This is a genomic window from Streptomyces sp. NPDC049813, assembly GCF_044465085.1.
In the GTDB taxonomy this organism is placed as follows: Bacteria; Actinomycetota; Actinomycetes; order Streptomycetales; family Streptomycetaceae; genus Streptomyces.
Genome location: NZ_JBITLI010000004.1, coordinates 1 through 112,758 on the forward strand (window position 1 = coordinate 1; position 112,758 = coordinate 112,758).

The 112,758-nt window shown below is 71.8% G+C and carries 104 protein-coding genes, 2 tRNA genes, 1 pseudogene and 1 riboswitch (1 of these 108 only partly in view); of the genes and pseudogenes, 53 read left to right on the top strand and 54 right to left on the bottom strand.

What is annotated here, in order from left to right; translation table 11 throughout:
- A partial coding sequence (locus tag ACIBW6_RS10405; RefSeq protein WP_399058827.1) for an integrase core domain-containing protein occupies nt 1-450 on the top strand: 450 nt, incomplete at its 5' end.
- Between the two features lie 214 nt (nt 451-664).
- A complete protein-coding gene (locus tag ACIBW6_RS10410; protein ID WP_399058829.1) occupies nt 665-1,801 on the top strand; it encodes an acyltransferase family protein in 1,137 nt (378 codons plus the stop codon).
- A 150-nt stretch (nt 1,802-1,951) separates the two neighbouring features.
- Here the strand turns inward: ACIBW6_RS10410 and ACIBW6_RS10415 are convergent, their stop codons facing one another.
- On the bottom strand, nt 1,952-3,028 hold the full coding sequence (locus tag ACIBW6_RS10415) for a Ku protein (protein ID WP_399058831.1): 1,077 nt from the start codon (nt 3,026-3,028) through the stop codon (nt 1,952-1,954).
- 104 nt (nt 3,029-3,132) lie between these two features.
- Between ACIBW6_RS10415 and ligD the strand changes: the two genes are divergently transcribed.
- The gene (gene ligD / locus ACIBW6_RS10420; protein WP_399058833.1) at nt 3,133-4,026 is read left to right on the top strand and encodes a non-homologous end-joining DNA ligase; all 894 of its coding nucleotides are present in this window, start codon (nt 3,133-3,135) and stop codon (nt 4,024-4,026) included.
- 13 nt (nt 4,027-4,039) lie between these two features.
- Here ligD and ACIBW6_RS10425 read toward each other — a convergent pair whose 3' ends face one another.
- Nucleotides 4,040-4,843 carry an NERD domain-containing protein gene (locus tag ACIBW6_RS10425; RefSeq protein WP_399058835.1) on the bottom strand — a complete coding sequence of 268 codons (804 nt, stop codon included), beginning with the start codon at nt 4,841-4,843 and terminating at the stop codon, nt 4,040-4,042.
- 859 nt (nt 4,844-5,702) lie between these two features.
- On the opposite strand from ACIBW6_RS10425, the gene ACIBW6_RS10430 reads away from it, so the two are divergent.
- The 5 genes from ACIBW6_RS10430 (at nt 5,703) to ACIBW6_RS10450 (ending at nt 11,615) form a co-directional block, all read left to right on the top strand.
- Entirely contained in the window at nt 5,703-5,978 is a 276-nt protein-coding gene (locus tag ACIBW6_RS10430; RefSeq protein ID WP_399058837.1) for a hypothetical protein, read from the top strand.
- Nucleotides 5,979-6,154: 176 nt separating this feature from the next.
- Entirely contained in the window at nt 6,155-7,009 is an 855-nt protein-coding gene (locus tag ACIBW6_RS10435; RefSeq protein WP_399058839.1) for a hypothetical protein, read from the top strand.
- A complete protein-coding gene (locus ACIBW6_RS10440; protein WP_399058841.1) occupies nt 7,006-8,610 on the top strand; it encodes an ATP-binding protein in 1,605 nt (534 codons plus the stop codon). The genes ACIBW6_RS10435 and ACIBW6_RS10440 overlap by 4 nt, the downstream gene beginning before the upstream one ends.
- A gap of 126 nt (nt 8,611-8,736) precedes the next feature.
- Nucleotides 8,737-10,146, top strand: coding sequence for an FtsW/RodA/SpoVE family cell cycle protein (locus ACIBW6_RS10445; protein WP_399058843.1), 1,410 nt, complete (start codon nt 8,737-8,739; stop codon nt 10,144-10,146).
- The gene (locus ACIBW6_RS10450; protein WP_399058845.1) at nt 10,143-11,615 is read left to right on the top strand and encodes a penicillin-binding transpeptidase domain-containing protein; all 1,473 of its coding nucleotides are present in this window, start codon (nt 10,143-10,145) and stop codon (nt 11,613-11,615) included. The genes ACIBW6_RS10445 and ACIBW6_RS10450 overlap by 4 nt, the downstream gene beginning before the upstream one ends.
- 30 nt (nt 11,616-11,645) lie before the next feature.
- On the opposite strand, the gene ACIBW6_RS10455 is transcribed toward ACIBW6_RS10450, so the two are convergent.
- A complete protein-coding gene (locus ACIBW6_RS10455; RefSeq protein WP_399058847.1) occupies nt 11,646-12,752 on the bottom strand; it encodes a ferritin-like domain-containing protein in 1,107 nt (368 codons plus the stop codon).
- Nucleotides 12,753-12,892: 140 nt separating this feature from the next.
- Between ACIBW6_RS10455 and ACIBW6_RS10460 the strand changes: the two genes are divergently transcribed.
- The 4 genes from ACIBW6_RS10460 (at nt 12,893) to ACIBW6_RS10475 (ending at nt 16,196) form a co-directional block, all read left to right on the top strand.
- A complete protein-coding gene (locus tag ACIBW6_RS10460; protein ID WP_399058849.1) occupies nt 12,893-13,831 on the top strand; it encodes a diiron oxygenase in 939 nt (312 codons plus the stop codon).
- 33 nt (nt 13,832-13,864) lie between these two features.
- Nucleotides 13,865-14,590 carry a TetR/AcrR family transcriptional regulator gene (locus ACIBW6_RS10465; RefSeq protein ID WP_399058851.1) on the top strand — a complete coding sequence of 242 codons (726 nt, stop codon included), beginning with the start codon at nt 13,865-13,867 and terminating at the stop codon, nt 14,588-14,590.
- A 46-nt stretch (nt 14,591-14,636) separates the two neighbouring features.
- A complete protein-coding gene (locus ACIBW6_RS10470) occupies nt 14,637-14,918 on the top strand; it encodes a hypothetical protein (protein ID WP_399058853.1) in 282 nt (93 codons plus the stop codon).
- Nucleotides 14,919-15,053: 135 nt separating this feature from the next.
- Nucleotides 15,054-16,196: a C40 family peptidase gene (locus ACIBW6_RS10475; RefSeq protein ID WP_399058855.1), complete on the top strand. Its 1,143-nt coding sequence runs from the start codon at nt 15,054-15,056 to the stop codon at nt 16,194-16,196.
- Nucleotides 16,197-16,256: 60 nt separating this feature from the next.
- On the opposite strand, the gene ACIBW6_RS10480 is transcribed toward ACIBW6_RS10475, so the two are convergent.
- Genes ACIBW6_RS10480 through ACIBW6_RS10500 form a run of 5 tightly spaced genes read right to left on the bottom strand, consistent with a single transcriptional unit; the run spans nt 16,257 to nt 22,104 of the window.
- Nucleotides 16,257-17,507 carry a styrene monooxygenase/indole monooxygenase family protein gene (locus ACIBW6_RS10480; protein WP_399058857.1) on the bottom strand — a complete coding sequence of 417 codons (1,251 nt, stop codon included), beginning with the start codon at nt 17,505-17,507 and terminating at the stop codon, nt 16,257-16,259.
- Nucleotides 17,508-17,554: 47 nt separating this feature from the next.
- Nucleotides 17,555-18,184, bottom strand: a complete 630-nt coding sequence (locus tag ACIBW6_RS10485; RefSeq protein ID WP_399058858.1) for a GTP-binding protein — start codon at nt 18,182-18,184, stop codon at nt 17,555-17,557.
- Entirely contained in the window at nt 18,165-18,569 is a 405-nt protein-coding gene (locus ACIBW6_RS10490; RefSeq protein ID WP_399058859.1) for a DUF742 domain-containing protein, read from the bottom strand. The genes ACIBW6_RS10485 and ACIBW6_RS10490 overlap by 20 nt, the downstream gene beginning before the upstream one ends.
- Entirely contained in the window at nt 18,566-19,057 is a 492-nt protein-coding gene (locus tag ACIBW6_RS10495) for a roadblock/LC7 domain-containing protein (RefSeq protein WP_399058860.1), read from the bottom strand. The genes ACIBW6_RS10490 and ACIBW6_RS10495 overlap by 4 nt, the downstream gene beginning before the upstream one ends.
- Nucleotides 19,054-22,104, bottom strand: a complete 3,051-nt coding sequence (locus ACIBW6_RS10500) for a nitrate- and nitrite sensing domain-containing protein (RefSeq protein ID WP_399059268.1) — start codon at nt 22,102-22,104, stop codon at nt 19,054-19,056. The genes ACIBW6_RS10495 and ACIBW6_RS10500 overlap by 4 nt, the downstream gene beginning before the upstream one ends.
- 749 nt (nt 22,105-22,853) lie before the next feature.
- On the opposite strand from ACIBW6_RS10500, the gene ACIBW6_RS10505 reads away from it, so the two are divergent.
- Entirely contained in the window at nt 22,854-23,642 is a 789-nt protein-coding gene (locus ACIBW6_RS10505) for a protein phosphatase 2C domain-containing protein (RefSeq protein WP_399058861.1), read from the top strand.
- Between the two features lie 76 nt (nt 23,643-23,718).
- Here ACIBW6_RS10505 and ACIBW6_RS10510 read toward each other — a convergent pair whose 3' ends face one another.
- Nucleotides 23,719-24,219: a MarR family winged helix-turn-helix transcriptional regulator gene (locus ACIBW6_RS10510; RefSeq protein ID WP_399059269.1), complete on the bottom strand. Its 501-nt coding sequence runs from the start codon at nt 24,217-24,219 to the stop codon at nt 23,719-23,721.
- Between the two features lie 283 nt (nt 24,220-24,502).
- Between ACIBW6_RS10510 and ACIBW6_RS10515 the strand changes: the two genes are divergently transcribed.
- On the top strand, nt 24,503-25,324 hold the full coding sequence (locus ACIBW6_RS10515) for a lysozyme (RefSeq protein WP_399058862.1): 822 nt from the start codon (nt 24,503-24,505) through the stop codon (nt 25,322-25,324).
- A 209-nt stretch (nt 25,325-25,533) separates the two neighbouring features.
- Here ACIBW6_RS10515 and lon read toward each other — a convergent pair whose 3' ends face one another.
- Nucleotides 25,534-27,945 (bottom strand): endopeptidase La, encoded by a 2,412-nt coding sequence (gene lon / locus ACIBW6_RS10520; RefSeq protein WP_399058863.1) that lies wholly within the window; start codon nt 27,943-27,945, stop codon nt 25,534-25,536.
- A 220-nt stretch (nt 27,946-28,165) separates the two neighbouring features.
- On the opposite strand from lon, the gene ACIBW6_RS10525 reads away from it, so the two are divergent.
- Nucleotides 28,166-28,825: a GNAT family N-acetyltransferase gene (locus ACIBW6_RS10525; RefSeq protein ID WP_399058864.1), complete on the top strand. Its 660-nt coding sequence runs from the start codon at nt 28,166-28,168 to the stop codon at nt 28,823-28,825.
- A 28-nt stretch (nt 28,826-28,853) separates the two neighbouring features.
- On the opposite strand, the gene ACIBW6_RS10530 is transcribed toward ACIBW6_RS10525, so the two are convergent.
- Nucleotides 28,854-29,522 (bottom strand): rhomboid-like protein, encoded by a 669-nt coding sequence (locus ACIBW6_RS10530; RefSeq protein ID WP_399058865.1) that lies wholly within the window; start codon nt 29,520-29,522, stop codon nt 28,854-28,856.
- A 606-nt stretch (nt 29,523-30,128) separates the two neighbouring features.
- On the opposite strand from ACIBW6_RS10530, the gene ACIBW6_RS10535 reads away from it, so the two are divergent.
- The 5 genes from ACIBW6_RS10535 to ACIBW6_RS10555 all read left to right on the top strand — a co-directional run bounded on the left by ACIBW6_RS10535 (nt 30,129) and on the right by ACIBW6_RS10555 (nt 37,175).
- On the top strand, nt 30,129-30,815 hold the full coding sequence (locus ACIBW6_RS10535; protein ID WP_399058866.1) for a spermidine synthase: 687 nt from the start codon (nt 30,129-30,131) through the stop codon (nt 30,813-30,815).
- A 94-nt stretch (nt 30,816-30,909) separates the two neighbouring features.
- Complete coding sequence (locus tag ACIBW6_RS10540; RefSeq protein WP_399058867.1) at nt 30,910-31,650, top strand: response regulator transcription factor; 741 nt, start codon at nt 30,910-30,912, stop codon at nt 31,648-31,650.
- Entirely contained in the window at nt 31,647-32,789 is a 1,143-nt protein-coding gene (locus tag ACIBW6_RS10545; RefSeq protein ID WP_399058868.1) for an ATP-binding protein, read from the top strand. The genes ACIBW6_RS10540 and ACIBW6_RS10545 overlap by 4 nt, the downstream gene beginning before the upstream one ends.
- 240 nt (nt 32,790-33,029) lie before the next feature.
- The gene (locus ACIBW6_RS10550; RefSeq protein ID WP_399058869.1) at nt 33,030-36,842 is read left to right on the top strand and encodes a multifunctional oxoglutarate decarboxylase/oxoglutarate dehydrogenase thiamine pyrophosphate-binding subunit/dihydrolipoyllysine-residue succinyltransferase subunit; all 3,813 of its coding nucleotides are present in this window, start codon (nt 33,030-33,032) and stop codon (nt 36,840-36,842) included.
- Nucleotides 36,843-36,983: 141 nt separating this feature from the next.
- Entirely contained in the window at nt 36,984-37,175 is a 192-nt protein-coding gene (locus ACIBW6_RS10555) for a DUF6104 family protein (protein WP_399058870.1), read from the top strand.
- A 26-nt stretch (nt 37,176-37,201) separates the two neighbouring features.
- On the opposite strand, the gene ACIBW6_RS10560 is transcribed toward ACIBW6_RS10555, so the two are convergent.
- Nucleotides 37,202-38,062: a hypothetical protein gene (locus ACIBW6_RS10560; protein ID WP_399058871.1), complete on the bottom strand. Its 861-nt coding sequence runs from the start codon at nt 38,060-38,062 to the stop codon at nt 37,202-37,204.
- Between the two features lie 165 nt (nt 38,063-38,227).
- Here ACIBW6_RS10560 and ACIBW6_RS10565 point away from each other — a divergent pair, with 165 nt between their 5' ends.
- Nucleotides 38,228-39,214: a DUF4097 family beta strand repeat-containing protein gene (locus tag ACIBW6_RS10565; protein WP_399058872.1), complete on the top strand. Its 987-nt coding sequence runs from the start codon at nt 38,228-38,230 to the stop codon at nt 39,212-39,214.
- Between the two features lies 1 nt (nt 39,215).
- The gene (locus ACIBW6_RS10570; protein WP_399058873.1) at nt 39,216-40,250 is read left to right on the top strand and encodes a helix-turn-helix transcriptional regulator; all 1,035 of its coding nucleotides are present in this window, start codon (nt 39,216-39,218) and stop codon (nt 40,248-40,250) included.
- A gap of 61 nt (nt 40,251-40,311) precedes the next feature.
- Here ACIBW6_RS10570 and ACIBW6_RS10575 read toward each other — a convergent pair whose 3' ends face one another.
- From ACIBW6_RS10575 to ACIBW6_RS10590, 4 genes are all read right to left on the bottom strand, one after another.
- Nucleotides 40,312-40,881, bottom strand: a complete 570-nt coding sequence (locus ACIBW6_RS10575; protein ID WP_399059270.1) for a Clp protease N-terminal domain-containing protein — start codon at nt 40,879-40,881, stop codon at nt 40,312-40,314.
- Complete coding sequence (locus ACIBW6_RS10580) at nt 40,881-41,090, bottom strand: helix-turn-helix domain-containing protein (protein WP_399058874.1); 210 nt, start codon at nt 41,088-41,090, stop codon at nt 40,881-40,883. The genes ACIBW6_RS10575 and ACIBW6_RS10580 overlap by 1 nt, the downstream gene beginning before the upstream one ends.
- Before the next feature lie 138 nt (nt 41,091-41,228).
- Nucleotides 41,229-42,191, bottom strand: coding sequence for a zinc-binding dehydrogenase (locus ACIBW6_RS10585; RefSeq protein WP_399058875.1), 963 nt, complete (start codon nt 42,189-42,191; stop codon nt 41,229-41,231).
- A gap of 272 nt (nt 42,192-42,463) precedes the next feature.
- Complete coding sequence (locus ACIBW6_RS10590; RefSeq protein WP_399058876.1) at nt 42,464-43,678, bottom strand: NADP-dependent malic enzyme; 1,215 nt, start codon at nt 43,676-43,678, stop codon at nt 42,464-42,466.
- A 564-nt stretch (nt 43,679-44,242) separates the two neighbouring features.
- Between ACIBW6_RS10590 and ACIBW6_RS10595 the strand changes: the two genes are divergently transcribed.
- The 4 genes from ACIBW6_RS10595 (at nt 44,243) to ACIBW6_RS10610 (ending at nt 47,871) form a co-directional block, all read left to right on the top strand.
- On the top strand, nt 44,243-45,208 hold the full coding sequence (locus ACIBW6_RS10595) for an ABC transporter substrate-binding protein (protein WP_399058877.1): 966 nt from the start codon (nt 44,243-44,245) through the stop codon (nt 45,206-45,208).
- Nucleotides 45,209-45,251: 43 nt separating this feature from the next.
- A complete protein-coding gene (locus ACIBW6_RS10600) occupies nt 45,252-46,205 on the top strand; it encodes an amino acid ABC transporter permease (protein ID WP_399058878.1) in 954 nt (317 codons plus the stop codon).
- Nucleotides 46,206-46,216: 11 nt separating this feature from the next.
- Nucleotides 46,217-46,969: an amino acid ABC transporter ATP-binding protein gene (locus ACIBW6_RS10605; RefSeq protein ID WP_399059271.1), complete on the top strand. Its 753-nt coding sequence runs from the start codon at nt 46,217-46,219 to the stop codon at nt 46,967-46,969.
- A gap of 263 nt (nt 46,970-47,232) precedes the next feature.
- Nucleotides 47,233-47,871, top strand: coding sequence for a CGNR zinc finger domain-containing protein (locus tag ACIBW6_RS10610; RefSeq protein WP_399058879.1), 639 nt, complete (start codon nt 47,233-47,235; stop codon nt 47,869-47,871).
- Here ACIBW6_RS10610 and sodX read toward each other — a convergent pair.
- Nucleotides 47,766-48,218, bottom strand: a complete 453-nt coding sequence (sodX, locus tag ACIBW6_RS10615; protein WP_399058880.1) for a nickel-type superoxide dismutase maturation protease — start codon at nt 48,216-48,218, stop codon at nt 47,766-47,768. The genes ACIBW6_RS10610 and sodX overlap by 106 nt on opposite strands.
- Nucleotides 48,219-48,375: 157 nt before the next feature.
- Here sodX and sodN point away from each other — a divergent pair, with 157 nt between their 5' ends.
- Together sodN and ACIBW6_RS10625 are read left to right on the top strand one after the other, a co-directional pair.
- Entirely contained in the window at nt 48,376-48,771 is a 396-nt protein-coding gene (gene sodN / locus ACIBW6_RS10620) for a superoxide dismutase, Ni (RefSeq protein WP_324772391.1), read from the top strand.
- Between the two features lie 171 nt (nt 48,772-48,942).
- Complete coding sequence (locus tag ACIBW6_RS10625) at nt 48,943-49,767, top strand: hypothetical protein (RefSeq protein ID WP_399058881.1); 825 nt, start codon at nt 48,943-48,945, stop codon at nt 49,765-49,767.
- A 104-nt stretch (nt 49,768-49,871) separates the two neighbouring features.
- Here the strand turns inward: ACIBW6_RS10625 and ACIBW6_RS10630 are convergent, their stop codons facing one another.
- The 6 genes and pseudogenes from ACIBW6_RS10630 to ACIBW6_RS10655 all read right to left on the bottom strand — a co-directional run bounded on the left by ACIBW6_RS10630 (nt 49,872) and on the right by ACIBW6_RS10655 (nt 54,252).
- Nucleotides 49,872-50,783: a hypothetical protein gene (locus tag ACIBW6_RS10630; protein ID WP_399058882.1), complete on the bottom strand. Its 912-nt coding sequence runs from the start codon at nt 50,781-50,783 to the stop codon at nt 49,872-49,874.
- Nucleotides 50,784-50,794: 11 nt separating this feature from the next.
- Nucleotides 50,795-51,343, bottom strand: a complete 549-nt coding sequence (locus ACIBW6_RS10635; RefSeq protein ID WP_399059272.1) for a sugar O-acetyltransferase — start codon at nt 51,341-51,343, stop codon at nt 50,795-50,797.
- A gap of 24 nt (nt 51,344-51,367) precedes the next feature.
- Nucleotides 51,368-51,706 (bottom strand): annotated as a pseudogene (locus tag ACIBW6_RS10640) (DUF952 domain-containing protein); the annotation flags it as partial.
- Between the two features lie 105 nt (nt 51,707-51,811).
- Nucleotides 51,812-53,065, bottom strand: a complete 1,254-nt coding sequence (locus ACIBW6_RS10645; protein ID WP_399059273.1) for an RNA polymerase sigma factor — start codon at nt 53,063-53,065, stop codon at nt 51,812-51,814.
- On the bottom strand, nt 53,062-53,478 hold the full coding sequence (locus tag ACIBW6_RS10650) for a YciI family protein (protein ID WP_399058883.1): 417 nt from the start codon (nt 53,476-53,478) through the stop codon (nt 53,062-53,064). Before ACIBW6_RS10650 ends, ACIBW6_RS10645 begins: the two co-directional genes overlap by 4 nt.
- Before the next feature lie 177 nt (nt 53,479-53,655).
- Complete coding sequence (locus ACIBW6_RS10655) at nt 53,656-54,252, bottom strand: dihydrofolate reductase family protein (protein WP_399058884.1); 597 nt, start codon at nt 54,250-54,252, stop codon at nt 53,656-53,658.
- A gap of 201 nt (nt 54,253-54,453) precedes the next feature.
- Here ACIBW6_RS10655 and ACIBW6_RS10660 point away from each other — a divergent pair, with 201 nt between their 5' ends.
- The gene (locus tag ACIBW6_RS10660) at nt 54,454-55,122 is read left to right on the top strand and encodes a TetR/AcrR family transcriptional regulator (protein ID WP_399058885.1); all 669 of its coding nucleotides are present in this window, start codon (nt 54,454-54,456) and stop codon (nt 55,120-55,122) included.
- A 225-nt stretch (nt 55,123-55,347) separates the two neighbouring features.
- On the opposite strand, the gene ACIBW6_RS10665 is transcribed toward ACIBW6_RS10660, so the two are convergent.
- The 3 genes from ACIBW6_RS10665 to ACIBW6_RS10675 all read right to left on the bottom strand — a co-directional run bounded on the left by ACIBW6_RS10665 (nt 55,348) and on the right by ACIBW6_RS10675 (nt 59,256).
- Nucleotides 55,348-56,049, bottom strand: a complete 702-nt coding sequence (locus ACIBW6_RS10665) for a GNAT family N-acetyltransferase (protein ID WP_399058886.1) — start codon at nt 56,047-56,049, stop codon at nt 55,348-55,350.
- 341 nt (nt 56,050-56,390) lie between these two features.
- A complete protein-coding gene (locus tag ACIBW6_RS10670) occupies nt 56,391-57,497 on the bottom strand; it encodes a family 2 encapsulin nanocompartment cargo protein polyprenyl transferase (RefSeq protein WP_399058887.1) in 1,107 nt (368 codons plus the stop codon).
- Nucleotides 57,498-57,852: 355 nt separating this feature from the next.
- Nucleotides 57,853-59,256 (bottom strand): family 2B encapsulin nanocompartment shell protein, encoded by a 1,404-nt coding sequence (locus ACIBW6_RS10675; protein ID WP_399058888.1) that lies wholly within the window; start codon nt 59,254-59,256, stop codon nt 57,853-57,855.
- Between the two features lie 187 nt (nt 59,257-59,443).
- Between ACIBW6_RS10675 and ACIBW6_RS10680 the strand changes: the two genes are divergently transcribed.
- The 3 genes from ACIBW6_RS10680 (at nt 59,444) to ACIBW6_RS10690 (ending at nt 61,387) form a co-directional block, all read left to right on the top strand.
- Nucleotides 59,444-59,677, top strand: coding sequence for a hypothetical protein (locus ACIBW6_RS10680; protein ID WP_399058889.1), 234 nt, complete (start codon nt 59,444-59,446; stop codon nt 59,675-59,677).
- Between the two features lie 140 nt (nt 59,678-59,817).
- Nucleotides 59,818-60,408, top strand: a complete 591-nt coding sequence (locus ACIBW6_RS10685) for an N-acetylmuramoyl-L-alanine amidase (protein ID WP_399058890.1) — start codon at nt 59,818-59,820, stop codon at nt 60,406-60,408.
- Nucleotides 60,409-60,445: 37 nt separating this feature from the next.
- Complete coding sequence (locus tag ACIBW6_RS10690; RefSeq protein ID WP_399058891.1) at nt 60,446-61,387, top strand: 1-aminocyclopropane-1-carboxylate deaminase/D-cysteine desulfhydrase; 942 nt, start codon at nt 60,446-60,448, stop codon at nt 61,385-61,387.
- Here the strand turns inward: ACIBW6_RS10690 and ACIBW6_RS10695 are convergent.
- Nucleotides 61,366-62,964, bottom strand: coding sequence for a Na+/H+ antiporter (locus ACIBW6_RS10695; protein ID WP_399058892.1), 1,599 nt, complete (start codon nt 62,962-62,964; stop codon nt 61,366-61,368). The two genes, ACIBW6_RS10690 and ACIBW6_RS10695, sit on opposite strands and share 22 nt — an antisense overlap.
- A gap of 50 nt (nt 62,965-63,014) precedes the next feature.
- Between ACIBW6_RS10695 and ACIBW6_RS10700 the strand changes: the two genes are divergently transcribed.
- The 3 genes from ACIBW6_RS10700 to ACIBW6_RS10710 all read left to right on the top strand — a co-directional run bounded on the left by ACIBW6_RS10700 (nt 63,015) and on the right by ACIBW6_RS10710 (nt 64,974).
- Entirely contained in the window at nt 63,015-63,275 is a 261-nt protein-coding gene (locus ACIBW6_RS10700; protein ID WP_399058893.1) for a UBP-type zinc finger domain-containing protein, read from the top strand.
- Between the two features lie 263 nt (nt 63,276-63,538).
- The gene (locus ACIBW6_RS10705) at nt 63,539-63,952 is read left to right on the top strand and encodes an anti-sigma regulatory factor (RefSeq protein ID WP_399058894.1); all 414 of its coding nucleotides are present in this window, start codon (nt 63,539-63,541) and stop codon (nt 63,950-63,952) included.
- Entirely contained in the window at nt 63,952-64,974 is a 1,023-nt protein-coding gene (locus tag ACIBW6_RS10710) for an RNA polymerase sigma factor SigF (protein WP_399059274.1), read from the top strand. The genes ACIBW6_RS10705 and ACIBW6_RS10710 overlap by 1 nt, the downstream gene beginning before the upstream one ends.
- Nucleotides 64,975-65,050: 76 nt before the next feature.
- Here the strand turns inward: ACIBW6_RS10710 and ACIBW6_RS10715 are convergent, their stop codons facing one another.
- The gene (locus ACIBW6_RS10715) at nt 65,051-65,503 is read right to left on the bottom strand and encodes a hypothetical protein (protein ID WP_399058895.1); all 453 of its coding nucleotides are present in this window, start codon (nt 65,501-65,503) and stop codon (nt 65,051-65,053) included.
- 126 nt (nt 65,504-65,629) lie between these two features.
- Here ACIBW6_RS10715 and ACIBW6_RS10720 point away from each other — a divergent pair, with 126 nt between their 5' ends.
- Nucleotides 65,630-66,598, top strand: a complete 969-nt coding sequence (locus ACIBW6_RS10720; RefSeq protein ID WP_399058896.1) for a diacylglycerol/lipid kinase family protein — start codon at nt 65,630-65,632, stop codon at nt 66,596-66,598.
- 319 nt (nt 66,599-66,917) lie between these two features.
- On the top strand, nt 66,918-67,175 hold the full coding sequence (locus ACIBW6_RS10725; RefSeq protein WP_016639615.1) for a WhiB family transcriptional regulator: 258 nt from the start codon (nt 66,918-66,920) through the stop codon (nt 67,173-67,175).
- Nucleotides 67,176-67,408: 233 nt separating this feature from the next.
- On the opposite strand, the gene ACIBW6_RS10730 is transcribed toward ACIBW6_RS10725, so the two are convergent.
- Together ACIBW6_RS10730 and ACIBW6_RS10735 are read right to left on the bottom strand one after the other, a co-directional pair.
- Entirely contained in the window at nt 67,409-68,875 is a 1,467-nt protein-coding gene (locus tag ACIBW6_RS10730) for a sensor histidine kinase (protein WP_399059275.1), read from the bottom strand.
- Nucleotides 68,876-69,218: 343 nt separating this feature from the next.
- On the bottom strand, nt 69,219-69,842 hold the full coding sequence (locus ACIBW6_RS10735) for a TetR/AcrR family transcriptional regulator (protein ID WP_399058897.1): 624 nt from the start codon (nt 69,840-69,842) through the stop codon (nt 69,219-69,221).
- 95 nt (nt 69,843-69,937) lie between these two features.
- Here ACIBW6_RS10735 and ACIBW6_RS10740 point away from each other — a divergent pair, with 95 nt between their 5' ends.
- Both ACIBW6_RS10740 and nagB read left to right on the top strand, forming a co-directional pair.
- Nucleotides 69,938-70,711 (top strand): SDR family oxidoreductase, encoded by a 774-nt coding sequence (locus ACIBW6_RS10740; protein ID WP_399058898.1) that lies wholly within the window; start codon nt 69,938-69,940, stop codon nt 70,709-70,711.
- Nucleotides 70,712-71,223: 512 nt separating this feature from the next.
- Complete coding sequence (nagB, locus tag ACIBW6_RS10745) at nt 71,224-72,009, top strand: glucosamine-6-phosphate deaminase (RefSeq protein ID WP_399058899.1); 786 nt, start codon at nt 71,224-71,226, stop codon at nt 72,007-72,009.
- A gap of 637 nt (nt 72,010-72,646) precedes the next feature.
- Here nagB and ACIBW6_RS10750 read toward each other — a convergent pair.
- The 4 genes from ACIBW6_RS10750 to ACIBW6_RS10765 all read right to left on the bottom strand — a co-directional run bounded on the left by ACIBW6_RS10750 (nt 72,647) and on the right by ACIBW6_RS10765 (nt 77,456).
- Nucleotides 72,647-74,185 (bottom strand): glycoside hydrolase family 3 protein, encoded by a 1,539-nt coding sequence (locus tag ACIBW6_RS10750; protein WP_399058900.1) that lies wholly within the window; start codon nt 74,183-74,185, stop codon nt 72,647-72,649.
- A gap of 9 nt (nt 74,186-74,194) precedes the next feature.
- Complete coding sequence (locus tag ACIBW6_RS10755) at nt 74,195-75,037, bottom strand: carbohydrate ABC transporter permease (protein ID WP_399059276.1); 843 nt, start codon at nt 75,035-75,037, stop codon at nt 74,195-74,197.
- Between the two features lie 47 nt (nt 75,038-75,084).
- The gene (locus ACIBW6_RS10760; protein WP_399058901.1) at nt 75,085-76,080 is read right to left on the bottom strand and encodes a carbohydrate ABC transporter permease; all 996 of its coding nucleotides are present in this window, start codon (nt 76,078-76,080) and stop codon (nt 75,085-75,087) included.
- A 95-nt stretch (nt 76,081-76,175) separates the two neighbouring features.
- Nucleotides 76,176-77,456 carry an extracellular solute-binding protein gene (locus ACIBW6_RS10765; RefSeq protein WP_399058902.1) on the bottom strand — a complete coding sequence of 427 codons (1,281 nt, stop codon included), beginning with the start codon at nt 77,454-77,456 and terminating at the stop codon, nt 76,176-76,178.
- A 389-nt stretch (nt 77,457-77,845) separates the two neighbouring features.
- Here ACIBW6_RS10765 and ACIBW6_RS10770 point away from each other — a divergent pair, with 389 nt between their 5' ends.
- The 5 genes from ACIBW6_RS10770 (at nt 77,846) to ACIBW6_RS10790 (ending at nt 84,446) form a co-directional block, all read left to right on the top strand.
- Nucleotides 77,846-78,610: a GntR family transcriptional regulator gene (locus ACIBW6_RS10770; protein WP_398198808.1), complete on the top strand. Its 765-nt coding sequence runs from the start codon at nt 77,846-77,848 to the stop codon at nt 78,608-78,610.
- A 131-nt stretch (nt 78,611-78,741) separates the two neighbouring features.
- Nucleotides 78,742-79,032, top strand: coding sequence for a DUF3311 domain-containing protein (locus ACIBW6_RS10775; RefSeq protein WP_399058903.1), 291 nt, complete (start codon nt 78,742-78,744; stop codon nt 79,030-79,032).
- Nucleotides 79,029-80,651, top strand: coding sequence for a monocarboxylate uptake permease MctP (mctP, locus tag ACIBW6_RS10780; protein ID WP_399058904.1), 1,623 nt, complete (start codon nt 79,029-79,031; stop codon nt 80,649-80,651). The genes ACIBW6_RS10775 and mctP overlap by 4 nt, the downstream gene beginning before the upstream one ends.
- Nucleotides 80,652-80,775: 124 nt before the next feature.
- Nucleotides 80,776-80,919: riboswitch (cobalamin riboswitch) on the top strand.
- A gap of 123 nt (nt 80,920-81,042) precedes the next feature.
- The gene (locus ACIBW6_RS10785; RefSeq protein WP_399058905.1) at nt 81,043-83,427 is read left to right on the top strand and encodes a ribonucleoside-diphosphate reductase subunit alpha; all 2,385 of its coding nucleotides are present in this window, start codon (nt 81,043-81,045) and stop codon (nt 83,425-83,427) included.
- Nucleotides 83,427-84,446, top strand: coding sequence for a ribonucleotide-diphosphate reductase subunit beta (locus ACIBW6_RS10790; protein WP_399058906.1), 1,020 nt, complete (start codon nt 83,427-83,429; stop codon nt 84,444-84,446). The genes ACIBW6_RS10785 and ACIBW6_RS10790 overlap by 1 nt, the downstream gene beginning before the upstream one ends.
- Before the next feature lie 22 nt (nt 84,447-84,468).
- Here ACIBW6_RS10790 and ACIBW6_RS10795 read toward each other — a convergent pair whose 3' ends face one another.
- Entirely contained in the window at nt 84,469-84,642 is a 174-nt protein-coding gene (locus tag ACIBW6_RS10795; protein WP_399058907.1) for a hypothetical protein, read from the bottom strand.
- A 93-nt stretch (nt 84,643-84,735) separates the two neighbouring features.
- Here ACIBW6_RS10795 and ACIBW6_RS10800 point away from each other — a divergent pair, with 93 nt between their 5' ends.
- The gene (locus ACIBW6_RS10800; protein WP_399058908.1) at nt 84,736-85,698 is read left to right on the top strand and encodes a GlxA family transcriptional regulator; all 963 of its coding nucleotides are present in this window, start codon (nt 84,736-84,738) and stop codon (nt 85,696-85,698) included.
- 6 nt (nt 85,699-85,704) lie between these two features.
- Here the strand turns inward: ACIBW6_RS10800 and ACIBW6_RS10805 are convergent, their stop codons facing one another.
- The 10 genes from ACIBW6_RS10805 to ACIBW6_RS10850 all read right to left on the bottom strand — a co-directional run bounded on the left by ACIBW6_RS10805 (nt 85,705) and on the right by ACIBW6_RS10850 (nt 95,880).
- Entirely contained in the window at nt 85,705-87,102 is a 1,398-nt protein-coding gene (locus ACIBW6_RS10805; protein WP_399058909.1) for a cytochrome P450, read from the bottom strand.
- Nucleotides 87,099-88,136, bottom strand: a complete 1,038-nt coding sequence (locus ACIBW6_RS10810; RefSeq protein WP_399058910.1) for a multidrug MFS transporter — start codon at nt 88,134-88,136, stop codon at nt 87,099-87,101. Before ACIBW6_RS10810 ends, ACIBW6_RS10805 begins: the two co-directional genes overlap by 4 nt.
- Before the next feature lie 351 nt (nt 88,137-88,487).
- Nucleotides 88,488-89,138 carry a peptide deformylase gene (gene def, locus ACIBW6_RS10815; protein WP_399058911.1) on the bottom strand — a complete coding sequence of 217 codons (651 nt, stop codon included), beginning with the start codon at nt 89,136-89,138 and terminating at the stop codon, nt 88,488-88,490.
- 152 nt (nt 89,139-89,290) lie between these two features.
- Complete coding sequence (locus ACIBW6_RS10820; protein WP_399058912.1) at nt 89,291-90,271, bottom strand: tetratricopeptide repeat protein; 981 nt, start codon at nt 90,269-90,271, stop codon at nt 89,291-89,293.
- Nucleotides 90,272-90,367: 96 nt separating this feature from the next.
- On the bottom strand, nt 90,368-91,606 hold the full coding sequence (locus tag ACIBW6_RS10825; RefSeq protein WP_399059277.1) for an HD-GYP domain-containing protein: 1,239 nt from the start codon (nt 91,604-91,606) through the stop codon (nt 90,368-90,370).
- A gap of 44 nt (nt 91,607-91,650) precedes the next feature.
- The gene (locus ACIBW6_RS10830; protein WP_399058913.1) at nt 91,651-92,994 is read right to left on the bottom strand and encodes an HD-GYP domain-containing protein; all 1,344 of its coding nucleotides are present in this window, start codon (nt 92,992-92,994) and stop codon (nt 91,651-91,653) included.
- Nucleotides 92,995-93,185: 191 nt separating this feature from the next.
- Nucleotides 93,186-93,476, bottom strand: a complete 291-nt coding sequence (rsrA, locus tag ACIBW6_RS10835) for a mycothiol system anti-sigma-R factor (RefSeq protein ID WP_399058914.1) — start codon at nt 93,474-93,476, stop codon at nt 93,186-93,188.
- On the bottom strand, nt 93,473-94,147 hold the full coding sequence (sigR, locus tag ACIBW6_RS10840) for an RNA polymerase sigma factor SigR (RefSeq protein ID WP_356494809.1): 675 nt from the start codon (nt 94,145-94,147) through the stop codon (nt 93,473-93,475). Before sigR ends, rsrA begins: the two co-directional genes overlap by 4 nt.
- 241 nt (nt 94,148-94,388) lie before the next feature.
- Nucleotides 94,389-95,018: an alpha/beta family hydrolase gene (locus ACIBW6_RS10845; protein WP_399058915.1), complete on the bottom strand. Its 630-nt coding sequence runs from the start codon at nt 95,016-95,018 to the stop codon at nt 94,389-94,391.
- 46 nt (nt 95,019-95,064) lie between these two features.
- On the bottom strand, nt 95,065-95,880 hold the full coding sequence (locus ACIBW6_RS10850; protein ID WP_399058916.1) for an SOS response-associated peptidase: 816 nt from the start codon (nt 95,878-95,880) through the stop codon (nt 95,065-95,067).
- A gap of 60 nt (nt 95,881-95,940) precedes the next feature.
- Here ACIBW6_RS10850 and ACIBW6_RS10855 point away from each other — a divergent pair, with 60 nt between their 5' ends.
- From ACIBW6_RS10855 to ACIBW6_RS10870, 4 genes are all read left to right on the top strand, one after another.
- Nucleotides 95,941-96,642: a M50 family metallopeptidase gene (locus tag ACIBW6_RS10855; protein WP_399058917.1), complete on the top strand. Its 702-nt coding sequence runs from the start codon at nt 95,941-95,943 to the stop codon at nt 96,640-96,642.
- A 36-nt stretch (nt 96,643-96,678) separates the two neighbouring features.
- A complete protein-coding gene (gene aroA / locus ACIBW6_RS10860) occupies nt 96,679-98,004 on the top strand; it encodes a 3-phosphoshikimate 1-carboxyvinyltransferase (protein ID WP_399058918.1) in 1,326 nt (441 codons plus the stop codon).
- A 13-nt stretch (nt 98,005-98,017) separates the two neighbouring features.
- Nucleotides 98,018-99,028, top strand: coding sequence for a ribosome small subunit-dependent GTPase A (gene rsgA, locus ACIBW6_RS10865; RefSeq protein ID WP_399058919.1), 1,011 nt, complete (start codon nt 98,018-98,020; stop codon nt 99,026-99,028).
- Between the two features lie 107 nt (nt 99,029-99,135).
- Nucleotides 99,136-99,459, top strand: coding sequence for a DMT family transporter (locus ACIBW6_RS10870; protein ID WP_399058920.1), 324 nt, complete (start codon nt 99,136-99,138; stop codon nt 99,457-99,459).
- A 30-nt stretch (nt 99,460-99,489) separates the two neighbouring features.
- Here the strand turns inward: ACIBW6_RS10870 and ACIBW6_RS10875 are convergent, their stop codons facing one another.
- Nucleotides 99,490-100,083: a TetR/AcrR family transcriptional regulator gene (locus ACIBW6_RS10875; RefSeq protein ID WP_399058921.1), complete on the bottom strand. Its 594-nt coding sequence runs from the start codon at nt 100,081-100,083 to the stop codon at nt 99,490-99,492.
- A gap of 153 nt (nt 100,084-100,236) precedes the next feature.
- Here ACIBW6_RS10875 and hisN point away from each other — a divergent pair, with 153 nt between their 5' ends.
- Together hisN and ACIBW6_RS10885 are read left to right on the top strand one after the other, a co-directional pair.
- Entirely contained in the window at nt 100,237-101,034 is a 798-nt protein-coding gene (gene hisN, locus ACIBW6_RS10880) for a histidinol-phosphatase (protein WP_399058922.1), read from the top strand.
- Between the two features lie 199 nt (nt 101,035-101,233).
- Nucleotides 101,234-101,635: a cyclic nucleotide-binding/CBS domain-containing protein gene (locus ACIBW6_RS10885; protein ID WP_399058923.1), complete on the top strand. Its 402-nt coding sequence runs from the start codon at nt 101,234-101,236 to the stop codon at nt 101,633-101,635.
- 99 nt (nt 101,636-101,734) lie between these two features.
- Here ACIBW6_RS10885 and katG read toward each other — a convergent pair whose 3' ends face one another.
- Nucleotides 101,735-103,951 carry a catalase/peroxidase HPI gene (gene katG / locus ACIBW6_RS10890; protein WP_399058924.1) on the bottom strand — a complete coding sequence of 739 codons (2,217 nt, stop codon included), beginning with the start codon at nt 103,949-103,951 and terminating at the stop codon, nt 101,735-101,737.
- A gap of 137 nt (nt 103,952-104,088) precedes the next feature.
- On the opposite strand from katG, the gene ACIBW6_RS10895 reads away from it, so the two are divergent.
- A complete protein-coding gene (locus ACIBW6_RS10895) occupies nt 104,089-104,502 on the top strand; it encodes a Fur family transcriptional regulator (protein WP_399058925.1) in 414 nt (137 codons plus the stop codon).
- Between the two features lie 146 nt (nt 104,503-104,648).
- Here ACIBW6_RS10895 and ACIBW6_RS10900 read toward each other — a convergent pair.
- The 4 genes from ACIBW6_RS10900 to ACIBW6_RS10915 form a co-directional block, all read right to left on the bottom strand.
- Nucleotides 104,649-104,722: transfer RNA gene (locus ACIBW6_RS10900), tRNA-Met, on the bottom strand.
- Between the two features lie 90 nt (nt 104,723-104,812).
- The gene (locus tag ACIBW6_RS10905; RefSeq protein WP_399058926.1) at nt 104,813-106,630 is read right to left on the bottom strand and encodes a tetratricopeptide repeat protein; all 1,818 of its coding nucleotides are present in this window, start codon (nt 106,628-106,630) and stop codon (nt 104,813-104,815) included.
- 239 nt (nt 106,631-106,869) lie between these two features.
- A tRNA-Met gene (locus ACIBW6_RS10910) sits at nt 106,870-106,943 on the bottom strand.
- A 44-nt stretch (nt 106,944-106,987) separates the two neighbouring features.
- On the bottom strand, nt 106,988-109,954 hold the full coding sequence (locus ACIBW6_RS10915; protein WP_399059278.1) for a UPF0182 family protein: 2,967 nt from the start codon (nt 109,952-109,954) through the stop codon (nt 106,988-106,990).
- A gap of 143 nt (nt 109,955-110,097) precedes the next feature.
- Here ACIBW6_RS10915 and ACIBW6_RS10920 point away from each other — a divergent pair, with 143 nt between their 5' ends.
- Entirely contained in the window at nt 110,098-110,640 is a 543-nt protein-coding gene (locus tag ACIBW6_RS10920; RefSeq protein WP_399058927.1) for a PPA1309 family protein, read from the top strand.
- 248 nt (nt 110,641-110,888) lie between these two features.
- On the opposite strand, the gene ACIBW6_RS10925 is transcribed toward ACIBW6_RS10920, so the two are convergent.
- The 3 genes from ACIBW6_RS10925 to ACIBW6_RS10935 all read right to left on the bottom strand — a co-directional run.
- Entirely contained in the window at nt 110,889-111,977 is a 1,089-nt protein-coding gene (locus tag ACIBW6_RS10925) for a PDZ domain-containing protein (protein WP_399058928.1), read from the bottom strand.
- Nucleotides 111,978-112,079: 102 nt separating this feature from the next.
- A complete protein-coding gene (locus ACIBW6_RS10930) occupies nt 112,080-112,244 on the bottom strand; it encodes a hypothetical protein (RefSeq protein ID WP_399058929.1) in 165 nt (54 codons plus the stop codon).
- Nucleotides 112,245-112,347: 103 nt separating this feature from the next.
- A protein-coding gene (locus ACIBW6_RS10935; protein ID WP_399058930.1) for a molybdenum cofactor biosynthesis protein MoaE crosses the window boundary here: on the bottom strand, nt 112,348-112,758 show its 3' portion. Its footprint extends 57 nt past the window's final position; the window shows 411 of its 468 coding nt (coding positions 58-468); its start codon lies beyond the right edge, outside the window — the gene reads right to left on this strand; it ends in the stop codon at nt 112,348-112,350.

The following is a 112,758-nucleotide window of genomic DNA, read 5'->3' on the forward strand; positions in this document are numbered from 1 at the left end:
GCCGGCTACAGCTACCTGCACACCGCCGTCGACGACCACTCCCGCCTGGCCTACAGCGAGATCCTCACCGACGAGAAGAAGGAGACCGCCACCGGTTTCTGGCGCCGGGCCCACGCCTACTTCACCGGATGCGGGATCACGGTCGAGCGAGTCCTGACCGACAACGGCTCCTGCTACCGCTCCCGCGACTGGCGCGGCCTGCTGGCAGCGGCCGGGATCACCCACAAACGAACCCGGCCCTACCGCCCGCAGACGAACGGCAAGGTCGAACGCTTCAACCGCACCCTGCTCGACGAGTGGGCCTATGCCCGCCCCTACCGGACGGAAGCCGAACGACGCGAGGCGTTCCCCGGCTGGCTGCACACCTACAATCACCACCGCGGACACACCGCGCTCGCGGGCCAACCACCCGCCAGCCGCGTCCCCAACCTCACGGGGCAGTACAACTAGGACGGCACCCACTCGTAGCCGGCCGGCATCCGGCTTGTGGCCAATGTCCCGTTCCGTCGCCCAGACGCGTGTGACAGGCGCCACCCATGGCCAGCGCAGGTTTACGCGTGCCTCCGTGGGTGACTACGGTGCGTGGGATGTCGCGCAGCCACTTGAATCCCGCAAACCTGAGAAGACGCGAATTCGGGAGTCGGGGTTCCACGCGGGAGGGATCGTGAGCGAACCGGTAAGGCTGGTCAGCTCGCGGGCGCCGCTGCCCGCGCAGCGCGCCGATGGAGCCGCCCCGCCCGTCAGCCGCGGGGCGGTCCCTGCCGCCGGGGCCAAGCCCGGCAAGAAGCGGGACGCGTACTTCGACAACGCCAAGTACCTGGCGATCGTGCTGGTCGCCATGGGGCACGCCTGGGAGCCGTTGCGCGGGGACAGTCGGGCCGCGTCCGCCCTGTACATGACCGTGTACGCCTTCCACATGCCGGCGTTCATCGTCATCTCCGGCTACTTCTCGCGCAGTTTCGACGCGACCCCGGAGCGGCTGAAGCGGCTGGTCACCGGGGTGGCCGTGCCGTACGTCGTCTTCGAGGTGGCCTACACGCTGTTCAAGCGGACCGCCGGGGACGACCCCGACTACCCCTTCAGCCTGCTCGACCCCTGGTACCTGACGTGGTTCCTGATCGCCCTGTTCGTGTGGCGGCTGAGCACACCGCTGTGGAAGGTGATCCGCTGGCCGCTGCCGGTGGCGCTCGCCGTCGCGGTCCTCGCCTCGGTCTCCCCCGACATCGGTGACGACCTGGACCTGCAGCGCGTCCTGCAGTTCCTGCCCTTCTTCGTCCTCGGCCTCTGTCTCAAGCCGGAGCACTTCCGGCTGGTGCGGCGGCGGGAGGCGCGTCTCCTGGCGGTGCCGGTGTTCGCGGCCGCACTGCTGTTCGCCTACTGGGCCGCGCCGCGGATGAACGCCGCCTGGTTCTACCGGCGGGACAGCGCGCAGGAGTTGGCGGCGCCCGGCTGGAGCGGCGTCGTGATGACGCTCGCCATGTTCGGCTGCTCGATGCTGCTGGTCGCCTGTTTCCTGGCCTGGGTGCCCGGGCGCAAGCTCTGGGTGACCGCCCTCGGCGCCGGCACGCTGTACGGCTACCTGCTGCACGGTTTCCTGGCCAAGGGCTCCCGGTTCTGGGACTGGTACGACGCGCAATGGGTGCACACGCCGCTCGGTGAGATCGGGGTGACTCTGATCGCCGCGTCCGTCATCACCGCGCTGTGCACGCCCCCGGTGCAGCGGATGTTCCGGTTCGTGATGGAACCGAAGATGGAGTGGGCCTTCCGGCGGGACGCCGCGGCGGTGGCCCGGCGGCGGTGATCGGAGCGATCGTCGACGTGCCCGGATTGACCGCCGGCGTACCCGGATTGACTGCCGGCGTGACCGGATCGGTCGGCCGAGACTTCAGCTGCTTCGCAGGTTGAGAAAACGGTGTGAGGGTGGGCCCGGGCCCACCCTCACACCGTTTTCTCAGGCCGACGTCCTCTTCCTGGGCTGCTTCTTCTTCGCCGCCGACGCCGTCTTCTTCTTCGTAGCCGCCGGCGCAGGCTTCTTCGCCACGCTCGCCTTCGCACCTACCTTCGTGCCTGCCCTCGCGGCTGCCTTCGGCGTCGCCGCCTTTCTCGCGGACGGTTCCGCACTCTTGCCCGTCTTGTCCCGCGGCGCCGTCTCCTTCCGCGGCACCGCCTTCTTCCGGGGCGCCGTCTTCTTCCGGGAGCGGCCCGCGATCGAAGTCACCTCGGCCATGTCTCCGTCGGCGCCGGGCTCCCCCTGCGCCTTCTTCGCGGCCCGCACACTGCTCTCCAGCGCGGCCATCAGGTCGAGCACCTTGCCCCCGGAATCCGGGGCCGACGGCGTCTCCGTCACGCCTTCACCGGCCACCTTCGCCGCGATCATCTCCTCCACCGCGGCCCGGTAGTCGTCGTGCAGGGACGCCATGTCGACCTCGCCTAGCGTGTCCATCAGGGCGTCCGCCAGATCGAGTTCGGCGTCGCGCACCGTGACGTGGGTGTCGGGCGCGACCTCCTGCGGCGAGCGGATCTCGTCCGGCCACAGCAGCCCGTGCAGGGCGATCACGTCACCCGCGACACGCAGCATCCCGAGCCGCTCGCGCCCGCGCAGGGCGAACTTGGCGATCGCCACTTTCTGGCTCTGCCGCAGCGCCTCGCGCAGCAGCGTGTACGGCTTGGTGGCGTGCGCGCCGTTGGCCGAGAGGTAGTACGCCGTGTCCATCTGGAGCGGGTCGATCCGGTCCGCCGGGACGAACGCGAGGATCTCGATCGTCTTCGCCGTGTGGCTGGGCAGCGCCGCGAGGTCCTCGTCGGTGATCGGGATGACCGCCCCGTCGTCGTCCACGTACCCCTTGCCGATCTCCGCGGACGCGACCTCCTTGTCCTCCAGCTCGCACACCTTGCGGTAGCGGATGCGGCCGCCGTCCTCCAGATGGACCTGGCGGAAGGAGACCGCGTGGTTCTCGGTGGCGTTGATCAGTTTGATCGGGATGCTGACCAGGCCGAAGGAGACGGCGCCGTTCCAGATGGAGCGCACGAGATCCTCCCGTTCCGTCGTGGCCGCCGTGCCGAGCCGTTGTGGGGGTGGCCGAGGGGGTGGCCGATCGGGGCGTTCTGCGAGGAATGTCAGAGTATTACGGTATGACGCCCATCACAGAAGTCGAGGGACGGCGGCTGCCGCTGAGCAATCTGGAGAAGGTGCTCTACCCGGCCTCCGGTTTCACCAAGGGCGAGCTGCTGCACTACTACGCGACGACGGCGCAGGCCCTGCTCCCCCACCTGAGGGACCGCCCGATCTCCTTCCTCCGGTTCCCCGACGGGCCCGACGGCCAGCACTTCTTCGCCAAGAACGTGCCGCCCGGGACACCCGCCTGGGTGAAGACGGCGGAGGTGTCGCGGTCCGACGGCGTCTCCCGGCAGGTCCTCGTCCAGGATCTGGCCACGCTGATGTGGGCGGCGAACCTCGTCACCGAGTTCCACACCCCGCAATGGCGGGCCGACGCGCCGGCGCGGGCCGACCGCCTCGTGTTCGATCTGGATCCGGGGGCGCCGGCCGACATCGTGCAGTGCTGCGAAGTCGCCCTCTGGCTGCGCGAACGGCTCTCGGCCGACGGTCTGCACTCCTACGCGAAGACCTCCGGGTCCAAGGGGCTGCACCTTCTCGTCCCCCTGGTCCCCGCCCCGTCCGAACGGGCCAGCGCCTACGCGAAAGCGCTCGCACAGGAGGCCGAAGCCGCGCTGCCGCACCTCGTGGTGCACCGGATGACGCGCAGCCTGCGCCCCGGCAAGGTCTTCGTCGACCACAGCCAGAACTCCGCCGCGAAGACGACCGCCGCCCCCTACACCCTGCGGGCCCGCGCCGAGCCCACCGTCTCCACCCCGGTCACCTGGGACGAGGTCGAGGCCTGCCAGGACCGGGGAGACGGCCGTGACCTGGTGTTCCTGGCCGGCGACATACCTGCGCGGCTCGACCGGTACGGGGATCTGCTCGGGCCGCTGACCGAACCCGGCCGGGCCGGCGAGCTGCCCTCGTGAGACCCCGCGCCGCTCAGACCCGCCCCCACGTCCCCCGGTCCCGGGCCATCGCGTGCAGTGCCTCTACGTCCGCCGGTTTCAGGAGGCCGCCCGCGCGGGCCAGGCCGAGGAGCTCCGTGGCGGTCAGCAGGCGTACGCCGCGGGGCGGGGTCTGGACGTCCAGCACGGACGGCTCCACCAGCACCAGGCCCGCCCGCACCTCGGCCGTCAGGGCGAACGACGCCCGCGACGCGTCCGCCCGCACCCTGCGCAGCAGCGGCTGCGGCTCGCCCCGGCCGGCGGCGACCATCGGGTCGCTGACCCGTACCCGCTGCCGGTGCGCGGGCAGGACGTGCAGCGCGAACAGCCCACCGGGGCCGATCAGTAAGTGGTGGATGTACGAGCCACCGGGCAGCGGCACCGAGTGCAGGGTCCGCCAGCCCGCTCCCTCCAGCCCGTCGAGCGCCTCGCCGACCAGTTGTTGCGCGGCGAGGGCCCGGCGGCGCGGATCGCCGCGCAGCCTGCGCTGGGGGGCCGGGGCCCGATCGAGGGCGATCACGAGGGCCTCGCCGGGACGGTTCGGCGCGAGGTCGTCGTCCGGGTGGAGGCTGAGCCGGGCCAGCTCGGCCGGGGTCGGCACCGGCGGCGGCCCGACGGCGACGGGCCCCGCGATGAACGGCTGCAGCGCGCTGAGCACCGCCTCCCGGCCCGACTCGCTGAGCAGGTTGACCCGGCCCGACTCCCGGTCGTACCAGGCGACGCTCCGGCCGTCCTCCCCGTAGACGTAGAGCCGCTCCTGACCGTGACGCCAGGTCGGTACGACGCGCAGTCCGTTCATGCCCCATCACCCCCTGACCATGGGAGCAGCAAGCCCGCCGCAGGGCAAGAAGCCCGCATGGCCGTCGTGGTGCGGACGCCCCCGCGCCTTTCGCGTGACCGGTGGAGGCTGTCGTTCCGTTGGACTGCCCTTCGGCTGCCCTTCGGCTGCCGCCCGGGCGAGGGTGGTGGGGTGGCGTACGGGGGTCGACGACGGCGCCGGTGACGGGGGGCACAGAAGGGGTCGCCGGCGTGGCCACGGGTTGGTTGCCGGGGTGGCGGAGAGGCGGGTGGCGGCGCGGGCGGGTGGGGTGGCGGAGGCGCGGGCGGGGTGGGGGCGGGCAGGGGCGGCAGAGCGGGCCGGAGTGAGGAGGGTGTGGGCGTGGACGGGATGGTGAGGGTGACGGGACTGCGGAAAAATACTTCGGCCATGGGGAGCGCGGAGTGCGCGGGGCGCGCGGGGTACGCCGAGTGCGCTGGGTGCGCTGGGTGCGCTGGGTGCGCTGGGTGCGCTGGGTGCGCTTAGTGCGCTGAGTCCACGGGATGCGCTGAGCGCGCCGGTGCGCAGAACGCGCTGAGGTGCGCTGGGTGCGGCTGGGTGCGGCTGGGTGCGCTGAGATGCGGCTGGGTGCGGCTGAGTGCGCCGGGTGCGGCCGGGTGCAGCCGGGTGCGGCTGAGTGCGGCTGAGTGCGGCCGGGTGCGCCGACCGCGCTGGATACGCAGAGTGCCGGGACGTTGTTACACAGCCGCCGAATCGCCGTGATGCCCGGCTCCTACGGTTATGGGGTCAGAACGGATGCCTCCCGACGATCGGAGTCCCCATGCGCCCCGCCCTCATCCGTAGTGCCGTGGTCACCGCCGCTCTGGGTGGAGCGGTTCTGGTGCCCACGGCTGCGTTCGCGGACTCCCTTGGACACACCGGCCCGGCCTCCGTGGCCGCGCCGGCCCAGGAGGAAGCGCGGAGCCAGACGCACGCCCCGGTGCCGACCGGCTTCCGGACCGGCGCCGGGTCCGACTCCCCGGAGCGCCCTGCCGCCGCCGCCTCGGACGGCATATCGGCCAATCCGTACTTTCTGATAGCAGGCGGCGCGATGGCGGCGGCCGGCGCCGCCGGTCTGGTGTACTCCACCGTCCGGCGGGGCCGCGCGGACGGCTGACCCGCCGCGGACGAGGCCGCCCGCGCGGACGGCTGACCCGCCCCGGGCGAGGCCGCCGCGGGGCCCCGCGTCTCCGGCTCGACATGCGCCGACCCCGTCCCCACCAGGAAAATGCAAGGGACTCCCTCACCAATAGGGTGGACGCAGCGGACGGCCCTCAAGCAGGCAGGAGTGCAGTGACCCCCAGGCGCTTCGGTCTTCCCGCCGTCGCACGACTCGCCGCGCTCGGACTCACCGCGCTCGCCGGTGCCCTTCTCCTCACCGGCTGCGGTGCCCGTGGCGGGCTCGAAGGGGCGGGTCCGACCCCGACGGCGGTGGGCCCGCGCCACCTGTGGCCGTCGCTCTCCCCCGCGTCCGCGCCCGCCGACGACTACGGGGCGGGTGAGACCCAGGTGGTCAAGGGTGTCCCGGTGCCGGGCGGTGACCTGCGCACGGTGGACCCGGTGGCGGTCATCCGCGCCCAGGCCGCCGCGGACCCCGACACGTACGAGGACATCAAGAAGGGCCTGGCCGACTGCGGCGACCCGGGCGCCGAGGGGCCGGACTGCCCGGTGCTGCGGGCCTACTACGCGGATCTGACCGGCAACGGCAAGGCGGACATGGTCGTCGGCGTGCGGGCCCCGAAGGGCCAGCTGCTGGTCCGGGTCTACATGTACGCGGACGGCAAGCTGACCCAGATCATGAACGACGAGGACGCGGTCATCAGCGTGCAGCTGGCCGACCGCAGCGTGGTGGTCCGCGCCGTCGCCGACCTGTCCGGCTACGAGTACCGGACCTCGTGGTCCTACGACAGCCAGCAGCGGGCCATGCTGCCGACGCGGGACGAGATCGTGCGCACCGGGCCGCCGACCACGCCCGTGCCGGAGACCCCGTCGGAGACTCCGTCGCGGGACGCGACGTCCGCGTCCCCCGCTCCGGGCCCGGGTTCCGGCGGGGACGTCGCTTGGTTCCCTGCCTCGCCCTCACCGTCCGCCACGCCCTCGGCGACGCCTCCCGCGGCACGCCCGTCCGTCCCGGCGAGCGGGCCATGACGCCTCAACCGCCGCACCCGCCGCAGCCACCTCGACCGCCCCGACCGGGCCCGTCGCGACGTTCGCTCCGGTCGCTCGGGTCGCGGCGACCGAGCCGACCGCGGCGACCCCGGCTGCCCGCCTGGACCGCCTCGCTGACGTGGAAGGCGGCAGCGTTCCTCGCGGTGATCTGCTGTGCGCTCGCCGCGCTGCTTGGCATCCTCGTGCACGTCTCCGTCACTGATCAGACGGTGCGGGAGGCACGGCAGCGGGCGTTGGCGCGGCTGGACGAGGCGACGGAGGCGTTCCGGGCGGGCGGGCGGCTCGGGCCGGGGGCGGCCGTGGATCCGGCCGGGCTGCCCGCGTCGTTGCGCCGGCTCGCGGTGAGCGGGGAGCGGGGCACGATGGTCGGCGGCCACGACAAGCACCCCACGATGTGGGCGGCGGGCCCGGCGGCGGGCGGCAAGGCGCTCGGGGTGCAGATCGACTACTCGCAGGGGGCGCGCACCATCGACGGCCTCGATCAGGCGATCCTGGGGTCGTCGGCGCTGGCCATCGGGGCGACGCTGCTGGTCGGCGCGTTCGCGGTGACCCGGGTGACACGCCGCCTGCACACCACGGCCCGGGTGGCCCGCAAGATCAGCGCGGGCGATCTGGACGCGCGGGTCGACGATCCGCGGACCGGGGACCCGGGCCGGCACCAGGACGAGGTCGCCGCGGTGGCCGGGGCGCTCGACAGCATGGCGGCGTCCTTGCAGTCCCGCATCCTCACCGAGCAGCGGTTCACGGCCGACGTGGCGCACGAGTTGCGGACGCCGTTGACCGGGCTGCACGCGGCGGCCGAGCTGCTGCCGCCGGGCCGTCCGACCGAGCTGGTGCGCGACCGGGTCGCCGCGTTGCGCACGCTCACCGAGGACCTGTTGGAGATCTCCCGGCTCGACGCGCGCAGTGAGCGCGTGGAGCTCGACGACACGTGGCTGGGGCCGGTGGCGGAGCGGGTGCTGCGGGCGTCCGGGGTGGGGGTGAGTACGGGTGCGGCTGCCGGGACCGGGTCCAGCGCTGGTGCCGAGCCGGCGTCCGGGGCTGGGCACGGGTCCGATGCCGGGTCGGGGTCCGGGGCCGGGGCTGGGCACGGGTCCGATGCCGGGTCAGGGCCCGGGGCCGGGGCGGGGTCCGGGGCTGGGCACGGGTCTGATGCCGGGTCAGGGCCCAGCACCGGTGCCGATTCAGGGTTTGGCGCCGGTGCCCCGCCCGAGCCCGGCCCCCGGGCCACGGTCGTCGTCGTTCGGGACGTGTGCGTCGTGACCGACCGGCGGCGGCTGGAGCGGGTGCTGGGCAACCTCGTGGCCAACGCGCACCGGCACGGCGGCCCGCCCGTCGAGCTGACGGTGGACGGGCCGGTCATCACCGTGCGGGACCACGGTGCGGGGTATCCGGACTACCTCGTGGAGCACGGGCCGCAGCGGTTCCGCACGGAGGGCGGGGCACGGGGGCACGGGCTGGGGCTGACCATCGCGCTGGGGCAGGCGGAGATCCTGGGCGCGGAGCTGCGTTTCAGCAACGCGCCGGGCGGCGGGGCCCTGGCCACGCTGACCCTGCCGTACGAGGACCCACCGGCCTGACCAGCCCCGGACCCCCCGCCGGGCCCCGGCTCACCTCGGACCCGCCCGCCCGGCGACCCGCGCCGCGCCCGCCTCACCGGGGGCGACATAACCGGATATCGCGGGCGGGCTTGCTACGTTCCCGCCATGACCGGTTCCAGGGGCGCGGCGGGAACGCCGGCGGGGGCGCAGGCGCCGCCGTCGGTGCCCGCCGTCCGCGTTCCCCGGCGGCGGGGGACGGAGCTCGCGCTGATCCTGCTGGCCGTGCTGCTGAGCGTGTTCGGCTACTGCGACGTGGGCCTCGCCAAGAACGGCTCCGTGCCGCCGGGCGCCGCCGGGTACGGCGCGGGGCTCGGGGTGCTCGCGCTCCTGGCTCACCTCGCCGTCCGCTTCCGCGCCCCGTACGCGGACCCGCTGCTGCTGCCCATCGCGGTGCTCCTCAACGGTCTGGGGCTGGTCCTGATCTACCGCCTGGACCTGTCGACCCCGAGCGACGAGGCGGCCCCCACCCAGCTGGTCTGGTCGACGCTGGGGGTGGGGCTGTTCATCGGGGTCGTGCTCTTCCTGCGCGATCACCGGGTGTTGCAGCGGTACGCGTACCTGAGTGTCGTCGCGGCTCTCGTCCTGATGATCCTGCCGATCTTCTTCCCGGCCGTGAACGGTGCGCGGATCTGGATCAGGATCGGCGGTTTCTCCATCCAGCCCGGTGAGTTCGCCAAGATCCTGCTCGCGGTCTTCTTCGCCAGTTACCTCGCGGCCAACAGCAACGCGCTGAAGTACACCGGCAGGAAGATCTGGAAGCTCCAGCTGCCGACGATGCGGGTCTTCGCCCCGATCCTGGCGATCTGGCTGCTCAGCGTGGGTGTGCTGGTGCTGGAGACGGACCTGGGCACCTCGTTGCTCTTCTTCGGTCTGTTCGTCGTGATGCTGTACGTGGCCACGGGCCGGGGCAGCTGGATCGCGATCGGGCTGCTGCTGGCCGCGGCCGGCGCGTTCGTCGTGGCGTCGTTCGAACCCCACGTGCACGGCCGGGTGCAGGACTGGCTGCACCCCTTCGCCTCGATCGACGCGGGCGACGGGGCGGGGCAGCTGGCGCAGTCGCTCTTCGCGTTCGCGGCGGGCGGCATGCTCGGCGCGGGCCTGGGGCTCGGCCACTCGGTGCTGATCGGTTTCGCGGCCAAGTCCGACTTCATCCTGGCGACGGCCGGTGAGGAGCTGGGTCTGGCGGGGCTGACGGCGATCTTCCTGCTGTACGCGCTGCTGGTGGAGCGGGGGTACCGGGCGGGCCTCGCGCTGCGCGACCCCTTCGGCCGGCTCCTGTCGATCGGGCTCGCGTCGATCGTCGCCCTCCAGGTCTTCGTCATCGCGGGCGGCGTCATGGGGCTCATCCCGCTGACCGGCATGGCGATGCCGTTCCTCGCGCAGGGCGGCTCGTCCCTCGTCACCAACTGGGTCATCGTCGCGATCCTCGTCCGGGTCAGCGACCGGGCCCGCGGCGCGCTGCCGGCCCAGGCCCCCGCGGCCGGGCCCGCCGTGCCGCAGGAGGCCGCCCCGTGACCACGTACATCCGCCGCGCCTCGGCGTTCTGCCTGCTCCTGCTGGTCGCGCTGCTGGTCAACGCGGCCCGCGTGCAGGTCTTTCAGGCGCAGTCCCTCGACGACAACCCGGCGAATCGCCGCACCATGATCGAGCGGTACGACCAGCGGCGCGGCGACATCCTCGTCCACGGCCGGACCATCACCGGGTCCCGGGACACCGGGGAGTCGCTGCGCTACGAGCGCACGTACAAGAACGGCCCGCTGTACGCGCCGGTGACCGGCTACGCCTCGCAGACGTACGGCACGACGTTCGTCGAGAGCGCCGAGGACGACATCCTGTCCGGCACCGATCCGCTGCTCGCGACGATCCCGTTCTGGAACGAGATCACCCGTTCGCAGGAGCCCGGCGGCGAAGTGGAGACCACCGTCGACGCCGCCGCGCAGCAGGCCGCGTACGCGGGGCTCGGCCGCAGGAAGGGCGCGGTCGCGGCCGTCGAACCGTCCAGCGGGAAGATCCTGGCGCTGGTCTCCACCCCGTCCTACGACCCCGGGGACATCGCGGGCACCGGTGCGGCGACGACCGGCGCGTGGTCGCGGCTGACCGGCGACCCGGACCAGCCGATGCTCAACCGGGCGCTGCGGGAGACGTATCCGCCGGGGTCGACGTTCAAGGTGGTCACGGCGGCGGCGGCGCTGGAGAACGAGGTGGTCGACGGCCCGTCGGCGAAGACCGACACCCCCTCGCCCTACACACTGCCGGGCACCACCACGCAGCTGACCAACGAGTCCTCCTCCGACGCCTGCGAGGACGCGAGTCTGGAGTACGCGCTGCGGGTCTCCTGCAACACCGTGTTCGCCAACCTCGGGGTGCAGGTGGGTCTTGCGGGGATGGTGCGGACGGCGGAGAAGTTCGGCTTCAACGACGGCGGCGTCAAGATCCCGATGACGGCGGCCACCTCCACCTTCGACACCGACATGAACGCCTCGCAGCTCGCGCTCTCCTCCATCGGCCAGTACGACACGGCGGCGACGCCGCTGCAGATGGCGATGGTGGCGGCGGCCGTGGCCAACGGCGGGACGCTGATGGCCCCGCACCTGGTGGAGAGGACGGCGGCCGCGGACGGCTCCACGGTCGCCACCACCGACAGCAGGACCTACAAGCAGGTCATGTCGTCCTACACGGCGTCCCGGTTGCAGCGGATGATGGTCGACGTCGTGGAGGAGGGCACCGGTACGAACGCGCGGATCTCCGGGGCGACGGTGGGCGGCAAGACGGGCACGGCGCAGAACGGGGTGCGCAACGAGGGCGTCCCGTACGCCTGGTTCCTCTCCTACGCCCAGGACCGCACCGCCTCCGCCCCGCAGGTCGCGGTGGCGGTGGTGGTCGAGGACGCGGCGGCGGACCGGGCGGACATCAGCGGCGGCGGCAGCGCGGCGCCGATCGCCCGGTCGGTGATGGAGGCCGTACTCGCCTCCGCCGACCGGTGACCGGGCCGGCTCCCCGCCCGCCCGCGCGGGTCAGTCCTGCGCGCCCGCCCTGATCGCGGCCTCCACCTCCGCGACCCGCTCGTGCTCCTCGGCCGCGAAGCGTTCGGCGTCCAGCTTCTCGGCGATCTCCTCGTCCTCGGTCATGAGCGCGTCGAGGTTGGCGTTGCCCATCTCGAAGACGCCCATGTCGACGTAGGCCTGCTGGAGGCGCCGTCCCCACAGGCCGATGTCCTTGACGCACGGCACGATCCGCGAGAACAGCAGCTGGCGGAAGAGCGCGAGGAGCTCGGACTGCTCGGTGTACTCGTCGGCCTGGTCCTTGGGGATGCCGAAGTCCTCCAGGACCTCGACGCCGCGCAGCCGGTCGCGCATCAGGTAGCAGCCCTCGATGACGAACTCCTCGCGTTCGCGCAGTTCGGCGTCGGTGAGCTGCTTGTAGTAGTCGCGCAGCGCCATCCGGCCGAAGGCGACGTGGCGGGCCTCGTCCTGCATGACGTAGGCGAGGATCTGCTTGGGCAGCGGCTTGTCGGTGGTGTCGCGGATCATGCCGAACGCGGCGAGCGCGAGGCCCTCGATGAGGACCTGCATGCCGAGGTAGGGCATGTCCCAGCGGGAGTCGCGCAGGGTGTCGCCGAGGAGGGCCTGGAGGTTGTCGTTGATCGGGTAGAGCATGCCGATCTTCTCGTGGAGGAAGCGGCCGTAGATCTCGGCGTGCCGCGCCTCGTCCATGGTCTGGGTCGCCGAGTAGAGCTTGGCGTCGAGGTCGGGGACGGACTCGACGATGCGCGCCGCGCAGACCATCGCGCCCTGCTCCCCGTGCAGGAACTGGCTGAACTGCCAGGAGGCGTAGTGCTTGCGCAGTTCGCCCTTGTCCTTCTCCGTCATCTTCGCCCAGTGGGGCGTGCCGTACAGGGACATCGCCTCGTCCGGGGTGCCGAGGGGGTCGTACGGGTCGACCTCCAGCTCCCAGTCGATGCGCCTGGCGCCGTCCCACTGCTTGTCCTTGCCCTTTTGGTAGAGGGCCAGCAGGCGGTCGCGTCCGTCGTCGTATTCCCAGCTGAAGCGGGCCGAACCGGTCGACGGGATCGACCAGTTGGGCTCGTCCGGGGCCCTGGTGTACAGCTCGTGCGTCGACATATGGGCAGGCTCACACGGTGGTAGACGCCCGGTCAACAAGTCGCACACGGGGGATTGACGCCCGTTGCTGACGCGCAGTCTCATAAGAGGGGCACGCACGTGACTGCCGGTAACTCCGCTACAGGGACGAGGAGTCAGCGATGACGACCACGACGGAAGCCGACCTGCCGGCGGGGCTGCGCGACGCGCTCGGACTGCTCAAGGACCGGGAGCAGGTGGCCGAGCGGCTGCTCGACTCATCCGCCCGGCACTCCTTCGACCCGGACAAGGAGCTGGACTGGGAGGCCCCCTTCGAGGAGGGCAAGTGGTTCTGGCCGCCGGAGCTGGTCTCGCTCTACGACACCCCGCTGTGGCGGCGGATGAGCGAGGAGCAGCGGATCGACCTCTCCCGCCACGAGGCCGCGGCGCTCGCCTCCCTCGGCATCTGGTTCGAGCTGATCCTGATGCAGCTGCTGGTGCGGCACGTCTACGACAAGTCGGCGACGAGTGCGCACGTGCGGTACGCGCTCACCGAGATCGAGGACGAGTGCCGGCACTCGAAGATGTTCGCGCGGCTCATCACGCGCGGCGAGACCCCGCACTACCCGGTGGCCCGCGTCCACCACTCCCTGGGCCGCCTCTTCAAGACGGTCTCCACCACGCCCGGCTCGTTCACGGCGACGCTGCTCGGTGAGGAGATCCTCGACTGGATGCAGCGGCTCACGTTCCCGGACGAGCGCGTGCAGAGCCTGGTGCGCGGCGTGACCCGTATCCATGTGGTCGAGGAGGCGCGCCATGTCCGGTACGCGCGTGAGGAGTTGCGCCGCCAGATGGTGACGGCGCCGCGCTGGTCGCAGGAGTTCACCCGTCTCACCTCGGGCGAGTTCGCCCGCGTCTTCTCGGAGGCCTTCATCAACCCGGAGGTCTACACGAACGTGGGCCTCGACAAGCGGGAGGCCGTCGCCCAGGTCAAGGCGAGCGGGCACCGTCGCGAGGTGATGCAGACCGGCGCGAAGCGGCTGACGGACTTCCTGGACGACATCGGCGTGCTGCGTGGCGCGGGCCGCCGGCTGTGGAAGTCCTCCGGTCTGCTGGCCTGACGCGGACCGCGACCGGCCGGATACGCTCCCGCCATGACGTCGGCAACCGGTACGCCCGCGTACAAACGCCTCAGCGTCGAGGTGCGGCGGGCCCAGCTGCTCGAAGCGGCGCTGTCCCTGTTCGCGCACCGGGCCCCCGAGGAGGTCTCGCTCGACGACGTGGCCGAGGCCGCGGGCGTCTCCCGGCCGCTCGTCTACCGCTACTTCCCCGGCGGCAAGCAGCAGTTGTACGAGGCTGCGCTCCGCTCCGCGGCGGACGTGCTGGAGCAGTGCTTCGCCGAGCCCGCCGCGGGCGCCCTGACCGCGCGTCTGGCCCGTGCCCTCGACCGCTACCTGGCCTTCGTGGACCAGCACGACATGGGGTTCGCCGCCCTCCTCCAGGGCGGCAGCGTCGTGGAGACCTCGCGGACCACCGCGATCGTCGACGGGGTCCGGCGGGCCGCCGCCGAGCACATCCTCAGCCACCTGTCCGTCGCCGCCCCGGGGCCGCGGCTGCGGATGACGGTCCGCATGTGGATCACGGCGGTGGAGGCGGCCTCCCTCATCTGGCTCGACGACGACAAGCAGCCGCCGCTGGACGAGCTGCGCGACGGCCTGGTCGACCAGTTCATGGCGGCCCTGACGGCGACGGCGGCCCGCGATCCGCAGACCGCGGGGGTCGTCCGCCACGCCCTGTCCCTGGAGTCGCCGGACGGCCCGGTGGGCCGGCTGGCCCGGCGGGTGCTGCCGGTGGTGGCCGACGCGGCGCACCTGCTGTGACGGCCACCCGCACCGGCCGGGGCGGCCGGTGCGGGACAATCACGCCGTGAAGAGCGAAGACATCCCCTTTGTCGGCGGGCCCCTCGACGGGCGGCTGCTGCCGGTGCTGGTGACCGCCACCGGCAATCCGCCCAAGGTGTACAAGGTGCCGGTGCCGGACGCGCAGGGCGGCCCCGACACGGTGCTCGTGTACGTGCGTGAGCCCGTTCCCGACGGGAAGGCCGTGCGGCTCGTGCAGAAGTGGCGGTACGCGTTCGTGCCCGGCGGGAAGGTGGAGCGCGGGGTGCGGTGGCCCTGGTCCAGGCCGGGTAAGGGCGACGGCGCGTAAACGCGGCGCGGCACACGCCCACCGGAGGAGTGGCCGGGTTCGGCCGAACCGCGCAGCCCGCCGCGTGGGCCGGGCCGCCGCCTGTGATGTTCCCGGTGCGGGACGCAGGGCGCGGCCCGCACCGGAGGTGATGAGGTGTCAGGCAGGCTGGTGCGATGGGTGTGCGCGGCCGCCGTGGCCGGAGCGGTGACGGCGCCGCTGCCGGCGGGCGCGGTCCCGGAGCCGGGGACGGGCGGGGAGCGGTCCGTCGCCGGGCTGCTGACGGACCTGCAGACGCTCTACCAGGAGGCCGAGGAGGCCACCGAGACGTACAACGCCACCGAGGAGCAGCTCGCCCGGCGCCGCGCGGAGGCCGAGGCGCTCGCCCGGAAGCTGGCCGCGGCCCGCGGTTCGCTGTACGGCAGCCGGGTGGCGGCAGGACGTCTCGCGCGGGCTCAGTACCAGGGGCGCAGCACCATCTCCCCCTATGTGCGGCTGCTCCTGGCCCGCGATCCGCAGCACGCCCTGGACCAGGGCCACGTCGTCCTGCGGGCCGCGCGGGAGCAGCAGGCCACCGTCGACCGGCTGGTCGGCGCCGAGCGGAAGGCCGACGGGCTCGCCACCCGGGCGCGGGCCGCCCTCGACCGGCAGCTGCGGCTCACGGCCGAGCGGAGGAAGGACCGGGACGCCGTGCGCGGCCGGCTGGCGGACGTCGAGGAGCTGCTCGCGTCGCTCCCTCCCGGCCGGCTCGCCGAGATGGCCACCCTGGAGGACACCGGCACGGCGACCGCGCAGCGGGCCCTGGTGACGTCGGGGGCGCTGGGCACGGCCGCCAGGGCCCCGTCCAAGGCGGGCGGCGCCGCGCTCTCGTACGCCGTGCGGCAGATCGGGAAGCCGTACGTGTGGGGCGCGGAGGGGCCGGGCGCCTTCGACTGCTCCGGGCTCACCTCGCAGGCGTGGGCGCACGCGGGGCGGCGCATCCCGCGCACCTCGCAGCAGCAGTGGGCGAGGCTGCCGCGGGTGCCGCTGTCCCGGCTGCGGCCGGGCGACCTTGTCGTGTACTTCCCCCGGGCCACGCACGTCGCGCTGTACCTCGGCGACGGCAAGGTGGTCCAGGCGCCGCGGCCCGGCTCGCGGGTGAAGGTGTCGCCGATCGCGGCGAACCCGCTGCTCGGCGCGGTCCGCCCGGACCCCGGCGCCCGGCCGATGACCGGGTACCGGCCGCCGTCCCTGCCGCGCGGCGCCATGGCGGGCGGCGACGCGGGGTACGGCGCGGCCGGGGCGCCCGGCGCCCGGTAGACGGACGAGCCCCCTGGCCGGTGGTGCGGCGCAGGGGGCTCGGTGGTCAGGCCGGGCGGGTCAGCCGACCGACGCCAGGTAGGCGTTCGTCTTCTCCGGGTCGTAGAAGAAGTTCTCGAAGTCGGCCGGGTTGTTGAACCCGTTGGCGAACCGGTCGGCGACCGGCTGGAGCCGGCCGGCCGCGCCGATCAGGTTCAGGACGTGCTCCGGCGGCGCGCCCAGCATCGCGTTGGTCCACTTGGTGACGTGCTGCGCGGTCTGCCAGTACCGGTCGAACGCGGACTGCATCCACGCCTCGTCGAAGGGCTTGTCACCGTGTTCGACGATGGCGTCGAGGTAGGCGGCCGCGCACTTGGACGCCGAGTTGGAGCCCTGCCCGGTGATCGGGTCGTTGGCGACGACCACGTCGGCCACGCCGAGCACGGCGCCGCCGCCGGGCAGCCGGCCGATGGGGTTACGGACGGTGGGGGCGTAGCGGCCGGCCAGCGTGCCGTTGGCGTCGGTCAGTTCGACGTTCGTGGCCCGCGCGTACTCCCAGGGCACGAACTTCTCCATCAGCTCCAGCGTCAGCGCCAGGTGCTCGGAGGGGTCCTTGATGCCCTTGAAGGCGTCGAGCGGGCCGCCCGGGACGCCCTCCCAGAAGAGGATGTCCGCGCGGCCGGACGTGGTCAGCGTCGGCATGATGAACAGCTCGCCGACGCCGGGCACGAGGTTGCAGCGGACCGCGTCGAAGTCCGGGTGCTCGGGGCGGACGGCGAGGCCGTGCACGTAGGCGACGGCGAGTGCCCGCTGCGGCTCGCTGTAGGGCGAGCGCGCGGCGTCCCGGCCGAACATGGAGACCAGCTCGCCCTTGCCCGCCGAGACAAGCACGAGGTCGTAGGTGCGCGAGAAGTAGTCCAGGTCGGAGACGGCGGCGCCGTGGATGACGAGCTGGCCGCCGCGCTGGGCGAAGGTCTCCATCCAGCCGGCCATCTTCACGCGCTGGTCGACGGACTGGGCGTAGCCGTCGAGCTTGCCGACCCAGTCGATGGCGCGCTGCGAGGGGCCGGGGTCGAAGGAGCCCGGGGCGGCGACGGAGACGCCGAGCCCCTCGATCCGCGGCGCCTGCGACTCCCAGAAGTTGAGCTGGAGGTCGCGCTCGTGCTGGAGCGCGGTGTGGAACATGCACTGCGTCGACATGACCCGCCCGGAGCGGATCTCGTCGGCGGTGCGGTTGGACATCAGGGTGACCTCGTAGCCGTGGGACTGGAGCCCCAGGGCGAGCTGGAGGCCGGACTGGCCGGCTCCGACGACGAGTATCTTCCGCGACATACGGTTGCCTCTAACTGATGACTGAACGGGGGCGTACGGAAAGGGAGTTATTCGGGGGTGACGTCCAGGGCGTGGCCGACCAGGGCGAGCAGCGTCTCGATCGCCGATATCCGGCGGCGCGCGTCCATGACCAGTACCGGCACGTGCGGCGGGACCGTCAGGGCCTCGCGCACGTCGGCCGCCTCGAACTTCTCCGATCCGTCGAAGTGGTTGACGGCCACGACGTACGGCAGTCCGCAGCTCTCGAAGTAGTCGAGCGCCGGGAAGCAGTCGGGCAGCCGGCGGGTGTCGGCGAGGACGACGGCGCCGATCGCGCCGCGCACCAGGTCGTCCCACATGAACCAGAACCGCTGCTGGCCCGGCGTGCCGAACAGGTACAGGACCAGGTCGTCGTCGAGCGTGATGCGGCCGAAGTCCATGGCGACCGTCGTGGTCGTCTTCTCCGGCGTCGCGGTGAGGTCGTCGGTCTCCTCACTCGCCTGGGTCATCAGCGCCTCCGTCTGGAGGGGCTGGATCTCCGAGACGGCGGTGACCAGGGTCGTCTTGCCCACGCCGAAGCCGCCGGCCACCACGATCTTCGTGGCGACGGGGGCCCGGGTCCGGTCCGTCTGCCAGGGCTGCAGCTGCTCCTCCTCGCCGGGCAGTCCGGCGAGGAGGTCAGAGACGGCGGAGTCCACTCAGCACCCTTTCCAGGAGCGCGCGGTCCGGCTGGCCGGGGCCGTGGCCGGTTCCGTACACGCGGATCTTTCCCTGGTCGGCGAGGTCGCTCAGCAGGACGCGGACCACGCCCAGGGGCATCTTCAGCAGTGCGGCGATCTCGGCGACCGTGCGCATGCGGCGGCAGAGCTCGACGATGGCACGCATCTCCGGCATGACACCCGCGAGCGTTCCCTTCCCTATTTCGAGGCGCTCGTCGGGCGCCTCGATGGCGGCCGTGCTCGCGATGAACGTCTCGACGAGCAGGACGTGCCCGAAGCGGGTGCGGCCGCCGGTCAGGGAGTAGGGGCGGACGCGGGCGGCTCTGCGGTCGCCGCCGCGTACCGGGAGTTTGGGACTGGTCACCGGGTGTTCTCCATCGACTGGCGCAGTTCGCTGCGGAGTTCGGGCGTCAGGACGTGCCCGGCCCGGCCGACGAAGAGCGCCATGTGGTACGCGACGACGCTCATGTCGCAGTCCGGGGTGGCGTGCACGCCGAGCAGGGAACCGTCGCTGATGGACATGACGAAGAGACTGCCCTCTTCCATCGCGACCATGGTCTGCTTGACACCGCCGCCGTCCATCAGCTTCGCGGCGCCGATGGTGAGGCTGCCGACGCCGGAGACGATGGTGGCCAGGTCGGCACTGGACCCCTTGGGTCCGCCGCTGCGGTCGACCGGGCTCTCGGTGTTCCTCCCGGGGTCGGAGGAGAGCAGGAGCAGCCCGTCGGACGAGACCACCGCGACGGAGAGGAGCCCTGGCACCTCCTCTACGAGATTGGTCAGCAACCAGTGCAGATTGCGTGCCTCGCTGCTGAGCGCGCGGTTGTTGAGTGCAGGGGTGGGCGCAGTCAACTGCTTGCCTCCTCGGCTGAGTCCCCCTTGGCTTCTCCGATACGTTCCTGGGTGCCGGCCCGGGTCGTGGCCGTCCGGCCCCCGATCTCCGCCTCGACGTCGCGCCGGCCCTGCTGGGCGCCGCTGTGGAAGCCGCCGAGCCTGCGGCGCAGCGCGTCCGCGTCGACGGCACCGGTGCGCGGCTTGGGGGCGGCGGCGGGCGCGGACACCTTCGGGGTGCGCTTAGGCAGCCCCTTGTCGGTGACACGCTCCCACTGCGGTGCGCTCGGCGCGCGCTGCGCGGGGACGTCGGCGGCGGGGGGCAGCGGGGCCGCGGTGGGCTCCGCCTCGGGTTCGGCGGGGTGGTGGTGCGGGCCTGTGCCGGTGCCCGTGCCGGTGGTGGTGCCTGTGTCGGTGCCGATACCCGTGCCGGTGGTGGTGCCCGTGTCGTCGGGGTCGGGGTCCTTCGGCGGGACCGGGGCGACGAGTTCCATCGTGGTCTCGGACTCGGACTCCGGGGCGCGGCGGGGGGCCGGGTCCGCTTCCGGGGTGGTCGCGAACGCGGGGGCGGGGTCCGGCGCGGGGGTCGGCTCGGTGGCGCGGGTGGGCGCTGTGTCCGGCGTCGCGGCGGGGTCCGGCGCGGGGGTCGGCTCGGTGGCGCGGGTGGGCGCTGTGTCCGGTGTCGCGGCGGGCTCCGGCGTCGTGGCAGGGCCGGGTTCGGGCGTGAAGGCGGGCGCGGGGTCCGGCGCGGGGGCGGGGTCCGGCTCGCCGGTGCGGGTGGGCGCGTCCGGCGTGGACTGTGCCGCCGGGGCGGGCTGCGCGGGCTGCGCGGCCGGCGCGGGCTGTGCCGCCGGGGCGGGAGCGAGCGGGGTGTCCGGGTCGGCCTCGGCCGCGCGGACCGCGTGTTCGGCGGCCTCGATGAGCGGGTCACCGGCCGCCGGGCCCGGCGTGGGGGCCTCGGGGCGCAGCGGGGCGTGGTCTGAGGCGCGGCCGTCCAGCACGTTCGAGTTGGCCTCTGCCTCGGAACCCGGCAGATGCACGGCGGGCGCCCCGCCGGGCGTCGGCACGGGCGGCGGCGCCGCGACGGCGGGCACGGCGGCGAGCAGCGCGGTGGGCAGGACGACGACGGCCGCGATGCCGCCCTGCTTCTGCTCGCGCAGCCGGACCCGCACCCCGTGCCGCGCCGCGAGCCGCGCGACGACGTACAGGCCGAGCCCCAGCCCCTCCGCGTCCTGCGCGTCATGGGCCTGCTCGGCGGAGAAGGAGGAGAGCCGGCCGTTCAGCTCCCGCATCCGGTCGTCGGCCATGCCGATGCCCTCGTCCTGGACGGAGAGCATGACCTCGCCGTTCTCCAGGAGCCAGGCAGAGACCTCGACGGCGGCGTCGGGCGGCGAGAACGACGTGGCGTTCTCCAGGAGTTCGGCGACCAGGTGGCTGAGGTCGTCGGCGGCGAACCCGGCGATGTGGGCGTGCGGCGGCAGCGCGGCGATCCGGACCCGCTCGTAACGCTCGATCTCCGAGACGGCGGCGCGCAGGACGTCGACGAGCGGCACGGAACCGGCGTGCTGCTGGCCGTGGTCGGCGCCCGCGAGGACCAGCAGGTTCTCGCTGTGGCGCCGCATGACGGTGGCGAAGTGGTCCAGCTTGAAGAGCGTGGCGAGCCGCTCGGGGTCCTGCTCGCGGTCCTCCAGGCCCTCGATGATGCCGAGCTGGCGCTCGACGAGGCCGAGCGTGCGCAGCGCGAGGTTGACGAACGTGCTGTCGATGGCGTGCCGGACCCGCTTGAGCTGCGTGGCGGCGTCGGCCAGCTCGGCGCGGAGCGCGTCGCGGTCGTCGGCCATCCGCTGACGCTCGCCGACGAGGTGCTTGCGGTCCGACTCCAGGGTGCCCTGCCGCTCCTGGAGGGCGGCGGCGTGCGCGTGCAGCGCGTTGACGGAGCGGACGACCTGGGCGAACTCGTCGTTGCGCCCGGTGAACTTGACGGGTTCCTCACCGGCCGGGTCGGCGGCGACCCGCGCGGAGCCGAGGCGGAGCACGGCGAGCGGCCTGGTCAGCGAGCGGGCGGTGCCCATGGCGACGCCGACCGCGGCGAGGAGGCAGATCCCGACCAGCGCGATCCGCAGTTCGAGCCCGTCGACGTCGTCGTCGCGCAGCCGCTCCAGGCTCTTGACGCGCTGGTCGCCGAGGGCGGACTCGGCGCCGCGCATGGCGTCGATGCGGGCGGTCAGCGCGGCGTCGACGCTCTTGGTGTCGTAGTCCAGCTCGTCGTCGCTCAGGGTCGGCGCGTCGGCGAGCCGGGCCAGGTACTTGTCGGCCTTCGTGACGTCGGGCCCGGTGACGGTGGAGTCGTACGCGGAGACGGAGGCGGCCGGGGCGGAGTCGCGGAAGTCGTCCAGGGCGGCCTGTTCGCGGACGCGGGCCTGCTGGGCGGCGGCGCTGAGTTCGTCCCGCTGCCCGCTGCCCGCGGAGTCCTGGTCGACGACGGTCTTGGGCAGCCCGGTGACGGGGTCGATGACGGTCGTCGTCGACCGGGGCACGGCGAACGCGGCGAGCAGCAGGCCACGGGCGGCGGAGGCCTGGTCGACGGCGCGGTCGAGGTCGGCGAGGGCGTGCGCGCCGGACCCCGCGCGGGGCGGCATCGCGTCGGCCAGCCGCTCGGCGAGGCGGTGCAGTTCGGTGATGGCCCCCGAGTACGCGGTGTGCGCCTCCAGGGCGGAACCCTTGCCGGTGAGGGCGGCGCGCCGGACGGCGGCGATGTCGTCGACGGTGCGCCGCAGCGAGCCGGTGGCGTCGGCCCGCACCTCGTCCACCTGCCGGTCGACGCGGGCGCTGCGGGCCTCGCTGAGTCCCTCGCCCTTGGGGCGTCCGGCGGCGATGTAGGCGCTGACCTCGTCGCGTTCGTCGGCCAGGGCGTGCGACAGGGCGAGGGCCAGCTGGGTCTGCCCGGCGTCGTCGACGAGCCCCTGCGCCTCGCTGACCCGCTCGGATGCGGCCAAGAGCACGGGCGCGCCCGCGCCGAGCACGGCGGCGGCCACGACGGCGACGGCGATGATCAGCCGGTTGCGCACCCGGGCCCGCTTGCCCTTGCCGACGGGGGGCGGGGGGACGCTGCCGGCGGGGGTCGGTACGGGGGTGACTCCGGCGGGGCTCCCGAGCGGGCCGGGCCCGGGCTGGGCGGGGCCTGCCGACGAGCCGGGGCCGGACTGCGCGGTGCTCGCCGGCGGGCCGGAGCCGGGGCCTGACTGCGGCGCGCTACCGGCGGCGGTGGCGCTGCCATTGGGGCGGACCCCCGAGGGGCCCGCGCTCTCCGTGCTCTTCGCGCGCGGGGCCGCCGAGCCCGACGACTTCGAACCCGACGACTTCAGCGCCGATTCCAAGCCACCAGAACCACCCGCACGATCCGCACCATCCGGCCCACCCGTCCCACTGGCCTCGTTACCGCCGGAGGTGTTCCGCACCTGGTGCTCGCATTCCTGACTCGTCCTACCCTTGGCCGCAGGTGACGGACCGTCAACCCACGCGCCCCTCTGGCATGGCTCCTGACCATTCCAGTGCCGGTGAGCAGGGGGCGCACATCACCTTGCCCGCCACCCGAAGGAGTGAACATCGAGCGGGAGTTGGGGAGCAAGTTCCCCGGGCACCGGCACGGCACGCCCACGGCGGGCCGGTTGGACGTCCTTCGCAGGCTTTGGCAAGATGCCCCGCCACGTTCCATCGGAGTTGATCATTCCGCCCCAAAACAGGCGGCCCACCTGCCGGTACCGGCCGACCCGCACCGACCGCCCGGCGCCACGCGGACCTCGTGCAGACTGGCCGAATGCGCATCGAACTGACCACCGAGCCCGGCACCCGGGACCGCGCGAACGAGGACTACGCGTCGGTCGCGGTTCCGGCCTGCGGACAGGGCGGATCACTCGTCGTCCTGGACGGTGTCACGCCGCCGGCCACCGATGACGGCTGTCTGCATTCCGTCCCCTGGTTCACGGCCCGGCTGGGCGGCGCCCTCGCCGAACTGTCCGGTTCGCGGCGGGATATGACGTTGCGTGACATCCTCGCGACGGCGATCACCCGCACCGCCGACGCCCACCGCGCGACCTGTGACCTTTCTCACCCGCGCACGCCGCAGGCGACCGTCGTCCTGGCGCGCTGGGACGCGGACCGGGTCGAGCATCTGGTGCTGTCCGACTCGGCGCTGCTCGTCGAGGCCCCCGACGGCTCGGTCTCGGCGCTGCTCGACGACCGCCTGAGCCGGGTCCCGCGCGGGTCCCTGGTCTCGGACGAGGTGGCCGACGCGACGGTACGCAACAAGGAGGGCGGCTTCTTCACGGCGGCCGCGGATCCGGCGGTGGCCGCCCGCGCGGTCGTCGGGACGCTCCCCCGCGACCGGGCCAGGGCACTCGCCGCGCTGACCGACGGGGTGACGCGCTGGGTGGAGCGGTTCCACCAGGGGGACTGGGCCGACCTGTTCGCCCTCGTCCGCAAGGAGGGAGCGGAGTCGGTGGTGGCCCGCGTCCGGACCCTGGAACGAGCGGACGCCGAAGCACGCACGTACCTGGGCCGCAGCAAGACCCACGACGACGCGACGCTGCTCTACGCGGAGCTATGACGAATCCAACCCCTCCGGCGCTTGAGGAGCGGGGTCCGGGGCGGAGCCCCGCGACGGCACGCCGGGCCCGCCCGCGCTACTCCGCCCCGGCATTCAACTGCCGCAACAGCCGCGCCAGTTCAGCCACCTCCACCCGATCCCACCCGGCCAGCTGCCGCACATACCGCATGCGCCGAGCCTCCCGAACCTGCCCGAAATCCACCCGCCCCCGCTCCGTGAGGGAGATGAGCCAGGCCCGCCCATCGGCCGGATCGGGCTCCCGGGCGACGAACCCGAGCTCCTCCAGGGCCCGCAACTGCCGGCTCATCGTCGCCTTGCCCACCCCGATGTACGCGGCGAGCTCGGTGGCCCGCTGCGCCCCGCACTCCTCCAGGCGCACGAGAAGCCCGTACGCGGCCGGCTCCAGGTCCGGGTGGACCTCCCGGGCCATCTCCCCGGACGAGGCCCGGGCCCGCCGCAGGAAGACCGTCAACTCCCGCTCCAGGGCCAGGAATTCGTGGTCCACACCAGTCGGCGCGGACCCGGACTTCGTGTCACGTTCGGCGCTCCGCCGCCCGCCGTTCCCGTCTTCGTGCACGTCAGCACCCATGGCCAGAGTTTCCCCGGGTTTCCCAGTTCTGAAAGTTTTCGCCAACCGCCGCCATCACCGCAGCTCCGTCAGTATTTCGCAGGAGTAGACCAACGGCACCATCCGGCCCCTCTTCCCTCCCCCGGGTCTACCTGCGTAGCGTCATGCATGGCATGTCCATACCAGTACGGCCCGTGTCGCGGCCGGCCGGGCATGTCGACAGGTCGCACACCCAGCACAGGTCCCCGATCAGCGCCGCGCTGGTCCCCCACGGCCTTCATGGAGGCATGCCATGCCCGTGCACAGACCCGGTTCCACCCAGCGCAGAGGCGTCGTCGCAGGCGCCCTGTTCGCCGCCCTCTCCCTCCTGTTCGCCCTGCCGGGCACCGCGCAGGCCGCCGACGTGCCCGCCCGCGGCACGGCCCACCTGGGCATGGGGGTCGCCGCGCACGACGGCGACACCGGCCAGGGCCCGGTCGGCCGCGCCGCCCAGACGGAGGGCGTCGACGTCAGCAGCCACCAGGGCAACGTCGCCTGGTCGACCCTCTGGAACAGCGGCGTGAAGTGGGCCTACGCCAAGGCCACCGAGGGCACGTACTACACGAACCCGTACTTCGCCCAGCAGTACAACGGTTCGTACAACGTGGGCATGATCCGCGGCGCGTACCACTTCGCGACCCCGGACACCACGAACGGCGCGACGCAGGCGAACTACTTCGTGGACCACGGAGGCGGCTGGTCCAAGGACGGCCGGACGCTGCCGGGCGTGCTCGACATCGAGTGGAACCCGTACGGCGCCGCGTGCTACGGCAAGACGGCCGCCGGGATGGTCACGTGGATCCGCGACTTCGTGAACCAGTACAAGGCGCGCACCGGCCGCGACGCCGTGATCTACACGGCGACCAGCTGGTGGACCCAGTGCACGGGCAACTCCGCGGCGTTCGGCGCCACGAACCCGCTGTGGATCGCCCGCTACGCCTCGACCGTCGGCACGCTGCCCGCGGGCTGGGGCTTCCAGACGATCTGGCAGTACACGTCGAGCGGCCCGACGGTCGGCGACCACAACAAGTTCAACGGCGCGCTCGACCGCGTCCAGGCCCTGGCGAACGGCTGACACATCCAGCCCGCCCGGCGCGCAGATCAAGCCGGCCCGGAGCACAAATCAAGCCCGTCCGGCGATTGAGGACCGGGGGCCGGGGCAGAGCCCCGCGACGGCACGCACAACCCCGCGTCAGCACAAGCGCACCACGCTGAAGCCCCGCACCGCACGCGAAGGCCCGGGCCCCCAGGGGAGCCCGGGCCTTCACCATCCGGCCGCACCCGTCACGCCGCGACCGGAACCTCCAGCCCCGCCGAAGCCGGCGCGAGGGCCAGCTCAAGCACCTGCCGCACATCTGTCACCGGGTGCACGTCCAGCTTCTCCAGCACCTCGGCGGGCACATCGTCCAGATCCGCCTCGTTCCGCTTCGGGATGATCACCGTGGTGATCCCCGCCCGGTGCGCGGCGAGCAGCTTCTGCTTCACGCCGCCGATGGGCAGCACCCGGCCGGTCAGCGACACCTCACCGGTCATCGCCACGTCCGTACGGACCAGGCGCCCGCTGAGCAGCGAGGCGAGAGCGGTCGTCATGGTGACACCCGCGCTCGGCCCGTCCTTGGGCACCGCGCCCGCGGGGAAGTGGATGTGCACGCCGCGCTCCTTCAGATCGGCGACGGGCAGCTCCAGTTCGGCCCCGTGGGAGCGCAGGAACGACAGGGCGATCTGCGCGCTCTCCTTCATCACGTCACCGAGCTGACCGGTGAGGGTCAGTCCGGCCGCGCCCGTCTCCGGGTCGGCCAGCGAGGCTTCGACGAAGAGCACGTCACCGCCCGCGCCGGTCACCGCGAGCCCGGTCGCGACACCCGGCACCGCCGTGCGCCGCTCGGCCGGGTCCTGCGCCGACTCGGGCACGTGGTGCGGCCGTCCGATGAGGGAGCGCAGCTCGGCGTCGGTCACCGTGAACGGCAGCTCCCGGTCGCCCAGTTCGTGCTGGGCCGCGACCTTGCGCAGCAGCCGGGCGACGGACCGCTCCAGGTTGCGGACGCCGGCCTCCCGCGTGTACTCGCCGGCGAGCTTGCGCAGCGCGCTCTCGTCGAGTGTGACCTCGTCCTTCTCCAGACCGGCCCGCTCCAGCTGGCGCGGGAGCAGGTGGTCGCGGGCGATGACGACCTTCTCGTCCTCGGTGTACCCGTCGAGCCGCACCAGTTCCATGCGGTCGAGCAGCGCCTCGGGGATGGCCTCCAGGACGTTCGCCGTCGCCAGGAAGACGACGTCGCTCAGGTCGAGTTCGACCTCCAGGTAGTGGTCGCGGAAGGTGTGGTTCTGCGCCGGGTCGAGGACTTCGAGCAGGGCCGCGGCGGGGTCGCCGCGGAAGTCGGAGCCGACCTTGTCGATCTCGTCGAGCAGGACCACCGGGTTCATCGACCCGGCCTCCTTGATCGCCCGCACGATGCGGCCCGGCAGCGCCCCCACGTACGTACGGCGGTGGCCGCGGATCTCCGCCTCGTCGCGGACGCCGCCGAGGGCGACGCGGACGAACTTGCGGCCCATCGCGTGGGCGACGGACTCGCCGAGCGAGGTCTTGCCGACGCCGGGCGGGCCGACGAGGGCGAGCACCGCGCCGCCGCGGCGGCCGCCGACGACGCCGAGCCCGCGGTCGCCGCGCCGCTTGCGCACGGCCAGGTACTCGGTGATGCGCTCCTTCACGTCCTCAAGGCCCGCGTGCTCGGCGTCGAGGATCTCCTGGGCGCCCTTGATGTCGTAGGCGTCCTCGGTCCGCTCGGTCCACGGCAGTTCGAGCACGGTGTCGAGCCAGGTGCGGATCCAGGAGCCCTCGGGGGACTGGTCGCTGGAGCGCTCCAGCTTCTCGACCTCCTTGAGGGCGGCCTCGCGGACCTTCTCGGGCAGGTCGGCGGCCTCGACGCGGGCGCGGTAGTCGTCGGACTCCTCCCCCTCGGCCTCCCCGTTGATCTCGCGCAGCTCCTTGCGGACCGCGTCGAGCTGGCGCCGCAGCAGGAACTCGCGCTGCTGCTTGTCGACGCCTTCCTGGACGTCCTTGGCGATGGACTCGGCGACGTCCTGCTCGGCGAGGTGCTCGCGCAGCTGCTCGGTGGCGAGCTTGAGGCGGGCGACCGGGTCGGCGGTCTCCAGGAGTTCGATCTTCTGGTCGGTGGTGAGGAAGGGCGAGTAGCCGGAGTTGTCGGCGAGGACGGAGACGTCGTCAATCTGCTGGACGCGGTCCACGACCTGCCAGGCGCCGCGCTTCTTCAGCCAGTTCGTGGCGAGCGCCTTGTACTCCTTGACCAGCTCGGTGACGGCGCCGGGCAGCGGCTCGGGCACCTCCTCCTCGACGGTCAGGCCCTCCACCCACAGGGCGGCGCCGGGTCCGGTGGTGCCCGCGCCGATCCGCACGCGGCCGCGGCCGCGGATCAGGGCGCCGGGGTCGCCGTCGGCGAGGCGTCCCACCTGCTCGACGGTGCCGAGCACCCCGGTGTTCGCGTACGTGCCGTCGATGCGCGGAACAAGCAGCACCTTCGGCTTGCTGTCGCCGTCGGAGCGCGCGGCGGCCTGGGCGGCCTCCACGGCGGCGCGTACGTCCGTGTCGTTCAGGTCCAGGGGCACCACCATGCCGGGCAGCACGACCTCGTCGTCGAGCGGCAGCACAGGCAGGGTGAGCGATGTGGACGTCGAAGCCATGATCTCCCCTTCGGCAGTCAAGTTGAGCTATGTCGACTCAATGCTTGGGTGCCTCCGAATGTTCCCCGTCATGCGTTCGCTCTGAGCGATCACCTCTGTCCCGCCGGAATCGCACCCACGTAAGGTACGCAGACCGATAGCGGCCATTACATGGCATCACATGGCCGGAACCGACGGAGCGGCAGCGGCGGACCGGCACGGACAGGTTGGGGTGGGGCACATGGCGGGCGAGGATCTCGTACGCGAGTGGGTCGACGGCTGGGTCCTCTCGCGCGGGGCCGCGCCGCCGCTGGTGGAGCCGTGGGGCTACACGGTCGTCGTGGGCCGGCCGCAGCAGCCGGGCAGGCACGTCCTCGGCGCGACGGGTGACGGGGTGCGCGAGGAGGACGTCCGCAAGGTGGCCGGGGCGACCCGGGCCCGCGACACCCACCTCAAGGTGTTCGCCGAGCCCGAGCGCGTCCTGCCCTGGCTCGGCCCGGAGTGGGAGCCGTACGGCTCGGGCGACTTCCTCATGGCGACGGCCCTGACGCCCACCGCCGAGCCCGCCGCCGTCCCCGCGGGGTACCGGCTGCACAGCTGGAGCCGCTGGGGCGTGGTCCGGGTCCTGGTCACCGACGCGGACGGGGCGTTCGCCGCCGCCGGGCAGACCGCGCCGACCGGCGCGAGCGCGGTCGTCGACCAGATCGAGACGTCCGAGCACCACCGCCGCAAGGGGCTCGGCCGGGTCGTCATGACCACCCTGCACGCGGCGGCCGCCGCCCAGGGCGCCACCCGCGCCGTCCTCGCCTGCACCCCCGAGGGCCGCCTCCTCTACGAGGCGGTGGGCTGGCACATCGTGGCCCCGCTGACCAACGCCAAGCACCTCGGTACGGCGGGCTGAGCGGCCCGCGTCCTTGCGCCGCGGTTCCTCACCCGGGCGGGGTGCCGCGGCGTGCGGTGCGGGGCGCGCGGGCCAGGGGCCGCAGCAGCGGCCAGGTCGTGAGGCCGACGCCCAGGGCCAGCAGGTGGCCCCAGCTCGTCATCGGGTCGGTGAACGTGAGCAGGTCAGCGACGAGCATCGCCGTGAACGCGCCGAGCACCAGCCACCGTGGCCAGGGCGTGAGCAGTCCGGCCAGCGCCCCGACGCTCGCGGCCACGCCGAAGCTGATGCCGTAGTCGAGCCGGTGCAGCGAGGTGTCGGGCAGGTGGCCCGCCATCACCGAGAGGCCCACCGGGATCTCGGTGGCCAGGGTCGCCAGGACGTGCCCGAGCAGGAAGACGGCGGCGGTGGTCCGGCCGCCGGTCCGCCGCTCCAGCGCGCTCAGCACCACGAGGAAGGCGAGCACGAGCGGCGAGGTGACCCCGCCCGCGATCCACAGCGCGCTGGCCCCGAGCGCCACCACGGGCGACCGCACCAGATGCGCGACATCCGTGCTGGACGCCTGGAGCAGGGCGGCGACGGTGTCCGGGTCGGCGCACTCCATGAACAACGAGGTACCGGCGAGCACCACCCCGTACGCAAAGGTGAACGGCGTCCCGCCCGGGCTGGGCAGCGCCCGCACCGCCGCGCGCACCCACCGGGGCCGACGCCGCGGCACGCTCTCCAGTGCCGGGGGCCCCACCTGCGCCGGAACCCCGCCCACCGGCGCCCCACCAACGGCCCCACGGGCCACGGGCACAAACACCGCGGGCGCACCTGGCACGGGCACAAACGCCGCGGGCGCACCGGCCACGGCGACGACAGGCGCCCCAGGCACACCGGCCACGACGACAGGCGTCGCGGGCGCACCGGCCACGAGCACAGGCGCCGCGGGCACACCGGCCACGGCGACAGGCGCCACAGGCCCACCAGCCACGGGAGCCACGGGAGCCACGGGAGCCACGGGAGCCACGGGAGCCACGGGCAGACCATCGGCCACCAGCCCGCCCGCGACCACGGCGCCGGCCCCCCTCACACCCGAACCCGGCACCTCCGGCACCTCCGGCTCGGCCGTCACGCCTGGTTTCACGTGCCGCAACCCCTTCGCCCCGTTCCGCGTCGCGCAGGTGCGCACCGGAAGATCTATCCCAGAACCGGCACCGACCGGTACCGAGGACCCCGCCCGGCAGCACATGTGACCAGATTCACAGCAACCTCCCAGGGGCCCACGGCGTCCGCCTCGAACTCCGCCCCGGGCGACCGCGCGGCCCACCACAATGACCCCATGCCCGACAGCCTTCCCACGGAACCTCCGACCGTCCTGGACCGCCGCTCCGGCCCCCACGGCGAGGTCGTCCTGCGCCGCCACGGCGACCTGTTGCAGATCATCGCCAACGGCACCTTCCTGATGGACACCTCCGACGGCCGCTCGGAGCGGCTGCTGATCGACGCCGCGCTGGCCGAGCTGCCGCAGGGCCGACCGCGGCCGAGCCTGCTCATCGGCGGACTCGGCGTCGGGTTCTCGCTGGCCCACGCCGCCAACGACCCCCGCTGGGGCCGGATCACGGTCGTCGAACGCGAGGCGGCCATCATCGACTGGCACCTGCGCGGCCCCCTGCGCCACCTCTCCGCCGAGGCGGTCGCCGACCCCCGTACGGAGATCGTCCGGGCCGACCTGGTGCGCCACCTGCACGAGGCCTCCGAGACCTACGACGCCCTCTGCCTCGACATCGACAACGGCCCGGACTGGACCGTCACCGAGGACAACGACAGCCTCTACTCCCCCGCCGGTCTGGCCGCCTGCCAGGCCCGCCTCACCCCCGGCGGCGTCCTGGCCGTCTGGTCCGCACAGCCCTCCGCAAATTTCGAAGGAACCTTGCGGAATGCCGGATTCCGGGCGGTCCGCACCGAAGAGATCCCCGTTGTCCGAGGCGTACCCGACGTGGTGCACCTCGCAGTACGGGCCGCGTAGCCGACCGGCGGTAACTCCCCGTACGCTGACGTCCGAAACCCAGATCATTCAAGCGTCAAGCGCGTCAGGACGGCGCGCATTCAGGGGCGGGGCGATGGAGCAGACACACACCTCCCACAACGGCAGCACGGCGACGCCGGGCGCCCAGCGACGGGTCCTCGTCGTCGAGGACGACCCGACGATCGTGGACGCCATCGCCGCCCGGCTGCGGGCCGAGGGATTCCTCGTGCAAACCGCACAGGACGGACCGGCGGCGGTGGACACCGCCGAGGCATGGCAGCCCGACCTGCTGATCCTCGACATCATGCTGCCCGGCTTCGACGGCCTCGAGGTCTGCCGCCGCGTGCAGGCGGCCCGGCCGGTCCCGGTCATGATGCTGACGGCGCGCGACGACGAGACGGACATGCTGGTCGGGCTCGGCGTCGGCGCCGACGACTACATGACCAAGCCGTTCTCCATGCGGGAGCTGGCGGCGCGGGTCCACGTCCTGCTGCGCCGGGTCGAGCGCGCGGCCATCGCCGCGGCGACCCCGCGCAGCGGCATCCTGCGCCTGGGCGAGCTGGAGATCGACCACGCGCAGCGCCGCGTCCGGGTGCGCAGCGAGGACGTGCACCTGACGCCGACCGAGTTCGACCTCCTGGTCTGCCTGGCGAACACCCCGCGCGCCGTCCTCTCCCGCGAGCAGCTGCTCGCCGAGGTGTGGGACTGGGCGGACGCCTCGGGCACCCGCACCGTCGACAGCCACATCAAGGCACTGCGCCGCAAGATCGGCGCCGAACGCATCCGCACCGTGCACGGTGTGGGCTACGCGCTGGAGACGCCGACCCCGTCATGAGCACCGGCGCCGGGGACCGGGCCCCGTACGCCCGGCCGCACAGGTCGCGCCCCCTCAACCCGCACTGGGCGACGGGCGGCCTGCGCCCCTTCTCGATCAAGGCGAAGCTCGGCACGCTCGTCGTCGTCTCCGTCTTCATCACCACGGGCCTGCTCATGGTGGCGATGTACACGGCGACGGAGCTGCGCTTCATCACCGTGTTCTCGATCATCGCGACGCTGCTGATCACCCAGTTCGTCGCGCACAGCCTCACCGCACCGCTCGACGAGATGAACACGGTGGCGCGCTCCATCTCCAACGGCGACTACACCCGCCGCGTCCGGGGCGCCGACCGCCGCGACGAGCTCGGCGACCTCGCGGTCACCATCAACCGCATGGCCGACGAGCTGGCCGCGCAGGACCTCCAGCGCAAGGAGCTGGTCGCCAACGTCTCGCACGAGCTGCGCACCCCCATCGCCGGGCTGCGCGCCGTCCTGGAGAACGTGGTGGACGGCGTCATGGCGGCCGACCCGGAGACGATGCGCACCGCGCTGAAGCAGACGGAGCGCCTCGGCCGGCTCGTCGAGACGCTGCTCGACCTCTCCCGCCTGGACAACGGCGTGGTGCCGCTCAAGGCCCGCCGCTTCGAGGTGTGGCCGTACCTCTCGGGCGTGCTCAAGGAGGCGAACATGGCGGTGTCCCAGCGCGCGGGCATCGCCTCCGGCTCCGGCACCCACACGCGCACCGACGTCCACCTGCACCTGGACGTCTCGCCGCCCGAGCTGACCGCCCACGCCGACCCGGAGCGCATCCACCAGGTCGTGGCGAATCTCATCGACAACGCGGTGAAGCACTCCCCGCCGCACGGCCGCGTCACCGTACGGGCCCGGCGCGGCCTCGGCCCCGAGTCCCTGGACCTTGAGGTGCTCGACGAGGGCCCCGGCATCCCGCAGTCGGAGTGGCACCGGGTCTTCGAGCGCTTCAACCGCGGCAACGCGGGAACAGGAGGCAACGGCAAGGGTGACGGCGGTACCGGCCTCGGCCTCGCCATCGCGCGCTGGGCCGTGGACCTGCACGGGGGCCGGATCGGCGTGGCCGAATCGGAGCGCGGGTGCCGGATCAAGGTCACCCTTCCGGGAGAGCCCCGAACGCAAAGTTGACGTAGGGTTCCGGTCAGGCGGAGGTCAAGCCGCGCCCAGGTGTACGCAGGTACGCCGGGCGCGGATGCGAACGTACCGGAACCCCGGTTGTTTCCCGCCATTTCCCGGCCCGAAACCCGGCTTCCGGTGTGACTTACGCGACGGATGACCGGCCCGGTCTGCACGTCCCGCTGATGGAGGCGTAGCCTTTATTCCCGCTGTCCATCACCTTGTGAGAAGCGGAAGAGGGCGGTTACCGCCGTGTCGCCACAGTCCCCCAATAACTCGAGCATCTCGACCGAGACCGACCAAGCCGGGCAGGGAAAAAACCCTGCCGCCGCCTTCGGTCCCAATGAGTGGCTCGTCGACGAGATCTATCAGCAGTACCTCCAGGACCCGAATTCGGTCGACCGAGCCTGGTGGGACTTCTTCGCCGACTACAAGCCAGGTGCCGCAGCCGCGGGGGCTGCGCCGACCGCGGCGCCGGCCGAGAAGCCCGCGGCCCCGGCGCAGCAGGCGCCCGCCGCACCGGCCCCGGCCCCCGCGAAGCCCGCCGCCGCGCCCGCCCAGGCCGCCGCCCCGGCGCCCGCGCAGCAGGCCGCGCCCGCGAAGGCCGCGCCCGCACAGCAGGCGCCCGCCGCCGCGAAGCCCGCCCCCGCCGCCCCCGCTCCGAAGAAGGCTGAACAAGTGACGACCGAGGCCCCTGCCGGCCCCGAGCTCGTGACGCTGCGCGGTCCCGCCGCCGCCGTCGCGAAGAACATGAACGCCTCCATCGAGGTCCCCACGGCCACGTCCGTGCGCGCCGTCCCGGTGAAGCTGCTGTTCGACAACCGCATCGTCATCAACAACCACCTCAAGCGCGCCCGCGGCGGGAAGATCTCCTTCACGCACCTCATCGGGTACGCGATGGTGCAGGCCATCAAGGCCATGCCGTCGATGAACTACTCCTTCGCGCAGAAGGACGGCAAGCCGACCCTGGTCAAGCCGGAGCACATCAACTTCGGCCTCGCCATCGACCTGGTGAAGCCCAACGGCGACCGCCAGCTGGTCGTCGCGGGCATCAAGAAGGCCGAGACGCTGAACTTCTTCGAGTTCTGGCAGGCCTACGAGGACATCGTCCGCCGGGCCCGCGACGGCAAGCTCGGCATGGACGACTTCACCGGCGTGACGGTCTCCCTGACCAACCCCGGCGGCCTCGGCACCGTGCACTCCGTGCCGCGCCTGATGCCCGGACAGTCGGTCATCATGGGCGTCGGCTCGATGGACTACCCGGCCGAGTTCCAGGGCACCTCCCAGGACACGCTGAACAAGCTCGGCATCTCGAAGGTCATGACGCTCACGTCGACCTACGACCACCGGGTCATCCAGGGCGCCGCCTCCGGCGAGTTCCTGCGCATCGTCGCGAACCTCCTCCTCGGGGAGAGCGAGTTCTACGACGAGATCTTCAAGGCCCTGCGCATCCCCTACGAGCCGGTCCGCTGGTTCAAGGACATCGACGCCAGCCACGACGACGACGTCACCAAGGCCGCGCGGGTCTTCGAGCTGATCCACTCCTACCGGGTCCGCGGCCACGTCATGGCCGACACCGACCCGCTGGAGTACAAGCAGCGCAAGCACCCCGACCTGGACATCACCGAGCACGGCCTCACCCTGTGGGACCTGGAGCGCGAGTTCGCCGTCGGCGGCTTCGCCGGCAAGTCGATGATGAAGCTGCGCGACATCCTCGGCGTGCTGCGCGACTCGTACTGCCGCACCACCGGCGTCGAGTTCATGCACATCCAGGACCCCAAGCAGCGCAAGTGGATCCAGGACCGCATCGAGCGCTCGCACTCCAAGCCGGAGCGCGAGGAGCAGCTGCGCATCCTGCGCCGGCTGAACGCGGCGGAGGCCTTCGAGACCTTCCTGCAGACCAAGTACGTCGGCCAGAAGCGGTTCTCCCTGGAGGGCGGCGAGTCCGTCATCCCGCTGCTCGACGCGGTCATCGACTCCGCCGCCGAGGCCCGTCTCGACGAGGTCGTCATCGGCATGGCCCACCGCGGCCGGCTGAACGTGCTCGCGAACATCGTCGGCAAGTCGTACGCGCAGATCTTCCGCGAGTTCGAGGGCAACCTCGACCCGAAGTCGATGCACGGCTCCGGCGACGTCAAGTACCACCTGGGCGCGCAGGGCACCTTCACCGGCCTGGACGGCGAGCAGATCAACGTCTCGCTGGCCGCGAACCCCTCCCACCTGGAGACGGTCGACCCGGTCATCGAGGGCATCGTCCGCGCCAAGCAGGACATCATCAACAAGGGCGGCACGGACTTCACCGTCCTGCCCGTCGCCCTCCACGGTGACGCGGCCTTCGCGGGCCAGGGCGTGGTCGCCGAGACGCTCAACATGTCGCAGCTGCGCGGCTACCGCACGGGCGGCACGGTCCACATCGTCATCAACAACCAGGTCGGCTTCACCGCCGCCCCGGAGTCCTCGCGCTCCTCCATGTACGCCACCGACGTGGCCCGCATGATCGAGGCGCCGATCTTCCACGTGAACGGTGACGACCCCGAGGCCGTCGTCCGCGTCGCGCGCCTCGCGTTCGAGTTCCGCCAGGCGTTCAACAAGGACGTCGTCATCGACCTCATCTGCTACCGCCGCCGCGGTCACAACGAGTCGGACAACCCGGCGTTCACGCAGCCGCTGATGTACGACCTGATCGACAAGAAGCGCTCGGTGCGCAAGCTCTACACCGAGTCCCTCATCGGTCGCGGCGACATCACCCTGGAGGAGGCGGAGCAGGCGCTCCAGGACTTCCAGGGCCAGCTGGAGAAGGTCTTCACCGAGGTCCGCGAGGCCGTCGCGCAGCCGGGCGAGGCCCAGCTGCCCGAGCCGCAGCCCGAGTTCCCGGTGGCCGTGCAGACGGCGATCTCCCAGGAGGTCGTCAAGCGCATCGCCGAGTCCCAGGTGAACATCCCGGACAACGTCACGGTGCACCCGCGGCTGCTGCCGCAGCTCCAGCGCCGCGCCGCGATGATCGAGGACGGGACGATCGACTGGGGCATGGGCGAGACCCTCGCCGTCGGCTCCCTCCTCCTGGAGGGCACCCCGGTGCGCCTCTCCGGCCAGGACTCGCGCCGCGGCACCTTCGGCCAGCGCCACGCGGTCCTCATCGACCGGGAGACCGGCGAGGACTACACCCCGCTGCTCTACCTGTCGCCCGAGCAGGCCCGCTACAACGTCTACGACTCGCTGCTCTCCGAGTACGCGGTCATGGGCTTCGAGTACGGCTACTCACTGGCGCGTCCCGAGTCGCTCGTGATGTGGGAAGCGCAGTTCGGTGACTTCGTCAACGGCGCGCAGACCGTCATCGACGAGTACATCTCGGCCGCCGAGCAGAAGTGGGGCCAGACCTCCGGCGTCACGCTGCTGCTGCCGCACGGCTACGAGGGCCAGGGCCCGGACCACTCCTCGGCCCGCGTCGAGCGCTTCCTGCAGCTGTGCGCGCAGGAGAACATGACGGTGGCCATGCCGACCCTCCCGTCGAACTACTTCCACCTCCTGCGGTGGCAGGTGCACAACCCGCACCACAAGCCGCTGGTGGTCTTCACCCCGAAGTCGATGCTGCGCCTCAAGGCCGCCGCGTCGAAGGTGGAGGAGTTCACGTCGGGCGGCTTCCGTCCGGTCATCGGCGACGACTCGGTCGAGGCGAGCGCGGTCCGCAAGGTCGTCTTCGTCGCGGGCAAGCTCTACTACGACCTCGATGCCGAGCGGAAGAAGAGCGGTCACACCGACACCGCGATCATCCGCGTCGAGCGCCTGTACCCGCTGCCGGGTGCCGAGCTCCAGGCGGAGATCGCCAAGTACCCGAACGCCGAGAAGTACCTGTGGGCGCAGGAGGAGCCGGCGAACCAGGGTGCCTGGCCGTTCATCGCGCTCAACCTGATCGACCACCTGGACCTGGCGGTCGGCGCCGACATCCCCGGTGCCGAGCGGCTGCGGCGCATCTCGCGCCCGCACGGCTCGTCCCCGGCGGTCGGCTCCGCCAAGCGCCACCAGGCGGAGCAGGAGCAGCTGGTGCGTGAGGTGTTCGAGGCGTAGCGCCTCTTCGCCGCAGGGCGGAAGGGCCCGGCTCCCCTCAGGGGGCCGGGCCCTTCGGCGTGCGGGCCCGGCGGGCCGGGGGGCATCGCAGCTCTTTTATCCTGAGGGGGAAAGCGTGTCCACAAGCCTCCGGAGCACCCCATGTACTTCACCGACCGCGGCATCGAAGAGCTGGCGAAGCGGCGCGGCGAGGAGGAGGTCACCTTCGAGTGGCTCGCCGAGCAGCTGCGTACGTTCGTCGACCTGAACCCGGACTTCGAGGTGCCGGTGGAGCGCCTCGCCACGTGGCTGGCGCGGCTGGACGACGAGTACGACGAGGACGACGCCGAGTAGGCAGCCCTGCGGGGCCAGCGGGGCCTTCAGTCGCGGGCCGCGCGCACCCGGTCGTACGCGAGTCCGAGTACGCCGTGCACGAGCAGCAGGGCCCCGGCCGTGAGCCAGCCGCCGCTGCGCCGGCGCAGGCCGAGCAGGGCCAGCGGGACGCCGGTCGCGAGCTGGGCCGCGGCCAGGCGGCGGCCCTTGGGGCCGCGCATCCAGGGGCCCGCCCCGGTGTTCTCCACGACGTCGAGTTCGGCGTGGACGGCCTCCCGCCAGCCCGGCCACGCGACCGTCTCGACGGTGTCCTGGTCCCGGGCCGCCGCGTGCAGCCGGTCCGCGGGAGCGCCGGGCGCCAGGCCCGCGGGCAGCGTGAGGCCGGTGCGGGTGAGGACCGCGAGCAGGCCGCGCAGCCGGGCCCGGGCGTCGGCGTGGCTGTCGGGACGGGTCAGGACGGAGAGCGCCTGCATGTCGAGCACCGGGTCGAGGCCGAGGCGGGCGGCGAACGTGCGCATGGCCTCGTCCTCGCCGACCGGGGTGCCGTTCGCCAGCCATTCGTAGCCGACCGGGCGGCGGAAGCCCGAGGCGAGCGTGAAGCCGCTGCGGTCGGCGTCCCACCAGAGGGCGAGCACCGGCCAGGGAGCGCCGACGGCGAGGGCACCGGCCCAGCCGCCGAGGACCCGGTCGACGGGGTCGCCGCCGCTCTCCCCCGTGGTCAGCCACGGTCTGCCCTCCGGCACGAGGGCGCTCCAGGTGTCCCCGGCCCGGACGAGCAGCATCCGCTCGTGCAGGAACTGGGCGGCGGGGCCGACGACGGCGGGCTCGGCCCGGCAGAGGAGCAGCGCACCGGCGGACCGGCCGGGCCGGGCAGGCTGGGCGGGCTGGGCGGGCTGGGGCGACGACATGGCCTCACGCTAGGGCAATTCGCCCGATTAGGACCACAAATGAGCGCCCGTGGGCGCGAAGGGCGATGCGCGAGAGACGAGACAGTCTTGACTTTCCGTAACCACGATATATCGTGTTCCGTAGAGGACGCGATATGGCGCGTTCGCTCCGGAGGAGGTCGCACCATGCCCGAGTGGTCCGTCGCGGAGCCGCAGAAGCTCGCCTTCGACGAGCCGGTGACGGCCCTGCACGTACGCATCGTCAACGGAACGGTGAACGTGGTGGGCACCGACGAAGGTTCCGCCCGCCTGGAGGTCTCGCACATAGAGGGGCCGCCCCTGCGGGTCACGCTGGACGGCGGCACACTCGCCGTCGCCTATGACGACCTGCCCTGGAAGGGCTTCCTCAAGTGGCTCGACCGCAAGGGCTGGCACCGCAGCGCCGTGGTCTCGCTCGCGGTGCCGAGCGGCACGCGGGTCGAGCTCGGCGTGGTCGGCGCGGGCGCGGTCGTCTCCGGGATGGACGGACACACCGAGGTGAAGGGCGTCACCGGCGACACCACGCTGGTCGGCGTCACGGGCCCGGTGCGCACCAGCACGGTCTCCGGCAGCGTGGAGGCCCAGGCGGTCACCGGCGACCTCAGGTTCAACTCGGTCTCGGGCGACCTGACCGTCGTGGAGGGCTCCGGCTCCTTCGTGAAGGCGGATACCGTGAGCGGCTCGATGATCGTGGACCTGGACCCGGCGGGGCCCACGGACGTGAACCTCACGAGCGTCTCGGGCGAGATCGCCATCCGCATCCCGCACCCGGCCGACACGAAGGTCGAGGCGAACACGGCGAGCGGCGCGGTGTCGAACGCCTTCGACGGGCTCCGGGTCTCCGGACAGTGGGGCGCCCACAAGATCGCCGGGCGGCTCGGCGCGGGCACCGGGGCGTTGAAGGCGACCACGGTCTCCGGCTCGATCGCCCTGCTGCGCCGCCCGTCGGGCGAGGACGACCATCCGGGCGACGACCTCCCCGACACCGCCGCACCCACCGACGGCCCCACCGACAACGCCACCGTCACCGCCGACCCCACCGGCAGCCCCACCGCCGCCGGCCCGGCCGACAGCCCCACCGACGACCCCAGCGACGGATCCGCGGACGGTCCCGCCGACAAGAAGGTGCTCTGACATGCCTCCCGTCTTCGCCCACGGCCGTCTGCGCCTGTACCTGCTGAAGCTGCTCGACGAGGCCCCCCGCCACGGCTACGAGGTGATCCGACTCCTGGAGGAGCGTTTCCACGGGCTGTACGCGCCCTCGGCCGGCACCGTCTACCCCCGCCTGGCCAAGTTGCAGTCCGAGGGCCTGGTCACCCACACCACCGAGGGCGGCCGGAAGGTCTACGCGATCACCGACGCGGGCCGGGCCGAGCTGGCCGACCGCAGCGGCGAGCTGGCCGACCTGGAGCTGGAGATCCGCGACTCGGTCGCCGAGCTGGCCGCCGAGATCCGGGACGACGTGCGCGGGGCGGCGGGCGACCTGCGCCGCGAGGTGCGTGCGGCCACGTCCCAGGCCCGCGGCGCCCGGCCCGGGCAGGGCCCGGACCTGGGCGACCTCCGGGACCTCAAGGACCTCAAGGACCTCAAGGACCTGACCGACAACGACTCCTGGCGCACCGCGAAGGAGGAGCTGCGCCGCGCCAAGCAGGAGTGGAAGGAGCAGGCGCGGCGCGCGAAGGACGAGAGCCGCCGGGCCCGCGAGGAGGCTCAGCGGGCGCGCCGCCAGGCCAAGGAGACGCAGGACGAGTGGCAGCGGATGGCCCAGCGCGTCCAGGACCGGGTGCAGGACCACTTCGCGCGGGGCGACTGGCCGACGGGCGTGCGCGAGGGGCTGTCGGAGCTGGCGAAGGAGTTCGGCGACTTCGGCAAGACCTTCGGCAAGGACGCCGGTCCCGGCCCGGCGAAGGAGGCTCCGGGCCCGGCGGAGCCGGTGTACCGCCCGGCGTCGGACGCCGTGCCCGCCGAGTACGTCCCGGCATGGGCGGCGGAGGACTCCACCGGCGATCCGGCCCGCGACCTGGACCGCCTCCTTGACCGCTTCCGCGACGACATCCGTGACACGGCCCGCGACCACGGCGTCTCGGCGGACCAGCTCCACCGGGTCCGTCACCACTTGGCGGAGGCGGCCGGCGAGATCACGGCGTCGTTGCGCACGCCGCGGAAGTGACGGGGGCCGAGGGGGCCGACTCGGGATGAGCCGAGCCCCCTGGGGTCACGCGGCGCCCCGCTCAGGCCTCGGGCGCTGCGCTCCCGGAGCCCCCGCCCCCGTACAGCACCCGTTCCACCGCCGGCACCGTCACCCCGTGGCCCGCGAGGGTCTCGGAGGCGATGCCGGGGCGGGAGGCGAGGGCGAGGAGGAGGTGTTCGTCGCCGATCGCGCGGTCGCGGTGGGCCAGCGCCATCCGCAGGGACGATTCCAGGACGCCCTTGGCCTCCTTGGCGAAGGGCCGCCGACCGCCGAGCCGCCGGTCCCCGCTCAGCGCGCCGACGCCGTGGGTCTGTTCGACCCGGGCGACGATCTCGTCCACGTCGATGCCGAGCCCCGCGAGGGCTTCCGTGTCCGCCTGCGACAGCCCGGCCCGGCGGCGCGCGGCGAGCAGCGCGGCGCCGATCGACGCCCGCTTCTCCGCCGCGTCGACGCCGAGCGCGCCCAGGGCGAAGGAGCCGCGGGTACCGCGGGCGTCGAGGACCGCGAGGAGCAGGTGGCCCTCGTCGACGCGCGGGGCACGTTCGCGTTCCGCGTGGCCGACGGCGCCCTTGACCACGTCCCGGGCGCCCTGGGTGAACCGTTCGAACATCATCGCCTCCCGTACTTCTTGTGCACGGCCTGCCGGCTGACGCCCAGTTCGGCCGCGATCTCCTGCCACGACCAGCCCTGGTTGCGCGCGCTGCGCACCTGTACCGCTTCCAGTTGTTCGAGCAGCCGCCGCAGTGCGGCGACCGACCGCAGCCCGATACGCGGGTCGCGGTCACCCGCCTGCGCGGCGAGATCCGTTGCCTCGGTCATGGTGTCAATGTAGGTTGACACCTCCGCCGTCGTCAACCTCAGTTGACATGCCGGGTACGGAAGGGCTCGCAGAAGGGCGCACAGAAAAAAAGAGGGCGCCGAAGCGCCCCCCCCTTCCGCCGCCGTGCGGCCGACCGGTCAGACCGTCAGCACGACCTTTCCGAAGAGGTCGCCCCCGGCCATCTTCTGGAACCCTTCCCGGGCCCGGTCCAGCGGCAGTGCCTCGTCGATGACGGGCCGCACCCCGGTGGCGGCGCAGAAGGACAGCAGGTCCTCCAGCTCGTCCTTGGACCCCATGGTCGAGCCGACGACCTTCAGCTCCAGGAAGAAGATGCGGTTCAGCTCGGCGGAGCGCGGGCTCGGCCCGCTGGTCGCGCCGGAGATGACCAGTGTGCCGCCCGGCTTGAGGGACTTGACGGAGTGGGACCAGGTCGCGGCGCCCACCGTCTCGATCACCGCGTCCACCCGCTGCGGCAGCCGTGCACCGGACTCCACGGCCTCGACCGCGCCCAGCTCCAGGGCCCGCTTGCGCTTGGCCTCGTCGCGGCTGGTGGCGAAGACGCGCAGCCCGGCCGCCTTGCCGAGCACGATGGCGGCCGTCGCGACGCCCCCGCCCGCCCCCTGGACTAGCACCGAGTCACCGGGACGGACCCCGGCGTTGGTGAAGAGCATCCGGTACGCGGTCAGCCACGCCGTCGGCAGGCAGGCGGCTTCTTCGAAGGAGAGTTCCTTGGGCTTGGGCAGCACGTTCCACTCGGGGACGGTGACCTGCTCGGCGAAGGTGCCCTGGTACTTCTCTGTGAGGATGGAGCGGCCCTCGCGCGGGCCGACCCCGTGGCCGGTCTGGCCGATGACGGAGTGCAGGACGACCTCGTTGCCCTCGCTGTCGACCCCGGCGGCGTCGCAGCCCAGGATCATGGGCAGCGCCTCCTCGCCGAGCCCGACCCCGCGCAGGGACCACAGGTCATGGTGGTTGAGGGAGGCGGCCTTGACGTTCACGGTGGTCCAGCCCGGCCGGTTCTCGGGGGCGGGCCGCTCCCCCGTCTCCAGGCCGTTCAGCGGCTGATCACGGTCGATGCGGGCGGCGTAGGCGGCGAACATGACCTTGACGATAGGCGCCGCGCCCGGGGCGGGGAACCACCCGCGCCTGTGACGCACGTCCTCTGGCGCACCCCGCGAAACCCGCTCTATGGCGCACCCGGGCCACCCCGTCCTCCGGCGCGCCCGCGGAGACCGGGCAGGCGAAAGGCCCCGCACCAGGGCGGGGCCTTCACCGTGAACAACCGGCCACCACATGCCCAGCCGGGCACCATGAACAGCCGGGCACGCGCGACGGGGCCCCCGCCGCGCTCACGCCGGCACGGCTGTCGCCGCTAGCGCCGCGCCACGCCCTCGGCCCGGGCCGCCGCGGCCACCGCCGCGGTGACCGCCGGCGCGACGCGCTCGTCGAACGGCGACGGGATGACGTACTCGGCGGACAGGTCGTCGCCGACCACCGCGGCCAGCGCCTCCGCGGCGGCGATCTTCATCGTCTCGGTGATCCGCGAGGCCCGCACCTGCAGCGCGCCCGCGAAGATCCCGGGGAACGCCAGCACGTTGTTGATCTGGTTCGGGAAGTCCGAGCGCCCGGTCGCGACGACGGCCGCGTACTTGTGGGCGACGTCGGGGTGCACCTCGGGGTTCGGGTTGGCCATCGCGAAGACGAAGGAACCCGGCGCCATGGAGGCGACCGCGGACTCGGGGACCGTACCGCCGGAGACGCCGATGTAGACGTCGGCGCCCGCGAGAGCGTCCTCCAGCGAACCGGACAGGTTGGCCTTGTTGGTGATCTCCGCCAGCTCGCGCTTGACCGCGGTGAGGTCCTCGCGGTCGCGGCTGACGATGCCCTTGCGGTCGGTGACCGCGACATCGCCGAGGCCCGCCTCGATGAGGAACTTCGCGATCGCGACCCCGGCCGCGCCGGCGCCGGAGATCACGGCCCGCAGCTCACCGAGGGTGCGCCCGCTGAGCCGGACCGCGTTCTTCAGCGCGGCCAGCGTGACGACGGCCGTGCCGTGCTGGTCGTCGTGGAAGACGGGGATGTCGAGCTTCTCCTGGAGCCGGCGCTCGATATCGAAGCAGCGCGGCGCCGAGATGTCCTCCAGGTTGACGCCACCGAAGGACGGGGCGAGCCGCACGACGGTGTCGACGATCTCGTCCACGTCGGTCGTCGCGAGCGCGATCGGCACCGCGTCGACGCCGCCGAACTGCTTGAAGAGGATGGCCTTGCCCTCCATCACCGGGAGGGACGCCTCGGGCCCGATGTCGCCGAGGCCGAGGACGGCCGTGCCGTCGGTGACCACGGCCACGACGCTCGACTTCCACGTGTAGTCGTGGACCAGTTCCGGCTGCTCGGCGATGGCGCTGCAGACTTTCGCGACGCCGGGCGTGTACGCCAGGGACAGGTCGTCCTTGTCACGGATCGGCACGGTGGCCTGCACGGCCATCTTGCCGCCGCGGTGCAGCGCGAAGGCCGGATCGAAAGGCTCGTCAGTGCCTTCGTCGCCGGTACTGCTGTCGCTGCGAGGATTGACGATCTCCGCTGCCACTTGTCTTACCCCTTAGGTCTTAAACATCAGTTGAGGGTGTCCGCTCCTGGTTGAGGAGCGGGCGGGCACCGCGTACGCGCCGCTCGGCCCCGTTGGGGAACCGCTGCACAGGCGCGTACACGACGGGCGCGCCGCACGCGCGCCCTGAGCCCCGGATGAGGGGTGTAAAGAACCTTCTTACCCGACGGACGGCGCTGCGGACGAGCCCATACGTGATCGATCACGCCCCGGTGACATGACTCATAGCCGAATATCTGGACAAGTCGTCGACGCGCACTCGAAGCGCGGAGGAACCCGGCTCGAATGGTGAGACAGCGGACAGTTCGCCGGAGATTCTTCCGTCGCCGGGCGCCCGGTCAGCAGATGCTGCGGCCCCATGCACCGTGATGGGTGGACGTGTTGGTGGTCTTGGCACACCTGTTATCCGATTTTGACATCGGTGACCCCCTGAAGTGCCCCGTCCGAATGGCAAGATGCCGTCATCGCACAAGGTCGCGACACCCGAAGGTGTGTGCCAAGCGACCGGATTCGGCAACTCCACCCCTTCCGCCGGAGGACCCAACCATGACCGCAAGCACCACCCGTCGTACGACCGCGCGCTCCGCGAAGTCCCGGACAGCCGCGGTCGGCGCGATCGCGGTCGCCGGCGCCCTGCTGCTGACCGGCTGCGGCGACCAGACGAAGGACAAGGACACGGGCGGCGACTCCTCGTCCGCCAAGAGCGCGCCGCTCGCCGACAAGCTGCCGCAGAAGATCCGCGACAAGGGCGTCATCCGCGTCGGTTCGGACATCGCCTACGCCCCGGTCGAGTTCAAGGACAAGTCCGGCAAGGCCGTCGGTATCGACCCCGACCTCGCGGCCGCGATGGGCAAGCAGCTCGGCGTGACCTTCGAGTTCCAGAACGGCACCTTCGACACCCTGGTGACCGGCCTGCGCTCGAACCGCTACGACCTCGCGATGTCGGCCATGACCGACACCAAGGACCGCCAGGAAGGCGTCGACTCCGACACCGGCAAGAAGGTCGGCGAGGGCGTCGACTTCGTCGACTACTTCAACGCGGGCGTCTCGATCTACACGCCGAAGGGCAAGACCCAGGGGATCAAGACCTGGGACGACCTGTGCGGCAAGAAGATCGTGGTGCAGCGCGGCACGGTCTCCCACGACCTCGCCAAGGCGCAGGCCAAGAAGTGCAAGGCCGGCAAGAAGCTGGACATCCAGGCCTTCGACGACGACCAACAGGCCCAGACCCGGCTGCGCTCCGGCGGCGCGGACGCCGGTTCCTCCGACTTCCCGGTCGCCGCGTACGCGGTCAAGACGGCGGGCGGCGGCAAGGACTTCGAGCTCGTCGGCGACCAGGTCGAGGCCGCGCCGTACGGCATCGCCGTCTCCAAGGACCAGACGCAGCTGCGCGACGCCATCAAGGCGGCGCTCGACGCGGTCATCAAGAACGGCGAGTACGACAAGATCATCGCGAAGTGGGGCGTCGAGGCGGGCGCCGTCAAGACGGCCACCCTCAACGGCGGCAAGTGACGGCAACCCACAGCGCCTGACGCGTCGTTGAAAGGCAAGATCCGTGTCTGTTGACATAGCCAAGACGGGCGGCGGTCCCGACGGGACGCCGCCGCCCGCGGCCGCGCCGGAGTCCCTCAAGGCGATCCCGGTCCGGCACTACGGGCGGTACGTCGCGGCGGTCGTCGCCCTCGCGCTCCTCGGTTCGATCGTCTACGCCTTCAGCCAGGGCAAGATCAACTGGGGCGCGGTCCCCGACTACTTCTTCGACGACCGCATCCTGACGGGCGTCGGCAAGACCCTGCTCCTGACGGTCCTGTCGATGCTGATCGGTGTGGTCGGCGGCATCACGCTCGCCGTGATGCGCCTGTCGAAGAACCCGGTGACCAGCTCGATCGCCTGGTTCTACATCTGGTTCTTCCGCGGCACCCCGGTCCTGGTCCAGCTCTTCATCTGGTTCAACCTGGGCCTGGTCTTCGAGTACATCAACCTCGGGCCGATCTACAAGGACTACTGGTCGTCCTTCATGACGCCGCTGCTCACGGCCCTCCTGGGGCTCGGCCTCAACGAGGCGGCGTACATGGCGGAGATCTGCCGCGCGGGCCTGCTCTCGGTCGACGAGGGCCAGACCGAGGCGTCGCACGCGCTCGGCATGAGCCACGCCAAGACCCTGCGCCGCATCGTGATCCCGCAGGCCATGCGGGTCATCGTGCCGCCGACCGGCAACGAGTTCATCAACATGCTCAAGACCACCTCGCTGGTCGCGGCGGTCCAGTTCAACGAACTCTTCCGGTACGCCCAGGACATCGGCCAGCAGTCCGGCTCCCCGGTGGAGATGTACTTCACCGCCGCGGCCTGGTACCTGATCATGACGTCGATCCTGAGCGTGGGGCAGTTCTACATCGAGCGCTACTACGCGCGCGGCACCTCACGGCAGCTCCCGAGCACGCCGTGGCAGAAGGTGAAGGCCAACATGCTGTCCTTCTCGAACCGTTCGGGCGCGGGGGTGTCGGCATGAGCGAGAACGCGATGGTCAAGGCCGAGGGCGTGCACAAGTCCTTCGGCAACGTCGAGGTGCTCAAGGGCATCGACCTGGAGGTCAGGCAGGGCGAGGTCTTCTGCCTCATCGGCCCCTCCGGCTCCGGCAAGTCGACCTTCCTGCGCTGCATCAACCACCTGGAGAAGGTCAGCGCCGGGCGGCTGTACGTCGACGGCGAGCTGGTCGGCTACCGGCAGCAGGGCGACAAGCTCTACGAGCTCCGTGACCGTGAGGTCGCGTTGAAGCGGCGCGACATCGGCATGGTGTTCCAGCGCTTCAACCTCTTCCCGCACCTGACCGCGGTGGAGAACGTCATGGAGGCGCCGGTCCAGGTCAAGGGGGTCTCCAAGGCCCAGGCCCGCACGCGCGCCCAGGAACTGCTCGACCGCGTGGGCCTGGCCGACAAGGCGGGCAACTTCCCCTCGCAGCTCTCCGGCGGCCAGCAGCAGCGCGTGGCGATCGCCCGGGCGCTGGCGATGGACCCCAAGCTCATGCTCTTCGACGAGCCGACGTCGGCGCTCGACCCGGAGCTGGTCGGTGACGTCCTCGACGTCATGCGCGACCTCGCCGAGTCCGGCATGACGATGGTCGTCGTCACGCACGAGATGGGCTTCGCGCGCGAGGTCGGCGACAGCCTCGTCTTCATGGACGAGGGCGTCGTGGTCGAGTCGGGCCACCCGCGCGATGTCCTGACCGACCCGCAGCACGAGCGGACGAAGTCCTTCCTCTCGAAGGTCCTCTGATCTTCCGGCGGGAGAGCGGCAGAGGGGGCGCCCAGGGTCTCGGCCCTGGGCGCCCCCTTTTGCGTACGCACCCGGCCGACGCGGGGGAACTGACTCCCGGGAACAGACGTAATACCCTGAGAGCGGAAGCGAGCATTACTAAAAGCGAGCATCACCCAGTCGAACCCAACGAGACCTAGACGCGACCCCGACGGCGCCCCGACGCGACCTCGTCGGCGCCCCGACGCGACCCCGACGACGGACCGCCCCGGTAAGGACTACACGTGGAACTGGCCTACTACTCGGACTACGCCGTGCGCCTCGTCAACACCGAGGAGCCCGGCCGCGGCAAGGACAACCTGACCTCCGTGGACGCCGTGCGCGGTCTGTTCGGCAGCAACCAGGAGGCGGCCCGCCGCGCCGCCGACGCCGACCTGACCCGCTTCAGGAGCGTCCGGGGCCGGCTGCGCGCCGTGTTCGAGGCGGCCGACGGCGGCGACGAGACGCTCGCGGTGAACCTGCTCAACTCGCTCCTGCTGGAGTTCCCGGTCAGCCCGCAGATCTCCGGCCACCACCACCGCGACGACGACGGCCGCCCGCTGTGGCACATGCACCTGGCCGACCACCCCTCGAACGCGACCGCCGGCTACGCCGCCATCGCCGCCATGGGGCTGGCCTTCCACCTGACCGAGTACGGCGTGGACCGCCTGGGCCTGTGCGAGGCGGCCCCGTGCCGCAACGCCTACCTGGACACCTCCACCAACCGCTCCCGCCGCTACTGCTCGGACCGGTGCGCGACCCGCGCCAACGTCGCCGCCTACCGCGCCCGCAAGCGCCTGGAGGCCGAGCGGCCCGAGCGGCCCGACAGCACGGGACGCACCGCGGCGAACGCCCAGGACACCACGGCCACCACCGACCGCTGACCCTCGCCCTGGGTCCAGGGCCGGCGCCGCCGCAGCCGCCCGCGGACCTTGGCGAGCACCAGCTCGTCCGGCACGACCCCGTAGACGGTGCTGTCGCCGCCGGCCCCCGGATTGTCCCCGAGCACCCACCAGCCGCCGTCGCGCCGCTCGGCGATCCGCTTCACGACGAGCAGGTCCTGCTGGAACGGATGGCGCAGCACGACCACGTCCCCCGGCCGCACCCGCGCACCGTACTGCACCAGCATCCAGTCACCGTGGTACAGCGTCGGCACCATCGACGGCCCGACCACCTCGATGATCTGGAACGGCACTCTGGCCGCGCGCGCTTCCTCGATCGCCTCGGGCATCAGACAACCTCCCCGGTTTCCGTCCGCCGGTCCATCCTCCACCAGTCCCAGTGTCACCCTGGACTTTTGGCCTAAGCCCCCGGGGGCACCCGCGAAAACACCTCCTGCACGGAGTAATGTCCCACCTGAGAAGACGATCACGAGGAAGGACAGCAACATGCTTTCCCGCCTGTTCGCCCCCAAGGTGAAGGCCAGTGCCCACTGCGACCTCCCCTGCGGCGTGTACGACCCGGCCCAGGCCCGCATCGAGGCCGAGTCGGTCAAGGCCGTCCAGGAGAAGATGGCCGGCAACGACGACGCGCACTTCCAGGCCCGTGCCACGGTCATCAAGGAGCAGCGCGCCGAGCTCGCGAAGCACCACGTGTCGGTGCTGTGGAGCGACTACTTCAAGCCGCCGCACTTCGAGAAGTACCCGGAGCTGCACCAGCTGGTCAACGACACCCTGAAGGCCCTCTCGGCCGCCAAGGGCTCGACCGACCCGGCCACCGGCCAGAAGGCGCTGGACTACATCGCCCAGATCGACAAGATCTTCTGGGAGACCAAGAAGGCCTGATCCAGGCCCCGCACCAACCGGTTCCGGTGACCGGCGAGCGGTGCACCCTCGCGGGCCCCGGACCCTCCGAAGGGGCCCGGCCGAGTTCGTCGGCCGGGCCCCTTCGGCGTAGCGTCCCGCCCCGCCCTGCACCGTCCGGCCCCGCACCGTCCCGTCCCGTCAGGAGCGCCCGTGTCCCGGCCCCGCGTCCTCTACGTCACCGATCTGGCCTACCCGGCCCGTGGCCGGCGCTACGGCGACGAGGACGTCTTCCTGACGTCGCGGCTGCGCGAGACGTTCGACCTCGCGCTGTGCCACCCCCGCGACGCGGGGGCGCTGATGACCGGCTTCGACGTGGTCGTGGTCCGTAACAGCGGCCCCGTCCTCGGCTACCAGGACGCGTACGACGCGTTCCGCGCCCGGGCCCGGGAGGCCGGCACGGTCGTCCACAACCCGCTCACCGGCCGCGCCGACATGGCCGGAAAGCAGTACCTGCTGGACCTGACCGGGGCCGGATACCCGGTGATCCCGGCGGTCGACAGCGCGGCGGAACTCGGCCGGCTGCCCGCCGCCGACACCTACGTGGCGAAGCCGAAACGGGGCGCCGACTCGGTCGGCCTGCGCGTCGTACCCCCACGGGAGCTGCCCGGACTCCCGTACGCGGACGGCCTGTTGGTGCAGCCGTTCATCGACTTCCAGTACGAGGTCTCGTTCTACTTCGTGGACGACACCCTCCAGTACGCCCTGTACGCCCCGGACCCGGAGCGCCGCTGGGAGCTGCGCCCGTACGAGCCGACCGCGGCGGACCGGGAGTTCGCCCGGCGCTTCGTCGACTGGAACGCCCTCCCCTACGGCATCCAGCGCGTCGACGCCTGCCGCACCCGGGAGGGCGGTCTCCTGCTGGTCGAGCTGGAGGACCTGAACCCGTACCTCTCGCTCGACCGGCTGACCGAGCCGGTGCGGGAGGCGTTCGTGGCGGCGATGACGGCGTCGGTGCGACGGGCTGCCGCCCGCTGAACCGCCTGCGCCGCCGCCCGCTGACCGTTCGCGCCCTCGCCCATCGACCGTTCGCGCCGCCGCCCGCTGACGGCGCGCGGGCCGGGCCGTCGGCCGTCCGTGCCTCAGGCCGTCTTCAGTACGGCCCGTGCGCGGGCCAGCAGCCGGTCCCGGTCGGCGCGCACGGTGGTGAACTCGGTGCGGTGCAGAGCAAGTTCGCGCTGCTGGAGGCGGCGCGTCACCGACCACCACACGCCGCCCGTGTTGTGGGCGCGCTTGCACGTGACGTCGGCGACGGCCGTGTCCCGCTCGGCCGCGGACCGCGTGGTGTTGCCGTCCTGACCCCGTCCCCAGGCCTTGTCGCCGAAGGCCTCGTCCGGGACGGCGTACCGCTTGGCCCCCTTGCCGGCCACGCAGCGCGCCCATACCGCGAAGGCGCGGCGCAGCCCCGGATCGCGCTCGGCCCGCTTGCGCACGGCGGCTTCCCGCTCGGCGACGTAGCTCCAGATACGCCGGCTGTCCACGGCCCCACGCTCCAGCGTCCGGTACGCCTCCCCCTGGCAGCCGCTGCGCTCGCTCCGCCGGTCGCCGTAGTAGACGGCCGACTCCTCGGTCGTCATCTCCCGGCCCTCGGGCTGGGGTGCGGTGATCTTCTTGGCCGGGTCCCAGCCGTACCCCCAGCGCCGCGCCTGCCCCAGGTCGAGCAGGCCGATCGGCCCGGTGCCCACGGCGACCATCGTGCTCCGGTACGTGACGGCCATCCCCGGGAACCTCGGGTCGCGCGGGAAGTCGCCGAAGCCGTGCCGGACCATGCAGCGCTGCGTCAGCAGCTGCGTAGCGGACGTCACCTCGTCGTACGCCTGCGCGTCGCCGCCGTCGAACTCGTAGGCATCCAGCGGCAGTGCGGGCATCTCCTCGTCCGTCCACACGACCGGCGTCCCGTCCGGCCAGGCCCGTGCGTGCCCGCCACCGGGCCCGAGCGCCCCGTCCCCCGCGACGAGCCCGGCCGCCACCACGGCGACGACCGCGCATGCCACCCCCCGGTGCCTCACCGCGCGGCCTCGCCGATCTGCCGGACGACGCGGGCCGGGTTGCCGACGGCGACCACGTTCGGCGGCAGGTCGCGGGTGACGACGGCGCCCGCGCCGACGACCGTGTTCGCGCCGATCGTCACTCCGGGGCAGACGATGACACCGCCGCCCAGCCACACGTTGTCGCCGATCGTGATCGGTTCCGCCGCCTCCCACTTGGCGCGCCGCGGCCCGGGGTCGACGGGGTGCGTGGGGGTGAGCAGCTGGACGTTCGGGCCGATCTGCACGTCCTCGCCGATCCGGATCGGCGCCACGTCCAGCATGACGGCCCCGCAGTTGACGAACGTCCGCGCGCCGATGCTGATGTACTGCCCGTAGTCGACGGAGAGCGGCGGCCGCACCACGACGTCCTCGCCCGTCTCGCCGAGGAGTTCGCGCAGCAGGGCACCGCGGGCCGGCAGGTCGGTGACGCTGCTGGCGTTGTAGCGCTCGGCCAGCTCCGCGCCGCGCAGCGCGTCGGCGGACAGCTCGGGATCGTCGGCGAGGTACAGGTCGCCGGCGAGCATGCGCTCCTTCTGGCTACGGGGCTCCGGACGCGGCCAGTCGCGTACCTCGGTCACCGCGTCGACCGGCAACGGCCCGTAGACGTGCGGGAATTCCTCCCCGCCGACCGCCCCCGGCTCGGCCGGCTCGACGCGGACCGGCACGTCGAGCCGGGCGCGGTCGACGACCAGCACCACCAGCTCGCCGGGGACAGGCTCGGTCCCGTACAGCAGTTCGGCGACCTTGCGCAGCTGGTGCGGGAAGGAACAGTGGACGAACCCGACCTCCTGAAGGGTCTTGCCACGGGTCGACATCGTGTACGCGCCCGTGGCCCGGGCCCGCTCCCAAAGGGTGCGCTCGGTGAGGTGCAGCAGTTCGATCGGCATGGGGTCAATCTATGAGGGAGTGGGGGTACGGGCGGCACGGGGCGCCCGGGTGCGGCTCTTCGCGCAGAGGGGCTGGGGCGAATCGCGCAAGAGCAAGAGGTAACTTCAGGGCGCCAGGCGGGAGGCGCGCACCCGGAGGTAGCGCTGTTCCGGCCGGCTGAGCGTGCCCGCGGCGGCCACCTGGTAGGCGGCGCGGGCGCCGTCCCGGTCCCCGGCGAGTTCGAGGAGGTGCGCGCGGACGGCGGCGAGCCGGTGGTGGCCGCCGAGCACTTCGGTCAGCCGGTCGGTCTCGGCGAGCCCGGCCCCCGGACCGTGGACCATGGCGACGGCGACGGCCCGGCCGAGTGCCGCCATCGGCTCCCCGGCAGGAGCAGCCCGCACCAACAGGTCATACAGGGCCAGGATCTGCGGCCAGTCGGTCTCCGCGGCGGACGCGGCCTCGTCGTGCAGCGCCGCGATGGCGGCCTGGAGCTGGTAGGGGCCGACCGGCCCGTGCCGCAGCGCCCGCTCGACGAGCGCGACCCCCTCGGCGATCGCCGCCGGGTCCCACAGGGTCCGGTCCTGCTCGTCGAGCCGGACCAGTTCACCGGCCGCGTCGGTGCGGGCGGCGCGGCGCGCGTCCGTCAGCAGCATCAACGCCAGCAGGGCCGTGACCTCGCTGTCGGCGGGCAGCAGGACATGCAGGGCGCGGGCGAGCCGGATCGCCTCGACCGCCAGGTCCGCACGGCGCACCGCTGTCCCCGAGGTCGCGGTGTGCCCCTCGGTGAAGATCAGATACAGCACCTGCAACAGCGCGGGCAGCCGCTCGCGCCAGCGGTCGGGCCGCCGGAACTCCGCGCCGCGCAGCTGCCGCTTGGCCCGGCTGATGCGCTGTGCCACCGTCGCCTCGGGCACCAGGTAGGCGCGGGCGATCTCCGCGGTGGTCAGCCCGCCGACCGCCCGCAGGGTGAGCGCGACCTGCGACGCGGGGCTGAGATCGGGGTGGCAGCAGAGGTAGAGCAGCGTGAGCGTGTCGTCCTCGGCGGGGCCGCGCGGCGCGTCCGGCGCCGGGGCGGTGTGCGCGTCGCGCGGCAACAGCCGCGCCTGCGCCTCCTCGCGCAGCCGCCGGGCCCGCTCGGCGCGCAACACGTCCGTGAGCCGCCGGGACGCGACCTGGATCAACCAGCCGCGCGGGTTCTCCGGCGCCCCCCGTTCGGGCCACTGCCGCGCGGCGGCGAGCAACGCCTCCTGCACCGCGTCCTCCGCCAGGTCGAAGTGCCCGTACCGGCGCACGAGCGCGCCGAGCACCTGCGGCGCGTGCCCGGCGGCGGCCCTGGCCGCCTCAGCCGCCCTGGCCGCCCCGGCGGCGTCACCGCTCAGCACACGTCGCCGCCGCCCTCCATGATCGGCCGGATGACGACGGGGTAGTTGGTCACGCCCTCGGGCCCCGGGCATGCCAGGATGCGCTCGGCGATCTCGGTGACCCGCTCCAGGCTCGCGCAGTCCAGCACCCAGTAGCCGCACAGGAGTTCCTTCGTCTCCCCGTACGGCCCGTCGGTGATCACCGGGCGTCCTTCGGCGCCGAGGCCGACGGTCCTGGTCCGCGCGGGCTCGGCCAGACCCTGCCCGTCGACCATCTCGCCGCTCTCGGCCAGATCGTTGTTGAGCTTCTCCATGAAGGCGTACATGGCCTTCAGGTCCTTCTCGCCCCAGGCCGGGCTGCCCGCGGACGGCTTGCCCCGCATCCCCTCGTAGTCCGCCTGCGTCGCCTGGATCATCACCAGATACTTCATGGCTCTACGCTCCTTCGGTGCGGGCCGCCCGCGCGCTGCGAGCGGCTTCACCTGAGACGTCGGAGCCGCGGGAGCACTCTCGACACCGCCCGCGCAATTTCTTTCTCGCGGTCCCCCGGGCCCCCGGGTCTCACGGTCGCGCGGTCGGCCCCGGGCTTCCAGTCTGGCAGTGAAGCGCTACCGCTTCCTGCTGTACCGGCGGACGATCACACCGTTCCCGAACGTCCGGTTCTCCACGAGCCCGAACTGCGCCAGGTCGTCCTTCCGCCCGGCGCCACCGCCGAACATCGGCAGGCCGGCCCCGAACACCAGCGGATACGTCTTGACCACCAGCTCGTCGACCTCGTCCGCGAGCAGGCCGGCCAGCTGCGCGCCCCCGCACAACCAGATCCCGAGCTCCCCGCTCTCGGCCTTGAGCTCACGGACCTTGCCGACGACGTCGTCCCGGATCAGCTCGACGTTCGGGTGCGGGGACTCGTCGAGGCTGCGGGTCGCGACGTACTCGCGCAGATGTCCGTACGGGCTGAGCAGGCCCGCATCGATACCGACCTGGTAGCTGCCGCGGCCCTGGATGACGGTGTCGTACTTCGCGTTCCCGACCCCGTCCAGGCCGAGCATCTTGCGGCCCTCCGAGGAGATGGTCTCCGGGTACTCCTCCTTGAGGAACGTCAGGAACTCGTCGTCGAGGAACCGCATGAACATCGTCCCGTCCCCGGACTCGTCCCCGATGAACCCGTCGATGGACGCGGCGACGAAGTACGTGAGCTTGCGCAAACTGGTCTCTTTTCGTAGGTGACACGGGCTTGTGTACGGGGTCGGCCTCTGCGCTCCGGCTCTTGCGCTGGCCTTCAACCACTTCAGTTATAGTACTTCGGATGTAGTGGTTGCAAGGGAGTTGTTGAGACTCTCAGGCCCTCGTGAGCGGCGCGGGCTTTCGCGGGCCGGCGCCGAGGCGGCGAGAAAGAAGGCGGAAACATGGTCAGGAACCCGGAACGCCGAGCCGCCCTCGTGGACGCGGCCGTCGACGTGCTGGCGGCGGAGGGCGCGCGCGGACTGACCTTCCGCGCGGTGGACGCGGCGGCGGGCGTCCCCACCGGCACCTCGTCCAACTACTTCGCCAGCCGTGACGACCTGCTCCGCCACATCGACACCTGGCTGCACCAACGACTCGCGCCCGACCCCGCCGTCGTCGGGAGCCTCCTCGCACGCCCCCGGGACCGGAACCTCGTCGCCGCCTTCATGCACGACCTCATGCGCCGTGTCCAGGCCGACCGCACCGGTTTCCTCGCGCTGATGGAGATGCGCCTGGAGGCGACGCGCCGCCCCGAACTGAGCGCTTCCCTGCGGAAGTCGCTCCGCGGAGACCTCGACTTCGGCATCGCCTTCAACGCCGAGTCGGGCCTACCCGGCGGCCCCGAGGAGATCACCCTCCTCTACCTGGGCATGCTCGGCCTCATCCTGGACCACCTCACCATGCCGGGCATGCTGGACGGCGCCATCCCGGGCGTCCACGTGCCGGACGGCGTCGTGGAACGCCTCGTCGCACGCCTCATCCCGGAAGAGGCCACGCGGGTCGCCCCGGAAGACGCCACGCGGGTCGCCCCGGAAGGCGCCGAGGGGATGGGGGCGGAGTCCGAGGGCTGAGGGGTGGAGGGCTGAGGGGCGGAGGGCTGGGTTCGAGGGCTGAGGGGGTGACGTCCGAGGGCTGAGCGGGCGGAGTCCGACGACGGAGCGGCGGCGTCCGAGGGCCAAGGGGGTGGCGTCCGAGGACTGAGGGGGCGGATGTTGCAGACGGCCGCCCGCAGCCGAGGCCGAGGGCGTCGGGGCGGGGGCGGCCGGGGCGGGGCGGCCGAGGCCGGAGGCCGACCCTCAGTCGGTCCGGGGTTCGCGCCACATGGGCCACAAGGACGGCCCGCCCGGCAGGTCGACCGCGGTCCCGGTGAAGACGAAACCGAGCCGCTCGTACAGGGCACGGCTCCGGGCATTGCTCGCCTCCAGATAGGCAGGCACCCCCTCCCGGTCGCACCGCTCCAGCACCGGCGCCATCAACGCCGTCCCCAGCCCCTCCCCCTGCCGCTCCGGATGCACGCCGATCATCCACAGGTACACATGCGCACGTCCCGTGGGATGCACGGCCTCCGTCAACCTGCCTATCTGCTCGACCCGCTCATTGTCCGGATCGACGGCGGCCCGCAACTGCGCAGGCCCGTCCGGCTCGCCCCCGTCGGCCTCGGTACCCCCGGCTGCCCCGGCGGCCCCGACCTCCCCCTCCGCCCCGGCGGCCTTCGCGTCCCCGCCGGCCCGGGCATCGGCGGCACCGCCCCTCTCCTCCGCGCCCGCCGGCACGTCCATCCACAGCGCGACCGCCGACCCGTCCTCCGCCAGGTCGATGTATCCCTCGGCGAACGTCACATCGGTGAACGCCCCCATCAATCCCGGGTGCCGCGCCCGCCGGTGCTCCGCGCCGGGAAACACCCAGTTGCTCACCGGATCGTCCCTGAACGCCTCGTCGAGCAGCCCCACGACGAAATCCCGGTCGCCCGGCCCCGCCCGCCGAATCCCCACACCCATCCTGGATCCCTCGCCACCGCTCCGGCCGACCCCGCCGGCCCAACCCGCCTGCTCTGGCGGGTCGTTGGCAGCCTAGGCGATCACTCCGATACGGAGACATGGGCCCCACGCCCTATGCCCCTCCCCCCTCCCCACGCCGTCGCGCTCCCCACACCCCTACGCGCCCCCACGTTCCCCGACCTCCCTGGAGCCGGACGCGGCAGAAACCTCCCCTCCCCCCTTCCCCTCCCCCACCTCTCGCCTCTCGCCTCTCGCCTCTCGCCTCTCGCCCGGAGACCACCCGAGGCGGAAGCGCCTCCGGCCGACGAGCGAGAGGCGCCCCCACACTCATCACCCCGCCCTCAATACCCCCTCCGCGTCACGAACTCCGCCAGGGACAACAACCCGCCCGCCCTCTCCGGCACCGGCACCGCCCGCGCCAACTCGCCCAGCGCCCGCGCCATCTCGTCCGCGGCCCGCTCCTGAGCCCAGTCCCGGCCCCCGGCCCGCTCGACCGCCTGCGCGATCGCCTCCAGCTCGGCTCTGCCCTCCTTCTCCGGGCCGGGCGGCCCGTACAACGCGGCGAGTTCCCGCGCCGCCGGGGAACCGGAGGCGAGCGCCGCGACCACGGGAAGGGACTTCTTGCGGACGGCCAGGTCGGCCCCGGCCGGCTTGCCCGTGCGGGCCGACTCCCCCCAGATGCCGATCACGTCGTCGATGAGCTGGAAGGCCAGCCCCGCCGCCCGACCGAACGCGTCGAGCGCCTCTACCTCCTCCTCGCCCGCCCCCGCGAACAACCCACCGATCGCACACGCGCAACCGAGCAACGCCCCCGTCTTCGCCTCCGCCATCGTCAGCGTCTCCGCCAGCGACACGTCCCCGGGGTCGCGCGCCTCCAGAGCCACATCCATGGACTGGCCCGCGCACAACTCGACGACGCAGGCGGCGAGCCGGGCCACCGCGGCCGGCGCCGCCCGATGCGGGTCCTCCGCGAGCAACCGCTGGGCCTGGGCCTGCATCGCGTCCCCGACGAGGATCGCGTCCGCGTCCCCGAACACGGTCCACGCCGTCGGCCGGTGCCGGCGTGTGGTGTCCCGGTCCAGGACGTCGTCGTGAAGCAGCGTGAAGTTGTGTGTCAGCTCCACCGCTGTCGCCGCCCGCACGGCGTCCTCGGGCCGCCCCCCGAGGGCCCGCACCGCCGCCAGGACGAGCGCGGGCCGCACGGCCTTTCCGCCACTGCCCACCGCCGGTGTGCCGTCCGCGTGCTCCCACCCGAAGTGGTACAGCGCGACCCGGCGCACGGGGTGCGGCAGGGCGTCGACGGCCCGGCGCACCTCCGGGTCGACCCACGCTCTGGCCTCCGCCAGGATCGCTTCCGCCTCCTGGGTCTCCGCCGAGCGCGTCCCCGGCGCGTCGGGCCCGCCCCGCACCTCCTCCCGGCCCGCACGCGTCCCCTGCTGCCCCGGCACCCTCGGCCCCGCGGTCGCCGTCGGCTGCCCCGGCTTCACCGGAATCGCCCGCTCCCCCGGAGCCCACGACTCGCCTCGAATCCCCTGCTCACCCCTCCCCGTCTCGTCACCCGCGTGCGACCCCGGCCCGGCCTGCGCGGCCTGCGTGATCTGTGTCCTTTCCGTCGTACGTGTCGGCTGCGTCGGCTGTGTCGTCTGGGTTGGCTGGGCCGGCTGTGTCGGCTGGGTCGTCTGCGTCATGGGCTCACCCCGGCGCGAGCGTGAACGGTGGCCGATCCGCGGTGGCCGAGCGCGGGGCCCCTGGGTGACCCCGCCCTTGCGGGCGGGGACACGGCGGGCCCGCGACGGGACGTCACTACCACCGGCCGATCTCGACGTTCTCCAGGACCCCGACCGCGTCCGGCACCAGGATGGCCGCCGAGTAGTACGTGGTGACCAGGTACGAGATGATCGCCTGCTCGCTGATGCCCATGAACCGCACCGACAGGCTCGGCTCGATCTCGTCCGGGATGCCGGACTGACGCAGCCCGATGACGCCCTGCTCCTCCTCCCCGGTACGCATGCAGATGATGGAGGTGGTCCGGGCCTCCGAGACCGGGATCTTGCCGCACGGATAGATGGGGACACCGCGCCAGGTCGGGATGCGGTGCCCGCCGACATCGATGCTCTCGGGGACCAGACCCCGCTTGTTGCACTCCCGGCCGAACGCGGCGATCGCCTTCGGGTGCGCCAGGAACAGCTTGGAGCCGCGCCGCCTGCTGAGCAGCTCGTCCATGTCGTCGGGGGTCGGGGCGCCGGCGTGCGGCTGCAGGCGCTGGTCGTACTCGCAGTTGTTGAGCAGTCCGAAGTCCGCGTTGTTGACCAGCTCGTACTCCTGGCGCTCCTTCAACGCCTCCACCGTCAGACGCAGCTGGTGCTCCGTCTGGTTCATCGGCTGGTTGTACAGGTCGGCCACGCGCGTGTGGATCCGCAGCACGGTCTGCGCGACGCTCAGTTCGTACTCGCGGGGCGCCGACTCGTAGTCGACGAACGTGCCCGGCAGCACGGCCTCGCCGACGTGGCCCGCGGAGAGGTCGATCTCCTTCTCGCCGTAGTTGTTGGCGCGCTGCGCGGGGATCGAACGCACCTGCTGGATGTGGTCGCGCAGTGACTCGGACCGCTCCGCCACCTGCTCCAGGTCGGCGCGGGGCAGGGTGAGCACCGTGCACGCGGTGACCGCGCGGGCCGTGTAGTCCCAGATGTTCTCGGAGCCGAGCAGAGCCTCGTCGCCGAAGTACGCGCCGTCGGCCAGGACGCCGAGCACCGCGTCGTCGCCGTAGGGTCCCGTCCCGATCTTCTCCACGCGGCCGTGCGCGATCAGGTACACCTCGTCCGCCTGGCTGCCGAACGAGGTGAGCACCTCGCCGGGCGCGAACTCCCGCTGTGTGCACCGCTGGGCCAGCTCGCCCAGGACCTCGGAGTCCTCGTATCCCCGGAGTGTCGGCAGCTCCCCCAGCTCAGCGGGAATGACCCGGACCTGGTCCCCGGTCTTGACGAACGTGATGCGTCCGTCCCCGACCGAGTAGCTCAGCCGCCGGTTCACCCGGTACGTGCCACCCTGCACGTTCACCCAGGGCAGCGAGCGCAGCAGCCAGCGCGAGCTGATCTCCTGCATCTGCGGCACGGATTTGGTGGTGGTGGCCAGATTCCGCGCGGCGGATGTGCTGAGGCTCTTCTGCGCCTCCGCCTGCTCCGAGCGGACCTCTTCGCCTACCGACATGGATTGCCTCCTGATCACGGACCGACCTGCGAGGGAAAGCCTTCCAGCACCGTCCGTGCCCGCGCCATTACACAAATGAGGGGGAATGGATCTCGTCCGGACGGGGCATTGGCCGCGTTTTTCGGAACTCGGGGGTCCCGGCGGGCGTTGACCGGAAAACGACCGGCATCCGACGGAGGAGACGACCATGGCGGGCTTCCTGGACCGTGCCAAGGAGCAGGCGCAGCGCGGCCTGACGCAGGGCAAGCAGAAGCTGGACGACGTGCAGGCCCAGCGGGCCGGCGGGGATCTGCTGAAGCGGTTGGGCGCGGCGTACTACGAGGAGCGGCGCGGCACCGGCAGCCCGGACGCCACGCAGCGGGCGCTGCAAGCGCTGGAGGCGCACATCGCGACGAACGGGGACGGGTTCCTGCGCGGTTGAGGCGCCGGGGAGCCGGTCACCGTGGTGCGCGGCGACACGCGTGGAGGGTGAACGAGTAGTTCGGGCACCGCGGTTCGGGTAAGACCAGCGGTACGAGACGGTGCGCGACGGGCGGCCGTCGCGCCCGTGAGGAGCCGGTCATGGCCTCACCCATGTCCGCCAGTACTTTTCTCGCCGCTCTCCGGCACGAGGGTCTGACCGTCGTCGAAGTAGGCGACTGGGAGCACCACAACCGCAATCACAAGGGTGCCTGGGGCCCGATGAACGGCGTGATGATCCATCACACGGTCACCTCGGGCAGCGCCGCCACGGTCCGTATCTGCCGCGATGGCCACCCCGACCTGCCCGGTCCGCTGTGCCACGGCGTCATCACGAAGGACGGCCGCGTCCACCTCGTCGGCTATGGGCGGGCGAACCACGCGGGTCTCGGCGACGACGACGTCCTGCGCGCGGTCATCGCGGAGAAGGCGCTGCCGCACGACAACGAGGCGAACACGGACGGGAACCGGCACTTCTACGGTTTCGAGTGCGAGAACCTCGGCGACGGTGAGGACCCGTGGCCCGCGGCCCAGCTGGAGGCCATCGAGAAGGCGGCCGCGGCGGTCTGCCGCCACCACGGCTGGACGGAGCGCTCGGTCATCGGCCATCTGGAGTGGCAGCCCGGGAAGATCGACCCGAAGGGCTTCACGATGGCGTCCATGCGGGGGCGCATCCGGGACCGCCTCAAGTAGGAGGCCGCACCCCGCGGGGCGGCGGGCATCCGGACTCATGTCCGACAATGACGGGGTGCCCCGCCCGCCCGCCGCCGCTCTGCGCCCCCACCTGCCGTCGCCTCTCACGGAGGCCGATGACGACCGCTTCGCGCGCCGTGGCGTGCGGCTGCTCCTGAAACGGGACGACCTGATCCACGCCGACCTGGTCGGCAACAAGTGGCGCAAGCTCGCCCCGAACCTGGCGGCGGCCCGGGGCCGGGCCCTCCTCACGTTCGGCGGCGCCTACTCCAACCACCTGCGGGCCACGGCCGCCGCCGGCCGTCTCCTGGGCCTGCCCACCATCGGTGTCGTCCGCGGCCAGGAGCTCGCCGACCGGCCGCGCAATCCGTCCCTTGCCCGCTGCGTGGCCGACGGCATGCGCCTGCACTTCATCGACAGATCGACTTATCGGGACAAGAGCGATCCCCGGGTCCTTGCCGCGCTCCTCGACGGCGTGGGCGCCCCGGACGCCTTCGTGGTGCCGGAAGGCGGCAGCAACGTCCTCGCGGTCCGGGGCTGCGCCGACCTCGGCCGGGAGCTCCGGGGCCTGGCCGAGGTCGTCGCCCTCGCCTGCGGCACGGGCGGCACGCTCGCCGGACTCGCGGCCGGGCTCGCGCCCGGCCAGCGCGCTCTCGGGGTCGCCGTGCTGAAGGGCGGCTTCCTGACGGCCGACGTCCGCACCCTCCAGGAGGCGGCGTTCGGCGGCCCGCGCGGCGACTGGCGTATCGAGGACCGCTTCTCTTTCGGTGGCTACGCGCGCGTGCCCGCCGAGTTGGTCGCCTTCGCCGACGACTTCGAGCAGCGGCACGGCCTGGCCGTCGAGCACCTGTACGTCGCCAAGATGCTGTACGCGCTGCACGCTCTTACGGAGGCGGGCACCTTCGCGCCCGGCACGACCGTGGCGGCCGTCATCACGGGAGCGCCGTTCGCGGACGTTCAGTCGTCGACCTCCCGGTAGGCGGCGGCCTCCTCCAGGTCCAGTTTGCGCAGCAGGGTCCGCAGCATCTCGTCGTCGATCCGCCGTTCGTCCCGCATCCGGACGAAGACCTCGCGCTCGGCCGCGATCGCTTCCCGCGCGAGCCTGCGGTAGGTGTCGTCGGCGGACTCCCCGGTCACGGCGTTCGGCTGGCCGAGCCGCTCCCAGACGGAGTTGCGGCGCCGCTCCAGGACGGTGTGCAGACGGTCCTGGAGCGGCTGGGGCAGGCAGTTGCGCTGGTCGCGCATGAGGGAGTCCACGCGCTCCTCCGCGGCCGTCGAGGCGACGCTCTGCGCCTGCGCCTCGACCAGCGTCTCGGCCTGTACGTCGCGGCCCGGCAGCTTCAGCGCCTTGATCAGTGGCGGCAGGCTGAGTCCCTGTACGACGAGGGTGCCGATGACGGTGGTGAAGGTCAGGAAGAGCACCAGGTTGCGCGCGGGGAAGGGTTCGCCGTCCTCGGTGACGAGCGGGATGGAGAAGGCGATGGCCAGGGACACCACGCCCCGCATTCCCGCCCAACTCACGATGAGCGGCCGTTTCCAGTCGGTGTCCCCCTCCCGCTCCCTGATGCGCGACGACACGTACATCGGCAAGTACGTGGCGGGATACGACCAGACGAAGCGGATGACGACCACCAGGAAGAAGACCGCGATCGCGTACCAGGCGGCCTGCGCCACGCTGTACTCGCCGAGGTCCTTCAGGACGACGCGCAACTGGAGACCGATGAGGGCGAAGACCGAGGACTCCAGGATGAACGAGACGACCTTCCACACCGCTGCCTCTTGTAGGCGCGTCTCGAAGTCGACCTGCCAGGAGCGGTGTCCCAGATAGAGGGCCACCGTCACGACGGCGAGCACTCCGGAGGCGCCCACTTGTTCCGCGGCCGCGTACGCGACGAAGGGGATCAGCAGGGAGAGCGTGTTCTGCAGGATGGCCTCGGTGAGGTGCTTGCGCAGCCAGTGCAGCGGCACCATCAGCAGCAGCCCCACCCCGACGCCGCCGACGGCCGCCACCAGGAACTCCCGGATGCCGCCCGCCCAGCTCGCGCCCTCCCCGACGGCGGCGGCGAGCGCCACCTTGTAGGCGGTGATGGCGGTCGCGTCGTTCACCAGGGACTCGCCCTGGAGGATCGTGGTGAGCCGTGAGGGCAGGCCCACGCGGCGCGCGATCGCGGTGGCGGCCACGGCGTCCGGCGGGGCGATCACCGCGCCCAGGACGAGTGCGGCGGTCAGCGGCAGGTCGGGGATGAGTTCGTACGCGAGCCAGCCCACCGCCACCGTGGCGAACAGGACGTAGCCCACCGACAGCAGCGCCACGGGCCGGATGTTGGCCCGCAGGTCGAGATAGGAGCTCTCCAGGGCGGCGGTGTGCAGCAGCGGCGGCAGGATCAGCGGCAGCACGACGTGCGGGTCGAGCGCGTACTGCGGGATCCACGGCACATAGGAGGCCGCCAGCCCGGCCGCGACCAGTAGGAGCGGCGCCGGCACCGGCGTGCGGCGGGCCGCTCCCGCCACCGCGGCGCTCGCCGCGATCAACCCCACGAGTGGCAATACGTCCATGCCCTGCCTACCGCCGTCCTTCTCGCACCGCCCGTCGTAACCTGGCAATCATGAACGAGTGCCCGCACGTCGATGCGCTGCCGCACCCCGAGCCCGCTCCGCTCAGCGAGACCTGTCTGGAGTGTCTGGCCGTCGGCAGTCACCCTGTGCAACTACGGCTGTGTCTGGTCTGCGGCCATGTCGGCTGCTGCGATTCCTCGCCCTACAAGCACGCGACCGAGCACCACAAAGAGACCGGCCATCCTGTGATGCGCACCTTCGAGCCTGGTGAGAGCTGGCGTTGGTGCTTCGTGGACATGACTCTCGTCTGAAATGGACGATCCGCACCCGGGCTTGGGTTCGACCGATGTGCGCCTGGGTACGTCATCCCGGCGCCCGCTGTTTTCAATTCGGTACGCACACCCTCTAGCCACTGTCCGTACCCGTAGGCTTACTATGAGTGACAGCACTGGGCCGGGGGTCCCCGGGACAGGAAAGTCAGGCGCGCGGTAGCGTCACCGCAGATATACGTGGCGCATCACCCGGGGGAGGACCTCCGGAGCCCGAAAGTGCTTGTACCACCTTGGAGGTGAGGGTGTCCCAGATCGCAGGAGAGCCCGGGAATCAGGACTTCGTGGAAGTCCGGCTGCCGGCTGCGGGTGCCTACCTGTCAGTGCTGCGGACCGCCACGGCCGGTCTCGCGGCACGTTTGGACTTCACCCTCGACGAGATCGAGGACCTGCGCATCGCGGTCGACGAGGCCTGCGCGATCCTGCTCCAGCAGGCCGTCGCCGGCTCCGTGCTCAGCTGCGTGTTCCGGCTCGTCGACGACTCGTTGGAGGTGACCGTCTCCGCGCCGACCACCGATGGCCGGGCCCCGGAGCGCGACACCTTCGCCTGGACTGTGCTGTCGGCCCTCGCGGGTCAGGTCGACTCCTCGGTGGCCGATGACAACACCGTCTCGATCAGTCTCTACAAGAAGCGCGGCGCGGGCCCCGGCCCGACGTGATGGACGGGGACGGGCCGGTGCGGGACGACAAGCGCGGCACACGGGACCTCCCGGCCGACGCCGCGGCGGGCGCGCGGCGGGTTGCCTCGGGCATCCCCGAGCAGCAGGCCCGGCCGCACCCGGAGGACCTGGAGGCCGACGTGCCACAGCAGGCAGCGCCGAATCCCGGACCCGAGCTTCGCGGGCGGTCGGGGGGATCGGACGTGCGACGGGCGGGATTGATGAGCGACCACGAGCGACACGGTGAGCAGCAGGGCCGGCACGACCCGCGGGACCGCAGCGGTGCACGGGCGATGTTCATCGAGCTGCGTGCCCTGCCGGACGGCAGCCCCGAGTACGCGGAGATGCGCAACCGGCTCGTGCGGATGCACCTGCCGCTGGTCGAGCACCTGGCCCGCCGCTTCCGCAACCGCGGGGAGCCGCTGGACGACCTCACGCAGGTCGCGACGATCGGCCTGATCAAGTCCGTGGACCGGTTCGACCCGGAGCGCGGCGTGGAGTTCTCCACGTACGCGACGCCGACGGTCGTCGGTGAGATCAAGCGCCACTTCCGCGACAAGGGCTGGGCCGTGCGCGTCCCGCGCCGCCTCCAGGAGCTGCGCCTGTCCCTGACCACGGCGACGGCCGAGCTGTCCCAGCGCCACGGCCGCTCCCCCACGGTCCACGAGCTGGCCGAGCGGCTCGCCATCTCGGAGGAGGAGGTCCTGGAGGGCCTGGAGTCGGCCAACGCGTACTCCACGCTGTCCCTGGACGTCCCGGACACGGACGACGAGTCCCCCGCGGTCGCCGACACCCTGGGCGCCGAGGACGAGGCGCTGGAGGGCGTCGAGTACCGCGAGTCCCTCAAGCCGCTCCTGGAGGACCTGCCGCCGCGCGAGAAGCGCATCCTGCTGCTGCGCTTCTTCGGGAACATGACGCAGTCGCAGATCGCCCAGGAAGTCGGCATCTCCCAGATGCACGTCTCGCGCCTGCTGGCCCGCACACTGGCTCAGCTGCGGGAGAAGCTCCTCGTCGAGGAGTGACCCGCACGTACGTACGCACAGGAAGGCGCCCGGTGCCTGCACGGCACCGGGCGCCTTCCTGTCGCTCGTTCGTCGCCTACTTCGACTGCGGGGCGCTGCCCGGGGTGCGGATGCCCAGCGCGCGCGTGGTCGCCGGGTTGACGAGCAGTACCAGCGCGGCGATCGCCACCGCGGCGAGCGCGATCCCGCCGGGGATGGCCACGCTGTCGGCCTGCAGCAGCGTATAGGCGACCGGCAGGGCCATGATCTGGGTGATGATCGCGGGGCCGCGGCTCCAGCTCTTGCGGGCGAGCAGGCCGCGGGCGGCCAGCAGCGGCAGCAGGGCGAGCACGAAGAGGGTCACGCCGCCGGTGATGGCCTGCTCCGGGTCGTCGGGGTTCCCGGTGAGCCCGGCGACCAGCATGGAGACGCCGCCCACCACGAGTGCGACGCCTTCGAGGCCGGCGAGGGCCGCCGCGGCGGTCAGCCGGCCGGGGCGTGGCCCGGCTTCTTCGGTGGGCTCGGGGGCGGGGTTCTGCTCTGAGGTCACCTTTGCAGCGTAACGCCCGGCGCTCGTGGCCCGGCAGGGCGCGTCCCGGGCCGGCGCCCTCCTGGCGCCCGCCCGAGGCGCCCCTCGGTCTGGGCCCGATCTGAGGCGCTAGGTACCCTGCTTCGCATGCGTGCACTTCTTGTGGTCAATCCAGCGGCAACCACCACCAGTGCGCGCACGCGCGATGTGTTGATCCACGCGCTGGCGAGCGAGATGAAGCTCGAGGCCGTCACGACGGAGTACCGCGGTCACGCCCGCGACCTGGGTCGGCAGGCCGCCGAGAGCAAGGACATCGAGCTGGTCGTCGCTCTCGGTGGCGACGGCACGGTCAACGAGGTCGCGAACGGGCTGCTGCACCACGGCCCCGACCCCGACCGGCTGCCGGGCCTGGCCGTGGTGCCCGGCGGCTCCACGAACGTCTTCGCCCGCGCCCTGGGCCTGCCGAACGAGCCCGTGGAGGCCACAGGACAGCTCCTGGACGCCCTGCGCGAGGGCCGTGAGCGCACGGTGGGTCTCGGCCTCGCGGCGGGCACCCCGGGCACGGAGGACGAGGCGGTCCCCTCGCGCTGGTTCACCTTCAGTGCCGGGCTCGGCTTCGACGCCGGAGTGGTGGGCCGCGTGGAGCAGCAGCGGGAACGGGGCAAGCGTTCGACGCATGCCCTGTACGTGCGACAGGTGGTCCGTCAGTTCCTGGGCGAGGCCGACCGCCGGCACGGCACGATCACGCTCGAACGGCCGGACGAGGACCCGGTCAAGGATCTGGTCGTGTCCATAGTCAGCAACACGTCGCCGTGGTCCTTCCTGGGCAACCGGCCGCTCTATCCGACGCCCCAGGCCTCCTTCGACACCGGCCTTGACGTGCTCGGACTCAAGAAACTCTCCACCCCCGCGGTGGCCCGGTACGGCACGCAGCTGCTCACCTCGTCACCGGAGCGCGGACCACACGGTAAGAACGCGGTCACGCTCCATGACCTCACGGACTTCACCTTGCATTCAAAGGTGCCTCTGCCCCTTCAGATGGACGGTGACCACCTGGGGCTCCGCACGAGCGTGACGTTCACAGGCGTACGCCGTGCACTGCGTGTGATTGTGTGAGTGGAAGGGTCCAAAGTCCTTCATCTCGAACGTTTGGGCCAGGCTCCACCCCATGGAAGTACGGCTGTGACCTAGCCGACACCGAGGAATCAAAAAAAACTTTCCAGAAGGGGTTGTATCCGCCGCCGAGGTTTGCGAATCTCTACATGGCGCTCGGGACGGCCCGCAACATCGGCCCCACAGAGAGCCCGAATCCCCTCCTCAAAACCACGGACACCCGTCGCAGATGTGACGTTCGTCCCTACATTTGTTGAGGGATTCGTGAAAGCGTTCACATTCACAAGCAACCTGCACGTAATACCAAGGAGAGGTAGCAGCCATGGACTGGCGTCACAACGCCGTTTGTCGCGAGGAAGACCCCGAGCTGTTCTTCCCCATCGGCAACACCGGTCCCGCGCTGCTGCAGATCGAGGAAGCCAAGGCCGTCTGCCGCCGCTGCCCCGTCATGGAGCAGTGCCTGCAGTGGGCGCTCGAGTCCGGCCAGGACTCCGGCGTCTGGGGTGGCCTCAGCGAGGACGAGCGCCGCGCGATGAAGCGCCGCGCCGCTCGCAACCGGGCACGTCAGGCCTCCGCCTGAGCCCCCACCCCGTTCGAGCCTGAGCCCGGCGGCGCGTACAGCGAGTACGCATCCCCCCGCCCCCGAGCCGCAGCGCGCAGTACCCCCGATGCTCCCCAGGCTCAGCCCGGGACATGACCCGAGCAACGCGAGCAGTGAGCCCCGGACCGTCCAACGGTCCGGGGCTCACTGCTGTGCGCGTCCACCGGCGTCTACGTAGGCGGGCGGAGCCGCCTCCTCGGTGGGGCGGCCGACTACTTGTGCGTGCGTACCGGAATGTCGAGGACGACCTGTGTGCCGCGCTCCGGAGCGGGCACCATGTCGAACGTGCCGCCCAACTCGCCCTCCACCAGAGTCCGTACGATCTGCAGCCCCAGGTTGCCGGCCCGCTTCGGGTCGAAGTTCTCGGGCAGACCCACGCCGTCGTCCTGGACGGTGATCAGCAGCCGCGCGTCCTTGCTGCTGCCGCCGCGGACGGCGGAGACCTCCACGGTGCCGGTGTCCCCCTGCCGGTAGCCGTGCTCCAACGCGTTCTGCAGCACCTCGGTCAGGACCATGGACAGCGGGGTCGCCACCTCGGCGTCCAAGATGCCGAAGCGGCCGGTGCGCCGACCGGTCACCTGTCCCGGTGAGATCTCGGCGACCATGGCGAGCACCCGGTCGGCGATCTCGTCGAACTCCACGCGCTCGTCCAGGTTCTGCGAGAGCGTCTCGTGCACGATGGCGATGGACCCCACGCGCCGGACCGCTTCTTCGAGCGCCTCGCGCCCCCCGTCCGACCCGATGCGCCGGGCCTGAAGACGCAACAGCGCGGCCACGGTCTGCAAGTTGTTCTTCACCCGGTGGTGGATCTCCCGGATGGTGGCGTCCTTGGTGATCAACTCACGCTCGCGGCGCCGCAGTTCGGTGACGTCCCGCAACAGGACCAGGGAGCCGATCCGTGTGCCCTTGGGCTTGAGCGGGATCGCGCGCAACTGGATCGACCCCTCCTCGCCCTCGATCTCGAACTCGCGCGGCGCCCAGCCGCTGGCCACCTTGGCGAGCGCCTCGTCCACCGGCCCGCGCGAGGGGGCGAGTTCGGCCGTGGTCGTGCCCAGGTGGTGTCCGACCAGATCCGCCGAGAAGCCCAGCCGGTGGTAGGCGGACAGCGCGTTCGGCGACGCGTACTGGACCACGCCGTCCGCGTCGAGCCGGATCAGGCCGTCACCCACGCGCGGGGAGGCATCCATGTCCACCTGCTGCCCCGGGAAGGGGAACGAACCGGCCGCGATCATCTGCGCCAGGTCGGACGCGGACTGCAGATAGGTCAGCTCCAGGCGCGAGGGCGTACGGACCGTGAGCAGGTTCGTGTTGCGCGCGATGACTCCGAGGACCCGGCCCTCCCGGCGCACCGGGATCGACTCGACCCGCACCGGGACCTCCTCGCGCCACTCGGGGTCGCCCTCGCGGACGATGCGGCCCTCGTCGAGCGCGGCGTCCAGCATGGGACGGCGGCCGCGCGGCACCAGGTGCCCGACCATGTCGTCCTGGTAGGAGGTCGGACCCGTGTTCGGACGCATCTGCGCGACGGAGACGTATCGCGTGCCGTCGCGCGTGGGGACCCACAGGACGAGGTCGGCGAAGGAGAGGTCGGAGAGCAACTGCCACTCCGAGACCAGCAGGTGGAGCCACTCGAGGTCGGAGTCACCGAGAGCGGTGTGCTGGCGTACGAGATCGTTCATGGAGGGCACGGGGCGAGCGTACCCGCCGGTCGGCGCGGCCCCGCGAAGACCGACGGGCCGCGGCGCCGGGGGGAGGGACCCTCGACCCTTTCCCTGGCACCGCAGCCCTTCAGGTGCATCGGCTTCCAGGTGTGCGGTGCCCGGCAGCCGATCGAGGAACCGCGGCAGTCAGGGCAGAGAGCACGGTTCCTCTGTCCGTCCTCCTGTGCGGGGAGGGCGGAGGTCTTCATGACGCATTGTGGACTAGACCATTCTCCCGTGTCTATGCGTCGGATTGGGTTTGTTGTCGTCTCTTCCTCCAAGCCGGGACGGGCCGACGGCGGCCGCCGGTACGCCGTCGCCCCTATGCACGGGCGGCGGGGCGGGCGGGTTCACCGCTGGGCCAGGCGGTCATCGCGAGGTCGGCGATCGCCTCCAGCTCCGCTCGGCTCGCGCCGTCCCGTGACTGCTGCGACATGCCCTGGAAGACGGCGCCCACGAACCGCGCGAAGGCCTCGGTGTCCAGGCCCCGCGGCAGCTCTCCCGCGGCCACGCCCTGCCGCAGCCGGTCCTCGATGGCGGCGAGGCTGGCGCCGCGCCGCTCGCGAAGCGCCTGCTCGACCTCGGGCGTCGTGCAGTTCGTCCCGGCGTGGATCACGAGGCAGCCGTGCGGGTGGCCGGGGTCGGTGAACTCGTCGGCGGCCTCCCGCAGCAGCCGCTCGACGGCGCCGCGGGCCGTGGGCTCCTCGGTCAGGGCGCGGGCCGGGCCGGCGCCGTGCGTGGTGCCGTAGACCCGCACGACCTCCTCGAACAGCGAGCGCTTGTCGCCGAACGCGGCGTAGAGGCTGGGGGCGCCGATGCCCATCTCGCGCGTCAGCTCGGAGACCGAGGTCCCCTCGTACCCGTTCTCCCAGAAGGCCCGCATGGCCTTCTCCAGGGCGGTCTCCCGGTCGAAGGAGCGAGGCCGTCCGCGCTGCTTGGTCGCCATGGGGATGAATTCTATAACGCGCACTAGAAAACGGGCCCGGTCGTGCGCTACGGTCATTTCCATAACGACCGCTACAGATTCGAGGGGGCGTCGCCATGAGCATCACCGGCGTACGGACTGGGGTACTCGCAGGCAAGACGGCACTGGTCACGGGCGGGAGCCGGGGGATCGGACGGGGCATCGCCGAGCGGCTCGGCCGGGACGGCGCACGCATCGCCGTGCACTACGGCACGAACCACGCGGCGGCGCAGGAGACGGTGGCCGCGATCGAGGCGGCGGGCGGCTCGGCGTTCGCCCTCGGGGCGGAGCTCGGGGCGCCGGGCGCGCCGCAGGAGCTGTGGGAGAAGTTCGACGCGCAGGCGGACGGTGTGGACATCCTGGTGAACAACGCGGGCATCGGCACGTCGAGCGCCTTCGGGGAGATCGAGGAGTCGGAGTTCGACCGCCTCTTCACGGTCAACACCAAGTCCCCGTTCTTCCTCGCCCAGCTCGCGGCCCCGCGGATGCGGGACGGGGGCCGCATCATCAACATCTCCTCCGGCGTCGCGCGCACGGCGGTCCTGCCGGACCTCATGCCGTACGCGATGACGAAGGGAGCCCTCGACGTGCTGACCCACTACCTCGCCAAGGTCCTGGGCCCGCGCGGCATCACGGCGAACACGGTGGCGCCGGGCATCGTCGACACGGATGTGAACGCGGAGTGGCTGCGCGCGAGCGACGAGGCGTGGGCTGGCGCGGCGGCGCTGTCGACCTTCGGCAAGGTGGGGACGCCGGCGGAGATAGCCGACGTGGTGGCGTTCCTGGCGTCGCCGGACGGGCGGTGGGTCACGGGACAGTGGGTGGACGCGACGGGCGGCTCACTGCTCTGAAGCCGTGCGGGTGCCGGGGCTGGGTTCGGGCTCGCCGAGGGCCTGGGGCGGGGTGGATGCAGGGGGCGCGGCGGGCGGTGGGCGGCGGCCGACGGCAAGCGCGCCCGGCGGGGTCCACCGGCTCGACATGCCGCCGCAGCCCGGAGCCCCGAGCATGGATATGGATAAGGGAGGGCCGGCCCGATTAAGGGGGCTGGCTCGACTTGGGGGCTGGCCCGACCTAGGGGACAAGCCCGGCTGAGTGGGCAGGCCCGGCTGCGGGGCAGGCCCGGCTGAGGAGCAGGCCCAACCTAGGGGGCAGGTCCGACCTAGGGGGCGAGCCCGGCTGAGGGGCTGGCCCGACTAGAGGGCCCGCCGCCCGGAGGACACGGCCCGGCGGACACGGCCCGGCGGACGGGCCAGAGTGGCGCGGGGCGGAGCCGTCCAGGCCCTGCCCGGAAGGGGCTCGCTCTGCTAGATTGGTCTATACCACATCTCTCTCAGTCTCCTCTGACCAGAACGGCAGGCCAAGCGTGGAAGTTGTGATCGTTCCGGATGCCACGGCAGGTGGCGAGCTGATCGCCGAGGCCATGGCCCAGCTGCTGCGGCGCAAGCCCGACGCGTTGCTCGGCGTGGCCACCGGCTCGACCCCGCTGCCCATCTACCAGGCGCTGTCGGCCAAGGTGCGGGCCGGTGAGGTCGACGCCTCGAAGGCCCGCATCGCGCAGCTCGACGAGTACGTGGGGCTGCCGACCGGGCACCCCGAGTCCTACCGGGCGACGGTGCTGCGTGAGGTCGTCCAGCCGCTCGGACTGGACGAGGCGGCGTTCATGGGCCCGGACGGCAGTGCGGCGGACGTGCAGGCGGCCTGCGAGGAGTACGACAAGGCGCTGGCGGGCGCGGGCGGGGTCGATCTGCAGCTGCTCGGGATCGGCACGGACGGGCACATCGGGTTCAACGAGCCGTGTTCGTCGATCGCGTCGCGGACCCGGATCAAGACGCTGACCGAGCAGACCATCGCGGACAACGCGCGGTTCTTCGACGGGGACCTGAGCCAGGTGCCGCGGCACGTCATCACGCAGGGCATCGGCACGATCCTGGAGGCCAGGCACCTGGTGCTGCTCGCCACGGGCGAGGGCAAGGCGGACGCCGTGGCGGCGACCGTCGAGGGGCCCATCGCGTCGGTGGTACCGGCGTCGGCGCTGCAGCTGCACGCGCACGCGACGATCGTCGTGGACGAGGCCGCTGCGTCCAAGCTGAAGCTCGCGGACTACTTCCGGCACACGTACGCGAACAAGCCGGAGTGGCAGGGCCTGTAGGACGGCCCTCGGCGTCGGCCTGCCGGGACCGGCCCCGGTAGGCCGACATGAAGGTGCCGGTCGCCCCCGCTCGGGACGACCGGCACCTTTTGTCTGAGCCGCGCACGTTCCCGGGGTCGGGCCCGCCCCGTCGGCCGACCCCGCCCGCTAGGGGCCTGCACCACGCCACCAGCCCCGCACGCCCGGGGCCCGCGCCGCGCACCGGTCCCGCACGCCGGGCCCGCCCTTGCCGGCCGACCCGCACGCCCGAGGGCTGCATCACGCACCAACTCCCACGCCCCGGGCCCGCGCCACGCACCAGCCCCGCATGGTGGGCCCGCCCCTGTCGGCCAGCCCCGCACGCCCGAGGGCTGCATCACGCACCAACCCCCACGCCCCGGGCCCGCGCCACGCACCAGCCCCGCATGGTGGGCCCGCCCTTGCCGGCCGACCCGCACGCCCGAGGGCTGCATCACGCACCAACCCCCACGCCCCGGGCCCGCGCCACGCACCAGCCCGCATGCAGGGCCCGCCCCTGTCGGCCGGCCCCGCACGCCCGAGGGCTGCATCACGCACCAGCCCCCCACGCCCGAGCCGGCGCCGCGCACCAGCCCGCCCCGGGCGTTTCACCTCGGCCCCCGTGAGGCCGAAGCTCCCCCTACCCCCCGACGATGACCTCCGCGGCAGCGGCTCCGCAGACGCGGGCCGCGCCGTGCGTGGCGATGTGGAGGGCGCCGCGCGGCGGGGCGCCGGGTACGCCCATCTCCACGACGACGGTGTCCGGGCGGGCCGCGAGCAGGGCGTCGAGGGCGCCGGACATCCAGGCGTGGCGGTGTTCGTCGCGGACGACGGCCACGATGCGGCGTTCGCCCGCCTCGGCCAGCGCGGCCGGGCCGGCGTCGGGGCCGGTGTAGGAGCCGGTGGTGGTGCCGGGGAGGAGGCGGGCGAGTTCGGCGCCGACGCCCCAGGGGGTCTCGTCGCCGACCGCGATGTTGGCGACCGGGGAGAAGGCCGCGACGTGCACGGGCCCGGTCACCTCCGGGGCGTACTCGCCGCGCGTGACCCGCAGGGCCCGGCGGGCCGCGACCAGCCCGATCTCGGCACCGCCCGCCGCAGCCAGCACCCCGTCCGGATCGGCACCCGCGGCACCCGGCGCCGTCCCCCGGGCCGCTGCCGAGGCCGAGGCCGAGGCCGTCCACTCCCCCAGCGCGCGGACCCGGGCCGCCGCGTCCGCGAGGCGTTCCTCGGGGAGTTCGCCGGAGCGGACGGCGGCGACGAGGGCGTCCCGCAGGCGGGTCACCGTCGCGTCGTCGTTGAGTCCGCCGCCCACGCAGATCGCGTCGGCCCCGGCGGCGATGGCGAGGACGCTGCCGCGCTCGATGCCGTAGGTCGCGGAGATGGCCTGCATCTCCATGCCGTCGGTGACGATGAGGCCGTCATAGCCGAGTTCCTCGCGGAGCAGGCCGGTGAGGATGCGCCGGGACAGGGTCGCCGGGCGCTCCGGGTCGAGGGACGGGACGAGGATGTGGGCGCTCATCACGGCGCGGGTACCGGCTGCGATCGCGGCGCGGAACGGGACGAGGTCGCGGCTGTGCAGCACGTCGAGGCCGACGTCGATGAGCGGCATGTCGTGGTGCGAGTCGACCCCGGTGTCGCCGTGTCCGGGGAAGTGCTTGGTGCAGGCCGCGACGCCCGCGGCCTGCATGCCCTCGACGTAGGCCGCCGTGTGCCGGGCGACGAGCGCGGTGTCGGCACCGAACGAGCGGACGCCGATGACGGGGTTGTCGGGGTTGGCGTTGACGTCGGCGGACGGCGCCCAGTTGAGGTTGACGCCGCACTCGGCGAGCCGCCGGCCGAGCGCGTAGGCGACGCCCTTGGTGAGTTCCACGTCGTCGACCGCGCCGAGCGCGTGGTTGCCGGGGAACGAGGAGCCCGTACGGACCTCGAGGCGGGTGACGTCGCCGCTCTCCTCGTCGATGGCGACGAGGAGGTCGCCGCGCTCGGCGCGCAACTGGGCGGTGAGAGCGGCCAGTTGTCCGGGCGACTGGATGTTGCGGCCGAACAGGCCGACGGAGGCGAGCCCTTCGCCGAGCCGGCGCAGCACCCAGTCCGGGGCGGTGGTCCCGGCGAAGCCGGGCTGCAGGACGGTGAGCGCGTCGCGGGTGAGCGTGGAGGAGGCGCGAGTGACAGTGGTCATCGGGTGGCGTTATCCCTTCACGGCGCCGGCGGTCAGACCCGCGGCCATCTTGCGCTGGACGAAGAGGAAGAGGATGACGATCGGCACGGCCATCATCGTCGAACCGGCCATCATCGGGGCGTACTCGGTGCCGTGCTTGGTCGTGAAGTTGGCGAGCCAGACGGTGGCCGTCTGGTGCTTCTGGCTCATCAGCATGAGGGCGTAGAGGTACTCGTTCCAGGCCTGGATGAAGCCGTAGACCGAGGTGGCGACCATGCCGGGGGCGAGCAGCGGGAAGACGACGCGGATGAAGGCGCCGGTGCGGGTGCAGCCGTCGACCTGGGCCGCCTCCTCCAGCTCCTTGGGGATGTTGACGATGAAGCCGCGCAGCGTCCACACGGTGAAGGGGAGGATGAAGGTCAGGTACGTGATGATGAGGCCGGTGAGCTTGTCGTACTGACCGAGGTCGTTCAGGAGCAGGAAGACCGGGATGATCATGGCGACGAGCGGCACCATCTGCACGGCGAGGATGGCGACGATGACGATCTTGCGACCGCGGAAGGCGAACCGGGAGATCGCGAGCGCGGCCAGCATGCCGACGGCGATGCCGATCACGACGACGACGAGCGAGACGACGAGGCTGCGGGCGACCGGCCCCCAGAAGTCCGCGATGTCCAGGGCGCGCCGGAAGTTGTCGAGGGTGAACCCGGTCGGCAGCAGGCTCGGATCGGGGTCGATGGCGTCCTTGGCGGGCTTGAACGCCGTGTTCACCATCCAGTAGACGGGGAAGCCGACGACCAGGAAGACGAGCAGGCCGAGAAGGTTCCAGCCGGCCCGGGATCTGCGGGGCCGGCGCACGGGCGCGGCGGGCACGCCGTTCGCGGCGGGGACCTTGGCGGGGGCGGTGGTGGCGGGGGCGCTCACTCGACCTCTCCGATCTTGAGCATCTGGCGCATGTAGACGGCGACGACGCCGAGCAGCAGGATCACCGTGAGCAGCGCGATGGCCGAGCCCTGGCTGTAGTCGTTGACCTGGAACGCCCGGTCGTAGGAGTAGGTGGTCAGCAGCTGGAACTCGTCCTCGGGGTGACCGTTGCGCATGACGAACACCTGCGGGAAGACGCCCATGTCCCAGATGACCGAGAGCGTCGCGAGCATCACGATGATGGGCTTGAGGATCGGCAGGGTGACGTAGCGGAAGACCTTCCAGGCGCCGGAGCCGTCCAGGCGTGCGGCCTCCTCCAGCTCCTTGGGCACCTGGGTCAGGCCCGCGCTGAGGGTGATCACGACGAACGGCACGGCTCCCCAGATCACCAGGAGCATGATGACGGCGAGCCCCTGGGGGCCGCTGGCGAACCAGTTGTGGCCGACCATCTCGACGCCGGGCAGTTTGCTCAGCAGGGCGTTGAGGACGCCGTAGTCGGAGTCGAAGAGCCACTTGAAGACGGTGGTCGCCACGATGATGGGCATGCCCCAGGTCGCCACCAGGGCGACGTTGATGAGCATCTTCACCCAGCCGGAGACCTTCTGCAGCAGCAGCGCGATCAGCATGCCGATGACCATCGTCAGGATCACCGCGCCGGCGGCGAAGACGATGGTGCGGACGACGACCTGCCAGAACTGGCTGTCGCCGAGGATCGCGGAGAAGTTGTCGAAGCCGACCGACTCGGGGTCCTGGAAGCCCCACAGCTGCGCCTGGCCGAACTTCTGGAAGGAGAGCGTGACCAGCCGGACCAGCGGGTAGCCGAGCACCAGGACAAGGATCAGCAGGCAGGGGGCGAGCAGCGCCCAGGGCGTCGCGGCCGAGCCGGCCGACCGCTTCTTGCGTGGCATCTGCGGGGGCACGCCTCCCCCATCGGACGACGGGGCCGGCCGCGCCGGCGGCATCTTGGCGGTCGTCGTGTCAGCGGCACTCATCCGCGCACTCCTCAGCGGTCCCTCAGGTTGTGCAAAGCAGCAAAGCCGAACAGGCGGCGGGACCCCGGCCCGGTGGGCGGGGTCCCGCGCTCAGGTCACTTGGTGTTGATGACCTTGTCGATCTTGGCGTCCGCTTCCTTCGCGGCGTCCGCGACCGACTTCTTGCCGGTGCCGATCGCCTGCAGCATGGTCTGCAGGACCTGGGCCTTCTCGACCTGGCCCCAGCCGGGAGCCATGGGGACGAACCAGTTGGACTCGGCGGCGGTCGCGGGGACCTCCGTCTTGGGGTCCGCCTTCATCGTCGCGAGGTCCGTCTTGTTGTTGGGCAGGTTGCCCTTGGCCATCAGGCCCTTCTGGCCCTTGGCACCGGTGAAGGCGTTGATCCACTCGGCGCTGAGCGCCTGCGCGTCCGACTTGACCGGGACGGCGAGGTCGGAGCCGCCGAGGAAGACGGGCATCGCCTTGCCGGACGGACCCGGCATGACGAAGTTCTCCAGGTTATCCTTGAGCTTGCCGGTCTTGTCGTTCTTCGGGTCGGCGGAGGTCGCGCCCTCCCAGGCCGCGCCGAAGATCATGTTCGACTTGCCCTGGCCGTAGACGATGTAGCGGTCGGACTCGTCCTTGGTCTTGTCACCGTGCATGTACTTGTCGATGACGTTCTTGAACTCGGTCAGCCCCTTCTGGGACTCCGGCGAGGAGAGGTTGGCCTTCCACGTGCCGCCCTCGTCCTTGGCGATGGAGCCGCCGGCGTCGTAGACGAAGGACATGGCCGCGTACCAGTCGCGGGTGGGCTGGAACCAGGCGTTGAACTTGTCACCCTGCTTCTTCTGGATCTTGTCCAGGTCGGCGGTGAGTTCCTTGTACGTCTTCGGCGTCGTCTTGACCCCGGAGGCGGACGCGATGTCCTTGCGCCAGGTCGCGATGCGGCCGCCGGCGTAGTACGGCACGCCGTAGGTCTTGCCGTCGTACGTCACCGAGGCCTTGAGGCCGTCGAGCCACTGGTCGGAGTTCTCGAACTTAGCCGTGTCCAGGGGGGCCAGGGCACCCTTGACCATGTAGCTGAGCATCTCGGTGTTGCCCATCTCGACCACGTCCGGCACCTTGTCGGTGGCGAGGACGGCGTCGAGCTTGGCGGGCTTGTCCGGCCAGCCGTAGTACTCGTGGTTGATCTTCACGCCGGGGTGCTTCTTCTTGACCGCGGCGTCCGCGGCCTTGACCAGCTCCGGCCAGTTGTTCTGGGCGTCGACCGTCAGCCAGACGGTCAGCTCCTTGGCGTCCGCCCCCGCGTTACCGGACTTGTCGTCACTGTCGCCACACGCCGCGACCGAGACCATCATGCCCGCGATACCCATTGCCGCTATCAGCTTGCGCTTCACGTCACCCTCCTCAGGGATGCCAGCAACCCCCCCACCCACAGCGACGCATACGACGAGTAGTGCACCTGGGGACTGGGACCCGGTCTAGGTTTAATGGTTTAGACCAGTACCCGGAGCTTGGCCCAGACCAATAGACGTGTCAAGGGTGGCCGAGAAAGGTCCCGGCGTCCGTTACAGGAACGACACCGACCCGATGGCACAAGGGTGTTGAGCCCCTCGGGGAAGCGCTCCCATAACCGGGTGCGTGGACTAGACCAGGCCGTCACCGGACGGTATAAGAAGGGATCACGGAGCGTACGGGGAGTCCCCCGCGACGAGCCGTGCCACGATGTGAGCCGTGGCCGATGGGTAGGTCGGCCGCATCGGCACCGAAGCCGGGAAGGCGGAGCATGAGTACCGATGTGAGCAGTGCGGAGAACGAGAGCGGGGCACCCGTCCGCACCGCACGCGTGCCCAAGTACTACCGCCTCAAGAAGCATCTGCTCGACATGACGGAGACGCTGCCGCCGGGCACCCCGGTGCCGCCGGAGCGCACGCTCGCCGCCGAGTTCGACACCTCGCGCACCACCGTCCGCCAGGCGCTCCAGGAGCTGGTCGTCGAGGGCCGCCTGGAGCGCATCCAGGGCAAGGGCACCTTCGTCGCCAAGCCCAAGGTCTCCCAGGCGCTGCAACTGACCTCGTACACCGAGGACATGCGGGCGCAGGGCCTGGAGCCGACCTCCCAACTGCTCGACATCGGGTACGTCACCGCGGACGACACCCTCGCCGGGCTGCTCGACATCTCCGCCGGCGGCCGCGTGCTGCGCATCGAGCGGCTGCGCCTGGCCAGCGGCGAGCCGATGGCCATCGAGACCACGCACCTGTCGGCCAAGCGCTTCCCGGCGCTGCGCCGCTCGCTCGTCAAGTACACCTCTCTCTACACGGCGCTCGCCGAGGTCTACGACGTCCACCTCGCCGAGGCCGAGGAGACCATCGAGACGTCGCTGGCCACGCCGCGCGAGGCCGGGCTGCTCGGCACCGACGTGGGCCTGCCGATGCTGATGCTCTCCCGCCACTCGATCGACGGGTCGGCCCAGCCGGTGGAGTGGGTGCGCTCGGTCTACCGGGGCGACCGCTACAAGTTCGTGGCGCGGCTCAAGCGCCCGATGGACTGACGCCGGGGAACGACAACCGGAAGAGGCTCGTCCGTTATCCGGACAGGGGTTCCATAGATCAAGACTCTCGCCTAGATTTCCCGCACGTTAAACGTGAGATAAGTGGGACCAGCGAGGGGACGGAACCCGACATGCCCGATGCGCCAAAAGGTGCGCCACGCGCGCAAGAAGTGGGGAGACCGGTGGTGACACCGGTCCGCGTCGTGATCGGGCTCTGCCTGGTCGCTCCGTTCGTGGCGATGCTCTGGGTCGGCTCCTACGCCAAGATCGACCCGACCTTCATCGGCATCCCGTTCTTCTACTGGTACCAGATGCTCTGGGTGCTCGTCTCGACCGGACTGACGATGATCGCGTACAAGCTGTGGCAGCGTGACCAGCGCGGCCGCAAGGCCGCCGCGACGACTCCGGGGAGCCCGCGATGAACGGTGGCGTCAACGGTGTCGCGCTCACCGTCTTCATCTTCTTCTTCCTGGCCGTCACGGTCATGGGCTTCCTCGCCGCGCGCTGGCGCCGCTCCGAGAGCGACTCGCTCGACGAATGGGGCCTGGGCGGCCGCTCGTTCGGCACCTGGATCACCTGGTTCCTGCTCGGCGGCGACCTCTACACGGCGTACACCTTCGTCGCCGTCCCCGCGGCGATCTACGCGGCGGGCGCGTCCGGCTTCTTCGCCGTGCCCTACACGATCCTGGTCTACCCGCTGATCTTCACGTTCCTGCCGCGCCTGTGGTCGGTCTCGCACAAGCACGGGTACGTGACCACGTCCGACTTCGTGCGCGGCCGCTTCGGCTCGAAGGGCCTGTCGCTGGCCGTCGCGATCACCGGCATCCTCGCCACGATGCCCTACATCGCACTCCAGCTGGTCGGCATCCAGGCCGTGCTCGACGTGATGGGCGTCGGCGGCGGCGAGAACACCAACTGGTTCGTCAAGGACCTGCCGCTGCTCATCGCCTTCGGCGTGCTCGCGGCCTACACCTACTCCTCGGGCCTGCGGGCCCCGGCGCTGATCGCGTTCGTCAAGGACGGCCTGATCTACCTCGTCATCCTGGTCGCCATCATCTACATCCCGATCAAGCTCGGCGGCTTCGACGACATCTTCGCCGCGGCCGGCAAGAAGTTCGAGCAGCTGAATCCGAAGACCGGGCAACCGATCGGCGCCCTCGCGCCCGGTGAGGCGGGCCACTGGACCTACGCGACCCTGGCGCTCGGCTCGGCGCTCGCGCTGTTCATGTACCCGCACTCGATCACGGCGACCCTGTCGTCCAAGAGCCGCAACGTGATCCGCCGCAACACCACGATCCTGCCGCTCTACTCGCTCATGCTGGGCCTGCTGGCGCTGCTCGGGTTCATGGCGATCGCGGCCGGGATCAAGGTGCAGAACGGCCAGCTGGCGATCCCGCAGCTCTTCGAGGACATGTTCCCCGACTGGTTCACGGGGGTCGCGTTCGCGGCCATCGGCATCGGCGCGCTGGTCCCGGCGGCGATCATGTCCATCGCCGCGGCGAACCTCTTCACGCGCAACATCTACAAGGACTTCATCAAGCCCGACGCGACCCCGGCGCAGGAGACCAAGGTCTCCAAGCTCGTCTCGCTGCTGGTGAAGGTCGGCGCGCTCGTCTTCGTCCTCACCATGGACAAGACCGTCGCCATCAACTTCCAGCTGCTCGGCGGCATCTGGATCCTGCAGTCCATGCCCGCCCTGGTCGGCGGCCTGTTCACCCGCTGGTTCCACCGGTGGGCGCTGCTCGCCGGCTGGGCGGTCGGCATGGTCTACGGCACGCTCGCCGCGTACGGGGTGGCCTCGCCCACCCAGGCGCACTTCGGCGGCTCCTCAAAGGAGATCCCCGGCATCGGGGAGATCGGCTACATCGGTCTGACGGCGTTCGTGATGAACGTGGTCGTGACCGTGGTCCTCACCTTCGTCCTGAACGCCGTGAAGGCCCCTGCGGGCGTCGACGAGACGTCCCCCGGGGACTACACCGCCGACGCCGGCGACGAGGGCGTACAGCAGGACCTGCCCGTCGTCGGGGCGGGCGGTCACTAGCCGCGGGCATGCTCGACCGACGGGCCCCTCCCACGCGGGAGGGGCCCGTCCTCGTGTTCCGGGCACCCCGGCGGGGAGGCGCTCGCGACACCGCGCCGACACAAGATATGGGGCTGCCGCGAACACCCAGCACAACATGTATGCTCGCTCTCGCTGCAGCCGCAGGGGAATCCGGTGCAAATCCGGAACTGTCCCGCAACGGTGAACGTACGCACCCATAAGGGTGTTCGCGTGAGTCCGACGACCTGTCGCAGCCCACCCGGACCGTCCGGCCCAGGTGGACAGACGTCCGGGCCTCGCGGAATGGGCCGGTGACGAAGGCGCCCCCCTGTATGCGCGCCCGAGCCACTCCTCCCCGCAGGCCTCGAGCCGAGCGAGGGAGAGCCCCCACGTGACCATCGCGCCGCCCGCCGAACCGGTTGCCGCCGCACCGGACGACGCTCCGGGCACCGCCCTGCTGCGCACCCTGACCGAGCTGACCGCCGATCTCCCCGGCACCGACGCCGGCCGGGTCGCCGCCGCCGCGCTGCGCGGCCGCAGTGCCCGCGCCGACGCGGCCGAGCTGCGCGAACTCGCCACCGAGGCCGCGGCCGGGCTGATCTCCGACGACCCGGTCTACTCCCGGCTCGCCGCCCGGCTGCTCACGCTCTCCATCGCCGCGGAGGCCGCCTCGCAGGGCGTCACCTCCTTCACCGGCTCCGTCGCGGCCGGCCACCGCGAGGGGCTGATCGCCGACCGCACCGCCGCGTTCGTGCGCACCCACGCGGCCCGGCTCGACGCGCTCGTCGACCCCGCGGCCGACGACCGGTTCGGCTACTTCGGCCTGCGCACGCTGCACAGCCGCTACCTGCTGCGCCACCCGATCACCCGGCACGTCATCGAGACCCCGCAGCACTTCATGCTGCGCGTCGCGGCGGGTCTCGCCGAGGACGACAGCGCCCACGCGCTGGACGAAGTGGCGGCCCTCTACGGCCTGATGAGCCGCCTGGACTACCTGCCCTCCTCCCCCACCCTCTTCAACTCCGGCACCCGCCACCCCCAGATGTCGAGCTGCTACCTGCTCGACTCCCCGCTGGACGAGCTGGACTCGATCTACGACCGCTACCACCAGGTGGCCCGCCTCTCCAAGCACGCCGGTGGCATCGGGCTCTCCTACTCCCGCATCCGCAGCCGGGGTTCGCTGATCCGCGGCACGAACGGGCACTCCAACGGCATCGTGCCGTTCCTGAAGACCCTCGACGCGTCGGTCGCCGCCGTGAACCAGGGCGGGCGGCGCAAGGGCGCGGCCGCGGTCTACCTGGAGACCTGGCACTCCGACATCGAGGAGTTCCTGGAGCTGCGCGACAACACCGGCGAGGACGCGCGGCGCACCCACAACCTGAACCTCGCGCACTGGATCCCCGACGAGTTCATGCGCCGCGTCGCCGACGGCGCCGACTGGTCGCTGTTCTCCCCGGCCGACGTGCCCGAGCTCGTCGACCTGTACGGCGCGGAGTTCGAGGCCGCCTACCGCCGCGCGGAGGCCGACGGCAAGGCCCTGCGGACGATCCCGGCCCGCGACCTGTACGGCCGCATGATGCGCACGCTCGCCCAGACCGGCAACGGCTGGATGACCTTCAAGGACGCCGCCAACCGCACCGCGGAGCCCGGCCACACCGTCCACTCCTCGAACCTGTGCACGGAGATCCTGGAGGTGACGGACGACGGCGAGACGGCCGTCTGCAACCTCGGCTCGGTCAACCTCGGGGCGTTCGTGGCCGACGGCACCATCGACTGGGAGCGACTCGACGAGGCCGTCCGCACCGCCGTCACCTTCCTCGACCGCGTCGTCGACATCAACTTCTACCCGACCGAGCAGGCGGGCCGCTCCAATGCCCGCTGGCGTCCGGTCGGCCTCGGCGCGATGGGCCTCCAAGACGTCTTCTTCAAGCTGCGGCTGCCCTTCGACTCCCCCGCGGCCAAGGCACTGTCCACGCGGATCCAGGAGCGGATCATGCTCGCCGCGTACGAGGCCTCCGCCGACCTCGCCGAGCGCCCCCAAGCGCCTTCGACAAGCTCCGGTGCAGGGGGGACCCCCATCGGCCCGCTGCCCGCCTGGGAGAAGACCCGCACCGCCCGCGGCGTCCTGCACCCCGACCACTACCCCGATGCCCAGGTGACCTGGCCGGAGCGGTGGGCCGCGCTGCGGGAACGTATCGCCGCCGTCGGCATGCGCAACTCGCTGCTGCTCGCCATCGCGCCGACCGCGACGATCGCCTCCATCGCGGGGGTCTACGAGTGCATCGAGCCGCAGGTCTCCAACCTGTTCAAGCGCGAGACGCTGTCCGGCGAGTTCCTCCAGGTCAACGCGTACCTGGTGGAGGACCTGAAGCGGCTCGGCGTGTGGGACGCGCAGACCCGGGAGGCGCTGCGCGAGTCCAACGGCTCGGTGCAGGGCTTCACCTGGGTGCCCGAGGAGATCCGCGCGCTGTACCGCACCGCGTGGGAGCTGCCGCAGCGCGGCCTCATCGACATGGCGGCGGCGCGCACCCCGTTCCTCGACCAGGCCCAGTCCCTGAACCTGTTCATGGAGACGCCGACCATCGGCAAGCTCTCCTCCATGTACGCGTACGCCTGGAAGTCCGGGCTGAAGACGACGTACTACCTGCGTTCGCGCCCCGCGACGCGGATCGCCCGCGCGGCGGGCCGCGCCGCCGTACCCGCCCAGACCGTGCCCGAGAGCGACGCGGTCGCCTGCTCCCTGGAAAACCCCGAGTCCTGCGAGGCCTGCCAGTAATGACGGACACCACCACCGAGAAGAACCTGCTCGACCCGGGCTTCGAGCTGACCCTGCGCCCCATGCGCTACCCGGACTTCTACGAGCGCTACCGGGACGCCATCAAGAACACCTGGACCGTGGAGGAGGTCGACCTCCACTCGGACGTCGCCGACCTCGCGAAGCTGTCGCCGGGCGAGCAGCACATGATCGGCCGGCTCGTCGCGTTCTTCGCGACCGGCGACTCGATCGTGGCGAACAACCTGGTCCTGACGCTGTACAAGCACATCAACTCCCCCGAGGCGCGGCTGTACCTCTCGCGCCAGCTCTTCGAGGAGGCCGTGCACGTCCAGTTCTATCTGACGCTGCTCGACACCTATCTCCCCGATCCTGAGGACCGGGCAGCGGCGTTCGCGGCGGTCGAGAACATCCCGTCCATCCGTGAGAAGGCCGAGTTCTGCTTCAGGTGGATGGACTCGGTGGAGAAGCTGGACCGGCTGGAGACCAAGGCGGACCGGCGCCGCTTCCTGCTGAACCTGATCTGCTTCGCGGCGTGCATCGAGGGCCTGTTCTTCTACGGCGCCTTCGCCTACGTCTACTGGTTCCGCTCGCGCGGGCTGCTGCACGGCCTGGCCACCGGCACCAACTGGGTCTTCCGGGACGAGACGATGCACATGTCGTTCGCCTTCGACGTGGTCGACACCGTCCGCAAGGAGGAGCCGGAGCTCTTCGACGACGCGCTGGAGCAGCAGGTCACCGACATGCTGCGGGAGGCGGTCGAGGCCGAGCTGCAGTTCGGGCGCGACCTGTGCGGCGAGGGGCTGCCGGGCATGAACACCGACTCGATGCGGCAGTACCTGGAGTGCGTCGCCGACCAGCGCCTGCAGCGGCTCGGCTTCGCGCCCGTCTACGGCTCCGAGAACCCCTTCTCCTTCATGGAGTTGCAGGGGGTCCAGGAGCTGACCAACTTCTTCGAGCGCCGGCCCTCGGCGTACCAGGTGGCGGTCGAGGGGTCGGTCGGCTTCGACGAGGACTTCTAGGCGGCGGGCCCGGACAGGGAGCCTAGGCGACCTTGGCGAACCCGGCGCGGCGGTCCTGGAGTCCGGCCTCCCGCGCCTGCCGGGCCTGCCGGATCTGCCGGTCGATCCGCCGGTCGTGGGCGGCCCCGTAGAGGGAGGGGGCGGCGAGGAGGAGGAAGACGAAGAGGACGGTGAGGTAGTTCATCGCTGTGTTCATGACTCAACTCTCCCGCCACCCGGCCGCCCGCGGCAGTGGCAGTCCTGTCACTGACCCTCGAATTCCTGCCAGGTCTGCGGCAGACTGGCAGGCATGCTGAAGAACGTGGCCGCAGTGCTGCTCGACGGTGTGCACCCCTTCGAACTCGGCGTCGTCTGCGAGGTGTTCGGCCTCGACCGCAGCGACGCCGGGCTGCCGGTGTACGACTTCGCCGTCGCCTCCACCGAGGGACCCGCGCTCACCACGCACGTGCCCGGGATGACCGTCTCGACCCCGTACGGCCTGGAGCGGCTCGACGAGGCCGAGCTGATCGCGATCCCCTCCGCGGGACGCCGCTTCGACCGCTACCCGCCGGAGCTGCTCGCCGCGCTGCGCCGGGCGGTCGACCGGGGCGCGCGGGTGCTGAGCCTGTGCGCGGGCGTCTTCGTGCTCGGGGAGGCCGGGCTCCTCGACGACCGCCGCTGCGCGGTGCACTGGCGGTACGCGCGCGAGCTGGCCGTCCGCTACCCGCGCACCCGGGTCGACCCCGACGTCCTCTACGTCGACGAGGGCCCGGTCATCACCTCCGCCGGGACGGCCGCGGGCATCGACGCGTGCCTGCACATCGTGCGCACCGCGCACGGCGCGGAGGTGGCCAACGCGATAGCCCGCCGCATGGTCGTGCCGCCGCACCGCGACGGCGGCCAGGCCCAGTACGTGGAGCGCCCACTGCCCGCCACGCGCTGCGACACCGTCGGCGAGGTGCTGGCCTGGATGGAGCGGAACCTGGACGTGCCGGTGACCGTCGAGGAGCTCGCGGCGCGGGCGCACATGTCGCCGCGCACCTTCGCGCGCCGCTTCCAGCAGGAGACGGGCACGACGCCCTACCGCTGGCTGCTGCGCCAGCGGGTGCTGTTCGCGCAGGAGCTGCTGGAGCGCACGGACGAGACGGTGGACGCCATCGCCTACCGCGCCGGGTTCGGCAACGCGGCGGCGATGCGGCACCAGTTCATGAAGGCGCTGGGCACGACGCCCAACGCCTTCCGGCGGACGTTCCGGGTCCGGCTGGCCGGCTGACGCCCGCTACTCCCGCGCCGCGCCCGGGCCGCGCGCCTCCACCCTGAGCAGGGCCCGCTTGGGCTGGAGCGTGATCCCTATGCGGGCGGAGCCGTCCGTGCGGGGGGTCGGAACCAGCCGCCACCGGGCCACCACCGTGCCCAGGATCACGGCCAGTTCGGCCATGCTGAAGTGGTCGCCCGGGCACTTGCGGTTGCCGACGCTGAAGGGCGCGTGCGCCGCGGGCGTGACGTCCCCGGCCCGCTCCGGCAGCCAGCGGTCGGGGTCGAACGCCAGGTGGTCGGTGAAGGCGCGCGGGTCCCGCTGCATGGCCAGTGGACTGTAGACGATGTCGGAACCGGCCGGAATGCGATAGCCACCGAGAACGGTGTCGACCACCGCCAGCCGGGTCAATATCCAGACAGCAGGCCGAATCCGCATGCATTCGGTGAGCAGATTCCGCATATATGCGAGTTTCTTGACGTCGTCGAAAGCGACCGGACGGCCGTCCGTCACGGATTCAACTTCCGCGGCCAACCGCCTTTCCTGCTCGGGGTGTTCGGCGAGAAGCTGGAAGACCCACGTCAGGGTCTTCGCGACATTCTCGGCACCGGCCACGACGAGAGAGACGACCTGATCGTGCACCTCCTGCTCGTTGACCGTTTCACCATTCTCGTCGCGGTCGTCGAGCAAAGCGGCGAGAAGGTCGCCCGGATTGCTTCCCGAGGCCCTTCGCTCGGCGATGATCTCGTCGACCAGCCGATGCAAATCGGCCAGCGCGCGCTCGAATCGCCTATTGGCCGCGGTCGGCATCCGGTACAGCGGCCCGAAGGAAAGGATCATCCTCCGGTACAGCCCCTCGAAGACGGTGTGCAGGGCGGCGCTCAGCCGGTCGGCCCGCTCGTCGACGGACTCGACCTGCAGGACGGAGCGGGCCACGATGCGCGTCGCCGTACGGAACACCTCGGCCGCGATGTCGACGGTCTGCCCCTCGGTCCACCGCCCGGCCATCGCCCGGGCCTCCTCCTCCATCACGGTCGCGTACTCGTGGATCTTCTCCATCCGGAACGCGGGCTGGATCGCGCGGCGCTGGCGCCGGTGCAGCGGCCCGTTGCTGGTCGCCACCCCCTTGCCGAGCAGGACCCCCATCGTCTCCCAGAGCGGGCCTCCGACCAGGAAGTCCGGGCTCTTGAGGAGGGTGGCGACCAGCTCGGGGTCGCAGACCGCGTAGGCCGTCTTCGGGCCCAGCTTCAGCCGGACCACCTCGCCGCCGTCCCGCAGCCGGGTGAGGAAGCCCAGCGGGTCGCGCAGCAGGTTCCAGGCGTGGCCCAGCACAGGGGCGCCGCCGGGCGCGAGCGGCGGCCGCCGCGGCGCGCGTCCGGCGTCCGGCGCCGGCTCCACCGGCAGGGTCGATCCGACGGTCATGCGCACTCACCCACCTGATCGGGATGGCCGGTCGTCTCGTCGTCGGTGACATAGGGCGGAGTCGCCCGGTCGTCCCAGCTGTCCACGGCGTAGCGTCCGGACTCGTGGTGGAACCAGTAGACGGAGCTGAACCAGTTCCGCATGTTTCCCACGCACAGCCGAAGCGCCCGTGCGAGTTCCTTTCCGTGCGGGCCGATATTCTCCGTGGCGACCGCGAGCCGCTCGACCTCCGCCTCCGCGGCGAGGAAATCCTCGATGGTTCCCTCGACCCGGCGGCGGACTTCCGCCACCGCTTCCCGCAGCGATAAACCCTCGTGTTTGATGAGGCTTATCCCGAGGTTGTGCAATTCTTCTCCCGCGAGTTCCTTGGGCAGCGAACAGAGGTCGTTGTACCAAGCGGCGAAATCCTGACAGGCGAGCGCCGCACGCTGAAAGGACTCGTTCTTCCGTACCCATGCGGGGAGTTCGAGTTGCGCCGCCGGCTCCAGCAGGTCGAGCCAGATCCAGTGCGCGAACGTATTCCTGCGCAGGGCTATGTATTCGTCGACGGTCGGAATGGTGCCGGTGACCCGGTTGTGGAACTCCTGGTCGTAGGCGTCGATCACCACGTGGAAGTGGCGGGCGAACCGCGCGTTCCACGTCGGGCTCAGCGAGCCGTAGAGCCGGCCGACGCTCTCCGCGAACCCCGCGACCACGGGATCCTTGTGGTGCAGGTGGAGGTGGGGGGCCTCGGTGGCCGCGTGGAGCTGGACGGCGAGCCGCCGCCAGCTTGCCGTCCGCCCGTGGATCACGTCGCGGTCGTGGCGGTCGTCCCAGACGAAGAACCACGCGCTGTAGTCGCAGATCGCGGCCAGCACGTCGTCGGGCGCACCTATGTAGTAGCCGGCCATCAAGTCCGTGTAGCACAGACCATCGGCATATTTAGCCACCTTGTCGGCGGGCATGAGGCGCTTTTCGAGCAGCCAGGAACGCGTCCCCTCCTGGAGCTTCGGCCAATAGGGGTGCAGATTGCGAGGGAACGCGTCCTCGATCACTGGTAGCGCCAGCGCCGGTGGGACCGCTGTCTTCGGATAAGCAGGCACGGAACAAACCCCTCTCAGCCGCCTGATGGCGTACGCCTCCCGCAGTGCCGGGCGCGCGCCGTTGCGTATCCCCGCGCTTTCTATTCAGCACTACAACTGACCGTTCTGGGAACGGATTTGCTCCCCTCACTCCCCCCTGTCGCCGGAATCGTCCCCTTACATGACTGAATATGGTTCACGATCGGCCGATCCTGTTCGCACAGGCGGGCTACGCGGGGTGGACGCGGCGGCACACGAGAGCGGCGCCCGGCACGGAGAACATCCGTACCGGGCGCCGCTGGGCGCGCAACTGCCCCGGAGGGCTCAGTCGTTGGGGACCACGGGGTAGCGCGGGGTGCCCTCTTCCATCTGCTTCAGGGCGTTCTTCCGCTCCCGCTTGGAGAGGCGGTCGATGTACAGGTAGCCGTACAGGTGGTCCGTCTCGTGCTGGAGGCAGCGCGCGAAGTAGCCGGTGCCGCGCACGGTGATCGGGGTGCCCTTCTCGTCCTGCCCGGTGACCACGGCGTAGTCCGGGCGCGCGAGCTCGGCGTAGGCGGTCGGGACCGACAGGCAGCCCTCGTTGGAGTCGTCGAGCCGGCGCTGGTCGGCGGGGAGCTCGCGCAGGACCGGGTTGACGACGACACCGGTGTGGCGCACCCCGTCGTCGTCCGGGCAGTCGTAGACGAAGACCTTGCGGTCGACGCCGATCTGGTTGGCGGCGAGGCCGACGCCCTCGGCGGTGCGCTGGCTGGCGAACATGTCGTCGACGAGCGCGGCCAGCTCCTCGTCGAACTCGGTCACGTCCTTGCACTCCTTGTGCAGGACGGGGTTCCCGACGACGGTGATCGGCCGCGACGTCCCGCGCTCCCGGTACGCCGCCTCGCGCGCCTCGCACTCCTCGGTGTCGATGACGAAGCCCTCGTCGTCCACGGGGAGCACGCCCGCGCGCTGCTGATCGGTGTCCTGCTGGGCCATGACCGAGGTAAGCCTTCCTGGAATGTACGGGGAACCCCTACAGGGTACGGGGGACCCGGAGTACCACTTCAGCGGCGGCCCGCCGAGAGCGCCCCACAGGGGCGCGGGGAACGGCGCGACCAGCCACGACGAACCCGCACCCGGCATCGGGCCTAGCACACCTCTTCGAGATCCCGCCAGTCCCGCGAATCCGGCGAATCGGCCACCCAGCCATCCAGCAGCCCCCGGACCAGCGAAGCCGGCGCAGCCACCCCGCACTCCCGCTCCGGCACCCACAGCTGCCCGTCCGTCCGGTGCCCGAGCGGCCCGGGGTGCCCCGGCTCGCTGTGGTCGTGCGGATCGAGGTGCTGACCGTCGCCCTCGTCGGACGGCATCCGCGACTCCGAGCACATCCGGCACAGCAGCCGCACCGACGACGACCAGTCCTCCGCGGCGAACCCCGCGTCGGCCGCGAGCCGCTCCAGGGCGTCCCGGTCGGACTCGGTGCCGGCCTCCAGGAGCACCACCCAGGTCGGCACCGGCGACGGCGCCCACAGCTCGATCTCGTCGAAGACGGGGTAGGAGTGCCCGGCCGCGATGGTCCGCTCGCCGTGCGGCACCCCGTCGTGCAGGACGACCTCGCCCCAGCGCCGCCCGGAGGAGGGCAGCGGGATGGAGAGCACCTCGATGCGCGCGGGGTCCAGCCGCCGCCCCCACACCACCTCGGCCTCGCCCTCCGGGGAGAGCCGCACCGCCGCGCTGCCCAGATCCATCCCGGTCGGCTCGCCCGCTTCGGCCGCGCCGCCGGGCACCTTGAGGCCGTAGGCCTGCCAGGCCCGCCGGGCCAGCGGCCAGTCCTGCAGGGCGGTGGCGGCGATCCCCACGTTCCACCAGTCGGGGGCGCCCGTCTCCCGCTCCAGGAGCGCGACGGCCCGCAGCCCCGCGGTGCGGGCCTGCTCCCAGTCGTGCCGGAACTTGTGCAGCAGCGCGAGGTTGAACCAGGACTCCGACAGCCAGGGCTCCAGGTCCGCGGCGCGGGTGAGCAGCGCCCCGGCGTCCTCGTAGCGACCGTCGCCGATCAGCGTGAACGCACGATCCGTGGCCTGCCGCCACGAGGCGGAGGGCCGGTGCCGTCCCTTGCCGAAGATCCTCACGATTCCCGCCTGCCGATACTCGAGGCCTGTGCCCCCGGACACCCTCTTCTTCGCATCCAACCACGTGCGGTCGGACGCCCGCTCATTACTCATGGGTTACCCAGCCGACCCTAGGCTCAGACCGGGGTGCGCGACCACCCTGGCCAGCGCCTCGACGACCTCGGGCTGGTGGTCCCGGCCCGTGCTCAGACGCAGTCGCTCCAGGGCCGCGAGCGGACCCTGGGGGCCCTCTTCCCTGGTCATCTCGTCGTACGCGTTCGCTGTCCGCACAATCCGCGCGGCGAGCGGCTGTTCGCGGTACGGGTCGGCCTGCCGCTCCACCACTACGGCGACCTGGGCGTCCACCCCCGTCTGCCGGACCACGGCGCCGCCGAGGAGGGCGATCCGCCGCTGCTGCGCGGTCCCGAGCCCGGCCGTCGCGCCCCGGGCCACCGGATCGAGGAGCGAGAGCTGCCCGATGTCGTGCATCAGGGCCGCGTACTCCAGCACGGTCAGGTCCGGCCCGGACAGCCCGAGGTCCCGCCCGATCGAACGGCTCAGCGCGGCCACCCGGTGGGCGTGCCCGTGCGGGGTGTACCCGGCGATCTCGGTGGCCCGGGCCAGCGAGGCGATGGTCTGCCGGTAGGTCTCGCGCACCGCGGCGTAGCGCCGGAAGGCCAGCTGGGTGAGGAGCAGCGGCAGGCTGATGACGGGCAGCGCCCACAGCCCGGCCACCGAGACGGCGAGCGCCATGACGGCGCCCGTCGCGCAGACGGCGGAGCCGATGCCGAGCATGGCCCGCAGTTCGTCGCGGAGCAGCGGCCCGAACGGCCAGCGGGTGCGGGCGTGCGCCATGGCGGCGGCGAGCACGGCGTCGCACAGCGCGGTGAGGACGAGCAGCCCGGCGACGAGCAGCGCGTACGAGGCGCCCTCGCCGAACCACTGGGTCAACCTGCCCTGGCTGTGGAGCGGTTGGAAGAGGACGGCGGCGAAGCCGACGGTCAGCACGCGGCGCGCCACGTGGTCGGGCGAGGGCCCCTTGCCGCGGGCCACGTACGGCACGCACCCGATGAGCGTGGCCGCGACGACGAGCGCGACGACCTGCGGCACCCCGTGCTGGGTGGGCTGCCCCGCGTCCCCGCCGAGCAGCGCGTACGCCAGCGCCCCCGCGGCGCCCAGCGGCGCGGGCTCCCGGTCCCCGTGCCCGCCCCAGCGCGCCAGTTCCCCGACGACGACGAGCAGGCCGAAGGCGAGGGCCACCCCGGGGTCGTCGAGGCCGTGCCGCGCGGTGGCGCCGAGGGCGAGCAGGGTCAGGCCGCCCGCCAGCACATAGACGGCCGCCACGGCCGCGGGCAGGCGCGCCGGGCCCCCGAGGGGCTCCGCGCCGGCCGCCCAGCCGGTCACCGGGGGGCCGCCCCTGGCACGGCCACGCCCGCCGACACCGCTGCGGGGACCGTGGCCCCGCCCGCCGCGGTGTCGGCGGTGACGACGGGGTGCCAGCCGTCCCGCTCCAGTGCCCGTACGAAGGCCCGCACCATCGCCGGGTCGAACTGCGATCCGGCGCACCGCTCCAGCTCCGCCAGGGCCACCTCGACCGGCCGCGCCCGGGAGTAGGTCCGGGTGGAGGTCATGGCGTCGAAGGCGTCCGCCACCGCCACCACCCGCGCGAACTCCGGGATCTGCGTCCCGGTGAGCCCGTACGGGTAGCCGCTGCCGTCAAGGCGTTCGTGGTGGTGGAGGATCGCGGCCCGCGCCTCGCCGAGGAAGCCGATGCCGCGCACCATCTCGTGTCCGTACTCGGGGTGCAGCTGGATGATGTCCCGCTCCTCGGGCGTCAGCGGCCCGTCCTTGCGCAGCAGCCGGGTCGGCACGCCGAGCTTGCCCACGTCGTGCAGGATCCCGGCGAAGCGCAGGACCTCCACCCGCTCGTCGGCCATGCCCAGCTCCCGGGCGATCATCATGGACGCCTGGCCGACCCGCTCGCTGTGCCCGCGGGTGTAGCCGTCCTTGATGTCGACGGCCTGCACGAGGGCGCGGATGGTCGCCTGGTGCGCGGCCCGCTCGCGCTGGTACTGGGCGAAGACCCAGCAGGAGATGTACATCGGCAGCAGGACGAGCAGCGAGGCCACGGGCCCGTACGGGCTGGCCCACAACACGGCCATCAGCAGCCCGGCGAGGCCGTGCACCGCCACCGGCGCCAGCAGGCGCGGGAAGAGGCCGCGCCAGGCGGAGCGCAGCGGCACGCGCTCGGCCGCGGCGAGGATGGCGCCGTCCAGGACGGTGAGGACGGCGCAGAAGACGAGGACCGCGGCGGCAGCGGGGGCGAACGCGTCCGGGAGCCGGGCCCCGGAGACGGCGGCCGTGCCGCCGAGAGCGCCGAAGGCCCGCGCGGCCGACCAGCCGGCCAGAGCCAGCTGCGCCGCCCGCCACCAGCGGCGGAGCCCCGCCGGGCGCTGTTCCACGCGGGCGAGGAAGGCGCCGGGCACGGCGATCAGCGCGGCGGCAGGAGCGGGCAGCAGAAACGCTCCTGCAAGGAGCACGGGAAAGAACGTGCCCATGCCTTTCGGGGCCCGCCGGCCGACGAGCCGACAGCGGCCGACCTGCTCGCAACCCGCGTACACAGCCGCGAGGAGGGCGACGGCGGGCCACGAGGCGACGGCCGTGACGGCGGGCGCGGCGCAGACCACGGCACCGGCCACGGTCAGGAGGACACAGGCGCGGGCCACCGGCGGAACCGACCGCATGCCCAACTCCCTCCCCGTGATGTTCGGTTCACGGAGACAGGAGAATAGGGCGCGCGTCACGCCACCAGGACGGCATCACCGGGATTGCCGGGGCTCAGGGCCCTCGATTAGCACGATCGGGTGAACCGATCGGCGAAGGGTACGAACTCCCGCTCAGCATGCAGGAGTTGCGCGCACCGCGGGCGGGGCGCTCAGGCGAGCGGCGTGCCCTCGTCCGGGGCGGGCTGCCCGGAGCGGATCAGGTCGATGCGGCCCATGACCTTGGCCCGCAGGTCGGTCGGCACGTCGTCATGGCCGCAGCACCGCTTGACCAGCTTCTTCACGGCCTGCTCCAGGCCGTACTTCTCCAGGCACGGGGAGCACTCCTCGAAGTGCACCTCGAACTTGGTGCAGTCGGAGTCCGGCATCTCGTGGTCGAGGAACTCGTAGAGATGGTCGAGGACCTCACTGCAGTCCGTCTCGTGCGGCTCTCCGCAGCTCATGAGCCCGAGCCTTTCGCTTCGTTCGACTCTCCGGCGCCGGCCGGGACGAGCCCGCGGTCGCGGGCGTAGTCCTCGAGCATGCCGCGCAGCTGGCGACGCCCCCTGTGCAGCCGGGACATCACCGTACCGATGGGTGTTCCCATGATGTCCGCGATCTCCTTGTACGCAAAGCCCTCTACGTCCGCGAGATAGACCGCGATGCGGAATTCCTCGGGGATCGCCTGCAAGGCCCGCTTCACGTCCGAGTCGGGCAGGTGGTCGAGCGCCTGGGACTCGGCGGAGCGCAGCCCGGTCGACATGTGCGACTCGGCGCGCGCCAGCTGCCAGTCCTCGATCTCCTCGGCGGCGCTGCGCTGGGGCTCGCGCTGCTTCTTGCGGTACGAGTTGATGAAGGTGTTCGTCAGGATCCGGTACAGCCACGCCTTGAGGTTCGTGCCCTCGCGGAACTGGTGGAACGACGCGTACGCCTTGGCGTACGTCTCCTGCACGAGGTCCTCGGCGTCCGCGGGGTTGCGCGTCATGCGCAGCGCGGCCGAGTACATCTGGTCGAGGAATTCCAGCGCGTCCCGCTCGAAGCGCGCGCTGCGCTCGGTGGCGGTCTCCGCGGGCTCCGGCCGCTCGTCCGCCTGGCCGTGCTCGGTCCCTGCGTCGGTCCCTGTGACCGGACCCACCTCCTCCAACGACGTCGCGAGACCCGAAGAAGTCCCACTCGAATCGGAGGATAGACGACGATCCGGTCCGCCCGCCGCCCGAATAGGGACGGTCTTGGCCGCGCTCAGCACGCTCCACTCCAGTTCAGGAGTGGTGGCGCGGCTGGGGCAGATGGTCGAACCCATGCGGCGGACTTCCTCTCGTGCGCTCTGTCACCGACGTTCCCGACAACAGCTGTCACGCGCCGCACATTCCCGGCCGCTACGGGAGTGAGCGAGTCCACGCGACGACGGCGTCCGTGATCACGGCGAGGGTCTGCTCGGTCCCGACCCCGGCCCGCTTCGGCACGGCGAACCCATGATCCGCGTACGGCACTTCGACGAGGGTGAAGGCGGGGTCGGCCGGGAACTCGCCGGGCTTGCCGAACGGGTCGTTGCCGCCCTGGACCACCAGGGCCGGCGCCCCGGCGCCCAGCAGTTCCCCGGCCCGGGACCGCTCCGGCCTGCCGGGCGGATGCAGCGGGAAGCTGAGCGCCAGCACGCCCGCCGCGCCCAGCTCGGCGGCGGTGCGGCAGGCGACCCGGGCCCCGGCGCTGCGCCCGCCGGCGATCACCGGCGGCCCTTCCGCGGCCAGGGCGGGCCAGATGCCGCGCCACCCCGCGTCCAGGGTCTTCGGCGCGGGCGCGAGCTTCTTCCCGGCGACGCGCCAGGGCTGCTCGACGAGGGCGACGCTCACCCCGTGGGCGGGCAGGACCCGGGCGAGGGCCTGGAGGTCCCGCGCCTCGATCCCGCCGCCGGCCCCGTGGCTCACCGCCAGGACCAGCCGGGCCCGCGGGGCGCGGTGCCAGGTGACGCGGGCGTCGCCGATCTCCGTGGACACGATGTCAGTCACCCCGTCATGGTGCACCAGCGGCCGCCGCGGGCCGGGGCGGCGCCCCTCAGAACAAGGTGACGTCCTCGGGCCCGGCCACTTCCTTCACCAGTTCCGGCCCGTTGTTGCGCACGTTGCTGACGGCCGTGGAGACCGGGTAGGCGCGCATCAGCCCTTCCGGCGGAGGCGCCAGCAGCCCCCGCAGGTCGGCGACGTCCGTGCGCCCGGGATCGAGCCAGTCGTCCCACCGGTCCGGCGTCAGCATGAGCGGCATCCGGGGGTGGATGTCGGCGAGCGCGCGCGGGCCCTCCGGCGGCGCGACCCCGAGCGGTGCGGTCTCCGCCTCGGTGGTGATGACCGAGCAGGTCACCCACCAGGCCCGCGGATGCTCGTCCGGCAGCGTGCGGTCCCGCCAGAACTCGTAGAGCCCGGCCATGGCGAAGACGCCGCCGTCCGCGGGCGTGACGAAGTAGGGCTGCTTGCGGGGCCGCTTGCGCCTGCCCTCGACCTCCAGCTCCCGCTCCGCGGCGCCGGTCACCCACTCGTAATAGCCGTCCGCGGGGATGACGCACCGCCGCGTGGCGAACGCCCGCCGGTACGACGGCTTCTCGTGCACGGTCTCGGCCCGCGCGTTGATCATCCGGGCGGCGCCCTCGGGCGTCTTCGCCCAGGACGGCACCAGTCCCCACCGCAGCTTGCGCAGCTGGCGAACCGGACGCGGGTCATCCGCGTCTTTCAGGGGGCGGTCGAGGACGGCGTGGACCTCCTTGGTGGGAGCCACGTTGAAGTCGGGCTCGTAGGCCTCCTCGGGCTCCCACTTCTCGATCCCGAAGATGCCTGCGAGATCCTCGGGTCCACGACTCGATGCATACCGTCCGCACATACGTGCCACAGTGCCAGAGCAAGAAGCCGAAGTACCACCGAACGGGAGCAGCCGCAGACCATGGACGCCAGCCTCTGGGACCGCCTCGCCGGCACCCAGCCGGACCCCGACCAGTGGGTGGTCGTCGCCACCGGCGTGCTCGCCCTCGCGGCCGTCGTCCCGCACGGCCTGTGGCGGCTCACGCGCAACGCCGTCACCATCGCCCACGAGGGCGGCCACGGCCTGGTCGCGCTCCTGATGGGCCGCAGGCTGGACGGGATCCGGCTGCACTCGGACACCAGCGGCCTCACCGTGAGCCGCGGCAAGCCGACGGGGATCGGCATGATCCTGACGGCGGCCGCGGGCTACACGGCCCCGCCCCTGCTGGGCCTGGGCGCCGCCGCGCTCCTCGGCAGCGGCCGCATCACGCTCCTGCTCTGGCTGGCGACGGCTTTGCTGCTCGCGATGCTGGTGATGATCAGGAACGCGTACGGGGTCCTCACCGTGGTGCTCGCCGGCGGCGCGTTCCTCGTGGTCTCCTGGCTGGCCGGGCCGCAGGTGCAGGCGGCCTTCGCCTACACGGTCGTGTGGTTCCTGCTGCTCGGCGGTGTGCGCCCGGCCTTCGAGCTCCAGGGCAAGCGGCACCGGGGCGGCGCGGGCGACTCCGACGCCGACCAGCTCGCCCGCCTCACGCACGTCCCCGCGGGCATGTGGCTCTTCCTGTTCCACGCCGTCTCGCTGTGCGCGCTGCTGGGCGGGGGCCGCTGGCTGCTCGGCCTGTGAACAGGTGAGCCGGGGCGAGCCCACTAAAGTAAGGGCATGACCACGCACCCCGCGCCCACCGCCCTCTGGCCCGCCCCGCTCGCGAGCGGCGCCGTCGACGCGACCGTCGCGGTGCCGGGGTCCAAATCCGTCACCAACCGTGCGCTCGTCCTCGCCGCGCTCGCCGCCGAGCCGGGCTGGCTGCGCCGCCCGCTGCGCTCCCGCGACACGCTCCTGATGGCGGGCGCGCTGCGCGCGATGGGCGTGGGGATCGAGGAGGGCGTCGGCCCCGACGGGACGGGCGAGGCCTGGCGGGTCATCCCCTCCGGACTGCGCGGTCCGGCCACGGTCGACGTGGGCAACGCGGGCACGGTCATGCGCTTCCTGCCGCCGGTCGCGGCCCTCGCCGACGGGCCGATCCGGTTCGACGGCGACCCCCGTTCGTACGAGCGACCGCTGCACGGCGTGATCGACGCGCTGCGCGCCCTCGGCGCCCGGATCGACGACGACAATCGTGGCGCGCTGCCCCTGACCGTGCACGGCGGCGGGGCGCTCGACGGCGGCCCGGTGCGCATCGACGCGTCGTCGTCCTCGCAGTTCGTGAGCGCGCTGCTGCTCTCCGCGCCCCGCTTCAACCAGGGCGTGGAGGTCCGCCACACCGGCTCGTCGCTGCCGTCCATGCCGCACATCCGGATGACGGTGGACATGCTGCGGGCGGTCGGCGCGCAGGTCGACTCCCCGGAGTCGGGCGGCGAGCCCGACGTGTGGCGGGTCACCCCCGGCGCCCTGCTCGGCCGGGACATCGTCATCGAGCCGGACCTCTCCAACGCCCAGCCGTTCCTGGCCGCGGCCCTGGTCACCGGCGGCCGGGTGACGGTCCCCGACTGGCCGGCCCGCACGACGCAGCCGGGTGACGCGCTGCGCGAGATCTTCACGCGGATGGGCGGTTCCTGCGAACTGACGGAGCGGGGGCTGACGTTCACCGGGTCGGGCCGGATCCACGGCATCGACGTGGACCTCGGCGAGGTGGGCGAGCTGACCCCGGGCATCGCGGCGGTCGCGGCCCTGGCGGACGGCCCCTCCACGCTGAGCGGCGTCGCCCACCTGCGGCTGCACGAGACGGACCGGCTGGCCGCGCTCACCAAGGAGATCAACGAACTGGGCGGCGACGTCACCGAGACGGCCGACGGCCTGCACATCCGGCCGCGCCCGCTGCACGGCGGTGTCTTCCACACCTACGACGACCACCGGATGGCGACGGCGGGCGCGATCATCGGCCTGGCGGTGGACGGTGTGCGGATCGAGAACGTGGCGACGACGGCCAAGACGCTGCCGGACTTCCCCGACATGTGGGCCGCGATGCTCGGGACCGACAGGCCGTAGGGAACGTAACGCGATGCGCCGCTACGGCAAGCACACCGACGAGGACGACATCCGCCAGCGCCCCAACCGCAAGGGGAACCGGCCGCGGACGAACATCAGGCCCAAGCACGAGGACGCGGCGGAGGGCATGGTCCTCACCGTCGACCGGGGCCGGCTGACCGTCCTCGTCGACGGGCGCCCGGTCCACGCGATGAAGGCCCGCGAGCTGGGCCGCAAGGCGGCGGTCGTCGGCGACCAGGTGGCCGTCGTCGGCGACCTGTCCGGCGCGAAGGACACCCTCGCGCGCATCGTCCGGATCGCGCCGCGCGCCTCCGTGCTGCGGCGCACGGCCGACGACGACGACCCCTACGAGCGGGTGGTCGTCGCCAACGCCGACCAGCTCGCCGTCGTCACCGCGCTGGCCGACCCCGAACCGCGCCCCCGCATGATCGACCGCTGCCTGGTCGCCGCCTTCGACGGCGGGCTGACGCCGCTGCTGGTCCTGACCAAGTCGGACCTGGCACCGCCGGACAAACTGCTCGAACTGTACGGGGATCTCGACATCCCCTACGTCGTGACCAGCCGCGCGGAGCTGGAGGACGGCACGGCGCTGGCGCGGGTGCGCGAGCAGCTGGACGGCCGGGTCACCGCGTTCGTCGGTCACTCCGGTGTCGGCAAGACGACGCTGGTGAACGCGCTGGTGGCGCAGGACCAGCGGCGGACGACCGGGCACGTCAACGCGGTGACGGGACGCGGCCGGCACACGACGACCTCCGCGCGCGCCCTGCCGCTGCCCGGCGACGCGGGCTGGGTGGTCGACACTCCGGGCGTGCGCTCGTTCGGCCTGCACCATGTGGACCCGTCCCGGGTCATCCACGCGTTCCCCGATCTGGAGCCCGGGACCGAGAACTGCCCGCGCGCGTGCAGCCACGACGAGCCGGACTGCGCCCTGGACGCCTGGGTGGCGGAGGGCCACGCGGACCCGGCCCGGCTGTACTCGCTGCGCCGGCTGCTCGCCACCCGCGAGCGGCGCGAGGGTGACTGACCTCTGTCTTGTTTGCTGCCCCCGCGCACCGGTAAAGGCATAATCGCACCAAGCCGGACGCAAGATCGAGACCGTACGGGATCAGTGGAGCGCGGGAGGCACATCACATGGCGTGGCTGCTGGTCATCGTCGCGGGGTTCCTGGAGACGGGTTTCGCCGTCTGCCTGAAGCTCTCGCACGGCTTCACCCGGCTGTGGCCGACGATCGCGTTCGCCTCGTTCGCCCTCGGCAGCTTCGGTCTGCTGACGCTCTCCCTGAAGAAGCTGGACGTGGGTCCGGCGTACGCGGTGTGGACGGGCATCGGCGCGGCGGGCACGGCCATCTACGGCATGGTCTTCCTGGGGGACGTGGTCTCCACCCTCAAGATCGTCTCGATCAGCCTGGTGGTCGCCGGCGTGATCGGGCTCCAGCTCTCCGGTTCGGCGCACTGACCGCGGCGCCCCTTCTTCCCGACGGGCCTTTCAGGCCGGGCGCGCGGGCCGGATCGCCTCCCGTACGAGGCGCCCGACCCCGTCGCCACCCGGCGGCACCATGACGCACGACAGCGCGATCCGCACCGCGAGTTCGCACTCCCTGGCCAGCGCCTCGGCCTCCGTCCGCGCCGAGTCCACCGCGCCCAGTGCGGCCAGGGAGCGCTCGCGCACGGAGGCGATGAGGTCGGCGGGGGCGGGCAGCGGCCCGTCCGCGCGGCGCTGCGCGGGCACGGCGGTCGAGGACGGCACCGCGCAGAGCGTCGGCGCGGGCAGGTGCTCGCTCCAGCAGCCGGTGAGCGCGGCCCGCACCAGCGGACTGCGGCGGGCGCTGGCCACGGTCCACTCGGCGACCGCGTCGAGGCCGCCGTCCCGCAGGGCCCGGTCGACGCCCGCGAGGTAGCCGTCGGCCTCTCGGCGCACCAGGGCGCGGGCGAGCCCCTCCTTGCTGCCGAACTCGTTGTAGAGGGTCTGCCGGGAGACGCCGGCGACCGCCGCCACGTCGACCATGCGCACCGCGGACCAGGGGCGCCGCGCCAGTGCCAGGTAGGCCGCGTCCAGTAGGGAATCCCGTGCTGCGGGCATCGTCGCCTCCCCGGGCCGCCGCGTCCGCACGGCCTGTTTCGCCAGAGTTGACGGGCTTCTCCCCGCTGTCAAGAGCCCGTGCGCGGCGCCGCCCGCGCCGGCCGGGGCGAGGCCGTGTGGCCCGGGAGCGACCTCGATCGATACTGTGCAGTCATGCCCGACTACCACGATGACCTGCGTCTCGCCCACGTCCTCGCGGACGCCGCCGACGCCGCGACGATGGACCGGTTCAAGGCGCTCGACCTGAAGGTGGAGACCAAGCCGGACATGACGCCGGTGAGCGAGGCCGACAAGTCCGCCGAGGAGCTGATCCGCGGTCACCTCAAGCGGGCGCGGCCCCGGGACGCGATCCTGGGCGAGGAGTTCGGCGTCGAGGGCACCGGCCCGCGCCGCTGGGTCATCGACCCGATCGACGGCACCAAGAACTACGTGCGCGGGGTGCCGGTCTGGGCCACGCTCATCTCCCTGATGGAGGCCGGCGAGGACGGCTTCCAGCCGGTCGTCGGCGTCGTCTCGGCGCCCGCGCTCGGCCGGCGCTGGTGGGCGGCGAAGGGCGCGGGCGCGTTCACCGGCCGCAGCCTGACCTCGGCGTCCCGGCTCCGGGTCTCGGGGGTGGGCCGGCTGGCCGACGCCTCCTTCGCGTACTCCTCGCTGAGCGGCTGGGAGGAACAGGGCCGCCTCGACGGGTTCCTGGACCTGACGCGGGCGGTGTGGCGCACCCGCGGGTACGGCGACTTCTGGCCCTACATGATGGTGGCCGAGGGCGCGGTCGACCTGTGCGCGGAGCCCGAGCTGTCGCTGTGGGACATGGCGGCGCCCGCGATCGTGGTGACCGAGGCGGGCGGTTCCTTCACCGGCCTCGACGGGCGCCCCGGCCCGCACAGCGGCAACGCGGCGGCGTCGAACGGGCTGCTGCACGACGAGTTGCTGAGCTACGTCGCGGCCCGCTGACGGGGTGGACAGGGGCGCGAGCGGAAGCGAGGACGGGTCAGGACCGCTCCGCGGGCGCCCCTGAACTCACCTCTCGCGCCCTCTTGTTGGCATTCCCTTTACCTGCGACTCTGAGAGTCTCCCCACTTGTGAACTTGTGAACCGTTTCTCGTTCCGGGAGCGGTGGCACAGGTGCCTCCACAGGAAGGTGGCTCCATCCATGCTCGTCCGTGACGCCATGAGCACGATGGTCCTCACCATCGGCCCCACCCACACCCTGCGCCAGGCGGCCCGGCTGATGTCGGCGCGCCGCGTCGGAGCAGCCGTCGTCCTCGACCCGGACGGCTGCGGCATCGGGATCCTGACCGAGCGCGACATCCTCAACTCGCTGGCCCTGAACCAGAACCCGGACCACGAGACAGCCGGCACCCACACCACCACCGACGTCGTCTTCGCCGCCCCGACCTGGACCCTGGAGCGGGCGGCGGCCACCATGACCCACGGCGGCTTCCGCCACCTCATCGTGCTGGACGGCGGGGAGCCGACCGGCATCGTCTCGGTCCGCGACATCACCCGCTGCTGGACACCGGCCAGGCAGCCGGCGCCGACACTGTCGGCGTAGAGCGGCTCGGGGCCCCGGGAGCGGCGACCGGGGCCCGGCACGCCGGGAGGGCCGGCCCCCCATGCGGGGAACCGGCCCTCCTCAGGCACGTGGTGCGGATCAGACCAGGTCGAACCGGTCCAGGTCCATGACCTTGCTCCACGCCGCGACGAAGTCCTTGACGAACTTCTCCTTCGCGTCGTCGCTCGCGTAGACCTCGGCGACCGCGCGCAGCTCGGAGTTGGAACCGAAGACCAGGTCGGCACGGGTGCCGGTCCACTTGACCGCGCCGCTCGCGTCGCGGCCCTCGAACTCGTCCTGCGCCGAGGACGTCGACTTCCACGTCGTGGCCATGTCGAGCAGGTTGACGTAGTAGTCGTTGGTCAGCGTGCCCGGCCGCTCGGTGAGGACGCCGCGCTTCGAGCCGCCGGTGTTGGCACCGAGGACCCGCAGGCCGCCGACGAGGACGGTCATCTCGGGCGCGCTCAGCGTCAGCAGGTTGGCCTTGTCGAGCAGCAGGTACTCGGCGGGCAGGCGGTTGCCCTTGCCCACGTAGTTGCGGAAGCCGTCGGAGGCCGGCTCGAGCGCGGCGAACGACTCGACGTCCGTCTGCTCCTGCGTGGCGTCCACCCGGCCCGGCGTGAAGGGCACCTCGACGGCGTGGCCGCCGTCGGCGGCCGCCTTCTCGACGGCCGCGGAGCCGGCCAGCACGATCAGGTCGGCGAGCGAGACCTGCTTGCCGCCCTGGGCGTTGAAGGACTCCTGGATGCCTTCGAGGGTGCGCAGCACCTGCGCCAGCTCGTCCGGGTTGTTGACCGTCCAGTCGCGCTGCGGCTCCAGGCGGACGCGGGCGCCGTTGGCCCCGCCGCGCTTGTCGCTACCACGGAAGGAGGAGGCGGAGGCCCAGGCGGCCGAGACCAGCTGCGCGACCGTCAGGTCAGAGGCGAGGACCTGCTCCTTGAGGGCGGCGATGTCCGCGGCGTCGATGACCTCGCCGGTGCGCGCGGGCAGCGGGTCCTGCCAGAGCAGCTCCTCGGCGGGGACCTCGGGGCCGAGGTAGCGGACGACCGGGCCCATGTCACGGTGCGTCAGCTTGTACCAGGCGCGCGCGAAGGCGTCCGCGAACTCCTGCGGGTTCTCGTGGAAGCGGCGCGAGATGGGCTCGTAGACCGGGTCGAAGCGCAGCGACAGGTCGGTCGTGAGCATCGTCGGGAGCTGCTTCTGCGACGCGTCGTGCGCGAGCGGGATGGTCGCCTCGGCGTCCTTCGCGACCCACTGGTTGGCGCCGGCGGGGCTCTGGGTCAGCTCCCACTCGAAGCCGAAGAGGTTGTCGAAGAACTCGTTGCCCCACTGGGTCGGGGTGCTGGTCCAGGTCACCTCCAGGCCACTGGTGATGGCGTCGGCGCCCTTGCCGGTGCCGTGGCTGCTCGCCCAGCCGAGACCCTGCGCCTCGATCGGGGCGGCCTCGGCGTCGGGACCGACGGCTTCCGACGGGCCGTTGCCGTGGGTCTTGCCGAAGGTGTGGCCGCCGGCGATGAGCGCGACGGTCTCCTCGTCGTTCATCGCCATGCGGCGGAACGTCTCACGGATGTCGCGGGCCGCGGCGATCGGGTCCGGGTTGCCGTTGGGGCCCTCCGGGTTCACGTAGATGAGGCCCATCTGCACCGCGCCGAGCGGGCTCTCCAGCTCGCGGTCGCCGGTGTAGCGCTCGTCGCCGAGCCAGATGGTCTCGGGGCCCCAGTAGACGTCCTCCTCGGGCTCCCACACGTCGGCGCGGCCGCCGGCGAAGCCGAAGGTCTTGAGGCCCATCGTCTCCAGCGCCACGTTCCCCGTGAGGATCAGCAGGTCGGCCCAGGAGATGGACTGGCCGTACTTCTGCTTCACGGGCCACAGCAGCCGGCGGGCCTTGTCCAGGTTGACGTTGTCCGGCCAGCTGTTCAGGGGCGCGAAGCGCTGCTGACCGGCACCGGCGCCACCGCGGCCGTCGCTGATGCGGTACGTGCCGGCACTGTGCCAGGCCATGCGCACCATGAGCGGGCCGTAGTTGCCGAAGTCGGCGGGCCACCAGTCCTGCGAGGTGGTGAGCACCTCGGCGATGTCCCGCTTCACCGCGGGGAGGTCCAGGGCGTTGAACGCCGCCGCGTAGTCGAAGTCCTCACCGAGCGGGTTCGCCACCGCCGGGTTCTTGGCGAGGATCTTCACATTGAGCCGCTCCGGCCACCACTGGGTGTTGCCGCCGCCCTGGGTCGGGTGCTTGGCCCGGCCGTGCGCGACCGGGCAGCCACCCGTCTCCTCCGTCTTCGCGTCCGTGACGATTGCTTCATGGTTCTCGGTCATGCGAACCCTTCCGGAGTCTGTCCTGTCGCTTGGCCTCAGCCAGAGTGAGATCCTACAATGGACAATGTCTAAGTCAAGCCACGCTCCAAAGTCACATTCGTTCGGGATCTAGGTCCCCTTGCTGTTAGGCTGGTTCTATGAGTGACCTTTTGGAACGACTGCGCGGACGAGGCTGGCGCATGACCGCGCAGCGACGCGTCGTGGCCGAGGTCCTCGACGGGGACCACGTCCATCTGACGGCCGACGAGGTGCATGCGCGCGCCGTCGCGAAGCTGCCCGAGATCTCCCGGGCGACGGTCTACAACACGCTGGGCGAGATGGTGTCCCTCGGTGAGGTCATCGAGGTCGCCACGGACAAGCGCGCCAAGCGCTACGACCCGAACGCGCACCGCCCGCACCAGCACCTGGTCTGCGGCCAGTGCGGCCAGATCCGCGACGTGCACCCGACGGGCAATCCGCTGACAACGCTCCCCGACTCGGAGCGCTTCGGCTTCACGATCTCGGACGTCGAGGTCACCTACCGCGGCGTCTGCCCGACCTGCGCCACGTAATCCGGCGCATCCGCCGAACGAAGAGGCCCGCACCTACAGGTGCGGGCCTTCTTTTACGGACGCGGGCCGTCTTTCGCGAGCCCACCCCGGGCGGTCCCGGAAACGCCTCAGGGCCGGAACCATTGGTTCCGGCCCTGAGACCTGAGTAGCGGGGACAGGATTTGAACCTGCGACCTCTGGGTTATGAGCCCAGCGAGCTACCGAGCTGCTCCACCCCGCGCTGTTGAAAACAACCTTACGGGACGGCTCCCACCAGCGCAAATCCGGTCCCGCGCCCGGCAGTGCGGCTTCCGGTCCGGGGCCGTGGCGCTCAGGCCGACAGCTCCTGGCGCAGCGCGTCGCGCAGCCGCCCCGCCCGCTCGGCCACCTCGGCCGGGCCGTGCTCGACCGCCCGGCCGGCCCACTTCTGGCCCTCGACCAGATCGCCGCGGCGCGCGCAGAGCAGCGCGAGCCGCAGCGCCGCCCGGCCGTGCCCGGCGTCGGCGGCCCGGGTCCACCACAGGGCCGCCTCCGGCTCACTGCCCTCGCGGGCGAGCAGCAGCCCGAGGTTGAACGCGCCGTTGCGCGAACCGGCCTCGGCGGCCTTGCGGTACCACCGGGCCGCCTCGACCACGTCGCCGCGGACGGCGGCGAGCATGCCGACGCGCACCTGCGCGCGCCGATGCCCGTGCTCGGCGGCCCGCTCGTACCACTCCTCGCACTCGCTCTTCGCGGTGACGGGCTCGCCCAGCTCGTGCCGGACCGGGGGCGGGCGGCGCACGTCGAGCAGCGAGGCCAGCCGGTACGCGGCCTCGGGGCTGCCCCCGCCCGCCGCGCACCGCAGGTGCCGCTCGGCGCTCGGCTCGTCGCCCTCGCGCAGGCGCGCGATCCCGGCCTGGAGCGCGGCTTCCGTGTGCCCTCCGGCGGCGGCCCGCTCGTACCAGCGCAGCGCCTGCTGGCGGGCCTCCTCGTCGTCCCGGCCCGCGTAGAGGATGCCGAGGTTGAAGGCGGCGTCGACGCTGCCCGCCTCCGCCGCCTTGGAGAACCAGGGCTCGGCGCCGACCGCGTCGCCGTTCTGCAGGAGCAGCACGGCGAGCGCGTTGGCCGCCTCGCGGTGGCCCGCGTAGGCGGCACGGCGGTACCAGCTCTCGGCCTGCGCGGTGCGCTTCTGCTCGGCGCAGAGCAGCCCCAGGTTGTACGCGCCGTTGTTGTCGCCCGCGTCCATGGCGGCCCGGTACCAGCGCTCGGCGGTCTGGGTCTCGCCGCGCTGGGCGTGCAGGGCGCCCAGCGCGTTCGCCGCGTTGCCGTCGCCGTCCTGCGCGGCACGCAGCCACCACACGGCGGCGCTCTCCTCGTCGCCCGCGTCGCGCAGCAGGAAGGCGAGGGCGCAGGCGGCGCGCGGCTCGCCGTCCTTGGCGGACGTCAGGTACCAGCGCCCGGCCTCCTTGAGGTCGCCGCGCTTCTCCAGGATCGCGCCGAGGTGGAGCGCGGCACGGCGGTGCCCGCGCGCGGCGGCCTGCCGGTACCACTGCTCGGCCTCCGCGGCCGGCTGCTTCTTCTCGTCCGTGACGAGGACGTCCTCGGGGCCCAGCCGGGCGGCCTGCCGGTCCAGGGCGCGGGCGAGCCGGTACGCGGCCTCGCGGTGCCCGCGCTGGGCGGCGACCCGCATCCACCGCTCGGCGCCGACGTCGCTGCGGTGCTCCAGGAGGTCGGCGAGGGCGTACGCGCCGAGCGTGTGCCCCTGCTCGGCGGACTGGCGCAGCCAGTACTCGGCGGCGGGCTCGTCGCCGCGCTCGCGGAAGTGGCGGCCGAGCGCGTGCGCGGCGGGCGCGGAACCGGCGACGGCGGCGACCCGCCACCAGCCCGCGGCCTCGTCCGCGTAGCCGCGCTGGTGGAGCAGGACGCCCAGGTTGTTCGCGGCGGCCCGGTCGCCCTCGCCGGTGGCGCCCCGCAGCAGGGGTTCGGCTCCGTCGAGATCACCGCGGCGCAGCAGCATGGCGCCGAGGACGCTCATCGCCTCGACGTCGCCGGCCTCCGCGGCCAGCCGCTGGCGTGCTTCTTCTCCTGCCTCGCCGGATTCGTCCCGGTCAGAAGGCTGCACAAACCGCCCTGTCTCCCACAGAGTTGCCTTGTCCCCCATAACGTCCATCGTCGCACCACCCGCAACCCGGGTACACCTGGTATACCGCAGCCATTGAGGTCACTTCAGCGTTTTGTCGACATGCCCACAGGGCGACAAGTGAAACACAAAAACCCGAACTCCCCCCGAGCGGAGCGCCGTTCGTACCGACCTGATACAGACTTCGCACATGCCAGTGGCTCGTGACACTCGGGGCCCCGACGCACCGAAGGCCCGGAAGCTGCTGCTTCCGAGCCTTCGATCATCAGTAGCGGGGACAGGATTTGAACCTGCGACCTCTGGGTTATGAGCCCAGCGAGCTACCGAGCTGCTCCACCCCGCGCCGTTGTGTTCAAACCGTACCACGGCGCGAGGGGAGCTCCCGGATCAGCCGCCGGCCCCGTCCTTGTCGGCGTTCTGGTCGCTGTCCTTGTCGGCGTTCTTGCCGGCGTTCTTGCCGTCGGCCTGGTCAGCGGCCTTGTCGCCGTTCTTGCCGGACCCCTGCCCGGCGTCCTTGTCGGCCTGGGTCTGCGCCTTGTCGGCCCGCTTCAGCGCGTCCTGGAGCTTCTCCTGCGCCTCGCCGTAGGCGGTCCAGTCGCTCTCCTTGAGCGCCTGCTGACCGTCCTCGAAGGCCTTCTCGGCGTCGGCCAGCGCGTCCTTGACGGTGGAGTTCGCCGGAGGCTCCGTCGTGTCCCCACCGGGCTTCTCCGGCTCCGCCGGTTGCGCCCCCTCCACTTCGAAGGCCTGGTTGAGCGCCTCCGACAAGGAGTCGGCGAACCCGGTCCGGTCGCCGTAGGAGACCGCGACCTTGCGCATCAGGGGATACTCCGCGTTGCGCCCCTGGGCGTAGATCGGCTCGACATACAGGAAGCCCTTGTCCAGGGGCACGGTCAGCAGATTGCCGTAGAGGACCGTCGAGTCGGCGCCCTTCATGTCCCGCACCCAGTTCGCCACCGGGTTCGAGGAGTTGAGCTTGTTCTGTACCTGCTCAGGTCCGTAGACCTTGTCCTCGGTGACTCTCAGGAGCCTTATGGTCCCGTAGTCCTTGCTCGTGGCGTCGGCGTCCACGGCCATGAAGGCCCGTAGGTTCGGCCGCCCGGACGGCGTGAACGTCGTCGTCAGGGAGAACTGCTGACTGGTCTGGCCCGGCATCTTCATGGACAGGTAGTACGGCGGGACCGCGCTGTTGTCCTTCTTGGTCGGGTCATTGGGGACCTGCCAGGCGTCGGACGCGTTGTAGAACTGGTCCGAGTTCGTCACGTGGTACAGGCTCAGCAGCTCGCGCTGGACCTTGAACATGTCCTGCGGATAGCGCAGGTGCTCCTTCAGGTCCGCCGGGATGGCGCTCTTCGCCTCCACGGTGCCGGGGAACGCCTTCTTCCAGGTCTTCAGGACCGGGTCGTTCTCGTCCCACGTGTAGAGCTTGACCTCGCCCGTGTACGCGTCGACGGTCGCCTTCACCGAGTTGCGGATGTAGTTGACCTGGTTCTGCTGGGCCACCACCGCGCGCTGGTTGTCCCCCTCGTTCAGGGAGTCGGCCGTGGTGTCACCGAGCGTCGTACGGGACGCGTACGGGTAGCCGTTCGACGTCGTGTACGCGTCGACGACCCACTTGATCTTGCCGCCGACGACCGTCGGGTAGGCGTCGCCGTCGATGGTCAGCCAGGGCGCGACGGCCTCGACGCGCTCCTTGGGCGTGCGGTTGTACAGGATCCGCGACCCGTCGCCGATGGCGCCGGAGTAGAGGATCTGCGGCTCGCTGAAGGCCACCGCGTACGCGGCGCGGTTGATCGGGTTCGAGAGGTTGACCCCGCTCTTGCCCGTGTAGCTCGTGGTCTTCTGCGTGCCGTCGTCCTGCTCGTAGTCCAGCTCCTTCTGCGGCCCGCCGACGATCGAGTACTGCGTCGTCTTCTCGCCGTAGTAGACCCGCTGGTTGTAGTCGCCCAGGTCACCCGTGGTCGGCAGGCCCGACTCGGTGAACTGGGGAGCGCCCTGGGCCGTCGACGTGCCCTTCGCGGTCACCGCGCCATAACCGTGCGTGTACACGAAGTGGTCGTTGATCCAGTTGCGCTTGTCCAGCTTGCCGAGGTTCAGCTCGCGCAGGCCGACGACCGTGTCCACGCCGTTGTAGCGGTCCACGTCCAGGGTCGTCGGGAACTGGTAGTACTTCCGCTGCTGTTCGAGCTGCTGGAAGGTGGGCGAGACGATGTTCGGGTCGTTCAGGCGGTAGCTCGCCGCGGAGTCGGAGTCCGTGCGCTGCTTCTTGGTGTCGTCCGAGCTCTTGCCGCTGTAGTCGACCGGGTTCGCCTTATCGATGCCGTACGCCTTGCGGGTCGCCTCGATGTTCTTCTCGATGTACGGGGCTTCCTTGGACTGCTCGTTCGGCTGCACCTGGAACTTCTGCACGATGGCCGGGTACAGGCCGCCGATCAGGATCGCCGAGAGCACCATCAGGCCGAAGCCGATGACCGGCAGCTGCCAGGTGCGGCGCCACAGCGTGGCGAAGAACAGCACCGCGCAGATGACGGCGATGCAGAACAGGATCGTCTTCGCCGGCAGATACGCGTTCGCGTCGACGTACCGCAGACCTGTCCAGTTGTTCGTCGCCTTGAAGTCGCTCGACTTCACGGTGAGCCCGTACCGGTCGAGCCAGTACGCGACGGCCTTCAGGGCAACGAAGACACCCAGCAGGACGGACAGGTGCCCGGTCGCGGCCGCCGTGGCGCGCGCGCCCGGGCTGGTGACGCGCAGCCCGCCGTACAGGTAGTGCGTCAGCGCGGCGGCGACCAGGCCGATGACGGTGGCCGCGAACCCGAAGCCGAGCAGGAAGCGGTACCAGGGCAGGTCGAACGCGTAGAAGGACACGTCCATGTGGAACTGCGGGTCCTTCTGGTGGAACGGCACGCCGTTCACGAACATCAGCCACGTACGCCACTGGCCGGCGGCCGAGGCACCCGCGATGAGCCCCACCAGGGCCGTGACACCGAGCAGCAGCCACTTCTTGAAGGGCGCGATGCCCATCCGGTAGCGGTCCAGGCTCTGCTGCTCCATCGACATGGCGCTGAGCGGCGGGCGCAGCCGGTGCGCCAGCCAGATGTTCACTCCGACGGCGAGCGCCATGAGCAGACCGAAGACGAAGAAGAGCCCGATCTTCGTCCACAGGGTCGTCGTGAAGACGGATGAGTAGTTGACCGATCGGTACCAGAGCCAGTCCGTCCAGAATCCGGCGAACATGACGAAGGCCATGCCGAGCACGGCCAGGACGCCCAGCGTCAGCAGCAACGTCCGGGCGCGCCGGGACGGGCGGCCCACTCTGATCCGCGGCCCCGTCGGGCCTCCGCCGCGGTCCGGCATCTGGAAAGCCAAGGTGCGCACCTCGAAATTGAGTAATCGGTGGATCGGCCGGGCCCCCGAGATCGCGGACCCATCACCTATGCAACTTACTCACGCTTTACTCAGTTCCCGGTTCGGGGGAGGAACGAGGCAGGATTGTGACCATGTCCAACACTCCCATGGCAGCGAGCCCCCTCACCCGGGCCGTACTCGAGATCGACGAGTACGCCTCCGGCCTCGGCTGGGACCAGCCCGCCCGCCTCTTCGCCCTCGTCGACACCGCCGCGCTGCGCGCCCAGGAACCCGCTCTCGCCTCTCAGCTCGGCCTGGAGGGCGAGCAGGAGAGCGCCGGTCTCACCCCGATCGAGCAGGAGGAGATCCCGGCGGGCAAGGCGCTCGACGAATTCCTCGGCACCATCGCCTGGCCCGACGCCGTCGCGGGCTGCGCCCTGACGGTGGAGCGGCTGATGCTGCCGCCGTCGGCGGAGGCGACCGTCCCCGAGGGGCTCAGCGACAAGAAGCTGGCGGCGTGGGTCGCCCAGCACCCGGACCGCCAGGAGGTCCGGATGACCGTCGCGGTGCTGCGGGACGGCTCGCGCGACTCGGCGCTGCGCCTGCGCGAGAAGGACTCCCCCACCGAGGTCCTCACCGGCTCGCAGCTCGTGCCCGGTCTCGCGGAGGCACTGACGGCGACCTTCGCCGAGTGAGTTCTTCCTCTCTACGTAGTGGGGGGGGGGGGGGGGGGGGGGCGGGGGCCCCGCCCCCCCCCCGCGGGCCCGGGGGGGGGGGGGCGGCGGGGGCCCACCCCCCGCGCGCGTCGGGGGCGGGGGCGGGGGGGTCCGCGGGCCGGCTTGGTTCGGGGTTTTTTTTTTTTTCTCTCCCCGGGGGGGGCCCCCCCCCCCCCCCCCCCCCCCCCCCACTACGTAGAGAGGTCATCGAGGCATGGGCCCGCGGCTCAGCCCTTCGACGTACAGGTGGGCAGGTCCGCGGTCTTGCCGCTGCGGATGTCCTTGAGGGCGTCCATCGCGTCGTCGATGGTGTCCACCTTGACGAGGGTGAGGCCGTCCGGGGTGTCCTTGGCCGCGGTCGCGCAGTTGTCCTTGGGCGTCAGGAAGTACTGGGCGCCCTTCTCGCGGGCGCCGACGGTCTTCATGCCGATGCCGCCGATGGGGCCGACCTTGCCGTCGTCGTCGATGGTGCCGGTGCCGGCCACGAACTTGCCGCCGGTCAGGTCGGTGGGCGTGAGCTTGTCGACGATGCCGAGGGAGAACATCAGGCCCGCGCTGGGGCCGCCCACGTCGGCGAGCTTGATGTCGATCTGGAACGGGAAGGTGTGGTCGGTCCCGGCCTGGATGCCGACGATGGCCCGGTCGTCGTCCGCCTTGTCCGTCGTGATGGTGACCTTCTCCGTCCGGGTCGCCTCCTTGCCCTCCTTCTCGGCGGCGGCGGCTTCCTTGACGGGCACGACCGTGAAGTCGACGTCCTCACCGGGCTTGTGCTCGGTGACGAGCTTGGCGACGTCGGCGGGCTTGGTGACCTCGGTGCCGTCGACGGCCTTGATGACGTCGCCGGCGTGCAGCCTGCCCTCGGCGGGGCTGTCCTTGACGACCGTGGAGACGATCACCCAGGACTTCACGGGGATGTTCAGCTCGTTCAGGGCCGCGACCTTGGCGCTCTCCTGGGACTGGCTGAACTCCTCGGCGTTCTCCTGGGAGGACTGCTCCTCCGTCTGGCCGTCCGGGTAGAGCGTGTCGTGCGGCACCACGATGCTGTCGTGGGCGAGCCACCCGTAGACGGCCGAGACCAGGTTCATGTTGAAGTCGGCGCTGGTGACGCGGACCGTCGTCATATTGAGGTGCCCGCTCGTGTCGTACGTCTTGTGGCCGGGGATCTGGATCACCGGCTCGCCGTCGTGGTCCCCGAGCGTGTTCACCGTCGGACCCGGCGACATCTCCGCGTAGGGCACTTTGATGAGCACCCCAGCGCAGAGCAGCGCGATCAGCATCAAGGTCGAGGCGAGCATCGTCGCGGTGCGGCGTGGCATGGAACGACAGTACGGGACGCGCCTGTCACCGCACCTGCGGGGCCGAACAGGGCGGCCCACAGAGGCTCGGAGGGCCTCCGCGCCCGCCCGGGCGGCCGTCCGTCACACTCCGGAGTTCGACCTCTCCATGACCTCGCGGAAGCGCGCGTAGCCGGTGAGCTCGTTCGCGTCGCCCGCCTTGTGCTGGCGCCGGCCGGCCCACGTGCTCCACAGCGCCGCGCCGATCCCCGCCATCACCGGGATCAGCAGCCACAACAGCGCCGCCATGCCGACCTCCCGCCCCCCTGTGCACTCGCAACTGACTGATCAACAGATTAACCATCCGCACAGTCAACGCTCGCCGCAGGGGTCGGGTTACGCAACCGGAGCCTCAGCAGGCGCCGACCCACTCCTCGGTGCCGTCGGAGAACTTCTGGTGCTTCCAGATGGGCACGTCGTGCTTCAGGTCGTCGATGAGCTTGCGGCACGCCTCGAAGGCCTCGCCGCGGTGCGGGCAGGACACGGCGACCACGACGGCCAGATCGCCCACCGACAGATCACCGATCCGGTGGACCGCCGCGAGAGCCCGCACCGGGTACGCGGCGACGACCTGCTCCGCGACACGCCGCATCTGCGCCTCGGCGGTCGGGTGACAGGAGTAGCCCAGCTGGTCGACGTCGGCCCCGCCGTCGTGATTGCGCACGGTCCCCACGAAGAGGGCCGTGCCGCCCGCGGCGTCGTCCCCGACGGCCCGGAAGACCTCGTCGAGGGAGAGCGGCGTCTCGCGCACGGCGAGCAGCTT

Bases quoted from the DNA above. Each gene is read 5' to 3' on its own strand.
- ACIBW6_RS10830 (WP_399058913.1), bottom strand. From the start codon at position 92,994: ATGCGGTCGGTTCCGCCGGTGGCCCGCGCCTGTGTCCTCCTGACCGTG.
- mctP (WP_399058904.1), top strand. From the start codon at position 79,029: ATGAACGGTGGCGTCAACGGTGTCGCGCTCACCGTCTTCATCTTCTTC.
- ACIBW6_RS10665 (WP_399058886.1), bottom strand. From the start codon at position 56,049: ATGGGTGTGGGGATTCGGCGGGCGGGGCCGGGCGACCGGGATTTCGTC.
- ACIBW6_RS10795 (WP_399058907.1), bottom strand. From the start codon at position 84,642: ATGAACACAGCGATGAACTACCTCACCGTCCTCTTCGTCTTCCTCCTC.
- ACIBW6_RS10700 (WP_399058893.1), top strand. From the start codon at position 63,015: ATGAACGAGTGCCCGCACGTCGATGCGCTGCCGCACCCCGAGCCCGCT.
- sodN (WP_324772391.1), top strand. From the start codon at position 48,376: ATGCTTTCCCGCCTGTTCGCCCCCAAGGTGAAGGCCAGTGCCCACTGC.
- ACIBW6_RS10760 (WP_399058901.1), bottom strand. From the start codon at position 76,080: ATGAGTGCCGCTGACACGACGACCGCCAAGATGCCGCCGGCGCGGCCG.
- ACIBW6_RS10565 (WP_399058872.1), top strand. From the start codon at position 38,228: ATGCCCGAGTGGTCCGTCGCGGAGCCGCAGAAGCTCGCCTTCGACGAG.
- ACIBW6_RS10685 (WP_399058890.1), top strand. From the start codon at position 59,818: ATGGCCTCACCCATGTCCGCCAGTACTTTTCTCGCCGCTCTCCGGCAC.
- rsgA (WP_399058919.1), top strand. From the start codon at position 98,018: ATGCGCCGCTACGGCAAGCACACCGACGAGGACGACATCCGCCAGCGC.
- ACIBW6_RS10735 (WP_399058897.1), bottom strand. From the start codon at position 69,842: ATGGCGACCAAGCAGCGCGGACGGCCTCGCTCCTTCGACCGGGAGACC.
- ACIBW6_RS10850 (WP_399058916.1), bottom strand. From the start codon at position 95,880: ATGTGCGGACGGTATGCATCGAGTCGTGGACCCGAGGATCTCGCAGGC.
- ACIBW6_RS10465 (WP_399058851.1), top strand. From the start codon at position 13,865: ATGACGTCGGCAACCGGTACGCCCGCGTACAAACGCCTCAGCGTCGAG.
- ACIBW6_RS10855 (WP_399058917.1), top strand. From the start codon at position 95,941: ATGGACGCCAGCCTCTGGGACCGCCTCGCCGGCACCCAGCCGGACCCC.
- ACIBW6_RS10675 (WP_399058888.1), bottom strand. From the start codon at position 59,256: ATGTCGGTAGGCGAAGAGGTCCGCTCGGAGCAGGCGGAGGCGCAGAAG.
- ACIBW6_RS10445 (WP_399058843.1), top strand. From the start codon at position 8,737: ATGACCGGTTCCAGGGGCGCGGCGGGAACGCCGGCGGGGGCGCAGGCG.
- ACIBW6_RS10930 (WP_399058929.1), bottom strand. From the start codon at position 112,244: ATGGCGGCGCTGTTGTGGCTGCTGATCCCGGTGATGGCGGGGATCGGC.
- ACIBW6_RS10750 (WP_399058900.1), bottom strand. From the start codon at position 74,185: ATGACCACTGTCACTCGCGCCTCCTCCACGCTCACCCGCGACGCGCTC.
- ACIBW6_RS10650 (WP_399058883.1), bottom strand. From the start codon at position 53,478: ATGAAGTATCTGGTGATGATCCAGGCGACGCAGGCGGACTACGAGGGG.
- ACIBW6_RS10775 (WP_399058903.1), top strand. From the start codon at position 78,742: ATGCCCGATGCGCCAAAAGGTGCGCCACGCGCGCAAGAAGTGGGGAGA.
- ACIBW6_RS10740 (WP_399058898.1), top strand. From the start codon at position 69,938: ATGAGCATCACCGGCGTACGGACTGGGGTACTCGCAGGCAAGACGGCA.
- ACIBW6_RS10575 (WP_399059270.1), bottom strand. From the start codon at position 40,881: ATGTTCGAACGGTTCACCCAGGGCGCCCGGGACGTGGTCAAGGGCGCC.
- ACIBW6_RS10570 (WP_399058873.1), top strand. From the start codon at position 39,216: ATGCCTCCCGTCTTCGCCCACGGCCGTCTGCGCCTGTACCTGCTGAAG.
- ACIBW6_RS10545 (WP_399058868.1), top strand. From the start codon at position 31,647: ATGAGCACCGGCGCCGGGGACCGGGCCCCGTACGCCCGGCCGCACAGG.
- ACIBW6_RS10460 (WP_399058849.1), top strand. From the start codon at position 12,893: ATGACGACCACGACGGAAGCCGACCTGCCGGCGGGGCTGCGCGACGCG.
- def (WP_399058911.1), bottom strand. From the start codon at position 89,138: ATGGCCCAGCAGGACACCGATCAGCAGCGCGCGGGCGTGCTCCCCGTG.
- ACIBW6_RS10710 (WP_399059274.1), top strand. From the start codon at position 63,952: ATGGACGGGGACGGGCCGGTGCGGGACGACAAGCGCGGCACACGGGAC.
- ACIBW6_RS10440 (WP_399058841.1), top strand. From the start codon at position 7,006: ATGACGCCTCAACCGCCGCACCCGCCGCAGCCACCTCGACCGCCCCGA.
- ACIBW6_RS10870 (WP_399058920.1), top strand. From the start codon at position 99,136: ATGGCGTGGCTGCTGGTCATCGTCGCGGGGTTCCTGGAGACGGGTTTC.
- ACIBW6_RS10525 (WP_399058864.1), top strand. From the start codon at position 28,166: ATGGCGGGCGAGGATCTCGTACGCGAGTGGGTCGACGGCTGGGTCCTC.
- ACIBW6_RS10560 (WP_399058871.1), bottom strand. From the start codon at position 38,062: ATGTCGTCGCCCCAGCCCGCCCAGCCCGCCCAGCCTGCCCGGCCCGGC.
- ACIBW6_RS10690 (WP_399058891.1), top strand. From the start codon at position 60,446: ATGTCCGACAATGACGGGGTGCCCCGCCCGCCCGCCGCCGCTCTGCGC.
- ACIBW6_RS10725 (WP_016639615.1), top strand. From the start codon at position 66,918: ATGGACTGGCGTCACAACGCCGTTTGTCGCGAGGAAGACCCCGAGCTG.
- ACIBW6_RS10905 (WP_399058926.1), bottom strand. From the start codon at position 106,630: ATGGACGTTATGGGGGACAAGGCAACTCTGTGGGAGACAGGGCGGTTT.
- ACIBW6_RS10660 (WP_399058885.1), top strand. From the start codon at position 54,454: ATGGTCAGGAACCCGGAACGCCGAGCCGCCCTCGTGGACGCGGCCGTC.
- ACIBW6_RS10925 (WP_399058928.1), bottom strand. From the start codon at position 111,977: ATGCCACGCCGCACCGCGACGATGCTCGCCTCGACCTTGATGCTGATC.
- hisN (WP_399058922.1), top strand. From the start codon at position 100,237: ATGCCCGACTACCACGATGACCTGCGTCTCGCCCACGTCCTCGCGGAC.
- rsrA (WP_399058914.1), bottom strand. From the start codon at position 93,476: ATGAGCTGCGGAGAGCCGCACGAGACGGACTGCAGTGAGGTCCTCGAC.
- sodX (WP_399058880.1), bottom strand. From the start codon at position 48,218: ATGCCCGAGGCGATCGAGGAAGCGCGCGCGGCCAGAGTGCCGTTCCAG.
- lon (WP_399058863.1), bottom strand. From the start codon at position 27,945: ATGGCTTCGACGTCCACATCGCTCACCCTGCCTGTGCTGCCGCTCGAC.
- ACIBW6_RS10425 (WP_399058835.1), bottom strand. From the start codon at position 4,843: ATGAACGGACTGCGCGTCGTACCGACCTGGCGTCACGGTCAGGAGCGG.
- ACIBW6_RS10895 (WP_399058925.1), top strand. From the start codon at position 104,089: ATGAGTGACCTTTTGGAACGACTGCGCGGACGAGGCTGGCGCATGACC.
- ACIBW6_RS10680 (WP_399058889.1), top strand. From the start codon at position 59,444: ATGGCGGGCTTCCTGGACCGTGCCAAGGAGCAGGCGCAGCGCGGCCTG.
- ACIBW6_RS10790 (WP_399058906.1), top strand. From the start codon at position 83,427: ATGACGGACACCACCACCGAGAAGAACCTGCTCGACCCGGGCTTCGAG.
- ACIBW6_RS10720 (WP_399058896.1), top strand. From the start codon at position 65,630: ATGCGTGCACTTCTTGTGGTCAATCCAGCGGCAACCACCACCAGTGCG.
- ACIBW6_RS10535 (WP_399058866.1), top strand. From the start codon at position 30,129: ATGCCCGACAGCCTTCCCACGGAACCTCCGACCGTCCTGGACCGCCGC.
- ACIBW6_RS10515 (WP_399058862.1), top strand. From the start codon at position 24,503: ATGCCCGTGCACAGACCCGGTTCCACCCAGCGCAGAGGCGTCGTCGCA.
- ligD (WP_399058833.1), top strand. From the start codon at position 3,133: ATGACGCCCATCACAGAAGTCGAGGGACGGCGGCTGCCGCTGAGCAAT.
- ACIBW6_RS10730 (WP_399059275.1), bottom strand. From the start codon at position 68,875: ATGAACGATCTCGTACGCCAGCACACCGCTCTCGGTGACTCCGACCTC.
- aroA (WP_399058918.1), top strand. From the start codon at position 96,679: ATGACCACGCACCCCGCGCCCACCGCCCTCTGGCCCGCCCCGCTCGCG.
- ACIBW6_RS10805 (WP_399058909.1), bottom strand. From the start codon at position 87,102: ATGACCGTCGGATCGACCCTGCCGGTGGAGCCGGCGCCGGACGCCGGA.
- ACIBW6_RS10585 (WP_399058875.1), bottom strand. From the start codon at position 42,191: ATGTTCGCCGCCTACGCCGCCCGCATCGACCGTGATCAGCCGCTGAAC.
- ACIBW6_RS10635 (WP_399059272.1), bottom strand. From the start codon at position 51,343: ATGCTCGCCGGCGACCTGTACCTCGCCGACGATCCCGAGCTGTCCGCC.
- ACIBW6_RS10505 (WP_399058861.1), top strand. From the start codon at position 22,854: ATGCGCATCGAACTGACCACCGAGCCCGGCACCCGGGACCGCGCGAAC.
- ACIBW6_RS10915 (WP_399059278.1), bottom strand. From the start codon at position 109,954: ATGCCGGACCGCGGCGGAGGCCCGACGGGGCCGCGGATCAGAGTGGGC.
- ACIBW6_RS10455 (WP_399058847.1), bottom strand. From the start codon at position 12,752: ATGTCGACGCACGAGCTGTACACCAGGGCCCCGGACGAGCCCAACTGG.
- ACIBW6_RS10875 (WP_399058921.1), bottom strand. From the start codon at position 100,083: ATGCCCGCAGCACGGGATTCCCTACTGGACGCGGCCTACCTGGCACTG.
- ACIBW6_RS10695 (WP_399058892.1), bottom strand. From the start codon at position 62,964: ATGGACGTATTGCCACTCGTGGGGTTGATCGCGGCGAGCGCCGCGGTG.
- ACIBW6_RS10580 (WP_399058874.1), bottom strand. From the start codon at position 41,090: ATGACCGAGGCAACGGATCTCGCCGCGCAGGCGGGTGACCGCGACCCG.
- ACIBW6_RS10800 (WP_399058908.1), top strand. From the start codon at position 84,736: ATGCTGAAGAACGTGGCCGCAGTGCTGCTCGACGGTGTGCACCCCTTC.
- ACIBW6_RS10770 (WP_398198808.1), top strand. From the start codon at position 77,846: ATGAGTACCGATGTGAGCAGTGCGGAGAACGAGAGCGGGGCACCCGTC.
- ACIBW6_RS10595 (WP_399058877.1), top strand. From the start codon at position 44,243: ATGACCGCAAGCACCACCCGTCGTACGACCGCGCGCTCCGCGAAGTCC.
- ACIBW6_RS10920 (WP_399058927.1), top strand. From the start codon at position 110,098: ATGTCCAACACTCCCATGGCAGCGAGCCCCCTCACCCGGGCCGTACTC.
- ACIBW6_RS10605 (WP_399059271.1), top strand. From the start codon at position 46,217: ATGGTCAAGGCCGAGGGCGTGCACAAGTCCTTCGGCAACGTCGAGGTG.
- ACIBW6_RS10540 (WP_399058867.1), top strand. From the start codon at position 30,910: ATGGAGCAGACACACACCTCCCACAACGGCAGCACGGCGACGCCGGGC.
- ACIBW6_RS10885 (WP_399058923.1), top strand. From the start codon at position 101,234: ATGCTCGTCCGTGACGCCATGAGCACGATGGTCCTCACCATCGGCCCC.
- ACIBW6_RS10555 (WP_399058870.1), top strand. From the start codon at position 36,984: ATGTACTTCACCGACCGCGGCATCGAAGAGCTGGCGAAGCGGCGCGGC.
- ACIBW6_RS10480 (WP_399058857.1), bottom strand. From the start codon at position 17,507: ATGTCGCGGAAGATACTCGTCGTCGGAGCCGGCCAGTCCGGCCTCCAG.
- katG (WP_399058924.1), bottom strand. From the start codon at position 103,951: ATGACCGAGAACCATGAAGCAATCGTCACGGACGCGAAGACGGAGGAG.